The following is a 101799-nucleotide window of genomic DNA, read 5'->3' on the forward strand; positions in this document are numbered from 1 at the left end:
GTGTTAACCGTTTTTTGCAGTGAAATGCCCGCCAGGGGTACAGGTGTGTAATTCAGGCCAAGGGTCAGTACCTGAGGATCTTTCTGAAGATCATTCGGGCCAAAAATGCCGACCCGATCGCCATAATATCGCGCCCAGGTGATTTTTCCGCCTAACTGCGGCAAACGAGGAAGCCAGGCCTCTGTCCGGATATCAAAGCCATTAGCGACGCGTTCGTGATAGTCCGTGAGATCGCGCGAGCGTTTCCAGTCGCTGAGCCGGTAATAGCCATTCGCAGAAACTCGAAAGAAATCGCGCGCATACTCAAGACCTGTGCCAAGGCGCTTATGCTGGCGACTGACGTCGTAATCGTAAAACATATTGGCGCCGAACATGGCGGTGTCAGAAGGCCAGAATCGATAACCCATACCGAGATTCGCCATGGTCCTGTCGTCAATCCGTCTTATTCCCGTCTGGGAAAAAAACAGATGGCTGCGGTTTTCATAAAGGGGCAGTAAAAAATCAAATTCACTGCCTTCAAGGTGTACGCTGCTTAAATTCAGCTTCACTCTTGCTGTACCAAAAGAAGAAAGACTTTGCTGTACGGCTGAGCTGAAGAGTCCGGAGGCCATGCTTCCCCCTACGGCACCAATGCGTTGGGCGGAAGCGTCCTGCCCTAACACCTGAGCGAGTTTTGCGCCAGCCCCCGCTCTTGTCCGTGCGAGAGTTTCTTCACGGCTATTTTGCCCTTCATGTAACGCGCGATATATACTTTCTCTGGCATTCATGGTTTGTTCATTTATATTGACTTCACTTCCAGTAGCCAGTCCGGGCTGCATAAAAAGTACAATATAAAGTCCATGTTTACATTTAAGAGAAGGCAGACAGCTGACCACCATATTGATAATTGCTCCATAATTTAAATAGTCGCTCTCCATAAATGAGATGAAAATTCATCTTCACTGGCGACGGTATTGCCATGTAAAACGCAGTTAATCTGACTGTAGTTATATGTTGTTCATACCCTTAATGCGTCACTACACGTACTGGTACCAAATTAAGGAAACAGGTACCAGATGGTATTCATCTTTGGTTTATACAAAAAAGAAATACAAAAAGATGATTGCTACATTTTTTTCAACATGTATATGTCACAGCTGTCATGGCCGGTATTGCCAAGTCGTGCAATATGTTTGAATCCAAAAGCTTCGTAGAGACGCACGGCATGCTTCAGCTCTTTAAGAGTTTCAAGATAACAGGCGTGGTATCCCATGACTGAAGCCTGAGAAAGAATAAAAGCGATCATTCGTCTGCCCAGTCCCATTCCTTGTACTTCGCTTTTGAAAAATAACTTCTGCATTTCGCAAATGCCAGTTTCTCCGTCCAGTGACGCGAGTCCCGCTCCCCCGACAATCATTCCATTTGCTTCAGCAACCCAATATCCGGAACCGGGATGCTTATAGGCTTCACTTAAGGAATCGAGTTCTGGATCATGGAGACTTACGCCCTCAAGATGATCGATTTTATTCTCACGAAAGCTATTACGGATAATATCTGCGATTGCGGCGTTATCTTGTGGCTCCAGACGCCTGATAACGATATTTGATTCACGCTGGCGACGTGCATTACGCAAACTACCTGAAAAGTGCAGTAAGGATTTACGTAAAACCTGAATTTCTTCCTCAGATGATGATGCGAGAGCGTCCACAACAAACCTGTCGGCGTTTTCTTCAAGCTTAGACAGGAGTTGCTTTCCGGAGTCGCTTAATCTGTACAGAGAGGCTCTGCCATCCTGGGCGTCATTTTCTTTAAGCAGGTATCCCTCATCACTAAGATTCTTTAGTGTGCGGCTCATACTTGCTTTCTCAACGCAAAGCTTCGAGGCGAGATCGGTACACCCCTCAGGACGATTGCTGAGTTCAATCAATATATGACTCTGGAGAGGGGATAACTCGGTTCCACTTGCTTTACGGCTGAGCATACCCAGTTCTCTGACCATTTCTCGCAATGTTGCGCGGAAAGAACGAATTTCTGACTGTTCCATAGTCCAGGACCTTCAATGATGTGAAGGCGTATGATACATAACATAGTTAACGGTGTTAACTATGTTGTCCGTTTTTCCAAAATTCTCGATCGGTGATGATCAGAATTATCCGAAGACCTCCTGAAGACTGCACGGCACAAGCCCTACGAAATGTGTGCACCTTAACCCTTTCACCACTTCCCACCCAACGCCCGCTCACAACCCCGCGCCAGCGCCAACAACCCCGTCTCCTCCGCCTGCACCGATAAAATCTCCATGCCCACTGGCAGCCCACTGCGGCTCACGCCACAGGGCAAGGTTATTGCAGGCAGACCGCTTATCGCGGACAACTCAGGCGCGCAGCCGGGCGGCATTTTCGCCATGCTGTCCGGCAACCGCTGTACCGTGGGATACACAAATCCATCCAGCCGCAGCTCCTCCGCTACATGGCACAGGTTCTGGCGCAGCTGGCGCTGAAAACGCCGCCCCGCCAGCCAGAGCGGGGTTTTGAGCGTGTTATACGTCATCATCTGCCTGAGAAAGGGTGCGAACTCAGGCAAAAATGCGCCGGAGTCGACAATGTGCTTCAGCCCGGCAGGTGCATCAGGTTGTTTTGTCAGCCAATGATCGATCGCCACGCGAAATTCAGACAGGCTCAGGCAGGTCTCCTGTCTGACTTCATCCATAAAAGGTAATGCTATCTCAACCAGCGTCGCCCCTGCCCGACTTAACGCATGCAGCGCCGGGTTCCAGACCGCCAGCTGCACGTCATCGCTTCCCTGCAACGCGGTTATCACGCCGAAGCGCACACCTTTCAGCGAACGTGGCGGCAGCGGAATCGGCGGCAGACCGTGGATGATGGCGTGCAACATGGCCGCATCTTCCACGCTGTGAACCATGGGCCCAACGGTATCTTTACTGGGAGAGAGCGGTGCCACACCGTCCAGCTGCGCGCGGCGATAGGCTGGGCGCAGCCCCACCAGCCCGGTATAGCTACAGGGAATACGAATGGAGCCGCCGGTGTCAGTTCCCAGCGCACCATCGGCCATGCCAGCGGCCACCGCGGCGGCGCAACCTCCGCTGGAACCGCCGGCGGTCACCGACGGGAGAAGCGGGTTTGCCACATCGCCGCCCAGCGAGCTTCGGGACCGCACGTCAAATGCAAACTCGGACATATTGGCCCTGGCGAGAATAATGGCGCCGGCCCGGCGCAAACGCTGTATCACCCGCGCGTCTGAGGTCGCCCTGAGCGAGGCCAGCGCCCGGCAGCCAAGGGTAATGGGCAGCGGCGCGCAGGCAATATTATCCTTGATAATCAACGGCACCCCGTGCAAAGGCCCGATACGCTCTCCGCGTTGACGCTGCTGCTGGCACCGTTTCGCCAGTAGCATGGCGTCGGGGTTAACGCCGAGGATGGCGTTTAGCCCATGCTGCTGTTTTATCGCGTTAAGCCGACGGGCGATTTCATCCGGGCAATCCTCCGGTGGTATCAGGCGCATCATGGTCATGCGTGAGAATTCCTGTGCTAAAAGCCGGGCGCATGTCGCCCGGCACTGTCTTTGATTTAGTCCCGCATGCCTGAGGTGATTGCATCGATGTCCTGCGCACGCAATCGGATCTCCGCCGCCCGCCGGTGCCCCTGCATCCCTTCAGTACGGCTCTGGCGGATCGCCGGTTCCGCAATTGCCGGGATGCCCTGCTCATCAATCCACTGATGGGTGCAGATTTTGACATACGCCCCCACCCACAAGCCGCCGGTATAGCGCGCCGCCGCCATGGTTGGCAACGTGTGGTTGGTCCCGCAGCATTTATCGGAGAACACTACGCTGGCGTTCTGCCCAATAAACAGCGAGCCATAGTTGCGGATCTTCGCCGCCGTGGCGTGCGGATCGCGGGTATGCACCTGAAGATGTTCCGTCGCCATATGGTCAGCAAAGGCGATGAGTTGCGCTTCGTCTTCGCAAAGTACAATCTCGCCCTGTCGACGCCACGCCTCGCCTGCCGTTGCCGCCGTGGGCAGGCTGGCCAACTGGCGCTCAACCTCAGCCAGCGTACGCTCGGCAATCTCCCGGCTGGTCGTCGCCAGCCCGACGCGGGTATGTACGTCATGCTCTGCCTGGGCCAGCATATCAGCGGCCAGAATACGCGGGTCGGCGCTGTCGTCCGCTATGGTGAAAATCTCGCTCGGCCCGGCGAGGGCATCAATGCCGACTTTGCCAAACACCTGACGTTTCGCCTCGTTAACAAAGGCGTTGCCTGGCCCCACGATTTTATCCACCGACGGTATGCTGTCCGTCCCCCAGGCCATGGCCGCAATCGCCTGCGCGCCGCCAACTTTGAAGATGCGATGCGCGCCCGCCAGATGGCACACCGCGATCATCGCCGGATGCGCGCCCGGCGGCAGACAGGCAATGATCTGTTCGCAGCCCGCCACCGTCGCCGGAACAATCGACATTACCGGCGCGGAGAGGATCGGATAGCGTCCTCCGGGGACGTAGCAGCCCACCGTCTGCACCGGGATGATCCGGTGCCCCAGGTGCACGCCCGGCAGGGTCTCGACCTCCAGCGGCTGCATGGTCGCCAGCTGCGCCTGGGCAAAACGGCGCACCTGACTGATGGCAAATTCACTGTCGCGACGCGTCTGGGCGTCCATACCGGCAAGTGCTTCGGCAATCTCCTGTTCACTCACTTCGAACTGGGCTGGCACAACCTTATCGAACTGCTGTGAATAGGCCCTTAGCGCCGCGTCACCTTCATCTTTTACCCGCGCAATAATTCCGCTGACCGTCTCCGTCAGCGAACGATCGGCCTGTGCATCCTGCCCCTGCGGATGCTTGATCCAGATTACGTCATTCAACATTTACGCATCCTCCATCTGGCCAAGTTTGATTTGCGCCAGCAGCGCCAGGTGATCGTAAACCACCCACTCATCAACAATTTTCCCGTTGAGGATGTGGTAGTGCGACATCCCCATCACGAACAGTCGTTCTCCGGTCGGTTTACCCAGCTCGCCGTAACCCAGGTGATGCCCTTCGATAATCCAGCGAACCGCCACCTTCACGCCGCCCTCGTCGCAAGGGTTGGAGCAGATATGCTGCGGCAGCCACGCGCCGTCAGGGATCATACCCACCAGCGCCAGCGTCTGGTGGGTCACTGCCGCCGTTCCGTACAGCTCTTTCATCAACGGGCCGTGCCACTGCACGTTCGGGGCATACACCTCTTTGATTTTGCCGAACATCCGGCGGTTGTAGATCTCATGCAGCCAGCGCAGGCACTGCTCTTCCGTATCGCTGTGCGCAAGAGAAACATCGCACGCGATCTCCGGCGGATATTGCCCCAGCATGCGGCCGTTTTCGCCGATATCCATCACGCGGAAGCCTTTATCAAACTGCTCTTTGGCCATATTAAAGGCGACTTCATCGGTGTTAAGGCCAAGCTGTTTCATTAACGACATGTTGTCGCTGACCACCCACTCGCGATAAATTTTGTTCTCGTGGATCATGCAATCCGCCACGGTCCGGGTAACAAATGTGCGGTTGGTCGGTTTGCCTAAATGGCTGTACTGGGTATGGCGCCCGCTTCCCGTGACCAGATGCGAGGTATAAAAACCGTCGACATCATTTCCGTTCCAGATAACCTGGGTTGCCATGCCGCGGCGTTCCGGGAAAGCAACCAGGCGCTGCAATGTATCCTGCACCACCTGTTCGCGGTTATATAATGTCCCCAGCGCGTTATAAAGCACGCAGTTATGGGTATAATGGGAATAAATTAAGCCCACGTCGCGCTCATCCCATATTTTATGGGTGCAGCGAACAATATAATCGACGATATCGGTATAGCAGTCGTCAAAGCCTCTTAATGACTGCGCACGCGGGCGATTCTCCGGCACCAGATCGACAAAATCACGGCGCTCGACCTGTAATACGGACTCTTCTTTAAGCGCTTTCACGCTGCTTTTTTCGGGTACGGCTGGTGCTTTATTTGTTGCTTCAGTGGAAGACATATAAACTCCTGCTCTATTTTCAGAAAATATACCCGTAATACTTCGCGTTGCAGATGCGTTGGCTACGCGAATTATTTAGGGTATAAGAACCCGCACCCGTAAGTGAGGGTGAATTAAAAATGATGAGTATTGGCAGCGGAAATAAGGAGGCTGCCGCCCCGTTAATTAAATATTTGCGACCAAATCGCTAATTCATCAATACCTAAATATTCACGGAAAATTAACCCATCGCGTAATTCAAGCTGGGTAATACCGGTGACTGAAACAGGTTTACGCGTCGGCGCGCCAAACTTGCCGTATCCGTCATGCCAGGTCAGCAGCGACCAGCGCAATGAAATGCGAACCGGCTCGTTGGGATCTTTACGCACAACCAGGTGGTGCAGTTGCGTTTCGCTGTCGGCAAACGAGGCGCGGTAGCCGGAAAGCTGTGCGCCGATCTCCTGTTCACCGGTACAGGTGCAATGGCCGGGCGCATAGAGCGTTGCCGCCGGGTGGTATAAACCGGGTACCACGCCGCTGTTGCCGCCCGCCCACATCGTCAGGTAGCGCTCCACCACGCCTGCAAGTACACCTTCCACATCATCGCCTTCTGGGCCTCCCGCCCAGCGCGCATCCAGCGTCTCGGCGGAAACAGACTCCAGCCCAAGCTGCTGACGCATGGTCGCCAGGTTAAAAGCAAACTCGCGGATATCCAGCCCCAGTTGCGACACGATGGCGGCGCGATCCTGCAGCAGCCACTCCTGACGCACGGCTCCGTCGACGCAAATGCGATCGGCCCACGTACGTACCCAGACATTTTTGCCAGTTGGCGGACCAAAAAAGCCCTCCCCCTGATGCTGGATCCGCGCGACGGTGCGCTGAGCGGCATAGTACTCGTCACCCGGATTCTGGCTACAGAGGATGTCCTCGGTCAGCACGTTGCGCTGCGGAAAACTGTGCATCGCCTCAAGGGTGAGGCGCATAAACTGTGACAGCTCATGCAGCTGTTTTTCCGGGGTCGTAAATACCACTGGCGTGGCGTAAAAATCCGCCAGCTGACCAATGTCTTTCTGCTCCCATACCACGTGTGTCAGCGTCAAAATAAACTGCTGGATGGAGTCGAACTGTGGGCTGAAGCCCCGCAATCTGGTCATTTGAGCTCCTTAGTCTGGAATAGCGATAAGCCATCTTTTTCGATAACGCCACTGCGCGGGCGGCGGGCTGAGTGGCGTATAACCAGCGTACCGGGCACTGTAATCTGCTCAGGCTCTATGGTTTCGCTTTCAATTTGCTTCATTAATAACTCGACCGTGGCGTCCACCATTTCGCCCACCGGCTGTGATGCAGAGGTTAATGCATAGGAGGGCCAGCCTGAGGGGCCGATGTCGTCGTACCCGACAACGGACACCTCCTCGGGAATGCGCAAGCCAAACGCATAGCGCGCCACATCCATCACCGTCACGGCCATATGATCGTTGGCGACAAAGACCGCATCCGGCACAGGCGTTGCCGAAAACAGAGCATAGGCTGCCTGCGTGGTGTGCTGAACGTCGTAATTGCCATTCACCACCTGCACATCGGTGATACCGTGCTCTTGCAGGGTGGAGATAAACCCGCGCTGACGGGCGATATTGACCGGCGAGTCAGGCACGCCGCCAACGTAGGCGAAACGCTTGTGCTCCCCCGCCAGCAGAAACTCGGCTATCTGCCGTGACGCCGCCTCGTTATTGCTGTTGACGCTGGAGGCCATCCCACTCTCTTCGCTGCGGTTAAACAACACCACCGGGATCCCGGCGGCGAGGCACTCCTCGGATAACTCCAGCGACAGCGTGACCGATGCCAGCACGATACCGTCCACGCGGTACTGCATAATCTGGTCGAAAATGCGGTCGACGTTGCCTTCCCGGTCGCCGACAAACAGCAGCAGGTGATAGTTCAGCGTATCCAGCTTTTGTGCCAGCGCCTCCAGCACCTGCGAGTAAAAGGGGTTATCGAAGTAAGAGATCACCACCCCAATAATGCGCGAGCGGGCCGTGTTGAGCGACCGGGCTATCGCGTTTGGACGATAACCAAGCTCACGCGCCGCTTTCAGCACTTTTTCACGTGTTGCCGGTGAAATACTGGCCCCGGGCGTGAACGTTCGCGACACAGCGGATTGCGATACTCCCGCCAGCTGCGCGACCTGTTGAGATGTGACTGCTGCAAAAGTCTTACGTTTCATTACCCCGTTTTCCTTATCAACGACTTACCCACGTTCATTCTGTTCACGGACCGCGAAAAAGCCCCTTTTTTCACCTGTTCCGGACGCTTCAGCAGGTGGGTGTTTTTTATACTTACACCACCTTTGCATGCGTATGCAACACAAAAAAATAAAATTCTCACAACAAGATCGAGATCACTTTACAAACATGAAACCTTTTCGTAACTTCAAAGCTTGAATACGTATGCAAAGAGTTTTCATACCGTCAAAGGTACCGGAGAGAACAGGAGTCGCCCAAAGGATTGAACCGGTAAACGTCGTACTTGGCTGGTTGTAACCCATTACTTTTAAGAGGTTCAAAACCATGTTTCGAGCACTGTTACGCCGTCGGGAAGCCCGGCTCTTTTTCATCATCAGCGTCCTGTTCTTTATCTGTATTCACAGCATCGATGCCTTCCTGGCACCAATGATGATCAACCAGGGCTTCGAGCCACAGATAATGGGCATCATTATGGGGGCGTCCGGGCTGGCTACGCTGCTTATCCGTTTCCCGTTGGGGATCATCTCCGACGTGGTAAAGAGCCGCAGGATTTTTATTCAAATCGGTTTACTGCTGCCCATTATCGCCTGGCCGATCGCCTGGTTCGAGCCTAACGCCGTCACGTTATATATGGCTAAAGCGGCTGACGGCGTCACGGCGGCCACGTGGGTGCTGTATAACATTTTGTTCATTCGCTATTTCGACCGTAACGAAGCCCCGGCGGCCGTGGCGCTGCTGGCGCTGGCCGGGCCGATCGGCGTGTTCCTCGGCAACTGTATTGGCGCCGTGCTGATCCACTACTTCGCTAACAACATCGCCTTTTTCGTCTCCTGCATCTCGGCCCTGGTGGCGTTGATCCTGACGACCCGCATTCAGGACGTTCATGATCCGGTGCAAGCTCCCACGCTGAAAGCCTGCATCACCGGGGCGCGACAGCAGCTGGCCGACCGTTCAGTCTGGTTGATTGGCATCCTGGCGACCATCGTGATTCTGGTTCCCTTTGCCACTCGCGACACCCTGACGCCGGTCTACGCCGAACAACTGGGCGCCCGGGCGGGGATCCTCGCCCTGCTCGGTAATATCCATCTTCTTTTTTACGGGCTGGCCATTGCCCTGTGCAGCTCGGTGTTTTATCAGCGCCTTGGGCTGGTAAAAACCGCCGTGCTCGGCATTGTGTTACAGGTGATCTCGACGCTTGGCATTCCTTTTACCAGCAATTTATATGTCATTTATTTGCTCCAGGCGCTGGCAGGTTTTTCCTTCGGCATGGCGTTTGCGGCATTTATGTCGCTCAGCGTGGTGAATACCACCGCCGATGAACAATCCACCCGCATGGGATTATTCCAGACGATCTATTCCTGCGGCATGTTTGTTGGGCCGGTGATGATGGGCGTGATGATGCAACATATTAATATCTCGTCCGGTTACCTGTTAATTGCCGCGCTCTCGGTCGTCGCTGCGATTGCCACGCCGCTGTCCGCACGCTGGGTTTATGCCCGTAAGGCGCAACACGCGTCCCGCTTATTAAAAAACGGGGCTTACGCCGCCGCGCCGGATCATTAACACATTCTGCAGTAATTCATTTATCCCGGCTCGCCGGGAGGGCAACTGACATCTTAAAAAGGTAAGGAGAAGCGTGTGTCGTGGAAATTGAAAAGCGGTAAAAGTACCGAAGAGCGCCAGCAGGCGAATCAGCAGGTCAGAGAAACAGTTGAACATATCCTGGCGGATATTGAGAAGCGGGGAAATAAAGCCATTCGTGAATTATCGATTAAATTCGATCGCTATGACCGTCAGGATTATCGCCTGACGCCAGCGGAGATCGACCGCTGTATAAAACAGTTAAGCCGCCAGGATATTCAGGATATTGAATTTGCCCAACAGCAGGTGGCGAATTTTGCCCGCGCGCAGAAAGAGTGCCTGCGGGATCTCGAAATTGAAACGCGCCCCGGCGTGATCCTCGGCCATAAAAATATTCCGATCAACGCCGTAGGGTGTTATGTCCCCGGCGGGAAATATCCGCTGCTGGCCTCTGCCCATATGTCGATCATTACCGCCAGCGTGGCGGGCTGCTCGCGGATCATCAGCTGTGCCCCGCCGTTTAACGGCGAACCCGCCCCGGCGATTGTCGCGGCACAAAAGATGGCGGGCGCAACGGAAATCTATGCCCTGGGCGGCATTCAGGCGATTGGCGCAATGGCATTGGGCACCGACTCGCTGGCACCGGTAGATATGCTGGTCGGCCCCGGCAACGCCTTTGTTGCGGAGGCCAAGCGCCAGCTCTTTGGCCGGGTGGGTATCGATCTGTTTGCCGGGCCGACGGAAACGCTGGTCATCGCCGATGACACCGTAGACGCAGAAATATGCGCCACGGACCTGCTCGGGCAGGCCGAACACGGCGTCACCACCCCTGCCATTCTGCTGACCAATTCCCTGACGCTTGCTAAAGAGACGCTGCAGGAAGTGGAGCGGTTGCTGGAAAAACTTCCCACTGCCGATATCGCCCGCCAGTCGTGGCAGGATTATGGCGAAATCATCGTCTGTGACAGCTACGAAGAGATGCTGGCCGAGGCCGATCGCATCGCCTCCGAGCATGTTCAGGTGATGACCGACCGGGACGACTGGTTCCTCAGCAGGCTGACCAACTACGGCGCACTGTTCCTTGGCCCGCGCACCAACGTCGCCTACGGCGATAAGGTGATCGGCACCAACCACACGCTGCCAACGCAAAAAGCCGCACGCTATACCGGCGGGCTGTGGGTCGGCAAGTTCATGAAAACCTGCACCTTCCAGAAAGTCCTCAGCGACGAAGCCACGGCCGAAATCGGCAGCTATTGTTCCCGCCTGTCGCTGCTTGAAGGATTTGCCGGACACGCCGAGCAGGCCAATATTCGCGTGCGTCGCTATGGCCAGACGGAGGTGCCCTACGCGATGCCGGCCCCGGTCAGGGAAAAGGTGTAATCCATGACGCTTGTACAAACGCCCTCTTTCGCTCTGCACGGCAAACGCGCGCTGGTGACAGGTGGCTCGCGAGGGATTGGCTTCGCCGCTGCCGTCGCCCTCGCGCAGGCGGGCGCAGAGGTGTGGATTGCCGCCCGCAACCGCGAGGCGCTGGACCAGGCGGCCGGTCTCGCCGCCGGGCATCGGCTCACTCTCCATACGGTAACGCTGGATATCACCGACGCCCAGGAGGTTGACCGCGTGCTGGCGACCCTGCCGGAGATCGACATTCTGGTGAACAGCGCCGGGCTGGCCCGCCACCAGCCGTTTCTTGAGGTCAACGAAGACGACTTCGATGCGGTGATGTCGCTTAACCTCCGCGCCACTTTTTTCGTCAGCCAGCGCGTGGCGCGGCGTATGCGGGCGGGTGGTCGCGCCGGATCAATCATCCATATCTCATCGCAAATGGGGCACGTGGGCGGCCCCGAGCGGAGCGTTTACTGCGCCTCTAAGTTTGCGCTTGAAGGGTTAACCCGCACGATGGCGCTGGAGCTGGGCGAGGCCGGGATCCGGGTCAATACGCTGTGCCCGACCTTCATTGAAACCGATCTGTCGCGATCGGCGCTGGAAGATCCGGCGTTTCGCCGCTACGTGCTGGAGAACATCAAGCTGCGCCGGTTAGGCCGACTGGAAGACATTATGGGGCCGGTGGTGTTCCTCGCCTCCGGGGCCGCCGCGATGATCACCGGCAGCGCCCTGATGGTTGACGGCGGCTGGACGGCAACGTGAGGCACGCAATGGAAAACGCTCTGCTGGATAACACCGACCTGCCGCTGGTGCTGCTTGGCGGCACGCTGTGCAACGCCCGGCTCTGGCAGCCGGTAATTGAGCGGTTAAACGTGACGGCGGTGCTGTGCGTCACGCTGACGGGGGCAGAATCGGCGCGGCAGGCGTCGCAGCGTCTGCTCAGCGCGCTGCCGCCGCGCTTTTTGCTGGCCGGTTTTTCGCTGGGGGCAATCGTCGCGCTGCACATGGCCGCTGACGCGCCGGAGAGGCTTAGCGGGCTGGCGCTGATATCTGCCAACCCGCTTGCCGATCCGCCGGAAAACGCCGCGCCACGGCGGGACGCGGTGCGCACCGCCCGGGCGCAGGGAATAGTTGACTGGCTGGTCCCGGCGCTGTGGCAACGTTACGTCGCCCCGTCGCGCCTCAACGACCGGGCCTTACAGGACATTATCTGTCAGATGGCAAGCGAGTGCGGTGTAACGACCTTTACTCAGCAAACGGAAATCGCCATTCACCGGCAGGACAACCGGCTGGCGCTGGGCAATCTCCCCTGCCCGATAGTGATCCTTAACGGCGCGCAGGATCCGATCTGCACGCCCCATCATCATCACTTACTGGCGGCAAGCGCCGCGAACGCAACCTGGCATACGGTGGCATCTGGCGGGCATTTTATTCCGCTCGAGACCCCGGATGAGGTCGCATCGCCGCTGCGCCAGTGGATTACGGAGTGCATATCGTGCGCAAGAACACACTAAAAACCGCCTTTCAGGACAATACCCCCATCATCAACGGCTGGCTGGCGATCCCCTCCGGCTACAGTGCGGAAATTGTCGGGCAGCAGGGCTTTGATGCCGTAACCGTCGATCTCCAGCACGGCATGATTGATTTTGCCAGCGCGCTGACGATGCTGCAGGCGCTGTCGGCCACGCCAGCGGTGCCGCTGGTGCGGGTGGCGGATAACGATCCGGCGCAAATCATGCGCGTACTGGATGCCGGGGCTTACGGGGTGATTTGTCCGATGATCTCCAGCGCCGAGGAGGCACGCCGCTTCGTCGCCGCCTGCCGTTATCCGCCGCTGGGCGTACGTTCCTTTGGTCCGGCGCGGGGCCTGCTTTACGGCGGCAGCGATTATCCGCAGCACGCCAACGACGAAATCCTGACGCTGGCGATGATCGAAACCCGCGAAGGGCTGGCAAATTTAGACGCCATTCTCGACACCGACGGGCTGGATGGCGTGTTTATAGGCCCTAACGATCTCTCGCTGACGCTGACGGGCAACGCCAGCGCCGAATCCCAACACCCGGAGATGCTTGCTGCCGTTGAGCGGGTGATCGACCGCTGTCGTCAGCAGCAAAAAATCGCCGGGATTTTCTGCACCTCCGGCGCGGCTGCCGCAGCGCGTATTGTCCAGGGGTTTCATTTCGTCACCCCGGCAAACGACGTCATGCAACTGGGCCGCGCCTCGCGCGAAGCCATCGCCCTTGCGCGCGGTAACGCCATCCCTGCCACCGGCACATCCGGCTATTAAAAGGAGAAACGATGAACGCTATCCATCTTACCCAGAGCCAGGCGAGAAGCCGACTCATCACCCCCGATGATATGGTCTCCTGCAACCTTGCTTTTATTGACTGCAAGCTGCCCGGCTCGCACCTGAAGCAAAACTATTCGTTTATTGGCCCGGGCGTCACTCAGTCCTCCGAGCAGGTGGTGAATATTCCCGAGCCGCACGGTTTTAACATTGGCGCGGCGGCCATGCCGAAAGGGGTAACCAATAACCTGCATCTGCATTTTACGGCGGAAGTGTTCCTGATCCATGAAGGGACATGGCGTTTTCGCTGGGGCGCGCAGGGTGAACATGAAGCGGAATTCAGCGCCCCTGCGATCCTCTCCATCCCCACCTGGATTTTCCGGGGGTTTACTAACGTCAGTAAAGAGGACACCAGCGGCATGGTGTTCACCGTGCTGGGCGGCGACAACACGGGCGGGATCATCTGGCATCCGTCGGTGCTCGCGGCCGCCAGTGAGTACGGTATGTATTTAAGCAAAGAGAATATGTTGATTACGCAGGCACCCGGCGATCCGCAGCCTGACCCCGCCACGCTGCTGACGCCGCTGTCGGAGGCGTATATTGCCGGGCTACGTGATTACAGCGCTGAGGAGATGCGCAAGCGCGCGGTGACAGGCGATGACCGTTGCTGGTCGGCACGGGGACTGCTGGACTCGGTGTTGCCGGGACACGGCGGCGAAATCGCGCCCGTTATCGGCTTTGGCATTTCCCAGGACCGGGATTCCTGCCCTGCGATTGTCAGCCCGCACGGTTTTTCCGTCGAGTGGCTGCGGCTCGCGGACAATTGCGTCACGGGCCGACATGTGTGTCCTGACGTGCAGGTCATCATGGTCTTTAAAGGAAAGCTTGAGGTCACCTGGAATGAGGCGGGCAAGGAAGTGAGTATTATCGCACCGGAACGGTCGGTCATCTCCATTCCGGCAAACAGCTGGCGGCGCTACCGCGCGATAGAGGGGAATATGGAATGCATTTTGACAACCCAGGGCGATCAACGTAAACGCCTGTACTGGGATGAGGAGATCCTGCAGCAGGCGAAAAATCATAACCGCTGCCTCGATCCGGATGGTTATGTCGCCGATGCCGATATACTGCCCGCCACGGCCCGCCGGGCTGGGGCAAAACGTGAAAAATGGCAGGCAGATGCCTGAAGGTATGCCTGAAACGAAAACTGGCGCAGCAGGTTGCCTGCGCCAGCTTTCCGGCCCCGGTCAGGCCAGCTTGTCGAGCGCCTGGAAAAAGCGATCTTCCGTCATGACGACATTCGCTTTTGCATCCTGATGCTCACGCCGGATAAACCAGCCGGTTTCCGGTGCCATGCTCAGGTGATACGCCTGGCGACTTTCAGGCGTCTCTATCCGCATTGTCACACAGCCCCGCTCCGCTCCGCGGCAGAGTTGTTCCGGTACAATGCTGGCGCTACGGTCTGCGTTCTGGATCCGGATAGTGGTTACCGGATACCGGCATATGCCGCAGTTCAGACTGTAACCAATCGTACTGAGGTCGTGTATATGTTTTGTCGATACGACAACCTGAATGCTTGACCCCGCAAACCACTCGCTGATTTGCTCCGCCAGCTCGTCCATCCGCCCACAAAACAGCCGGATCTCAGCCTCCGCAGACGATTTGCCGGGTGGGGTGATGTCATTATTTTGCTGCACTTTTTTAAAAAAACGTTCTTTGGCTGACACGCTGTCGTCCCTGTTCATTTTCACATGCTGTTAAGCCTGGTCCAGCGCACCGTGCGCTGAGCGGCCATCTTCAATTTATCTCTGTAATGCCGTAAACGGGAGTCTGCAACTCATGACTGCACGCAGGTTATTGCGCCGTTTGTTGTTTGAGCACCGCATAGCGGGTAATAAGCTGCTGCAGCTGCTGCTCCGTCTGGCTCTGCTGTGCCGCTGGCCAGGGCCGATCGTGCGGCAGGACTGAAAGCTGGCGCAGTTGTTCTTCTGCCGGTATGGCGCGGGTAAATGACTGCGTCATCGCAAACACTGCCGACTTGAGTTCGCTGACCGTCATGTATTTGCCACGCTTTTCATCCAGCGCGTTGAGCCGGTTCGCCAGCTGCTGGAGCTGGGTCATCCCCTCATGCCAGCCGTTCAGCTCCGGTGCAGGAAGCGCGGCGGCAGCGACCTGCTGCTGCCACTGCTGTGCCAGCGGTTTCGCTTGTTCGGGCCACAGAGTAAGGGCCTGACGCACCAGACTGTCGCCATAGCTGACGGCCCAGTCCGGTTTCAGCCGTAACAGTTGCGCCAGCTGCTGCTGCGTTTTGTCGATACCCGACACGGGAGATGGCGACATGTGTCGCAGGGACTGTAGCTGTTCGGTGGATAGCGCGGCGGGTAACGGGGCCAGCGTGGCAGCGAGCTGCGTCTGTGCAGGGTCAGGCTGATGAAGTGCCTGCCAACCCCACGCGACCGCACCTGCCACCACCAGCATGGTCAGCATACCGGCCGCAAACGGCTTCCAGGGTTTAACCGGGGGCGAGCTTTCGGTCACCACCTGCACATTCGGCAACGGATCGGGCTGTACCACGTATACCCATTTCACCTGGTCGCCCGGGTTGGAGAGGCTTTTTTCAGGCGTGAGCGCCGCGTCATGGGGCACACTCACGCCGGTGTTGTCGCTGTTTTCCAGCCGCGCCGCTGTGTTATGCATCAGGATGCGCAGGGCATCAAGCTGGCTGGCGTGTTTCAATTCCAGACGCTGCAACACCTCACCCAGGGTATTCAGATGTTCCTCCGCCTGGTAGAGCTGGCTCAAATCCGCATACGTTAGCGCCCGGGTGCGCATCGCCTGCTGTAGCCGCCTGCTCAGCGCGCTGAGGATCTCCATTCGCGCATGGACGGGCTGCGGCCAGATTTCCCCCCACTGCCGGGCAACCAGCGTAGCCAGGATCGCCAGACCTTCATTCATGCCATACAAACCGGCCTGATGGGTACGGGCAAGCGTATACCAGGCGGTGGTCTGCAGCTCAATCCCGTTGTGCTCAAACAGCGAGAGGCAGAGCGTTTCCGCAAGCTGCCAGTTAACATCCGGGCGCGCCGGATGCGTCAGCTTGTTCATCTCATCGCGAAGGGCGGCATAATCCGCAAGCGTGCGCGGATCGCCGCCGGTATTAAGGTGGCGCTCAGAATGTGTCGTCATAACCGTTTTTGCCTGAGAAAAAAACTAGATTGCGGCGCGTACATCGAGGTACTGCTGCTGTTTAAGATGGCGGATTAAGACCCTGCCTTCCGGCATAAACTCGGTACCGTAGCGCACCAGTCCGATGCCCTTTAGTTCCGCATCAATGGCGTAGCGCAACTCGCCAGGCTGCCTCTGATCCAGCATCACTACGGTAATTTTGCTCAGGCGCGGCTCGTATTTCAGCAGTACGGCGGAGAGCGTCGTGATCAACTGGTGCGCGGTGCCGGGCATCCCCTGGAGAATTTTGGTCATATCCGGCAGGCCGTAGTCCGGCAGATGTGCCAGCGTCCCGGCGCGGCAGTTGAGAATGCGCTGCATGTTGTCCAGCACCGACAGGATGAGCTGGTTCTCCTCGCTGACGCTGTTCAGGTCGAGTCCGCCGGCGAAGTTGCCGAAAAGCGTTTCATACAGAGACGGACGTGGCATTTCAGTCCTCCTTAAGCGGTTGCAGGGTCAGGCGGTTATTGCTGGCTTCAATAATGCGAGGTTTATCCGGGTCGAGGTCGTCGCGGGTGAGGACCAGACGCCATGTATCATTCGCCTGGTCCGGTGACATAAACATCCCCGCCACCGCGACAAACTGCGCCGCCTCTTCCAGCGGCATGTCCAGCGTCACGGATTCTCCCGGACGGAGACGGATATCTTTCTCGGCTACCAGGTCAGCTTTAATGGCCTGGCTGTCATCGGCAAACAGCGACGGATAATCGGTGCTGTCGAAAGCCTTGCGGTCTTTCAGCTGGTAAATGCGTACGACCGTCGCCAGCGACGCCCCTTTCGCGTTGTTATTTACCCCCGAGCGCGCCTGAATATCCAGATGCAGGGTTTTAACCTGTTTGTAAAAAATGGAGCGGGTCATTGAGACCGTCCCGTCTTTTACCGTTTGCGTCAGCCCGCAGCCGGTTAAGGCCGTGGCGAGTGTTACTGCCAGCAGCGTCGCGGTGGTGTTACCAGCGGTAATCGCCATCTTCATCGCTCTCCCTTCGGTGAATATTTTCCTGAACGCGCTGATAACGGCCCAGGTGAATGGTGATAACGTCATTGTTGTTTTGCTGCGCATTGAGCGGCCGCAGTACCGCCGTCCGTCCGAGCTGGCCCCCCTGGACGTCATGGCACGCCAGCCGGGCATCCGGCAGCAGATGCCGCGCCACGCACAGCTGCATCCGCACGTCCAGATGCGATCCCAGATAGACATGCAGCAGCGCCATCAGATCGCCGTGCAGCTCCCCGCCGGGTAGCCAGCCGCGCACCTCTTCGGGGTTATCTGAGGTCAACTGCAACAGCACCTGACCATTCACGTCTGTCCCGTGCGTGCCCATAACAGGGCGAATCCGCAGGCCAATCGGCCGCTGCGTACTCATGGTGAGCGGATGCTTCAGCTCGATGCGGCAACGATCGTGGGGATACACCGTCGCACGGGTATCCGGTGCCAGGAGTTGAACCAGCGCAGCGATCCCCTCCGCCGTGCGCCCCGGTAGCAACATGACCGGCAGCAGCGCCAGAAAGCGCGACAGCGGCGTGGCGGTATTGTCCGCACAACCGGGTATCCCCAGCCCCGCCAGCCCAAGCAGATACTGCGAGGTATTGTCAGTGCCGCCCGCCTCAAAGGTCGCCGGATAAGAGTACTTCCGCCAGATACGGTAATACTGGGCGATCAGCCGATGATTGAAGATATCGAGAAAATCGCGTGTGGCTTCAACTCCCTCCCGCCGCTGGGCGATATCGTCGATATAGTGCGTCGGCAGCGGCGATTCGACGCCGTACAGGCCCATAAAGGTGATATTGACCGATGGCGGCAGATGCGTATGTTCCGGTTCCGGCTCCGTCAGCCCCCTGATTTCACTGGCCGGAAACCCCATCCCCGGATGCGGGCGGAAACGGACAGGCTCCTGACGTAGCTGCCAGTCGCTGCCGGGCACCGGCGCATCCGGTTGACTCTGTTCAAGCAACCGGCAGAAGCGGTAAAAATTCATGTACGGCAGTTGGGGCCGTACCCTTTCCATCATCCGGGCAGGCGCGGACTGTGATTCTCTTTCCACCGGATACACTTCCCTTCAGGCTGAACAATCAGCGTGAGCTGGTTAAACTGGTTCATGTCGGCGTACAGGGCGAAAAAGCGGTTGAGCATTTCACCAAACAGGTGGATGTCGCCTTCACCCGTAAAGCCGTTGCTGTCGAGCGTCACTTCCACGTCCAGACCCCGCAGCAGAAACCCCTCTTCGAAACGCTGAATACGGTGGTGCCTGACGTCCAGAATGGCGTCCAGGCGACGGTTGTTTAACTCATCGTCCCGCCAGTTATAGAGCGACAGCGTGCCGCGCAGCACATCAGCGCTGCTCATCATGTTCAGAAAACGGGTTCCCAGATGGCTCATCACCCGCCAGTGGAAACGATCTTCCGCAGGGGGGTAGGCCGGGAGCGTCGGCTTACACAGGTTGCGCACGGTTAGCGGCGTTTCGGAGACCTGTTCACAGCGATCAAGCAGCGTGCTTTGCAGCGCCCGGCGCGGCAGTTGGCCGTTGGTGCCGGTGATACGCAACGACACGGTTTCCCGGGCTATTTCCCGGTCAGCCTCCCACTGCTGGCCGCCGAGGATCAGCCAGGTATCGTGCATGCCGTTCACGCCCCGCTTCACGCGAGTGTGGAAATAGCGTTCCGGCGCGTGGCGGCGCATCATCCCGCCCTGATGACGGAAGCTGGTGAACGGCACATAGCGCGCATCCCCGGTACGCCCGGAGCCGGTAACGCTGTCAACGGAGTAAATCTCGGTGTGCCCGTCCTGCAGGCGCTTCGGACGCAGCAGGTACTCGCTTTCCAGCCCGCTGATGGTCAGCGGATCGGCCTCAAGCGTGAACAGGTTGATCACCGGCACGCAGTGCAGGCGCAGGGCGTCGCGGGTCACCGGCAAATCGCTCTGCCAGACCTGGCTGAACACCACTTCGATATCAACATGTTCTGTCCCCGACGGCAGTGTGATGTTTTCCAGGCCGTTAAGGTGCACGAACATAAATTTTTCGCGGAACGTGAAATATTCCAGCAGCAGCTGATACCCGCTAAACGCACTGCCCGCTTTGGGCCACAGGCCGTCTTCATCGCCAAAGCCGCCTGGCGAGAAGTAACCGTCGAACGCGATGCGATCCGTCTGACCCGGCAAACGCAGGTAAAGGCTGGCCTGGCGTTTGGTCAGCCACAGGTGCAGGGCGCTGCCCGTCACGACCTCTTCCCCGAGATACAACGGCAGTCGGCGCAGATCGACCTGCGACCAGTCGGCCTGGCCGCTGCAAGTGAAGCGTAACCGCAGGGCTGAACGTCCGTCCGGCTCTGTGGTCATCACCACGTCTGACACCACCAGTGGGTTGAGCACCAGATCACGGGTGGTGCGGTAGCGGCAAACGGTATTTTTCTGCCCCACCGGGCGGGACGAGATTTCCAGCCCGGCGGGAATGACTTCACTCATCTTCATCGCCGCAACGTCCGGGCTGAACGCCACAATCGACAGCGACGGAATGGTGCGCATGTAGTGTGGCCACAGCATGCTGACCAGCCCTTCCGTCAGCTCCGGCAGGTCGTCATCAATTTTTTCGCGCAGACGGCCCATCGAGAAGGCAAACCCTTCAAACAGGCGCTCGACGTACGGGTCTGGCGTACCGGCCTTATCAAGATCCAGCATCGCCGCCCGGTCCGGGTGGGTTTGCGCGAACTCCTTTGCCGCCTCGCGCAGGTAGCGCATTTCGGCGTCAAAATAACGCAGGGTTAAATCTTCCATAGATTCCAGATCGTTAACGTCCAGTAGCGGAGTTGGTAATTAGCCCTAACACGCGAATACTAATTGGGAAAAAAACGATATCAGCAACCGCGGCGAAAGGCGTGAGAACGACATTTGTCACTAAATTAACAGGATGGAATTCTGTAGAATCATTATCGACATAAAATTCGACCTTATGGGGTTTATCCAGTAGCGTCATATCGTTGAACAAACTGTTATTTTTCTCACGAGGAAGTATTACCCCAGCTAAAGATATACGTTTGACATAATCTTCACCTTTACGCTGAAAACCAGCCTGCTTTAACGTTTCGACATCGTGGTCTGTAATTGTTTTAATGTGTTGATTGACGAATACAAAGAGTTCATCGGATAAACTTAATACTGCATCATCATTATTTGGATTTTTAAGTTTAAGCCTTAAAGCATCTTTTTTCTCGAAGCCCGAGACTAAAGGGTATTGAGTCGATATTTTGTCTAGCGCCAGAAGATCATTAGCCCCAGCGGTAAGAATATAAACATTCTTTATCCCCAGAAATGCAACCCCATTTTCAGGAATAGCTATTTTTATTGAAGATGTACCCTGCAAGGCCGTGACAGAAAGGTTTTTATACTGAAAAACCGCCGTTACATTGTCCTCAATAACCGTTGAATATCCATATCGATGTTCAACGACTTCATTACCGCTCCAAAGCAGAGCTGTGCATCCTGACGCCAAAAATACAAAAGACAACAAAACGGTTTTTACGAAACGCATATGTTTCTATTTCCTTATAGAACAAATAATGTGGTGAGCGAGTAATCAGTTACACAGTACTGCGGCTTTTACCGGATCAATTGCAACCAGCCCAGCCAGCAGCAGCTCCATTTCCGGATTCAGACGTGCCTTATCAGCCTCGCTACGTCCTGCTTTCATGCGCAGCAGTTTCAGGCGGCGGGCTTTTACTTCAAACAGCAGCCCGGGTTCCCACTGGGTGAGCGTGACGGTTGTTGCCCCGTCGTCCAGCTCACCCAAAAGGTGCAGCGCCAGCTCATTTTTGCCCGTCTGCTCGGCGACTCTCGCCATCAACAGACGCAGCAGCCAGCGGTTGCGCCTTGAGGTGATGCCAGGGCGATTTTGCAGCCACGCCAGCGCAGCCTCCGTCCCTTCGCTATCGGCAAGGGCTAAGGCTTCTGTCTCAAGCTGCAGAATGTCCTCATCGTCCACTGCGGGAGAAGCCCCGAGCGTGTGTGTCTCAGACCAGCCTGTCGTGCTCTCCTGCACCTGCTGTTGGATCCAGTTAAGCGTTACTTCGTCGGCAAACGGCGTACCGTCGTTAAAGGCCAGCGTCTCCAGCCCCGTCAGACGTGAGAGAAACCCTTTCAGGTCAGCCTGGATAATGGCCGCCTCGTGTTCACGGCCTGATTTGACCAGCGCCTGATGAAGATACCACTGCACATCCAGCCACAGATGGTTGGCCCCGCGTGACAGCAGGCTGTCCGCCTCCTCCATCAATTCCCGCCAGCTCTGCTGCAAATACAGGCGTTTCAGAAGCGCCCGCTGGTCGGGTTTCGGCGGCTCAATGCGGGTTCTGCCGTCTGCCAGGAGAGCCGGTAGCTGGTGAAGCGTGTCGTGGCGAAGGTTTTTTATTAAACGGTGGGCGGACAGCCATCCTTCCGGCTGGTTTCTCAGGTAATCAGCCAGCACTCGCGCCTGCGCCAGCAGCTCCTGCCCTGACGCGATTCCACCCAGCGAGGGCACGTTCGCGTCCGTCATGGATGTATGACCGGTATCGCTAACGTTTTGCGGCACAACGGCCTCCGGGCCGCCGGATTTTTGCAGACGCGTTTCCAGCGCGGTGTAAAGCCCGGCCGGTAAAACGATTTCTCCTGCCTGCTCCAGCAGTAACAGCGCACCGGTAATACGCAGGGTATCGGCATTGTTGACTTCCGGGTAACGTGCGAGGCTGTCGAGCATTCTGGCGCTGGCAAGCCATTCGAACGCCCCCAGGCGACTGCGCTCGCGCTGCGGATGCAGTTGTACGCCATAACGCAGCACTAATGCTGCCATCAGCTCAAGACCGTCTGCCAGGCCCGCCTCACCATCGCGATGCAGGCGCGCCCAGGCATAATAAGAGACCACGCGAATATCTTTGGTTGTGGTGGTCAGCAGTTTTTCGGCAAGCTGACAGACCAGGTCCGTGTCTGCGCCGGAGAGTTTGTTTACCTCCTCCCGCATCTGCTGAAAATCATCATCGTAGCCCGGGTCTTCCCCGACTGGATTTTCAGCTGATACCGGTTGCAGCCAGTTTTCCCATAGCGACAGACGCTGTTGCGTCCGCGCAGCCACGTCATCTGCATTGGCCTGGCAGGCGCTAATCAATGTCTCAACGGTCGCCATCAGTACGTCTCCTCTGTATTATCTTCGTCCTCTGCCGGGTAGGCCATTGCAGGTGCGCTGACGCTGAATATGGCCTCCGGCAGGCTAAAATTACGTAATTTCAACAGAGCCAGCGGCCCTTCTCCCGCTTCGGTGCGCAGGGTATAGTTCAGCGGCCTGCCATCCTGAGCCTGCCAGCTCAGACTCCAGCTACTGCCCGTTCCCGGGTAGGCGCTGACCGTGGCTTTGTCCAGGAGCCGTATCCAGCCCCATGCGCCGGACATATCGGCGTACTGCCGCGTTCCGGCCTGGGTACTGATCCAGCTCAGGGCCGCACCCGGGGCTTCCGTATCCGCAGGCCAGGTGAATCGCTTCCAGGCGGGCATCTGGTTCATATAACTCAGCTTTTGGCTATCAATCACCAGCGTGGTTTGCATAACGCCATCAGCCGTGCCGGGGCGGATCTCAAAAGAAAGCCCGGCCTCGCCGTTGGTAAACACCACATCGGAGAGGTGGCTCAGGGTATCGACCGCGCGAATGAAGGCCGGATTAAAGGTTAACCCCTGAGCGTTTATGCTGTCCGGTACCCAGTGACTTCCCTCTTTATGCAGTACGCCGTTTAGCCGGGTCTGCAGAAACTGCGTAATGCGTCCGGAATCGGCATTGAGGTATTTCGCCAGCAGCGGCAGGGATACCTCGCTGCTGACATCCTTAAACGGATACCTGCCGCCAAACGCCGTGTTCCAGTCCGCGACCACCGCGCTTTGCCACTGGGCATTGAGGCTTTCCGCTGCCGGGGTCAGCACCTGCTGCCAGGCCTGTTCCATGGGGCGAACGAATACCGTCTGCCCGAAGCCGCTCCACTCCTGGCCCAGTCCCGCCGCCACCAGGCTGCCGTAGTCCCGGGTTTCGGTTAAATCCACCGCCTTTCCCTGGAACACCGTCTGAGCCAGCGCCTGGGTCATCGCCTGCGGATCGGTGGCATTGGTCACCTGCTGTAGGCGCAGGCGCACCTGAGTCACGCGAGTCAGGAAGGTTTGCAGGCTGAGGTCCGCATTGCCCGTCCCTTTCGTCTGACTGCCCATCAGCGCCAGTACCGGCCCAAAGGTTGCATCGAGCGGGCCATGTGCACCGACCTGCTGGTCGATGGCGGGTTGCTCATCGCGGTTAAACAGGTTTTTCGCCGATTTGACCAGCGAATCGGACATTGCCTCCCCGGTCTGCCCGGTGCGTCCCTGTACGCTTAGGGTGTTCATCAGGGCTACCAGCGGCGACTGACGCACATCGGCCATCAGGGTCAACTGGTCAATAGCGTCCGACAGCGTAGCTGCCGGCTGGAGTCGCAGGCTATTGAGGAAGTCGAGCCAGACGCCGCCAAAATCAGCAAAGTAGCGTTCCGTCAGGCGCGCTTTCAGCGCGTCCGGGGAGGCCTGCTGTGTGGCTGGCTGTTTAGTGTCGCTCAGTACCCAGTCCATTTCATCGCGACGCTCCCTGACGACCTTTTCAATGGCGGGCTGCACCGCCTGCTCCCACGCCTGGCGGGTGAACATCCCCGGCACCACTTCACCGGTCGTGAACAGGCACGACGCATCCGTATCGCCGGTCATGTCCGACAGGCGCATGTCGGCATACTGGTTTGCCACCTGCGCGAGCATCTTCTGGTACAGCGTGGATTCGCTGTTACGCATCCCCATCTGGCGGATCAGCAGCGTCCGTGCCTGGCTAATCAGCCCTTCATCAGGATGCAATCGCCACTGCGGATGGGTCACCAGATTGGCGCCGTAGAACCGAAGCAGCGATGTGCCGCTTCCCTGCCAGATGCCGTCTTTCACACCCGAACGCTGCGGCCAGTCCTGCATCAGCATGCCGGAAAACCAGGCGGCGTCCATTCGCTCCGGTCGGGCCAGCATCAGGTACAGTTTCAACTGGTCGTAAGCGGTTTTGGTCATCTTCTCGCGTAGTGGGCTGTCCGGCGGAAGCTGCACGAAGGCGCTCAGCTGTTTCTGAAGATGAGTAGCCGCCGCATCGCGCAGCAGCGGTATCGCATTTTCGCCGTAGCGCGGCAGCAAGGCCGCCAGGAGTTCATCATTCTGGCTAAGGCCGCCGCGGGCGTACCACGGCGCACCGTGTTCCGCGCGATACTGAAGGCGGGAAAGGGTTTTCTGCAGTTCCGAAAGCGCCTGCAGACGCGCAGCCAGCGGCTGATTGTCTGCGGAGGCCTGTTGAACTTGCTCCTGTGCGGACGCTACCAGACTGCGGTTGGCGGTGAAGGAGACCATCATCGAAATGCCCCATCCCACCAACAATACAATGACCGCACCCAGGAGTATTTTTGGAGCGCTGATGCCAGGCTTACGCGGGCGCAGGCCCGCCGGGAGCGACTGCACCGAATCAGTAATAATGTCCCAGCGGTTATCCTTGCCCCAGTGGTGTTTCACGCTGCGCGCGGCTCCCGCTGACGGCGGGCTGAACACCACGCCTGCCAGCGGGAGTGGACGGTATGGATTGAGCAGAATCGACAGCGGCCCTGCCACCGTTTCCGGTATGCGTGAGAGTTGGTCGGCCAGATTCAACAGGAAATTATGCTGGACCTTCGTGCATATCTGCTGAATACCCTGTGCGATAAGAGCAGGCGTCAGGGTGGCAAGCTGATTGCTTAGCCCTTCGGGGCGACTGCCAGATGGCAGCAGAAAACCGACGGGCTGGGTGATCCGATCGGCCTGCTGCCCGGCGCGGGTATGCAGGGACCAGACGTACAGCGGCAGTTGCCAGCCCAGGGCAGCATAACGCGCACTGAGCGACGCGGCGAGGCTGTCCATCGCATCTGGCGAGAGTGCCGGCGCGGCATTTTCCGCCGGTGAATCCAGTTGTGACGTGACCCACACGATGCCGTCCACCGGGCGGCGGCGCAGTTTACGCAGTGCTGCCAGCCAGTCGGTGTCTGCCGGGGTGTTCAGGTCACCGCCCCACAAAAGCAGCGTGCCTTGATCTTCCTGCCAAAGCTCCTGCGTGAGGTTTGGGGTGAGTTGTTCGACGTCAGCGGTGCTGCCAGTAACAAGAAGGATGCGAAGTTTGCGAGGCCAGAAATATCCGTATAACCTATAGAGATACAACCGCAAATTTTTAAACGTATCGCTATGATTTTTCTTGTCATTCTGATTTGATTTTTCGTTCTGGTTATTTTTAAACGTCAACTTATTCAATTGTTGCATAAAACTATGCGAGAGCAACCATTGCCATAAACGGATGAAAAAATCATCAAAGAACAGAACAAATAAACAAAAAACCGCTACGACCAGGGACAATTTAAGTTTTATTTCGTATGTGAGTGGAGGAGTAACTGGATTTTCAGTCCAGATGAGACCTCCGCTGATAACCGCTACCAGTAAAATTATTAACCATAAACTGAAACGTTTTTTCTTTTTCACACCGCTATTCCTTGCGTATTATTATACGGGACGTACAATAGCCATTTGTGTATGTTCCTCACCTAATATAAGCCATTGAGGTTGGCCTGAAGTAACAGCATGTTCGCATGCACATATTAAAGTGATATGTCCTAAAGCGGCCTGAGGTTTACCGAATATATCCTCTAATATGATTTCACCTTTTTTTTCCGATAAAAAATTATTTTTATACATAGCCTGTAAGATCGTAGCCAATAAATTTTTTTCAATTTGCGCTCGCCATAAGAACCACGGTTCTTCTGGTGTAAGTTTCCCCCAACGAGCAGTATCTTCAACTGCAGCATCAGCTTGCGTAATAACAATCGGGCGGTGGATCCACATATTAGGTTTTACTTTCGAACATAACAGCCATGCAGGAGAGGCCAATAGCAGAGCGGAAACAGACTCTGCCTGCTGATCACATGGTTGCAGAAATAAATTACTTTCAACGGATAGGACCACTCCATCATCTTGCTTGTCAAGCCAGTCATCAATCCACATAAGGCCTGTTGAATCATTACTAATGTGGATATCAATGACTCTAAAGGTTGCAGGGAAAATTTTTTGCCAAATTGCGAGAATTTGCTCGTTATTTAGAACCCCCTCATGATGGATACGTACAAAAAAATTACCGCCAAATTGCTCCATCTCATCGTATAGCTGTGCAATTACACGTATTAATATTGACTCCAAACGCCTCTGGTATTCACTCTTAGTCATTAAGTTTAAAGACGGAGATAAAGATGCAGTGGTCAATATTTTATGAAAATCCGGAGAATAATGAGTTTCTAACACACTGTTCCCTTGCAACATTGCAAAGGCAAGTTTATTACTGGCAACAGGTGTAATATAGCTCATCCCTAATACACCAACGGCCTGTTGGCCCAGCAAAACGGTTTCTTGATACAGTTTTTGATGTAATTGATTCCACCATGTTACACGGTCGCGTTCATTTTCATAGCGACTCAATCGGATAGTATAAGTTACGAGCCCTGTAGATATAGGTAACGCCAACAGACAAAACCAGAACCACCCGGAATGTGTTGAAAACTCATCAGGCCATAGGGCGAGCACCAATGTCGCGCCAGCAATAATAATCAGGGCAATAATAATCAACCAGCGAAATTTATCGGGAGCGTCAGGTAACGGTACTTTTTCTGGAATTTTTTTTAGATCAACAGGCATAAATTAACACTTTCCTGCATTTAATAAGGATGAAATCAGCGTGCATCCACAACCACAACGGTGACCGTGCAAAGCTATAGGTTTTCCATTTATTTTTGAAGTTTCATCACCTTCAATAATATATGTTTTACCATGTACAGGACAAAACACCTTATCCATAAAACAGGCAACTTCCAGTCCCATAAATTTCACCCCCGCACTCCCCTCCAGTACTACACCACCGTGGGTTGTTTTATCATGAATACGGATGACACACTGCATATAAGCCTCCACGTTGAATAAGAAGTATTAAAAATATCTCCCTGTGAGATGTGTACTCAAGGGCATTATGATTCATTAGAAAAATATTTAACTGGTTTAGGACTATTCACTACACAGCGTACCGTCTTGTCGCCAGGCAAATACCCTCTGTTTTTGGGATCTGAGAAATGGCGGGTAATTGTCAGGCCTCGCCTCGAACCAGAAAAATCCTGTGAACGAACGACTTTAGTAAAGTTTCCTTGATAATCTTTAAATACAGGATTAATAGGTCCTTGGGGATCTTTAACCGGTGAATATTTATAATATTCTGGATCGTACCAGTCTTTCATCCATTCCCAGCCGTTGCCGGACATGTCGTAAATGCCTAAAGGATTTGGCGGTCGGGCATCTCGTGGCATTGGTGATAGTTTTCCTGGACTAGTACCTTGCTTCTGAGTAAAAATATCAGGATCTGCAGTGGTAATATTAATCCCCTTGAGAACTTATATTTGTATAGCTCCATCATTTGTAGGAGCTATAACAAATTCCCCTCGACTCCTTGAATCATATTCCCATTGAGATTCTGTCGGCAATGCGAATGGTAAATCTGTAACTGTAGCAAGCCAGTGACAATATTTTTCGGCTTCATACCAGTCAACATGTGCAGGTGTTTCAGGCGCGATATTTCTCTCTCGCCAATGCTCCCCCTTTCGACTGTTCAAGTCAATTTTGTGTAGCGGTTTACTGTGCACTTTAGCATCGTATGGTAAACTTTCCGGCCCGTATTGCTCACCATAATCGCTCATTAAAAAATCGCCACCCTTAACATAGACAAGCTCATTTTTAATGAGCTGGTAAATTTATTAAAATCAATACTATTATCCTTTAGTACACTCTCTTTTTTAGAAAACTCTTCACAGGACAGAAGTGGTGTAACAGTAACGATAATTATCCCAATACGATATAAATCGATCATGTCAATTCCTTAATTCTTGCGGGATGATTAAAGTGTCTAGCAAATAGAAATTCTCTTTCATTACTTTACCGGATTCGGATTATTTACTACACAACGTACCGTTTTATCACCCGGAAGATAACCTTCATTGTTGGGATCAGAATAGTACCGAAAAACAGTTGCGCCACGCCTTGGACCGGAAAAATCCTGTGACCGAATGACTTTTGTGTAATTTCCATTACTGTCTTTAAAAACAGGAGTTTCTGGTCCTTGGGGGTCTTTTAATGGTGAATGCTTATAATAATCAGCATCATACCAGTCCTTCATCCATTCGAAACCATTACCAGCCATGTCATAGATACCTAACGGGTTTGGAGGATAAAGATTCCCGGGTAAAGGAGAACTGACCCCCAATGAAGTCCCCATTTTTTTTGCATATTCTTCACTATCATTCTCCCAAGCCACATTACTTTTATCCCCTTGTCCAATTCGTACAGTTCCATCGTTAGTGGGCACTATAACAAATTTTCCTCGGCTACGTGCGGCATATTCCCATTGAGCTTCTGTAGGTAAAGAGAAAGGCAATTCAGTTATGGTAGACAGCCAGTGACAGTATTTTTCTGCCTCATACCAGTCAACATGCGCTGGCGTTTCAGGAGTCATATTTCTTTCACGCCAACGTTGTCCGTTTCGAGTGTTAAAATCAACATTTCTTCCAGGAAGATTATTATACGATAAATAAAACTGATACTGTTTGTTACTTGCCTTAAATTTACTTATCGAAAAACTCGTGAGTTCGACTTTGTGTAGCGGTTTACTGTGCTCTTCCGAGTCATAAGGTAAATGCTCTGGCCCGTATTGCTCGCCATAATCGCCCATCAGAAAATCGCCTCCTTTCACATAGACAAGCTCAGCCTTAATTTCATCTGTGAATTTTGAAAGTTCGGCGTTTTTATCATTCACTACCTGTGTTTTTTGATCCTTCTGGTCACATGAAACAAGCGACAAAATAGTAAAAATAATCATCCCTGTTTGGGGTATAGTACTCATTTCTTCTCCTCGTTTTCCGACGTGCACAGATCTTTTTGCTGTTGAATTGGTGTCACTATCACTACCTAACTGGATCTGAACTATTCACTACACAGCGTACCGTCTTGTCGCTAGGCAAATACCCTCTGTTTTTGGGATCTGAGAAATGGCGGGTAATTGTCAGGCCTCGCCTCGAACCAGAAAAATCCTGTGAACGAACGACTTTAGTAAAGTTACCTTGATAATCTTTAAATACAGGATTGATAGGTCCTTGGGGATCTTTAACCGGTGAATATTTATAATATTCTGGATCGTACCAGTCTTTCATCCATTCCCAGCCGTTGCCGGACATATCGTAAATGCCTAAAGGATTTGGCGGATAAAGATCACCAGGAAGTGGTGAGTAAATACCTAATGAAGTTCCGGATTTTTTGGCATATTCTTTGCTATCTTGTTCCGAGGCAACATTGCTTATATTACCTTCATTGACTCGTATGGTTCCATCATTAGTAGGGGCAATCACAAACTGACCTCTATTCCGTGAAGCATATTCCCATTGTGCTTCTGTTGGTAATGAAAAAGGTAAATCTGAAATTTTAGCAAGCCAGTGACAATATTTTTCAGCTTCATACCAGTCAACATGAGCAGGAGTTTCAGGCGTGATATTTCTTTCTCGCCAATGCTTACCCTTCCGACTGTTCAAATCAATATTTCTTCCTTCCAGATGATTATAGGATAAATAATACTGGTACTCCTTATTACTCGTTTTAAATTTGCTTACAGAATAGGCTGTAAGCTCGACTTTGTGTAGCGGTTTACTGTGCTCTTTAGCATCATATGGTAAACGTTCCGGCCCGTATTGTTCGCCATAATCACCCATTAAAAAATCGCCACCCTTAACATAGACAAGCTCAGTTTTAATCTTCTCGATGAACTTTGAAAGATCAGCGCGGTTCTCCTTGGTTGATTTTACCTTCTGGCTCTGTTGGTCGCATGACATCAGTGGCATGACTGCCAATATCATGAAGCATGTCCTTCTTATAAACCTCATACATCCCCCTTCAAATTTCAAGGATATTATCATTTACAGGGCTGAATTTCATGGATTTTGGATAAAAATCATTATCCATGGTATATAGCCTGTAAAACTCAGTATTGTTCATTGAAAGAGCATAGCCCCATGAAGGACTCGTCTTTAATCTTTTGTATATTTTATCCATTTCTTTGTCTTTGTTGAGACCTTCCTGCAGAAATTCTTTCAAATCATTCATTTTTTTCTGAGCAATCATATATTTTAACGCGGAATTACCAGCAGCCAAGTCACTCCCGTCTGCGTTACAGTGACTAAATACCTGGAACCATTCCCGTTGTGTTTGAATACTGTCTAAAATGGTCAAGATAGCCTCTTTACGATTGTGATAGATGTCCAACATACTCCTGTTATCTAAATCTCGATGATCATTGAATCCATGACGTGTAAGCAAATACAATAATATCCCTTTTGCTTCGGGAGTCATTATCAATAATGATTTAGGTTTAGACAAAATACCTTTAGCAATTTCATTTCTTTCTTTGGATTTAGCCATCCCTATTTCTAAAGATGCTACAACATTATAAAAATCGCTCTCTATCTGGTCTATGCTCGACTTAAATGTTTTTAAATCAGATTCAACCTTCGATTTCATTTCCGTTAATAATAATATGCTTATTTTTGTAAAAATGCCGAAAGCACGCTTTGAAATGACATCAAAAAAAGAATAATCAAGCCCATACAACTGATAAACCAACCAATAGCCAAAATCATAGAATTTATCATAGTCAACTTCTGCTTCGAAAGAACCTTTCGCACCGGCCCCTAAACACAGGCTGGCCGCAATGCTGAAACAAAAACGCCCATTGATAAAATCACATTGAAACTTCCCTCCCGCCCCAAATCCTACCATTCCAACTACCGCTTCAGAAATCGAGCAAAAGTCGACAAATTCAGCAGCTTCTTTAGCTTCATCACCAGTTTTTCCCTGATGGGCAGTTAACTCGAGAGGCTGTAACCACTGTACTCCTCCTTTCATTTTGAATTCGGCACGCGCTCCAGCAAATATCTCTGCACTGGCAGATGCACCTTCTTCATTTTGTTCTCGGGCTTGGTGGAAAGCGGCGCCCGTAGGAGAATGTCGATTTCTGAAGCGAGGGAGGCGGCCCTCACGATTCCCGATAATCGCCTGTTTCGCTCCAATGGTCGTTACCTGCACTTGTGCCTCAACCTGCAACGATGCACCGGCAAACCCAATAAGCGAAGTCTCCAGGTAGATTCTCCACATGCCCATATTGAGAACCTTACTTTTCCCTGGAGGGGGCAGCATTTTTAAAGACCAACCGATACTATCTGGCATGTAAAATGTGGCAACGGCTGTACCGGAAGCAACGGATAGAACGGTACTGTGTTCTGCTTTAAGGGTTGCTTTTCCATTGTAGGGATCCCATTCCCCGGATGCACCAGTGTTGGAAGCAAAACGCAAAAATTGAGCACCTGCAGATACATCAATGTTATGGTTATCTTCGTCCTTGTTCCATGATGTAGCCCAATCACAAAGCGTATTATCAATGTTACCAATATCTTTTACTTCGAAAAATTTCACCCCCTTATTTTCAGATTCAATTTTTTTCAATTGTTCCTTTATTTTGGGGATGTTTATACTTTTTATATTACCGTTTGCATCACGATTAAATATACTTTCCTGAGCAGAACTTCGGTCTCGCCCTCGCAAACTTACTCGGTGTATACCACCAGTACCAAAGTTATCTATATAGGACTTTTTAACATAAACATAGCGACTTCCTATGCCCTGGCGACCTCCTTGCTGTTTTTTTGTTTTTATAGGTATTAATTCAACAACTTTTTCATACCCAGCGCCTCCCGATTCAAAATCGCCGAGCCTATTCTGTAATTCCTCTTTTTTATCTGCTAACTTTTGTTCTGCTTCCGCTACTTTAGCTTCAAGTAATGTAAGCTCAGAGACTCTATCTGGGTAAGGTTGGACTTTTCTATAGGCTTCAATTGCCGATGAATAAATTTTATTTGCTTTATGAACTTCATCCACCATTACCATTAGTTTTTTTGCGTGATCATCCAAGTCAGCTGCAAGCTTCTCATTAAGGAGAATAAGCTCCTCTTTTTCCGTGCTAAAATAGATGAGCGTAGATTCATGGTGTGCTATAACTGAACTACCATCTTTTTTGTTCAGGATGCCTTCAGCTGCTGGAGTTTCCTGTCCATTCATAATGACCTCCATGTTTACTCAAAAAATAATTTTATCGATTCAGGGTCTAATCCATAATGACATTGCGTGTATCCATTTTCGTCAGTCATACCCCGAACAATTGTTCCATCCGATGTTTCTATGCGATAAGGTATAAATGCTTTGGGCCGTTTTGTATTCTTATCGACCACCTGAAAACGTTCATTCATAGGGTATTTAAATTGAGGATCTTCAATTGACATAGGTTCGAGCGCATTTTCAAGTGAAGATGTACCACCCCATAATATATTCAAACTTTTAAGATCGATTTTCCCCGGAGCACCAATTTCAATAGAGCCATTTTTAATTTTTATATATGCCCCACCCGTACTGGTTAATATTATACCTTTTGCTGCATTCAATACAATTTCACCGTTAATGCTATTGATTTGCATATCTTTGTCAGATTGAACACGTATTTCATCCGTTTGCGCTTGTATGTCAACCTTCCCCCTGGCAGCAAATATTTTTATACCTAACTTCTGAGCAAATAAGCTTATCGCTTCTCCTGCCGCGACCGTAAATCTTTTGAAAATGCTCATATCTACATTTTCACCTGCCGTAGCCGTAAATGTATGGCCGGACGACAACTGAATATTTTTGGGTGTTGTTAACGCAATTCCTGCTGGGGCTGATGCCAGAATTCCCGCCTCTTTTAATTGATCCATGGCTTGATTAAGTTTTTGTTGTGACGCCCTGTCTGCATCAAGCGCACCAGACACTGCAACGCTTTGAGCCATCGCAGTAACCAGCTCTAAGGCATTTTTTAACTGTGCTACAGCAGCCCCCATGTCCAGAGTTTTACCTTGCCCATTTGGCTGTGCATCGCTGCTGATAAAAATCCCCTTACCACCACGTAATGCTCCCCACGAGTCAGTTCTCAGCTCAAATCCTTCTCCCCGAAGTGTCCGCCCGGCATCCACGTTATGCCCCAGGTTCAGCTGCGTTTTGCCGCCGTACTCGGTACTGAGCTTGATATGCTCCTCGCCACGTTTGTCCTCCATCCGCAGTTTGTTGTTCGCCGGCGAGCGGATCACGTTGCGGGTGCTGTTCTTCTCGGTGACATGGTCGACGTGGCGGGAGTCGTGCAGGGCATGGGCGATATACGGCCGGTCAGGGTCGCCCTCATGAAACGCTATTGCCACTTCCGTCCCCTGAATTAACGGGAAGTGGAAGCCGTACACATCACCGCCGTAGGGTTTGGCGAGGCGCACCGGCATACTCTCCTGGCCCTGCGACTTGTCATCCCGGTCAGCATCAAACTTCACCCGGTACAAGCCGGACGCATCCTGCCAGGCGTAGATGTCGTTAGCCTTTGCGCTGGTGACGCGCGCGGTCATGGTGCCGGTCACTTTCGGGCGCGGCAGCAGTGGCGGACGCCAGCACAGCGTTTCGCTGTACGGGACCGCCAGCAGGGTGACCTGGAGTGCATCCCTGCGGCTGGCAGTGAATCCGACAGCGGTAAGCAGTAACGGACCCTGAAGCATCTCTGGCAGCGTCGGCGGCAGGCTGTCGGTGAGGGTCAGTACCTGAGCCGGGGCAAGCGTCACATCCGTGCTTTTACCGGTGATACGAACCTGATCCGCCAGAAAACGCTCATGGTCAAGACGTGCATAGAAGTTGGCGGTTTCCGCCTGCGGGTCAATTTTATCGCCGCGCTCAAGATGGCGCAGCCGGTAGTGATACACCTCGCCGTAGGTCATCCCTTCGCCGTCGCCCCGCGTCATATCGGCAGGGGCGGACTGGAGTACGCTCTGCGCGTCACGGTGGTTGTAATCTTTCGTGGTGACGTTTGCTTCCACCACGTTGTGTGAGACGTTGAGCCCCCACACCGAATCCGTGCCGCTGTCACTCATCCCGGACGGACTGTTTACTGGCAACGTTTTACCAAACATCAGCGCACGCTGTGCGTCGGCAAAGTGTACTACTTCCGACTGCGTATCCTCCTGGAGAGTGAACCAGTAAAATATCCCCACCTCGGCCAGCAAACGCTGAATAAAGGTAAGGTCGCTCTCCTGATACTGGTTTATCTGCTCACGCTTCGGGTAGTTCTGTTTTAGATTGAACTCGTACTCCCAGCCGTGCAGCCCGTGTTCTTGCAATACCTGCTCCACCACTTCCGGGACGGATTTGTTCACAAAAAAACGGTGAGTACGGAACTGCCGGCCCAAAAGCGCAAAAAACGGTTCAACGAGAATCTGGTAAGTAGACTGATCTGCAGAGCCACTGATACGTCGAAAATGTGTCACGGTGCCATGGATCACCTTCATTCCAGTCATGGCAGCCAGGGAGCCTGTTCCCATTGAGAGAGTGGCAGACTTATTCAGTAACTGTTCTGCAGAAATATCGTGGTCAATACTGGTGAAACGAATGGTGTACAGATACAACGCACTCATACATTCGCGGCCACTGAACTCTTCAACGTCCAGAGGTGACGAGCAGGACGGGATATCAAGGCGATAACGGTTAAGCGAAGATGTGAGAGTTTCAGAAAGCGTGTTTTTTAGACTCATGGCTCTGATTCCAGATTAATAAACTTTGCGCAATAAAAGACAGTTCAGGATCTGTTTTTATTGTGGGGATAATTCACCATATGGACGCGCAATCTCCCTGTTGGTGAGTTGCAGGTTATATGCACGCTTGTTTTTCATGCCGACCCCGACAACTATCTTTCTGGCGACCCTGTCATCTTTATTAGTGGTGGATACCAGAAGATATTCGACGATGAACTCCCCATCGTCCGCAAAGCGATAAAAAGAGGGGGATATACATAAACGGCCGTCACTAATAATAAGCGCTGGATTAAATATGAATTTCTTACCCTTCGGTGGCGTCCCTCGTAAATTTATCGCGATATCGTAAAGTCGGTAGCCATCTGAAGAAGCAATGGAGAAACAAACATCATCCCCGGTCGAGTACACGCTCGCGGTTTCATCAAACTGCATCCTGTCTCCTGGGCCTGGGCATCCCATCAGGAGAAATGAACCTCCCAGTAGCAGGGCACAACGGTACCAGGTGCGAATACGATTTCTCATTACCATGGGAACCCCCTCAGACAGTGTTTATATTTTTCTCTGATAATTACTTCAGGGATATCATCATCGCAGGTGATTACCGGTTCTTTTCCTTGACGCAAGCGGTTCCATAAATAATATCCGCAACTGTCCAGTACAAAGTGATCGGCAATAATCTGGGCCTGCTGCTCCATGGGATATTCGCTTAACAGCCTGCCATCCAGGGTATATCGGTAACTTACCAGCCAACTGCCCAAGCCCCGGGCAATAACATTCATTCCATGGCCGTATTGCCAGACATGACTCATCTCATGGATAAAAAGGTGCTGGAAATCGTCTACCGATTGGGAAAAATCTTTATGGTATAACGGTAGCCGAAAATAGATCTCTCCATTCGGAGACATTGCCGTATGGTTATCCTGAAGACCAAAAGGCAGATAGCTGTCGCAGTGGATCCAAACTTTGTTATAGGGAATTGTGGACATGAAGACGGATTTTGCCAGTTTGATTTCTCCTGGCGTCATTAACCGTAACGTCCCTTCCTCTTTATTCTCTTTTTTTTCGTCCTTTTTTGTATCTTGGATAGTCATTATTCACCTGCCTGCTGCAACTCAATGACTATTCCCTCATCCTCATCCCAGCCGAGGGTAAGATGCTGCGGCTTCTGCCCCGCCGCCATGTGCGTCAGCAGCTGCTGGCTCAGCACCGGCAAAATCTGCTGGTTCAGCAGGCTGTCGATGTTGCGCGCCCCGGTGTCCGGCAGCAGGCAGGCACCGGTCAGTGCGTCCAGCAGGCCGTCGGCAATGATGGTTTTCATGCCGTAATGGCGCGCCAGGCGCTTGCTCACCTGGTTCAGCTTCATGCCGACGATGGTGCGCATGGCCGGTTGTGTCAGCGGGCGGTAAATCACCGTCTGGAAGCGCGCCAGCAGCGCGGGCTGGAAGTGGTCGCGCAGGATGGGGCGCAGCAGTTCGTGCAGGTCCCCGTCGCTGGCCTCCGGCTGCTCATCCAGCATCTGCATAAGGTGGTCGCTGCCGAGGTTCGAGGTCATCAGGATGACCGTGTTGCGGAAGTCAATTTCACGCCCCTCGCCGTCGCGCATGAAGCCCCGGTCAAATACCTGGTAGAACAGGTTCATCACGTCCCGGTGCGCTTTCTCGACTTCATCCAGCAGCACCACGCTGTACGGGCGTTTCCTGACGGCTTCGGTAAGAATGCCGCCCTGGCCGTAGCCCACGTAGCCCGGCGGGGAGCCCTTGAGCTGGCTGACGGTGTGCGGCTCCTGGTACTCTGAGAGGTTGATAGTAATCAGGGATTTCTCGCCACCGAACAGCTCATCGGCCAGTGCCAGCGCGGTCTCGGTCTTGCCGGTGCCGCTGGTCCCGACCAGCAGGAACACGCCCTGCGGGCCGTTATCCGGCGCAAGGCCGGTTTTGGCGGCGCGCAGGCGCTGCGCGATGGCGTTCAGCGCCGGGTCCTGGCCCACCACGCGCCTGGCCAGGTTATCCTCCAGGCTCAGCAGCTCCGTCTGCTCGTCCTTCATTAAGGAGGAGAGCGGGACCCCGGTCCAGTCGGCAATCACCGTTGCTACGGTCCGGGCGTCCACGTCCAGGCCCAGCAGCGGGCTGCCGTTCTGCACGCCGGTGAGCTGCTGCTGCAGGTCCGCGATGTCCGCGTGGCGGGAGAAGTCCTGGCGGCATTCCGAGAGTTGTTTTGTGAGGTTCAGCTCTTCTCCGTACCGGGCTTCCAGGGCACCGAGGTCGCGGGTGATGCGGCTCTCCTCCTGCTCAATCGCCGCCAGACGTTCGCCGGACAGGGTGCTGCCCATGGCGGTATCTTCCAGCAGCGCCTGCTTCTCCATATCCAGCGCCGTGAGCTGCGCCTTCATCCGGGTCAGCGGCTCCGGGACAGTGTCGAGGCTCATGCGGATACGTGCGGAGGCGGTGTCGAGCAGGTCCACCGCCTTGTCCGGCAGCTGGCGGCCTGTGAGGTAGCGTCTTGAAAGGGTGACGGCGGCGCGAACCGCCTCATCCGTGATGTGCACCCCGTGGTGCTGCGCGTAGCGGGACTTCAGGCCCCTGAGCATCAGGCAGGCGGTGTCGTCGTCCGGCTCGTCGACTTTGACCATCTGGAAGCGGCGCTCCAGCGCGGCGTCGCGCTCGAAGTACTGTTTGTACTCGCTCCAGGTGGTGGCAGCGATGGTTCTGAGCTCCCCGCGCGCCAGCGCGGGCTTGAGCAGGTTGGCCGCGTCCGCGCCGCCCGCCTGGTTGCCCGCCCCGATGATGGTGTGGGCCTCGTCAATGAAAAGGAGAACAGGCAGCGGGGACTGCTGCACCGCCTCAATGATGTTTTTCAGGCGCTGCTCGAACTCCCCCTTCACGCCCGCCCCCGCCTGCAGCAGGCCGAGGTCGAGGGTGCGCACGGCGACGGGTTTCAGGCTCTCCGGGACGTTGCCTTCGGCAATGCGCAGCGCCAGCCCCTCCACCAGGGCGGTCTTGCCGACACCCGGCTCGCCGACCAGAATCAGGTTGTTCTTGCGGCGTCTTGAGAGAATGTCCACCATCTGACGGATTTCATTGTCGCGGCCGAACACCGGGTCGATTTTACCGTCGCGCGCGCGAGCGGTGACGTCGAGGGTGAACTTGTCCAGGGCGTTCTGCAGCGCCGGACTGAGTTCCCCTTCTTTTATATCCGCATTCACCGGACGGCCCACGAACTCAACCTCATCACTTTTGGTTAATTCTTCTTCCTGCTGCACCTCTTCCCGCTCGTCGGACTGCGTATCCAGCAGCCCGCGCAGGCGCTCAAGCTGGCTCTGCCCGGTGGTGGTCAGCGGCCACAGGCCGTCGCAGCGCAGGAGAGACGGCTTTTCCACTATCGCCATCAGCAGGTGCTGGCTGCGGATGTGCGTCTCCCCCGCCAGCGAGGCGTGCAGCCACGCGTTCTGCATCAGGGTCTGTAAACCGTCCGAGAGCTGCGGACGGCTGCGCACCGAACGCGGGCGTGTATCCAGGAATGCCAGCAGGTCCTGCCATATCGCCTCCATGTCCCACTCGTAGCGGCGGGCAATCACCGTGATGTCCCCCTCGCCCTGCTCCAGCAGCTTCAGCAGCCAGTGCTCGGGCAGGATTTCCGCATGCGCCCGGGTCTGACACAGGGAGGCGGCTCCTTCCATTGCACGGGCGCAGTAAGGGTTAAGACGACGTAGCAGGATGGCTGGATTTTCCATGAGATTCTCTCTTTATCAGTTCCGGGCACGCTACCGCCCCTCGCTGTTGACTTACCAAAGCGCATCAGGTCAGGCAGGCAAATTGTGTGTTCTTTGCTGAGCGTCCGCGGGGCAGGCGCTCAGCAAAAAAAGCAGACGGAAAACCGTCTGCCCGGGTCATTACGCAGTCGTGCGTTCGTTCCACGAATCGGAATGAATGATGTTGCCGTCTTTATAGGTCCAGGTGATTTTCTCGTAGCGCAGCTCAATCTGTTCCAGATGGTTGTGCTTCTCGAACGCCGGGTCCTTGATGTCGTGCATTTTTGGCGCAACCTTCACCAGCTTCACGTTTTCCAGTTTTGTGTTGAAGTACTCCACTTCCTGGCCCGCGTCGTTGATTTTGTACCATTTGAATTCAGCCGATTTCAGGGTCTGGCCGGTGGTCACCGCCTTGTACAGGTACGGGCTGGAGGAGTCGATTTCCTTGGTGAACAGGAACGGCGTGTGGATACGCGTGCCGGTCAGCTTGCCGGTGTTGTTGTCGGTCGGGATGTACAGGTTATGCTCCTGCGCCACCACTTCGATACTGCCCTCGCGGTCCTTAACGTCCACGGACCCTTTGATGTCCGCGCCGCCGTCGTCCTTGAGCCACAGATAAACAGGAATTGCCATGTTATTTCTCCATTTCATTTTTTAATGCGCCATCATCCTGCGATGACGCATGGGGGTTGCCCGGTAACTTGCAGGCGTTCGCCTGCGGCACCAGGCTGATTTCGACACGGCGGTTCAGCGCCCGGCCTTCCGGCGTGTCATTGGTTGCGACAGGACGGCTTTCGCCATAGCCCTGCACCGCAAAACAGCTCTCCGGCACGTCGCCGGTGTCGCGCATCCAGTCGCGCACCGATTCCGCGCGTTTAAGAGAAAGCACCTGGTTAGACTTGTCGTCGCCGGTGCTGTCGGTATGGCCCGCCACCACAATCAGCCAGCCGGGTTTCGCCTTGATGCCCACCAACGAGTTGACCAGCAGCTTCGTCGAGCCGGATTTGAGCGCCCACCTGCCGGTGTCGAACAGCGACATGCTGTCGAGACGGATCGTCTGCGGTCCCTGCACGATCTGCTTGATGATCGGACGAGGCGGAGGTGGCGGCGTCCAGTCGTTTATAGCTGCCTCCACTGGCGGGATCAGACGCATCCCCTGATACAGCCCCAGACCGTAGCGCAGCGGCTCGCCGCGACGCAGCCAGTCATCAAGCAGGCGGCTGTCGGCGCGAAGACGCTGCTGAGCCTGCAGTTTTGGCTCATGCGGCGTACCGCTAAGGCGTTGATAGACGGCAAGGTGATCGCCGACGCTGCGGACCAGTCGCTGGTTGTTAATAAAGGAAGCCAGCATCGCCAGCGCGAGGAACAGAAAAAAGATACCCCCAGCCAGACGTATATCCTGCATCCGGCGACTGACACCCTGGCGGCGCGGCAGATACGGAAGAAGGACATCCGGGAGAGAGAGCATCTCCGACACGGGAGCACTGTCCGGGGCGAGCGTGGTGATCTCCCCTATTTGCTGCTGCCAGAGATTATCCGCAACGGCAGAGACCGGCGTCAGGCTGATACCGCAGGCGCAGAGTTTCAGGGCCGGAAGTTCTGCCTGTCGGGCACTCAGCGGTGGGTTAATATGACGCTCCGTCAGCGCAAGCACGCTGTCCAGCCAGAGCGCATGATAGAGCCGGGAAGCGTTACCGGTGGCCTCACGCTGCCAGTCATCAACCGGAAGCGGAACATGGCTGCTCTGACGCACCCGCACACCCGGCAGGTCCGGCGTCACGGTAAACCAGTCCTCCGTTTCGGGGCATTCGCCCTCCGGCGGCGTTACCCAGACCGCGATCCAGACCGGCGGCAGGCCATTCAGCCACGCGCGGCACTGGGCAATACTTCGCCGCCATCCGCGCAGAGACTGCGACAGCCCCTCTTCTGAATGATGCTGCTCCGGCACGACCGCCAGCAGTACAGAAACCTGGGGCACCAGGTCAGGACGGGCGTTCGCCAGATGCTGGGCCAACAACGGCAGTTGCTCAGCATTATCTACCCGCAGATACCAGCCCTGGCGCGTTTCCCGATGCGTCATGCCCTGCGAAAACAGCGATGCGGTATCGCCACAGACGAATACCACTGCCCCCTGAAACCCCTCAGGCGGCAGAATGTTCTCTTCATGCTGGTCACGGACTGCAGATACACGCCGAAACCGTCGCCACAGCACCGCGCCGCCCGTCAGTAAAATACACAGGCAGAGGGCAAACTTGCTCCCGCCGGAAAGCGGCCAGAAACCCAGTACCAGCCACAGCGCCAGCACAGTGGCGAGCATCGTCAGTACCACCCGGGATAATTCACGCATCCCTTATCCCTGCCCTGTAATTTGTGACACCATCTGCGCCAGCACTGAGGAAAAGGTGAACCACAACGCCACCAGTACCACAAAGCCTGCCGCCCAGCCCAGCCAGTACAGTCTGCGTCCACTGCGCAGCCCTGGTGCCTTGACCACCACAGGAGATTCCTGCGTCAGGGTAAAGGGCGGTACACGCTCGCTGAGCGCACGGATCACGTCCTCGCGCCGCTCGTCATTTTGCGCGCGGTATTCGCCGACAAAACCGAGCTGTAACGTCCGGTACAGGCAGGTCAGTACCGCAACATCCGGCGCGGGTTCCCGCAGGATGAGGCGGATGCGCTCCCACAACTCTTCACCCGCGTTCAGGGTGCTAAAAAACCGGGCCTGCAACGGATCTTTACGCCACCGGCGGTAGCCATCATCCTGCCTGTCACGGTTAAGCACGCTCTCATCCAGCAGGGCGCAGTAGGCATATAACATCCGGTCACAGCTCAGCTCGCTGAAGCCAGCCTGAGTCAGAGACTCGCGGGCGTCCTTCACCCACCGGCAGGCGCGGCGGTAAAGCGCCTCGCCGTCCTGTATTTCATGGCCACTTCGCAACTGGCTGACCATCAGCCAGCCTGGATAAAACGTTTGGTTAATCAGATCAATATCCGGGGTATTCATGAGCGCAGCACCGCAAAGAGTTCAAGTTTCACGTCACCCAGCGATTGCGGCGTGTAGAAGGTGCAGTTTCCTGCTTCCAGCATGGCGCGGGCCGCATCGGTGGACAGGTCAAGCGCAAAGTACTGGTTCTCCAGACGCAGCGGGATAGCCGCAGGGACATGGCTCAGCGGTTTAATGACCATGCCGCTCAGGGCGATATTGACCACCTCAGACACATCGTCATGGCTGCCTGCTTTACACAGCTGCGGGAAGCGGGTCTGCAGTTCATGGTTTGGCATGGAAGAACGCACGGAGAGATAGAAATCCGCGCCTTCGCGCAGCCGCGCATCGTGCAGTTTTCCGCGCCAGATCTCCTGGTCCTCACCCTGTTCCAGCGCAATGGCGATAACCCGCGACGGCAGGCTGGCCTCCAGAAGATGGTCCAGAAGGGTAAACAGCGGCGGAAATACTCGCTCCGGCGTGTCGTGCCGGTAAGGAGGTATATCGTCGGCGTGGTGTTCGAGAGAAAACGTCAACAGGCTGCCGGCAAGCCGTGCCAGCTCCCGATACAGCAGTTCAGGGTGGCGTGTCGGCGTCTGGTGCAGCTCTGTCAGCACGGGCTCCGCGCTGTTCAGGGCATTAAGCAGCCAGAACAGGGAAACGTCCGCCACGGCGAAATCCGCCATCCGCTCATTGCTTTCACGTCGCATCGACATCAGACGCTTACGCCGTGCTGACAGGCGGTGCAGGAGATCCCTGAGTTCCCCCGTCATTACGGGGCTGGCCTCCAGCGACAGTAGCGGTGGGATAAATTCGGCATCCCGGACCCACTGCCCCTGCGTATTGCGGGTAAGCCTCGCCACCGGGCAGGTCAGATACGCGCTGTTTTCCTGAGTGGACAGCCGCAGCGTCAGCGCATGACGCAGTACCGCCAGATCGCTACGTTCATGACCGGCAAGCTCCTGAACCGTCACCCGCTCAGACATCCAGCGACGAGGACGGGCGCTGTCGCGCCCGTCATCCAGATTACCGCCGTTCGCGCTGAGCAGTGGCAGGCACAGCAGCACCTCCACACTCTCTTGCCCCACTGCGGACACATCACATACTGGCGGCAGGTTATCCGCCAGATCCGTGTCCACCAGCGTTCCGTCGGCAAAACGTACCGCCAGACGCGTGGCATTGAGGCGGGAGAGCGACAGTGCACTGTCGTCAAACTCAGCGCACAGCACCCCCCAGGGATGCGCCAGCGCCATTCGTGCGACGTTATCAGCAACGTGCGCATCCCAGCGGGCCTGCTGCTGGAACTGTTGCGGGGCGAGAAACGCCCCGTCACTCCATAACGGACGATAAATTTTCATCCCTGCTACCGCCTTATGCTTTCGCTTTCGGCATCTGGCTGACCAGAGACAGGTTCACGTCCATCCCTTCCACCTGGAAGTGCGGCACCGCATACAGACGCACGCGGAAGAAGCCCGGGTTGTCCTCGATGTCTTCCACCACCACCTTCGCATCGCGCAGAGGGTGTGACGCCTGCAGCTCGTCGCCCGGATCGGTCATTTCGGTCACCAGACCGCGCACCCAGGTGTTTAACTCCAGCTCCAGCAGGCGGCGATCCTTGGTGGTGCCGATGTTTTCACGCTGGATCAGCTTCAGGTAGTGGGCAATGCGCGACAGCAGGAAGATGTACGGCAGACGCGCGTTGATGCGGCTGTTGGCGGTCGCATCGGCGGTGTCGTACAGCGCCGGTTTCTGGGCAGAGTTCGCCGAGAAGAAGCAGGCGTAATCGCGGTTCTTGTAGTAAGACAGCGGGATAAAGCCGAGGTTGGCGAACTCGAACTCGCGGGTTTCCGGGATCATCACCTCTGACGGGATTTTCACCTGGTTACCGGTGCCCAGATCATACAGATGAATAGGCAGATCTTTCACCGCGCCGCCCGCCTGCGGGCCACGGATCTGCACGCACCAGCCGTTGTTGATGAAGCTCTTCACCATATTGGAGGCGAAGGAGAACGACGCGCTGGTCCACAGGTATTTCTCGTGATCCGGGCCCTTCACCTGCTCAACGTAGTTGAAGCTGCGTACCGGCACGGTGTCCGGACCGTACGGCAGGCGGCCCAGCACGCGCGGCATCACCAGCCCGATGTAGCGGGAATCGTCGGTGTCGCGGAAGGATTTCCACTTGATGTATTCGGCGCGGTCGAAGTAGTTGCCGATATCCTTAATCGCAGCCACCTCTTCCATGGAGTCCTTCAGGAAGAATTTCGGGCCGACGGAGCCGATGAACGGCATGTGTGCCGCGGCGGAGACTTTGGAGATGTTGCGCAGCAGCGCGATGTCCTGCGGGCTGGCGTCGAACTCGTAAGAGGAGATCACCGAACCGATCGGCTCGCCGCCCGGGGTGTCGTACTCGGCGGTGTAAGTGTGCCAGTACAGGCCGCTCTGGACCAGCTCCGGCGCGTCTTCGAAGTCCTGACGGAGATCGTCTTTGGAGACGTCCAGGATTTCGGTTTTCACGTTCTGGCGATAATCCGTGTTGTCCACCAGCTGCTGCAGGCCGCGCCACAGGGATTCCACCTTCTGGAACTCCTCATGGTGCATCACCGCATCCAGCTGGCGGCTGATCTGATAGTCCAGTTCAGCGATGTGGTGGTCAATCAGCGTCTTGTCGAGCTTCTCAACCTGCTGACCCGATTTACGAATGCAGTCCATAAAGACCTGCATCGCCGCGGTCAGACGTTCACCCGCCGGGGCGTCAGACAGCGCGGCATCATCCAGAAAGGTGTTGATATCACCCAGGCTGGACGCCGGGGTCAGATTGATTTTTTCAAACAGAGAGGCGTAAACGCCGTCTTTCTCAAGAACCTTGGTTTGCCCCTGTGCCGGGCTTGTTTCAGTATTAACAGACATCAGCATTCTCTCATTTAATCCATTAAAAAACGTGCACGCAGCTTATTTCGGGGCAAGCGCGCTCATTTCATCGCGTAATTCCTGGGACAGCGCCGGGTCTTTAAGAATTTTCTCTAGTTCTTTTCTGAAAGTGGCGTTATCAAGGAGATTGGATTTAAGGTCGCGTAATAAATTACGCATTGCCAGCATCGCGCGTAGCTGAGGAATTTGACGGGCAACCTGCTCTGGTTCGAAGTCTTTCATATCGGAGAAACGTAATTTTACGCTCTCTTCTGAACCGTCTCCTGCCAGCGTATTGTGGACAGTCAGATTAACCTCTGGAGAAAATTCTGAAAGCACACTGTTGAAGTTATTCTTGTTGACGTTGATTTTTTCGCGTTCAGATAATGGACGGGACTCTTTGCCATTACTGAAATCACCAACGGTAAGGAGCTTAAGGGGCAGTTCGACTTTCTTTTGCGCGCCCCCGGTGTGTAAAGCCAACTTTAAATTAATGCGTGCCTTAGGCACTTCATTCTGGAACGTATCAGCCATAGCAGTCCCTTTCCTTAAGGAATGATTGTTAAATGAACGACGTTTCTTTACACAGCAATACTAGAACAAATAACTACTCAAGATCAACTTCGCAGATCGAAGATCTTCAATAGGATATTTCTTAAGAATTTTCCACCAAATGTAATCAAATAGTAATACTTCTGCAGCATCAAACTAAAGGGGTATTGACTACTTTTTTACATAAACACCGAATTAATAGCCATGCATGAGACAAAAATCAGGCACATGCGAAACATCAGCTTTTTTATTGATTTAAATCAATACGGCAATATCAACACCAGCAAACTCAATACCTAAGAGAGGCTATTAAATAATGCAGTAATTGCCTGATTCTGAGGTATGTCGCGGCACTAAAACAGTCCGATAATGGACAATATTAAGTTTTAAAATACAGGCTAGCCTGGTTAATAGATACTTTTAAAAAAACACATTTCATCCATCAATCATTGATTCATCAGATTAATATTCTTTATTTATATTTCCATAGAGATGAGATACCCGTACCTTCAGCCATTTATCGGGCTGCGATGCGGAGCTGGGTTCGATTATAAAGGTTTATTGATTGCAGCCTGCAAAAGCAGTACAAAAAAAATCTGCATATGCTTACGCTTCTCTTTTAACATTATTTCTCAGATGAATTATTCTCTATAAAAATGAAAAATTCTGATTGATGGTATTTATCCAATTCTGCTCAGGATAGCCATTCCCAGTAACTTCCCTTACCCTCAGGATCCACTTGCGCGATCGCTGTCTTGATCTCATTACAGTTTTTTCCTAGAGCCACACCGTTTCGTCTGTGTCACCCTTAATCACGCTCACAACCGAAACGTTAGATGAGGAAATTATGAAAAGAACAATTATTGCACTTTCTGCCATTCTGCTGGCTTCCCCTGTTTTAGCAGCAACGACACATGCAACAGATGATACCGTAGCGGCCGCCCATGCTAACGCTAACGACGCGAAGCAAAAGCTGCATGAAGAGCAGAACAAGGGTGAAGAGCTGAAGCTGAAGCAACAGCATGCCGCTGAAGGTAAGCGTGATAGCGTCGGCAGCAAGGTAAGCGAAGATTCGCAGAAAGCCTGGCACAAAACCAAAGAAGGTACCGAGAAAGGGTGGGATGCCACCAAAGAAGGGACCGAAAAAGGCTGGAATAAAACCAAACAAGGTGCCAGCGACCTTGAAAAGAAAGTCACTGAATAATTCTCTGTGAACCTAAAAGGCCGCGCCAGCGGCCTTTTTTATTTCTGCGAATAATCTTTCCGCTTCTATGCTCTATTTCTTTTTCCTCTGCGTTTTGTTTTTTCGTTCATAGCAGAAGATATGATATGCACAGGGATATATTTAAAAAATGCGAACAAACATAATATATCCTGTAGCAGATAAGTTTACCCTAACTTAAATATTAATTAAGCACTCATACAACTTAGTTTTGAGCTGAATAATCCTCGAAATATTTTCGCCAAAAAACAGCACCAGCAAAATATGTAAGTTATTGTTTTTTATAGACAAAAAACCCACAAATAAATAGCGTGTTTTTTTATTAGTCATAAATCATTTAATTCCCCCTTCATTGTTTCTCAATAGCTTTACGGAAGCTTAATTTGCATATTAATCCGTTTGTAGCTATATCATTTTTACACCTAAATATTTATTTCCTTTATTAATAACAGGGTTTTGCCTATTACAGGAAATTAATCACGTAACGTAATCTGTTCTAAATAAATAGTTTCATTCTGATGTTGCCACTTTTCACGCTGGCGGGCATCGATCGCGCCGAAAAAAGTACGGTGAGCGCTGATTAAACATCAGCAGCTCTGCCGGGGGCGCGCTTGTCCCTCCACAAAGAGATGGCCATGTCTTATTTGCCGTCCATGACAACTCTTCTGGAGTAATAACAATATGAGCCAAATCTCTGTTATCTCAAAACTTACCGGCGTGGAAACAACAATGGAGGGCTCTCAGGTTACGCTGAGTCATTCCTCGATCGTGGAGCTTCATGTCGAGCGAGCCGATATTGCCAACTACGCGCGCAACGGGAACGATTTGGTCATTTCCCTTCACTCCGGCGAAGTGATTACCCTCAAGAATTTTTACGTCGCGGATGCGCAAGGCGTGAGCCAGCTGGTGCTTTCCGAGAGCGACGGCGCGCTGTGGTGGATTGAAGATCCTACCGGGGCTGCCACGTATGAATCCATTGCGTCGACAGACGTATTGCTTGCCGCCTCGGGGAGCGAAACCGGTGGCGCAGCCGTCTGGCCCTGGGTGCTGGGCGGGTTAGCCGCTGCTGGCGGGGTGGCTATCGCGGCAAGTAGCGGTGGTGGCGGCGGCGATGACGATAATAATTCGAATCCTGGTAACCCGGGCAATCCCGGAAACCCAAACAATCCGGATACCACGCCGCCTGATGCACCGACCGGCCTACAGATTTCAGGCGATGGCAAAACGGTGACGGGCAGAGCCGAACCCGGCAGTACCATCACCTTGAAAGACAGCGAAGGTAACCTGATCGGCACGGGTAAAACCAACAGCGATGGCACCTTCACCATTGAGCTTGGCACGCCGCTCACGAATGGGCAGCAAATTGTCGCGACGGCAACCGATCCCTCCGGAAATGTCAGCCAGGAGGCGCACGCCACCGCCCCGGACACCACCGCGCCTGACGCCCCTGAGATTGTGCTGGTCAATGACAACGTTGGCTCTGACGCTGGCCCCGTCGGCAACGGCAAGCCGACCAACGATGCAACCCCTACGCTAAGCGGCATTGGTGAGGCGGGAGCGACCATCACCGTTTACGATAACGGCAAAGCCATTGGCATCACGAAAGTGGACGCCGAAGGAAAATGGAGCTTTACGCCCGCAACCGCGCTGGCAGAAGGCAGCCATACTCTTACGGCCACGGCGACAGATGCAGCCGGAAATACCAGCCCTGCCTCAACAAACGTCTCGTTCATCGTAGACACCCTGGCACCTCAGGCCCCCGTCATTACCAGCGTGACCGATGATGTCTCCCCCAATACCGGTGCTGTGGGTAACGGCGGCAGCACCAACGATCAGCGTCCAACCCTGACCGGTACCGCCGAAGCTAATTCCACCGTCACCATTTACGATAAAGGGATCGCTATTGGTACCGTGAAGGCGGATGGCAGCGGCAAATGGACATTTACCCCGGACATTACCCTGGGTGAAGGCAGCCATCAGTTCACCGTCAAAGCCACCGATGCCGCCGGAAACACCGGTGCGGCATCCGGCGCGTACACGGTGATCGTAGACAGCGTCGCCCCAACGGTGCCCGTTTTAAGCAGCGTGACGGACGATGTGGGCACCCTCAAAGGCCCGCTCACCAGCGGGCAGGTGACCGATGACGCCCGTCCGACGTTTAACGGGACAGGCGAAGCCGGGACCATCATTTCCGTCTACGACAAAGGTGTCTACCTGGGTCAAACGACCGTTTCTTCCAACGGAACATGGGCCTTCACGCCGTCGGCCGATCTCGCTGAAGGGTCGCATCAGATAACCGTGCGTTCCACCGACGCGGCGGGTAACACCACGGTTGCGGGCGGGAGTTTTACCTTCACCGTCGACGTCACGCCACCCGCCACGCCGGTGGCCGTCATTGTCAATGACACCAGCGGCAGCATCGTGGGGGCGGTCGAGAACGGCGGGCTAACGGATGAAACGCGCCCACGGCTGAGCGGTACAGGTACCGCGGGCGACACCATTACCATCTACGATAACGGCCAGCCTATTGCCACCGTTCCCGTCAGCGCGAACGGAACCTGGAGCTACACGCCAACGGGCGCTCTGGCTGAAGGGCCGCACGCCATCACCGTGCGGGAAACCGACCCGGCGGGCAACCAGAGCCAGCCGTCACAGCCGATCAACTTTGTGGTTGATACCACCCCGCCCGAACCGCCTCAGGTCGAGCCGATGGCCGATACCGGGATCTTCGTGACCGGCGTTGCGGAAGCGGGCAGCACGGTCTTTATCTATGACGGCACCACGTTAATTGGACAGGGGATCGCCGGCACGGACGGACGCTATTCCGTTCGCGTGACGCCAGCGCAAACCGATGGCAAAACGCTGACCGCCGTCGCCGAAGATGCCGCCGGTAACCTCGGCAACGCCACGACCTTCACCGCCAGTAATTCCGGCTTCCCGGACACGCCAGTAATCATCCGCGTGGATAACGATAACGGGGACGACCCCGTCTCCGTCGGTTTCGGTCAGGCGACCAATGACAACACCCCGCTGATTAGCGGGACGTCAGCACCGAATGCCACTATCACCCTCTATGACAATGGCGTTCTGCTTGGCACCGCACTGGCGAATGGCAGCGGTGAGTGGAGCTTCCCCTCACCGATCCTGCTCGATAATACGCACGTGATAACCGCAACGGCCACCACGCCGGCGGGCACCAGCGGTGATTCCATCTCCTTTACCGTGATTATTGATACCGTTCCTCCCGTTGCGCCTGACGATGTTGACGTTGTGGCGAACGGGACTCAGGTCACCGGCAGCGCCGAAGCGGGCAGCACCATCACCGTAAAAGATGCTAACGGCGTGACGATAGGCACGGGCGTCGCCGGAAACGATGGCAGCTTCACGGTGTCCATCTCCCCGGCACAAAAAAATGGCGAAACCCTGAACGTCACCGCGACAGACAAAGCAGGTAACGGAAGTCTCGCCACCCCGGTTGAAGCCCCGGACAGCACGGCCCCGAACAGCCCAACCGGTGTGGTCGTTGCGCCTGACGGAGGAAGTATTTCAGGTAGCGCTGAACCAGGCAGTACCGTGACCATTAAAGATCCGGACGGCACGACGGTCGGCGAAGGCCCTGTCGGCCAGGATGGTACATTCACCATTCCATTAAGCCCGGCGCAAAATAATGGCGAAGTGCTCGACGTAACGGCCACAGACGGTACCGGCAATATCAGCACACCGGCGCAAACCACAGCCCCGGATACCACGGCGCCTGATGCCCCGTCGGGTCTGACCGTTAGCCCGGATGGCACCACCCTGACCGGTACAGCAGAGCCAGGCACCACGGTGACGGTGAAACAGGGCACCACCACCATCGGCACTGGCCCGGTTGATGATGCGGGTAATTTCACGGTCACCCTTAATCCGCCGCAGAAAAATGGCGAAACCCTCGACGTTAGCGCCAAGGATCCTACCGGTAATATCGGCGATTCCACCCCGGTCAACGCACCGGATGTTACTCCGCCAGCGGTGCCGGTGATTGTCTCCGTGGAGGATAACGTTGAAGCAAATACGGGCCTGCTCGGCAATGGCGTGACAACCAATGACAACACCCCGCTGCTTCGTGGAACCGGCGAGGCTGGCTCGACGATCTCGATCTTCGATAACGGCAGGCTTGTCGATACGGTCCAGGTCGACGGAACCGGAAACTGGAGCTTCACGCCACCGGCGCTGGCCGAGGGCGGGCACATCTTTACCGTTTCAGCAGCCGATACGGCCGGGAACAGCAGCGGCTTGTCCAACAGCTGGAGCATCACGGTAGACACCCAACTGCCTGCCGCACCGGTGGTCAGCAGCGTGGTGGACGACGTCGAAGGCGTGACCGGGGCGCTGACCAGCGGTCAACAGACTAACGATAACCGCCCAACGCTCAACGGCTCCGGCGAGCCGGGTGCAACCATCACCATTCTCCTCGATGGTAATCCGCTCGGGACCGCAGTGGTGGGACAGAACGGCGCATGGGTCTTTACGCCGCCTGCCGACATTCCTGATGGCAATTATGTCCTGACAACGGTTGCCACCGATGCTGCCGGGAACCAAAGCCCGGCCTCCCCAGGCTTTAACCTGAACATTTTCACCGACGCACCGTCGGTACCGGTGATCGAGTCGATTACCGACGACGTTGGGCCAGTGACTGGCGGCCTGACTGACGGCGCAGTCACTGACGATTCTTCGCCTCTGCTGCAGGGGACCACCGATCCGGGCACCACCATTACCGTCTTCGACGGGGCGAACCCTATCGGTACTGCAACAGTGAACGGCACTGGTCAGTGGACCTTCACGCCATCCTCTCCCCTGCCCGACGGCACGCATTCGCTGACCGTCGTCGCCACCAACAGCGCGGGGACAACGACCACCTCGGATCCAATCGTCATCCGCGTAGATACGCTGGCGCCGGATACGCCGGACGCCCCTGCCGTCACGGTGAATCCGGACGGTTCAGAGGTTACGCTCGGTTCAGGCGATATTACCCGTGATACCAACCCGGTGCTGTCTGGTACCGGCACCGAAGGCGATACCATCACCATTTATAACGGGAACGAAGCTCTCGGCACCGTGGTCATCCCGGCGGGCGGCGTCTGGACCTGGACCCCGCCGGGAGGGTTAGACGATGGCACATATAACCTGACGCTGACCGTCACCGCGAAGGACGGGGCCGGTAACGAAAGTGCGCCGTCACAGCCGGTTTCGATAACCATTGACACCGAAGCGCCGGATGCACCAACTCCGCCAACCGTCGTTGATAACGTCAACGAGGTGACGGGGCCAGTCACCGCAGGGGACAGCATCAACGATCCGCGTCCGGTCCTGAGCGGAACCGGCACGCCAAACGATGTCATCACCATCTTCGATAGCGTAAACGGCGATACAGCCCAGCAGATTGGGGTGGTCACCGTCGGGGCGGACGGCAACTGGACGTGGCGTCCTGACACGCCGCTGGGCAATGCGCAGCATGCGATCACCACCACCGCCACCGATGAAGCCGGTAACGTCTCTGTTCCGTCTTCGGATATCACCTTTACCGTGGATACCACGCCTCCCGTCACGCCGGTCATTACCGATGTCGCAGGTGTTGCTACGGGGGGAGCAACCGATGATGCCACCCCAACCCTCTCCGGCACGGGCACCACCGGCGATCAGGTGATTATTTACAATAACGGCGTCGAAATCGCGCGCGTGTTCGTCGACGCTGGCGTCTGGACATACACGCCGGGCACCGCATTGCCAAACGGCACGCTGAACCTCACCGCTTCGTCGATTGATGCGGCGGGCAACGTCAGCGGCACCAGCCCGGTCTACAGCGTGACGATAGATACCGTTGCGCCAACGACGCCGCTGGTGGATAGCGTTTCCGACAGTAATCTGGTCGGCGGCGTTCACTACACTCAGGACACGGCACCGACGCTGAGCGGGACCGGTGAACCGGGTGCGACCATCTCGGTCAGCATCGACAATACGCCATCGACCATCACCGCCGTGGTTCAGCCGGACGGCACCTGGACATGGTCACCCGACCCTGCGCTGGCGGATAACACCTCTCACACTCTCGTGGTCACCTCCACCGATGCGGCAGGCAACCTATCGGGATCGACCACCGTTACCCTCAACGTGGACAATCTGCCGCCGAGCGCGCCTGCCGACCTGGCGCTGACGGAGCAAGGCACGCCGCTTACCGGTACGGGTGAAGCCGGTTCAACCATCACTGTCCGCGATGGCACCACCGTTATCGGCACCGGGGTTGTGGGGCAAGACGGGACCTTCTCTATCGCCCTGACGCCTGCGCAAACCAACCCAACCACGCTGGAAGTCACGGCGACCGACCTCGCCGGTAACGTAAGCGCTGAAACGCCGTTCACCGTCGTCGACGTGCCGGACCTGCCGGCTATCCCGGTGATCACTACCCTGATTGACAACGAAGGCCCGGTCACGGGCGATGTGAAAGGCAGAAGCTCCGATGACACCACACCAACCCTGAACGGCACCGCCGTCGCCGGGAGTACCGTCACCCTTTATCTCGATGGTGTGTTACTGGGCTCCGTGGTCGCAGACGCCACGACCGGCGCCTGGAGCTACACCCCGACCACGGGACTGACGGAAGGATTACACCGCTTCGAGGTCACCGCGACGGTCGACGGGCAAACCAGCGGCCTCTCTCCGGCTGCGACGGTCACCATCGATACTACCGCGCCTGCAGCACCAACCATCGGTGCCGTAACGGATGATGTGGGGCCAGGAACCGGGCCACTCACCACCGGCCAGGCCACCAACGACGATCGCCCAACCCTCAGCGGTACCGCGACGCCTGGCGACACCCTTTCGGTTTACGATAACGGCAACCTGCTTGGCACCGTCGTGGTGGGCGCAACCGGTGCGTGGAGCTTTACGCCGCCGTCTGCGCTCAGCAACGACACCCACTCTCTTACCGTGCGCGCTACGGATCCGGCGGGTAATCAGGGGCCAGACTCCGCTCCGTTTGTGGTTATTGTCGATACCGTGTCGACGACGCCGGTCATTACGGGCGCGGAGGATAACGTCGGGACGGTCGTCAACGTGCCGAGCGGCGGCACGACGAACGATGCCACGCCGTTGCTCTCGGGAACCGCCGAAGCGAACAGCACCATTGCCATTTTCGAAGGCGGCACGCAGATTGGCACCGTACTGGCCAACGCCAGCGGCGCATGGAGCTTTACGCCAACGTCACCGCTGACGGACGGAACCCACACCTTTAACGTCACGGCCACCGACCCACTGGGCAACGTCAGCTCATCATCGAACCAGTACACCGTGATCGTCGACACCGTGGTGCCCGATACGCCTGTGCTGACCGCCGTCACGGATAACGTTCCCGGCGGCGTGAATGGCGCGCTGACGTCAGGCCAGGTCACGAACGACAGCACCCCAACCCTGACCGGCACGGGAAATAATGGGGAGACGATCCATATTCTCGATAACGGCACGGAAATCGCCACCGTGCAGGTGGGCAGCGACGGCACCTGGACATGGACGCCAGACACCGCCCTGCCGGAGGGGCCACACAGCATTCGCATCAACGCCAGCGATGCCGCAGGCAACGTTTCGGCGAATACACCGGCCTTTGTTCTGACGGTGGATACCGCGCCGCCGGTTGCGCCAACCCTCACCAGCGTGCTGGATGATATTGGCCCGGGCACCGGTGCGTTAGCTACCGGCTCCACCACCAACGACACCCAGCCGACCCTGAACGGCACCGGGGAAATTGGTTCCACCATCCATATCTTTGATAACAACGTCGAGATTGGTACCGCCGTGGTGAATGCCTCCGGCACGTGGACCTTTACCCCCACCACGCCGCTTGGCGAAGGGCCGCACGTTCTGGGCCTGACGGCGACCGACCCGGCGGGCAATACCAGCACTGGCACCACCCTGTTTAACCTGACGGTCGATACCCTGGTCCCTAACGCGCCGGTGCTCAACACCGTCACCGACGATCAGCTGCCGTCGACCGGTACCCTGACCAACGGCCAGGCAACCAACGATCCTCAGCCGACGCTCGCCGGAACTGCGGAAGCCAACGCGGTTATTCGCATCTACGATAACGGCGTGGAGATCGCCCAGACCCGCGCGGATGAGACCGGTAACTGGACCTTTTCACCCACGCTGGCCAACGGCAGCCACACGCTGACGCTGACGGCAACCGATGCCGCGGGCAACCTCAGCCAGCCGTCGACCGGGTTCACGGTGGTAGTGGATACCGTTGCGCCTGTCGCGCCGATTATCAGCCAGGGCGTTGATGATGTCGGCACCCTGACCGGCACCTTCGGCAGCGGACAAGTCACCGACGACACGCTGCCGGTGCTCAACGGAACCAGCGAAGCCAACGCTGTGGTGCGTCTGTTTGAGAACGGCATACAGATCGGCCAGACCACCGCCGGGGCGGACGGCTCCTGGACGATTCAGCTCACGACGGCGCTGACCACCGGCCCGCATACCATTACCGCAACGGCGACCGATGCGGCGGGCAACGTCAGCACGCCATCGGGGGACTTTGTCATTAACATCGACACTACCCCGCCAGCCGTGCCTGTTGTCACCTCGGTGGTGGACGACGTGGGCGCGACGGTTAACCTGACCAACGGCCAGGTGACCAACGATGCTCTGCCGACCCTCAACGGCACCGCAGAGGCCGGCGCAACGGTGAACATCTACGATGGAACCACCCTGCTGGGCAGCGTGGTCGCCACCGGCGGAAACTGGAGCTTTACCCCGACCACCGCGCTGGGGGACGGCTCTCACACCCTGACCGTCACCGCGACCGACGCAGCGGGTAACGTCAGTGCGCCAACCACCGGCTTTGTTATCGTCGTGGATGCCTCCGCGCCAGCCGCGCCGGTCATCAGTTCCATCGTGGACGATGTTGGCACCGTAACCGGGGCCATTACCGGCGGTAACCCGACCAACGACACCCGTCCGACGCTCAACGGCACCGCTGAAGCCAACGCAACGGTGCGGATCTACGATGGCACCACGCTGGTTGGCACCGTCACCGCCGATGCCAACGGCAACTGGACGCTGCCGCAGACCAGCACCACGCTGACCGAAGGCCAGCACAACTTTACCGCCACGGCGACCGATGCCGCAGGTAATACCAGCGCGGCATCACCTGTCACCTCGATCACCGTTGATGTGACTCCGCCAGCACTGCCTGTCGGACTGGCTGTTATTACCAACGGTACACACGTAACGGGCACAGCCGAAGCGGGCAGCACCGTCACTATCACCACCAGCACCGGGACGGTACTGGGTACGGCGACGGCGGATGGCAGCGGCAACTTTAACGTGACCATTGCTCCGGCACAGACCGGGGGCGAAACGCTGCTGGCGTTTGCCACCGATAAAGCGGGTAATGCCGGTGCCAACGCCTCGGTTACGGCGCCGTTCACCACCCTGCCGAACGCGCCGGTGATCGCGAATATTAACGATAACGTCGGTACCGTGACCGGCAATCTGACCAACGGCAAAACCACCGATGACACCACCCCGACCCTGAGCGGGACGGCGCAGCCTAACGCTACCGTTACCCTGTATAACAACGGCGTGGCGATGGGGACCGCGGTTGCCGACGGTGCCGGGAACTGGACGTTCACCACCCCGGCGCTGAGCGAAGGCTCCCACGCCTTTACCGCCTCGGCATCCAACGCGACGGGCACCGGTCCGATATCTGGCGCCACAACGGTGATTGTCGACGTTACCGCGCCGACTCAGCCTACCGGCACCTTTAATACGGACGGCAGCGTGTTGACCGGCAACGCCGAAGCGGGCAGCACCGTGACCATTCGTCTGGCGGATAATTCGACGGTCACGACTACCGCCGACAGCAACGGGAACTTTACCTATACCTTCCTGAATAAGCAGACGGAAGGCCAGACGCTGCAAATTACCGCCACCGATGCCGCGGGCAACGTCTCCCCGATCGGTTCAGCGCTTGCGCCGGTCGTACCGCTGTCGGCCAGCACTAACGTCGAAGAGCTGGAGTTGAGCACCACGGCCACGGTGACGAACGCGCAGTACAACGACTACGGCTTCCTTCTGGTGGGCGCGCTGGGCAACGCGCTGACGCTGCTCGGCAATGACACCGCGCAGGTTGGCTTCACGGTGGGAAGCGGCGGCAGCGCGGATATCTCCGTCAATGCCAACGCCACCGGCGCGGTGCTGTCACTGCTCAACACCCTTGAGCTGGTGGTGCAGCGTTTCGATAGCGTGAATAACACCTGGACCACGGTGGTGGATACCGGACAGCCGCAGTTCGCAGACCTGCTGACGCTAGGCGCAACCGGCGTCTCCCTGAACCTGGCCGGGCTTGCCAACGGTCAGTATCGCGTGCTGAGCTACAACACCAACCTGCTGGCAACCGGCTCCTACACCAGTATTGATGTGGCGGTGAAAGAGACCAGCGCAGGCACCGTGACCGGGGAAACCAGCCTCGGCGGGAACGTGATTCTCGATACGGATCCTACAGCCGGCAGCGATAACGCCCCGGCAGGGACCACGGTCAGTGCAGTCACTAACTCTCAGGGCGACACGGTCAACGTCACGGCGAACGGCACCGTCATTCAGGGCCTCTACGGTACGTTAACCATCAACCTTGACGGGACCTACACCTACAACCTGACCAATACCAGCGCCTCGGTGATTGGCCGGACGGAGAACTTCACCTACACCATCACCCATAACGGTGCCAGCGCCTCGGCGAATCTGGTGCTGTCCCTGGGTGCAGGCACCACCGCAAACAGCATTGTGGCCGTCGATAACACGGCGTCGCTGACCTACGACACCACCGTGCATGAGATCAATAACGGTACTTCGTCGCAGGGCGGCTTTACCGTGGTGGGGATTAATCTCGGCAATACGCTCGGCCTGAACCTGCTGGATGACCTGAGCAATCCGATCATCTACAGCGTTGAGGAAGGCACCACCCGTACCATGACCATCCAGGCCTCTGTTGGCGGCGTGGCGCTGGCCTCGGTGTTTGACCTGTATGTCTACAAGTTCAACGATGCGACCCAGACGTTTGAGCAGATGCGCGTTCAGCCGGGCTGGCTGCGTGCGCCGCTGCTGGGCGGAACCTCGTCCCAGCTGACGCTGAACCTGCCGTCCGGAGAGTATCTGTTCCTGCTGAATACCGCCGCGGGGATCACGGCGCTGACGGGCTATACGCTTAACGTGCTGGAAGACCACGTCTACAGCGTCTCAAGCGTGGGCACCAGCACCACCGGTAACGTGCTCGCAGACGACATTGCCCCATCCGGCACCGTCGTGTCTGACGTGAACGGCGTCGCGGTGAACAACAGCGGCGTAACCAGCATTGTCGGGGAGTACGGCACGCTGACCATCAACGCATCCGGGCAGTACACCTACACCCTGAAAACGGGCGTCGGTGCAGACCATATCGACACCCCGGATACCTTTGTTTACACCATTACCGCACCTGGCGGCGCGAAGGATACGGCGTCGCTGAACATCACGCCAACCGCCCGGGCGATGGACGCGGTGAACGATGTCAGCCAGGTTCTGGATGTCACCTCGGTGCACCATACCTCGGCCTACTCGGACACCACGGTGGGCACGGCGAGCTGGAACGCCGCCCTGCTGGCCCCAACGTCGGGCAGCGGCAGCGGGACCTTCGTGGTCGATGCTAATACCGCGCTGCATAACGTGGTGCTGCACTTCAACGTCGCCTCGCTGCTGACGCTGGGCGGGCTGACCGTGAACTGGACGATCTCCCAGGGGGGCACCACTCTGCGGACCGGATCGTTCGGCGGCGGGCTGCTGCTGGGGGGCAATGCGGATATCGCCGTGACCGGTCTGGATCTTAACGCGGGCACCTACACCCTGAGCTATACGGGGAGCATGCCTGCACTTGGGCTGGGCGGCGTCACCATCACCCCGAGCGTCACCGGGACCACCTACTCCCTGAGCCAGTTCGACGCCACCAGCGGCCACACCGTCAACGGTAATATTTTTGACGGTACGGATTCCGCCGGGGCAATGGATCAGCTGCACTCGGTGGATACCCGCCTGAGCGTGACGGGCTACAACGGCGTAACCACCACGCTGGATCCGTACACCGGCAGCGCCACCGTCAACGTCGTCGGTCACTACGGCACGCTGGCGATTGCGGCGGACGGCCATTACACCTACACCCTCAACGCCGGGGTGTCACTCTCCACCATCACCTCGAAGGAGGTCTTTAACTACACCCTGACCGATGCGGCCGGTAAGACGGACAGCGCCACGCTGACCATCAACATGGCACCGCAGTTCATCAGCTCTGAGCATAACGACGTCATCACCGGTACGGCCTACGGCGATACGCTGATTTATCAGGTGCTGAACAACACGGTGGGCAACGCCACGGCGGGTAACGTCAACAGCACGGCGGGCGATCACTGGACCAACTTCTCACTGGCGCAGGGAGACAAGATCGACATCGGCGATCTGCTGGTGGGCTGGAACGGCAGTGCCTCTACCCTGGGTAACTACCTGCATGTCACTAATAGTAATGGCAATACTGTGATCTCCATCGACCGTGATGGTGCAGGGGGCACCTACACTAATACCACGCTCGTTACGCTGGACAACGTTCAGACCACCTACGACGAGCTGGTAAATCAGCAACACATCATTACCTGATAGCACCTGCACCAAATGACCCGGGCGCACAGCGCCCGGGCATAAACAATAAAGCAGTACTTTTTTATTAGGGATAAGACATGGGAATAAAGATGCCTTACTGGTGGCTCTCGTGCTGCCTGATATCTGTGCCCGCTATCGCTGCCAGTTCCGCCGCGATGATTAATACAGGAGAATTGAGCGAATCACAGGAGCTACCTTCATTAAGCGGCCGCGTCGCGCCGGTGGTCGGGAACGCCGCACCCGGCACGCTCCAGCTCGGCGAAGCCGTTAACCGCGCCGTCACCTGGCACCCCGCCATCAGCGAAGCCGTCGGTAAACTTTACCAGCAGAGCGAAGAGGTCGACGTCGCCAAATCGAAATACTATCCGCAGGTTAATGCCGGCATGGAGAACGGCTACACCCACGACGGCGGTGACAATGGCTTTACCCCGTCGCTGGTGCTCTCCCTTTCCCAGATGCTCTACGATTTCGGCAAAGTCGCCAGCCAGGTCCGCGCCGAAACCGCCGGGGTGGCCCAGCAGCAGGCCAACGTGCTGGTCAGCATCGATACCATCGCGCACGATACCGCCATCGCCATGGTGCAGGTGCAAACCATGCAGCAGATGGTCGACACCGCCAAAGAGCAGCTAGATGCGCTCTCCTCCATCGGCAAACTGACCAAACTGCGAAACGACGAAGGGGCAACGTCGCTTTCTGACGTGGTGCAGACTGATGCCCGTATCGAAGGGGCACGCGCGCAACTGATGCAGTATCAGGCCAGCCTCGACAGCGCTCGCGCCACGCTGATGAGCTTCCTCGGCTGGAACAGCCTCAACACCGTCAGCAACGACTTCCCGCAAAGCCTGTCCCGCAGCTGCGATATCGCCGAGCCGGACGACCGCCTGGTGCCCGCCGTGCTGGCAGCCTGGGCACAGGCGAACGTGGCGCAGGCTAATCTCGACTACGCCAACGCCCAGATGACCCCTACCGTCTCGCTGGAGCCGGAGGTGCGTCACTACCTTAACGATCGCTACGCGGGCAACCAAACGCTGGACCGCACCCAGTATTCCGCGTGGGTGAAAGTGCAGATGCCGCTCTATCAGGGCGGCGGCCTGACCGCCAGACGCAACGCCGCCGGACACGCGGTGGAGTCCGCGCAGTCCACAATCCAGCGCACCCGTCTCGACGTGCGGCAGAAGCTGCTGGAGGCGCGCAGTCAGGTGTTAAGCCTGATGAGTACGCTGCAAATTCAGGGCCGTCAGGAGGCGCTGAGCGCCCGCACCCGCGAACTCTATCAGCAGCAGTATCTCGACCTCGGGTCGCGCCCGTTGCTGGACGTCCTCAACGCCGAGCAGGAAGTCTATCAGGCCCGCTTCACCCAGCAGCAAACTGCCGGGCAGCTGCATCAGCTCCATCTGAACTGCCTCTACAATACCGGACGCCTGCGCCACGCGTTCGACCTTGAAAACCGCACCATCCAGACCGTGGAGATCCAGCCATGAAGCAACGCGATATCCCGCAGGGTGAGCCCATGACGGATGAGGCGCTGGCGCAGTGGGCGCAGGCCTTTGGCTACGTTGCCACGCGCTATCGCGTGGCCTGTTCGCCCGGCGCGCTGATGGCAGGTGCCCCGTGGCTTAAGGGCAAGCAGAGGGTCCCGGCCCTTACCCAGCTCGCCCGCGAAGCCGGGCTGTCGTTTCAGCTGCTGACGGCGGATCGGCATGCCATCAACAGCTGGCGTCTGCCGGTGGTGGTGGAGCTAACCGAGGGGAGAATTGGCGTCATCGATCACTTCGACGGCGAGGACACCCTGGAAGTCAGTTTCTTCGATGACGCCACGCACACCAACCGTCTGTCGCTGAGCGCGATGCTGCCCGCCATCCGCCACGTTATTGCCCTGCGCCCGCTGGCCGCGCTGAAGGACAGCCGCGTGGACGCCTATATCTCAAAATACCGTCCGGACTGGCTCTACCGGCTGGTGATGCGCGACCTGCGCCCCTACAGCTGGGTGATGCTTGCGGCGCTGTTTATCAACGTGCTGTCGCTGTCGGGCATTGTCTTTTCGATGCAGGTGTACGACCGGGTGATCCCCGCCCAGTCCTACCCCACGCTTTACGTGCTGACCATCGGCGTGCTGATCGCCACGCTGTTTGGCTTTGTGCTGCGCGTGGCGCGCGGGCACATCATGGATCTGCTGGGCAAACGCTCGGATCTGCGCGTCTCGGATCGCGTCTTCGGCCACGCCCTGCGCCTGCGCAACAGCGCCATCCCGCGCTCTACCGGCAGCTTTATCTCCCAGCTGCGCGAGCTGGAGCAGATCCGCGAGATGGTCACCTCCTCCACCATTTCGACCATTGTCGATCTCCCCTTCTTCTTACTGTTCGTGGTGGTGCTGGCGATCATCGCCCCGCAGCTGGCGTGGATCGCCCCGGTCGCGGCGATCATCATGGTGCTGCCCGGCCTGCTGCTGCAAAAGAAACTGGCGGCGCTGGCGAAGCAGTCGGCGCATGAATCAACCCTGCGCAACGCGGTGCTGGTGGAGAGCGTGCAGGGGCTGGAGGACATCAAACTGATGCAGGCGGAGAACCGCTTTTTGCAGCAGTGGAACAGCTATATCCAGATCACCGCCGAATCCGGCCTGCGCACCCGCGAGCTGACGCAAAACCTGATCAACTGGGGGATGACCATTCAAAGCCTGGTGTATGCCGGGGTGATCGTGGTCGGCGCGCCGATGGTGATCGACGGCACTTTAACCACCGGTTCGGTGGTCGCCGCCTCGATGCTGGCTTCGCGCATGATTGCGCCGATGGCCACCCTGTGCGGCGTGCTGGCGCGCTGGCAGCAGGTCAAAGCGGCGAAGGAAGGGCTGGACAGCATCATGCAACTGCCCACGGAAAACCAGCGGGAAGAGACGCCGATCCGCCAGGACGTGCTGCGCGGCCATTATCTGTTTGAGCAGGCGCAGTTCCGCTATCACCCGGAAGATCCCCGCATGGCGCTGCGCATTAACCGCCTGGAGATCAAACCCGGCGAGAAGGTGGCGATCCTCGGGCGCAACGGCGCGGGGAAATCGACGCTGCTACAGGCGATGGCGGGCGGCATGGATCTGGCGGGCGGCGAGCTGCGTCTCGACAACTTCAGTCTGCCCCATCTCGACGTGGCGGACGTGCGGCGCAACGTCGGCTTTATGACCCAGAACGCGCGGCTGTTTTACGGCACCCTGCGCGAGAACATCACTCTCGGCATGCCGCGCGCCACCGACGAAGAAATTTTCGAGGTGCTGGAGATGTGCGGCGCAGCAGCCTTTGTCCAGAAGCTGCCGAAGGGGCTGGACTACCCAATTATGGAAAACGGCGTCGGGTTATCCGGCGGTCAGCGCCAGTCCATTTTGCTGGCGCGTATGCTCCTGCGGGACCCGAATATCGTGCTGATGGATGAACCCACGGCCTCGCTGGACGAGCACACCGAGCGGGAGTTTATCCAGCGTCTGAGCGCCTGGCTCGGCAACCGCACCCTGGTGGTCGCCACCCACCGCGTTCCGGTGCTGGAGCTGGTGGAGCGCGTGGTGGTGCTGAAAGAGGGCATGCTGGTGATGGACGCGCCGAAAGCGCAGGCCCTGAGCAACAGCCGTATGCAGCAACAGCAGCAGGCAACCGGACGGGAGTGGAAAAATGAAAATCAGTCAGCGTGACGTCGCCGCGATGGAAGACCTGGACAATGCCCTCGACTCCGAAAGCGGCTACACCGGCGCACGGCGGATCGTTATCTTCTCCCTGCTGCTGTTTATCGCGCTCGGCATCTGGGCGTGGTTCGGCGTGCTTGATGAAGTTTCCACCGGGACCGGGAAAGTGATCCCCAGCTCGCGCGAGCAGGTTTTACAGTCGCTCGACGGTGGGATCCTCACTGAACTGAACGTCCACGAGGGCGATCAGGTGCAGGCCGGTCAGATCCTGGCGCGTCTCGATCCCACGCGATCGGAGTCCAACGTCGGAGAAAGTGCCGCCCGCTATCGCGCGTCGCTGGCTTCCAGCGTGCGTCTGTATGCAGAAGTGAACGATCTGCCGCTGACGTTCCCGCCGTCGCTGGCGAAATGGAAGGATCTGATCGCCGCCGAAACGCGTCTCTACAATTCGCGTCGCGCCCAGCTGGAGGACACCCAGCGCGAGCTGCGTGCAGCGCTCGATCTCGCCAACAAGGAGCTGGCTATCACCCAGCGTCTGGTGAAAACCGGGGCCGCCAGCCACGTCGAAGTGTTGCGTCTGCAGCGGCAGAAAAGCGACCTGGAGCTCAAGCTTACCGACGTGCGCTCGCAGTATTACGTGCAGGCGCGTGAAGCGTTATCCAAAGCCAATGCCGAAGTGGACATGGTTTCGGCGGTCCTGAAGGGGCGGGAAGATTCCGTCACGCGTCTGACGGTCAAATCCCCGGTGCGTGGCATCGTGAAAAATATCAAAGTCACCACCATCGGCGGCGTGATCCCGCCGAACGGCGAGCTGATGGAGATTGTGCCGGTGGACGACCACCTGCTGATCGAGACCCGCCTCTCCCCGCGTGATATCGCCTTCATCCACCCAAACCAGGAGGCGCTGGTGAAAATCACCGCCTACGATTACGCCATTTACGGTGGGCTGCACGGGGTGGTGGAAACCATTTCACCGGACACCATTCAGGACGAAGCGAAACCAGAAGTGTTCTACTACCGGGTGTTCATCCGCACCAGCCAGGATTATCTGGTCAACAAAGCGGGACGGCATTTTTCGATTGTGCCGGGGATGATTGCGACGGTGGATATCAAAACCGGTGAGAAAACGGTGCTGGATTACATGATCAAACCGTTTAACCGCGCGAAAGAGGCGCTGCGGGAGCGGTAAGCAGTGCGACGCGTAGCCCTCTCCCGTTAAGAGAGGGCTACGTCAGGAACCCGCTTATAAAGAGGCTTTCAACCGTTTAACGGCCTCAATAAGCTGTTCATCCGTTGGCGTCACAAATGACATACGCAAGGTGGTGTGGTCCGGGTTAGCGCAGTAGAAAAACTCGCCCGGCACGAACACCACGCCGTTGCTTAAGGTTTTCTCCAGCCAGCGCGTGGTGTTGATGCCATTGTTCATGCTGGCCCACAGGAACATCCCGCCTTTCGGTTTATGGAAGGACATCACGTCCCCCAGTTCCGCTTCAAGCTCGCGGGCAAAAAGCTGATACTTCTGACGGTAGGCTTCGCGGATGGTGGCAATCTGCCCTTTCAAACGTCCGGTTTTGAGGTACTCGGAGGTCATCAGCTGTGAGAGCGTGCTGGTGTGGAGATCCGTGGTCTGCTTAAGGTTAACCACCGCGCGTTTCAGCCATTCAGGGACGATCACCCAGCCCACGCGAGTACCCGGGGCGAGAATTTTCGAGAAGGTGGAGGTATACACGACGTTATCCTCATTACCGATGGCTTTGGCATGGGCAATCAGCGGGCGGAACACCTCGTCGGTATAATTAATTTCGCTGTAGGGGTCGTCTTCAATGATGACAAAATCGTAACGCTGGGATAGGGCCACCAGCTGCTTACGCCGCGCCTCAGACAGCGTGACGCCACCCGGGTTGCCAAAGGTTGGGACGATATAGACCGCTTTGATGGTTTTGTTTTGTACCAGCGTTTCCAGCTCATCGACAATCATGCCATCGCCATCGGTACCCACGGATTCAAACTGCGCCTGCGCCAGGCCAAACACCTGCAGTGCGGCTAAATAGGTTGGGCGCTCGACCACGACGATATCGCCGGGGTTAATTAAGGCGCGGGCGAGCACATCTAAAGACTGTTGCGAACCGGAGGTGACAACCACGTCATCCGCCGAACAGTGAATACCCCTGTCGGCACAGATCTGCTGGATCCCCTCGCGTAACGCCGGAACCCCTTCCGTCAGGCCGTACTGAAATGCCTCGCCAAACTGTTGGGATAACACGGCATCAGCCGCAATTTTTAGCCCTTCATGATCGAAAAGCGCAGGGTTTGGAATGCCGCCGCCCAGCGAAATCACGCCCGCCATTTTGCTATGTTTCAGAAGTTCGCGGATGGCGGAAGATTGCAGGCTTTGCACGCTGGTGGCGAGTTTTTGGGATGACATGCTGTTGGTACCTTATTTTTTCTTATGATCTCCTTCTTAGTATCATATGTCTGACGCTTTGATAACCCCTGCGCTTATGCCTTGCTCTTTTTCCATGCATAGAGGCTGGCGACCAGTTCCGCCAGAGCGTACCTTACCGACTTCTCCACCACGTCCTGACAATCCCCTGAAAAGAGCTGGCGGTCGGTCTTGATCTGGCCGTGGAAATTCCACGCAAACCAGACGGTGCCCGCGGGGGTGCCATCGTCTCCGCCGTCCGGCCCGGCATAGCCGCTGATGGCGATGCTGATATCGGCCCCGGCACGTTCCAGCGCGCCTGCCGACATCTCCCGGACGGCATGCTCGCTGACGGCGGTGTACTTCTCAAGCGTTGAAGCCTGCACGCCCAGCATCTTCTGTTTGGCCTCATCGCTAAAGGTGATCACCCCAATGTCATAGAACGCCGCGGTGCCCTCTTCCGCACAAAGCGCAGTGGCTAAATTGCCCCCCGTGCAGGACTCCGCCGTGGTTAACCGCAGGCCGCGATCGGTCAGAACGTTGGCGACCTGTTTGGTCAGTTCGCCGGTGGTTTTCGCTACGTTATAGGATGATTGATTCATATCGCACCTTTTAACTTTCAACAGGAATAATTGAGATGTGGCCGTTGCGCTCCAGGATGGCATATTTGATTTTACTGAACTCGGTGATCCCCTGGTTTTGCCGCGCGGCGACCAGAATATCGTCGCAGGAGACATCCACCTTTTTAAGTTTGTCGGTAAAAGGCATGCCGTTTTCCACTAGAATCACCGGCGTGCCATCCAGCAGATTCTCGGCGCCGGAGAAATATTTCTTCGCAATACCAAACAGAATATCGACCACCACCAGCGTGACAATGGTGAGCATGGCACCGGTGACGGAGAAATCATTACCCAGCAGCGCCTGCTGGGTGGCTTCGCTGATGATGAGCAGCAGAATGAGATCGAAGCTGGTCATCTGCAGCAACGCGCGACGACCGGCGATTTTAAATACCACCAGCAGAATCAGATAAATCGCCAGGGCACGGAATACCATCTCCATATCGTTCTCCTAGGGGTAGATAAATTGCCGGAAGGTGATGTCCGGCTGGTTATTCAGACCAAGCGAACTGACCGTATTCCCGAATTGCGTAGGGGTGATATACAGCCAGACGGTGAAGTCCTGTTTATTGCTGACGTTGTTATAGATCAGGTGCAGCGTATTACCCCGGCTGAACATGCTGTCCGGCTGCGGCGTAATACTGCCGGGCTGGAATGCCTTATTAAAATCGCCCCCCAGGCGAAACTCATAATGGTCTGCCTGTCCCCCCTTCGCCGTAAAGGCCAGCTTATATTCCGTTTGTAATCGCCCATAACGCTCATAATTAATCGTCAGCGTTTTGGCGGTATTTTCTTTTGTTGCCGTGCTGACATAGCCGTTAGAGAAAACGCCCGCCACGGCCAATAAAATAATCAGTAAAAGAAGGCCCAGCCCCAGGCGCTGACAGGCGGCTTCAAAATTCAGTGCCAGACGACTCTCGTTTACGCCGGGTAAGGTATCTTCTTCACCATCAAATCCCGCCATTTGTCACCCCGTGCATTCCATTAAATTAATCATCCTTATGATTTATAAGGAAAAGCCCTTTTAAGACACATCTCGTTTGCCAGATTAAGCAATAGCAACCAGGCTTAATAAGTCAAGCCAACACGCTACCGGAGGCAAGAATGAAATTTTCCTACGCACCCTTATTTTGCTGCCTGCTGATGTCAACGGCCTGGGCAGACGATAACGGTGGATTGAAAAAAGGCGAGGCACCACCGCCACCGCATGCCCTGGACGACGGATATCGCGGTGCCGAGGATGCACGTATCATGACGGTCGAGCAGGCTAAAGAGATGCACGACGGGGCCACCATTTCACTGCGCGGGAATTTGATCGACGGCTCCGGGGACAAATACCGTTTCCGTGATAAAACGGGTGAAATAGATCTCGTCATTCCAAAGGCAGTATTTGATGGCCGAACGGTAGAACCTGATAATATGCTCTCCATCAACGGGAGTCTGGATAAAAAATCCTCACCGCCTGTCGTTCGCGTCAATCATATTCAAAAATAAATCCCGTTCGTACGCTACGCTTATTTCCCTTGTCGTTATCCTTATTTCCTCCCCCGCCATCCGGGGGAGAGAAATATCAGGCCAACGCGTGTCGGATAAGATGCGCAATAAATTCGGTCAGTTTTGGCAGCGGGCGTAAATCCTGTCGCCACAGCAGATTTACCGGCCTCGGCGTTGGGGTGTAGTGCTCCAGCACCCGAACCAGCCCGCCGCTTGCCAGTTCTTCCGCCACCAGCACCTCCGGTTGCAGCAGCAGCCCCGCGCCCGCCCGGGCCGCCATGCGTAACCCGTAGCCGTCGTTACAGCGCAACACCGCATCGCGTTTCCAGCGCACCTCCCCTTCCACGCCCGGCAGCCGCCACTCGTTGCGCGCGGTCCATACCGTATGGGAAAGACACAGATGATCCACCAGGTCGGCAGGCGTTTGCGGCGTACCGTAGCGTGCCAGATAGTCCGGCGCGGCGCAGATCACCATCCGGTAGGGGCACAGATATTTCGCGACAACATCGTCGGCATGCATGTCCCCAATGCGAATTGCCAGATCGACCCCTTCCTCGACCAAATCGACCCGGCGGTTAGTCAGATCGAGTTCGACGCGCACCTGCGGGTAGCGCTGTAAAAACGTGGCGGTGAGTGGCGCTATCACGCATCCGCCAAACGACGTGGGGGCGGTGACGCGCAGCGTTCCGGCGGGCGTGGCGCGCAGCCGTTCGACCGCACTTTCGGCAATGGTGACCTGCTCCAGCACCCGCTTTGCCTCATCGTAATAGACGCGCCCGGCGTCGGTTAAACTCTGGCGGCGGGTATTGCGCTCCAGCAGGCGCGTGCCAAGGCGCGATTCCAGCTGGGCGATGTATTTCCCGACCATCACCGCCGACATCTCAAGCCTGGACGCCGCGCCGGTAAAACTTCCGCTTTCAACCACGGCGATAAAGGTCTCCATGCCGCGTAACTTATCCATATTGCAAACCTCTGGTTAGTAATCCTCTAACTTTAGCCCAGTTTATCCGACTTCTTATTTATTAAAGAATGCATGCTCACAACATAAGGAGTCGGCTATGAAAATCGTGATTATTGGTGCCAGCGGTACGGTCGGTCGGGCGGTGACGGAGGAGTTGAGCCGTCGTCATGAGACGATCCGCGTGGGCCGCACGCAGGGCGATCTGCAGGTGGACATCACCTCTCAGGAGAGCGTCAGCGCGCTGTTTGACTCGGTGGGTAAGGTGGATGCCATCGTCTCTGCCAGCGGTGGTCTGCACTTCGGCCCGCTCTCTACCATGAAAGACAGCGATTTCAACCAGGGCTTACAGGACAAACTGCTGGGGCAGGTACGCCTGGCGTTGACCGGGCAACATTACCTGAACGAGGGGGGCTCCATCACGCTCATCAGCGGCATTGTGGCGCACGAGCCGATTGCCCAGGGGGTGAATGCCACCACGGTGAACGCCGCGCTGGAAGGGTTCGTCCGCGCTGCCGCCTGCGAACTGCCGCGCGGGATCCGCATCAATTTGATTAGCCCGACCGTACTCACCGAGTCCGCCGACGCTTATGACGGTTTCTTCCCGGGTTTTGAAAGCGTCCCCGCCGCGCGCGTGGCGCAGGCCTATCGCCGCAGCGTGGAAGGGGTGCAGAGCGGACGGATATATACGGTAGGTTACTGAGCCTTACGGGCAGCGACTAATACCAGCATCGGGCGTTCAGCCTCTTCAGCCAGCGCGGGCCAGGCGTCAATTTGCGCCTGCGTTGGTCCCCATTCGTTGACGTGGCTTACGGTTAATCCCGCCCCAATCAGCGCGTTGAGCGTGGTGCCCAGCGTGCGGTGGTATTTGATGACGCCGTCCGCCAGCCAGTTGCTCACCCGCTGGCCCTCATCCTGATAATGATTCACGCCCCAGAACCGCTCGCCGTTGTCGTCGGTCAGCCAGCCCTGGCGGGTCGCGCAGGTGTAAATCGGGTGCTCCATCGAAAAGATCAGGAAGCCACCCGGCTTAAGCGCACGCTGAACATTTTTGAACAGCGTGTCCAGCTCGGGCAGGTAGTGCAGCGCCAGCGAACTGTAGATCAGATCGAGGCTATTCTCTTTCAGCGCTAACGATTCCAGATCGCTACGCTGATAGTGGATCCGCGTGTCGTGCGTCAGCTCCGCCGAGCGGGCGAGCATCTTTTCAGAGATATCGACGCCGGTGACCTCAGCAGCACCCAGCTCGCGGGCCACGCGGCAGAACCAGCCGTAACCGCAGCCGAGATCGATAACCGTTTTCCCGTTTAAATCCGGCAGCATCGCTTTCAGCGCAGGCCACTCGGGCGCGCCGTCCAGGCCCTGCACCGAACGTGGAAGCTGCGCGTAGCCTTCGAAAAATGCCGGGTTGTCATAGATGTTTTGTGCCATGGAAGATCCCTCTTTGAGTATATGGCAGCCAGTATAAAACATTGCCGGGTGGCGCTGCGCTTACCCGGCCTACAAAAGATGCGGGCTGATGCCCTCACCCCACCGTCCCCCAGACGAGGTTGCCGTTATGGAATGTCGCGGTACGCGGTGAAATGCGCGCCACGGCCTCGGCGGAGCAGGAGGCATCCACCAGCACAAAGCTGGCGGCATCCTGCGCTTTCGGCCAGACGCGCTCGCCTTTCTCGTTCAGCGGCAGCACGTCACCGGTGGCGATACCCAACGCCCGGGAGAGCGACTGCTCGTTCGGGCGGATATAGAGCTGGGCGTAAAGGTTGGCTTTTTCCAGCATGTCCCCCAGACCGTACGGCGACCAGTGGTCGATCACGCTGTCGGTGCCGGTCATGACAAACACGCCCTTATCGCGCAGCTGCTTCAGCGGCATGTGCAGTGTGCCAATTGGCACCGTGGATGCAATGGTCACCTGCTGCGCCGCCATGCGGGTGGCGATCTCGTCCACCTGCTGTTCGTTCAGCGTCGCCAGCGCGAAGGCGTGGCTGATGGTCAGTTTACCCTTCAGTTCAGGCGTTTTTTCTACCGTCTCCACCATGTAATTCACCGCCGCCACGCCCGCCGGGCTGGTTTCATGCAGGTGGATGTCCACCCCTTTGTCGTAGTCCAGCGCAATCTGGAACATGGTATCAAGCGACTTCTCCATTGCGCCGTCAACGTTAGTCGGATCCAGCCCGCCCACGTAGTGCGCCCCGGCCTGCATCGCTTCGCGCATCAGCTTTTCAGAGTTCGATAACAGCAGGCCGTGCTGCGGGAAGGCCACAATTTCGCAGTCAAATCCTGCGCTGCGATGCGCCAGCACCGCCTGCAGGTTTTCGAGATTTTTCAGGCCAGATACCGGCTCAATGTTGCAGTGGCTGCGGGCGATGGTGGAGCCTTTCGACTGAATCAGGTCGATCAGCTTTTCTGCCCGCGCCTGAGTGTAGGGCTGCAGCTCCGGCAGCAGCTTTTGCTCAAGGCGGATCATATCCTGAATGGTGGTGCCCGCCGGGCGGTTAAGCGAGCGCCACGGGCCGCCGTAAAAGGTTTTATCGAGGTGGATATGCATATCGCGCATCGCCGGGAGCATCAGTTTACCGCCCGCGTCATAGTGCGGCAGCGTGGCGTCGGCGTGGCTTTGGTTGTCGCGCAGGGCGACGATTTTGCCGTCCCGGATCTCCAGCGTTTTCAGCTCGGTGCGGGTGCTTGTCGCCACGCCGCCGTCGAAAGTAAATCCGGCCTCCAGCAGCACGTTATCCAGGTAGTAGTGTTTTGCGGTGATGCTCATTGGTTTGCCGGTCTCGCAGGTTGGCTTTGCGCTATCGGCAGCATACGCGACGGAACCGGTCGCGCCAAACAGCGCGCAGGCGGTGACCATTTTGCCGCTCTGGCTAATAAACTCGCGGCGGCTTTTATTCTCTTTCATCTTATCTTCCTTCATTAACAATATGGGTACCGGTTTCGCCGCGCAGCGCCGCGGCCAGGCAGTCCGGCGAGGTAATCACCACGCGTTTGCCGCCGTGATGCAGAAATTCCAGAGAGGCAACGATTTTCGGCAGCATACTGCCCGCCGGGAAGTGCCCCTCCTCCCTGTAGCGCGACATCTGCGCCACGCTCACCCGGTCCAGCGCCTGCTGGTTCGGCTTGCCGAAGTTGATGCACACTTTCTCTACGCCGGTGGTGATGACCAGCACGTCGGCGTGGATCTCGCGCGCCAGCAGCGCGGTGGAGAGATCTTTATCGATCACCGCGTCCACGCTCTGATACTCGCCCGCTTGTGTACGGACCACCGGAATACCGCCGCCGCCCGCGCCTATCACCACGAAGCCTTTTTGCGTCAGCGTTTTAATGGCATCGGCTTCCACAATGCGCAGCGGCTGCGGCGAGGCCACCACGCGACGATAGCCCCGGCCAGAATCTTCAACGAACTGCCATGCCGGATGCTCAAGCTGGAGCGCATCGCGCTGCGCCTCGCTGAAGAACGCGCCAATGGGTTTGGTGGGATGGGTAAAGCCCGGATCGTTTTTATCCACCTCCACCTGCGTAACAACGGTGACCGCTTTTTGCTCGCCGCGCGCCGCCAGGCGGTTGTTCAGCGCCTGCTGGATCAGGTAGCCGATGCCGCCCTGCGTATCCGCCACGCAGTTGGCCAGCGGGGTGAGCGGCAGCCCTTCACGCTCGTGGGCAATTTCGGCGCGGCGCAGATCCAGCCCCACCTGCGGGCCGTTGCCGTGGGTGAGCACAATGTCATAGTCGGATGCCAGCATCTCCAGCACCGACTCAGCTACCGCTTTTACCGCCTGGGCCTGATGTTCCACCGACTGACTGGCGTTATCTTTGATAATGCTGTTGCCGCCGATGGCGACGACCATGAGCTCTTTCATTTGTTTTCCTTTAAAAAAGTGCGTTCTGGTGCCCTCACCCCGGCCCTCTCCCACAGGGAGAGGGGGATTAACGTTCCCTCTCCCCGTGGGAGAGGGTTAGGGTGAGGACATCAGGCATTATCAGGACTCAGAAATGGGCGCCGCCGCACTCGCCGTCTCGCGACTGTCCAGCACATGCTTCACCACGAACATGCCGCCCATCATCAGGTAGGCCGTGACGAACAGCAGCGAACTGCCCTCGGCGAAGCCGACCACCGGCGCGTGGATCACTCCGAACAGCGCCAGCAGCGCGCCACCTGCGGCAGCTACCGCGCCGCGCAGCGGTTTGTTGATGATGGCGAAGATGGCGATACAGCCCCAGAGCATGCTGGCGAGCGGCGCGCCGCTGCCGAGATGCACCAGCCCTTCGTAGTAAATCCCTTTGCTGTGCAGCACGTCGGTGCCGATTTTCGCCGCGCTGGTGCCCGCCGCGCCCATCACGCTGTTCACCATGGTCAGCGCCCAGTTGGCGATCCACGGGAACAGGCAGATGAAGATAACGGGCACCTCCACCTTCGGCGTTTCGCGCACCACCTGGTTGGCGGTGACCACGCCGATAAACACCAGGATCGGCACGATGGCGGTCATCGGAATGATGGCGAGCATAAAGGCCCCCAGCCCGAACAGCGGCACGATGAACATGGTCACGCCGGAGGCCAGGGTGTAGCCGATGCTGGCCCCCATCGCCTTCCAGCCCGCGTGGCCCACGTAGACCGTCACCGGGAACGGGTTGCCCATCAGACAGCCGAGCATCGACGCCAGGCCGTTCGCCAGCATCACTTTACGCGTCGGGTATTCGTCTCCCGCCGCGTGGGCGCTTTCGATGTTCTCCAGGTCAAAGATGTAGTTCGCCAGCCCCAGCGGCACGGCGGAGGCCAGATACGGCAGCGCGTGCGGCAGACCCTGCATAAAGCCGTCGATGTGTACGGATGGCGGGTTAAAGCCGAACGACGACATCGAGGCCCTGATCGCTTCCGGGCTTTGCAGGCCGGAGATCCACGCCAGCAGAGTACCGGCGATCAACAGCAGCAGGCCGGTCGGAATGCGGGCAAAGATCGGCTTCTTGCCGAACCAGTTGATGAAAATCAGCAGCAGTACGATGAACGACACGGTCGGCGCTTCGAAGGCCTGCAGCATCGGGTTCATCGCCAGCAGCAGCAAACCAAGGCCAGAGAGGCACGACAGCAGCACGGTGCGCGGGATCATCCTGCGGATGGTCTCCCCGAGGAAGGAGCCGCCCGCGAGGATCAGCGCCTCAACGAAGCACCACACCAGGCCAATCTGAATGGCGAAATCCGCATCGCCGGTTTGCTGATAGACCGGCATCAGCACCAGAAAGGTCACGGTGAAGATCGACGGCGCGCTGGGGCCCGACGGCAGCGCGGTCACGTCGTTACGCCCGGTCTGGCGCGCCATCTGCAGGCCAAACCAGGTGTAGCAGACGCTCGCCACCAGAACCGCCAGCCCGAAGGCTGGCGCGATGCGTCCATAAACAATCTCCTTCGGGATGCCGACGACAAAAATGAGCAGCCCCATCATGGTCAGCAAATTGGTCAGGTTGTTGGTCATCAACCCGAAATACGCCGCCCAGTCACCTCTTTTCCACTCCAGTTTCATGTTTTTCATGGATGCATGCCTTATAAAAAGTAGCGATCGCGGAAGGTCAACAGCGCCTTTTCAAAACAGCTAAATGGCGGGTGAACAATGCCCGCGCCAATCATGCCGATACCGGCGTCCTTGTGGGCAATGGCGGTGTTGATCACCGGCAAAATGCCGCTGCCCGCTACCCTGGTGATGTCGATGGCGGTCGGAATGCCCATGAACGACAGCAGCGGAATGGTGACGTTGGGGTTTTCCCCGAGGGTGATTTCGCGCATCTGGCGGGAGACGTCGACGGCCTCCTCTACGGTGCCGCCCACCAGCGCCACAATCGCCGGGGCGGTTGCCATCGCGAAGCCGCCAATGCCGTAGGTTTCGGTGATGGCGCTGTCGCCGATGTCCAGCCCGGAGTCTTCCGGTCTGTAGCCCGCGAACATCGGGCCAATCACCTGCTGCGCCGGGCCGGTGAACCACTGCCCCGGCAGGCCGGAGACGCGCAGGCCAAACTCGTAGCCGTTGCGCGCCATGGTGGTGACCACGGTGCTGTACTCGATACCGTGCGCGGCGTCGAGCGCGGCCTTGCACATCGCCATCCACGTCGGGCCGGAGAAGTAGTCGCTGCTGGCGACAAACTCGAACACCTCGCGCTGCTGCTCTACCGGATACCCCGCCTGAATCAGCCCCGGCGTCAGCGCCTGGATCAACAGCGTGGTGCCCGCGTTGTTGCGGTTGTGGCACTCATCACCCATATGCAGCGCCTGCGCCAGCATCAGACGCAGATCGATTTCGCCGAGAATGTTCATTGCGTCACGCAGCATCGGGCCGAGCACGTCACGCATCCAGTTCAGACGGTCGATCACGCTCTGATCGTTGGCCCCCATGCGCAGGATCTTCGCCATCTGCTCGCTGAGGTTGGTAAACGCGCGGTTGCCGTAGGTTTTATTCTCCACGATGTGCATAAACATCGACGCGGAGGTGACGCCCGCCATCGAACCCACGCAGTCGTGCTCGTGGCACGGCGAGAAGGTGATGTCGCCCGAGGCCGCGACGCGCTCCGCGTCTTCGATATCTTTCGCCAGCCCCTCGAATACCAGCGCCCCGGTGACCGCCCCCTTCATCGCACCGCACATGTTTTCCCAGGCAACCGGCGGACCGGCATGAAGAATGGTGGTACGGGTCATGCCCGGCACCACGTTGATCGCCTGGTCGTAACCCACCAGCACCGGATGGGACTGAATAATGCGCTCCAGCGCAATGGCGTTGGCGGCGGCGATTTTTTCCGCCAGCGGTGCGTCCGCCAGCTGGTCGAGCGCCTCCACCACCTGCATATTGCCCTGCCCCGGCGGCGTCCATTCGAGGTGGGTGACAGGAATGTGCTGCTGTTTAAGATCGTCACTGAACATCGCAATGCCAACGTTGATCACGTTCAGCGGCTGGTTAAATAAGGTGGTCATTATGCATTCTCCCCTTTGCAGACAAATTCGCGGGCCAGTAAGCCGGTGTTGGTGCTGCTGCTGGCCCAAATCACGCCAGCGTCGGTCAGCCGCTGGCACTGCTGCGCCAGCGACTGGGGATCCTGGTCGGTGCCGAGTACGTAGCCCAGAATGACCAGCGGACGGTTATCGGCTTTCGCTATCGCCTGCGCCTCCTGTATGGCGTCGATCATCACCCCGACCGGATCGTCATGTGCGCCAAAGCCGAGCACGAAGTCCATCACGATCACCGCCACTTCCGGATCGCGCGCCTCCTGCAGCAGGCGGGTGATGCGGTTGCTCGGATCGATCATCGGGTGCGGCCTGCCGTGGGTGAAGTCGTCATCGCCAAAATCCAGGAAGGTGTGGGCCTGGCTGACGTTGATGTCGCTCAGTCGCTTTGCCGGATCGGGCTGAATGTTGCTGTAGACGTCGTCGTATTTCTCCAGCGCGGCAAACATCGCTTCATCGCACAGCGTGCCGCCGCAGAACAGGCCGCGAATATACTTTTGCTGCGGAGTCAGGCGGGCGCGTACCTCTTCAATCAGCGGCCAGTTGAGCGGGTGTAGATCGAGGGATTCCTGTTTAATGCCGGTCAGCAGCACCGCTTTAAGGGCTGCCTCTTTGGTGCCGCGGGCAAACTGCAGGCCGTCCTCGTCTGCGGGCGGTGCGTTGCGCCCGAGGAAACATGCGATAACCGGTTTGCGGCAGGCGCGGGCGCGGGCCAGCACTTTCTCCGCCACCGCAGGAGCTGGCGGCTTGGAGATGAGGACGATCGCCTGAGTGTTCTCGTCGGCTTCCAGCATGGCGATCGCGTCGAGCATCATCAGGCCGCCAATTTTTTCGCTCAGATCGCGCCCGCCGGTGCCAATCAGCTGCGACACGCCGCCACCGAATTCGTGAATGCGCACGCTCAGCTCCTGGCTGCCGGTGCCGGACGCCCCGACGATGCCGATCGACCCGCGACGCACGGCGTTGGCGAAGCACAGCCCCGCGCCGTTAATGATGGCGGTGCCGCAGTCCGGCCCCATCATCAGCAGCCCTTTCTGGTGCGCCAGTTGCTTGAGCGCCAGTTCGTCGTCGAGGGAGACATTATCGGAGAACAGCATCACGTTGAGATCGTTCTCCAGGGCCTGTCGCGCCTCGCGGGCGGCAAAGGTGCCGTTGACGGAGATCACCGCCAGGTTTGCGTCAGGGCGGTGGGCTTTGGCGCTGGCAATAGTGGCGTAGCGGGCTTCATGGGAGCCTGCACTTTCCTTGCGGGTGAATAAGGCTTCAATGGCGGCCAGCGTTTCATCATTCGCCGCCTCGCCTTTAATCACGATCATCAGGTCGCCGTTTTTGGCCTCGGCTAATTCCGGCGTAAGCAGCCCGAGGTTATGTAATACGCCCTTATTCATTTCCGTCGCCATGGCCACGACGGCTTGCTCAACGCCCGGTAATTTATTGGCTTTGGTCGATACCGACATGAGCGAGACGGAATCAAACCAGGTATTCTTTTTGATAACGATTTTGGTGGGCATGGGTTTCTCCTGAATGCGGATAAAAGGGGGCCGCCATCGTGCAAAACGCACGACGGTAGAATGCTTTTTTATGTCGCTGCCAGCCGGAAAGGGCTGGCCGGATTAATTACGCGCCTGCGGCAAGCAGCAGGTCGGCGATTTCATCGAAGCCTTTTTCCCGGGCCAGTTCGAGGGGAGATTTTCCGTATTTATCGGTCATGTGCGGGTTCGCGCCGTTTTCCAACAGCAGCCTGACGATCTCCTGCTGCTTCGCGCCGCCGTCATTGAGGACAATGGCCTCCAGCAGCGGCGTCCAGCCGACAAAGTTGGTGTGGTTGACGTTGATATCGGTTTTTTCCAGCAGCTCGCGAACAATGTCGACGTGGCCTTTTTCACTGGCGGGGGTGATCCCCACGCCGCCAAAGCGCGTAAGGCGATCGAGATCGGGATTCGCAGGAAGCACAATGCGCAGCAAAGTAAGATCGTTGGTCAGGCAGCTAATCAGGAAAGGGTTAAAGCAGGTCTGATCCTGTTTATCAATATCCGCGCCGGCGGCAATTAAATATTCCACACACGGATAATGCTTTTTCAGGCTGGCAATAATAATGGCGGTTCTTTTCTGGCGATTCGTGGCGTTGATATCCACACCTTTATCGAGGCAGGCTTTAAGCGCATCCACGTTTCCCTGCTCGGCCGCCAGCAGAAATTCAGTCACGAGTTCAGTTGCAGACATATTCACACTCCCTGGTTTTTTCATTGCTGATGCCCCGAGAATAGCAACAGCCTTTCAGGAAAAGAATCCGCTTAAAAATCATTCATCGACAGGCAATTCATTATTGAGTTAAATTCAACAGTTCAGCCAAAATGTGCGGGTGTGCACTCTTTTTCTTATGTTTCGCCGCGTTTTTACGCCCGGCGCGACATTATGCTTATGGCTAAAAAAGCCTTGCGCCACGCGGCACGTAGCTACGCGTCAAAATTGTGATCCGCTTCAAATGCGGTGTAACTACGTTGTTAAAATATGTTCAAAACTGATGGTGGACGGGAGCAGTGATATGAATTCCATCTTTACCGAAGAGAACCTGCTGGCCTTCACCATGGCGGCGCGTTACAGCAGCTTCAGCAAGGCGGCGGAAGAGCTGGGCGTGACGACCTCAGCCATCAGCTACACCATCAAGCGCATGGAGACCGGGCTGGACGTGGTGCTGTTCGTGCGTAACACCCGCAATATTGAGCTGACCGAGTCCGGGTTTTACTTTTATCGCAAGGCGACCGACCTGCTGAACGACTTTCACGCCATCAAGCGCGGGATCGACACCATCTCGCAGGGCATCGAAACGCGGGTCAGGATCTGCATTAATCAGCTTTTGTATACGCCCCGCCACACCGCCCGGCTGCTGCAGGTGCTGAAAAAACAGTTTCCGACCTGCCAGATCACGGTAACAACCGAGGTCTACAACGGGGTGTGGGATTCCATCATCAATAATCAGGCTAATATCGCCATCGGCGCGCCGGACACCCTGCTCGACGGCGGCGGCATTGATTACACCGAAATCGGCGCGATTCGCTGGGTCTTTGCGATCTCGCCCGAACACCCGCTGGCATTTACCCTGGAGCCGATTGCCGAAAGCCAGCTGCGCCTGTACCCCAATATCATGGTCGAAGACACGGCCCATACCATCAACAAAAAGGTGGGCTGGCTGCTGCACGGTCAGGAGGCGATTCTGGTGCCGGACTTCAACACCAAATGCCAGTGTCAGATCCTGGGGGAAGGGATTGGATTTTTACCGGAGTATATGGCGCGGGAGGCCGTGGAAGAGGGGCTGCTGGTGACGCGGCGCATTAATAACCCGCGTCAGGATTCGCGCATGCTGCTTGCCACACAGCATGCGGCTACCGGTCAGGTGACCCGCTGGGTTAAACAACAGTTTGGCCCTGAGGGGGTACTGACCGGAATTTATCGCGATTTACTCTGGCGCACTTAGCTTTTGGTCTGCACCCAGAACGCGTGGATCAGGCCAGGAATATAGCCCAGCAGCGTCAGGACGATATTCAGGATAAATGCCCATCCGAAGCCTTTACCCAGTAAAACACCCAGTGGCGGAAGAATGATTGTAAAGACGATGCGCCAAAAACCCATAAAATCTCCATGCAAGCTAAACAGTTGAATCTAAAAAAGAGTATGCCCTCTAAGCGTAGCCAGTTTACCTGCCCTCGCCATCACTTTTTCACCCTTTTACCCTCTTTTACGCTTTTTACACTGGTTTAATCCACCCCATTAGTTTAGCATTACCTTAATTAAGGTAATGCTAAATAACCATGACTGAACTCGAACAACTTCAGGCCAGCGCTGAACAGGCCGCCACGCTGTTAAAAGCCATGAGCAATCCGCACCGATTGCTGATCCTGTGTACGCTGTGCGACGCCCCCGGAACCCGCGCGGGCGATCTGGCGCGCGCCACCGGGCTAAGCCCCTCGGCCACCTCTCAGCATCTGGCGCGTATGCGTGAAGAGGGGCTTATCGACAGCACCCGGGAAGCGCAACGCATTCTTTACTCCATCAAAAACGATGCGGTGCATAAGCTTATCAGCACCCTTAAATCCCTTTACTGTCCGTGAGGAGCTGCTATGTCACTTCCTGTTATTTCACCGCAGCAGGCACGCGCCCTGATTGAAAAGGGCGCAAAACTTGTCGATATTCGCGATGCCGACGAGTATGCCCGCGAGCATATTCCGGCCGCGTGCGCCATACCGCTGGATTTATTACCCGGGGAGCTACACCCGGCCCCCGGTGAAACGGTCATTTTTCACTGTCAGTCCGGGATGCGAACCTCAAACAATGCCGCACGTCTTGCCCAGGCGGCATCGCCTGCGCAGGCATTCGTGGTTGAGGGGGGAATTCAGGGCTGGAAACAGGCCGGGCTGCCGACCATTGAAGACAAAACCCAGCCGCTTCCGCTGATGCGTCAGGTGCAGATCGCCGCCGGGCTGCTGATCCTTTGCGGCGTGCTGCTGGGTTACGGCGTCTCCAGCCTCTTTTTCCTGCTGAGCGGGTTTGTGGGGGCCGGACTGCTGTTCGCCGGCGTAACCGGTTTTTGCGGCATGGCGCGATTGCTGAAAGTGATGCCGTGGAACCGCCGTACCACATAAGCAGTAACAGACAAATTAGACTGTACCCCGTCCGGGACGTGGGCTATGGTGAAGATCATTACAACGATGAGGAGGTGCTATGTTTTCTGTCGGCGATTATGTCCAACCGCGTCAGGGCGGTCCGAAATTAAAAGTGCTCGACGTGAAGGGTGAAAGCATTGTGGCCGTGCAGGCCAGCGATGAGCAGGGCGAGAAATATACCCTGAAAGCGGCGGACGTTGTGCTGTATACCGAAGAAGGTGACTTCGGCGTCTGCTAAGTCAATAACCGGGCGGACTCTGCCGCCCGATTCACGGATTAGATCAGGAAATCATCCAGGCTCTTACCGTTTGCCAGCGCAGTCGCGATAGGCTTCGGCGTGCGGCCCTGGCCGGTCCACGTTTTCACCTCACCGTTGGCGTCGGTAAAGCGATATTTTGCTTCACGCGTTTTACGTTTTTTCGCCGGCTGACCTGCATTTACCAGCTCATTGCCGAGCAGATCGCTCGGGGAAATACCGTCGGCTTTCATCAGCTCCAGCAGCGCATTAATTTTGTCCTGCTGTTCAGCGCGCTGCCGTTCCAATTCCGCCTGCTCGGTGCGTTTTTCCTCAGTCACGATCCTGACTTTTTCCAGCACGTCTTCCAGAACTTCCAGGGATAATTCACGCGCCAGGGCACGAAGCGTACGGATATTATTAAGATTCTGTAACGTCAAAGACATATAAATTAAAAACCTTTTCAGAGGGGTAAATTGAAAATTAAGCTGCAAGAATAATTCATTTTTATCGCAATATCCACCCATGGACCCTTTTTGACATTATTGTAAATATTTTGAAAACATATTATTCATATATCCCCTCAGCACATGGATAGCGTTCCGGCGTATTAATCATCCCATCAATCAATGCCTCCCCGGATGAAAGGCAGGTTTCGGCACACTGTTAGCTCAACACATTGATTTGTAGTAATAAATGCGGGTAAGAGAGAGAAAATAACGCAGCGCGTAAGAAATAACCAATTTTAGAGAATTTTGTGGACAAAACGCCTACAAATAAAAATTTATCACTAGTTGTTAGTTTATAGCCAGAGACTTATTCTATGCTCGATAAACAAACCAACCTAATGCACTGGCTTAACCCGCTCAACGCCGTCATTTTGTCCATTTCAAGGAGTTCAGACATGTTCTCACCGCAATCTCGCCTGCGCCACGCGGTAGCGGATACGTTCGCGATGGTTGTCTACTGTTCCGTTGTGAACATGGTGATTGAAATCGTTCTCTCTGGCATGACGTTTGAGCAGTCGCTCTCCTCGCGCCTGGTGGCCATCCCGGTCAATATCCTGATTGCCTGGCCTTACGGGTTTTACCGTGACGCTGCGATGCGCTTTGCTCGCCGCATTAGCCCGGGTGGATGGGCGAAGAATCTGGCAGATGTGCTGGCGTATGTGACCTTCCAGTCGCCGGTATATGTGGTGATTTTATTGACGGTAGGAGCAAGCTGGCAGCAAATCGCCGCGGCGGTCAGCTCGAATATCGTGGTGTCGATGATGATGGGTGCGGTGTACGGTTATTTTCTCGACTACTGCCGTCGCCTGTTTAAGGTCAGCCGTTACAGCCAGGCCTGAGCAGGAAGGTAAGCGACTGGCGCAGGCCAGTCGCACGTTTACTGCGCGTCGCCAAACAGTCCCTGCAGGAACCGTTCCAGCGCCATGCGTGAACTGAAACCATGCGGTATACCATAATGCTCATGCCTTTCTCCGCCTAAATAGAGCGGAAATTGCTGATACTGATCGCAGGTTTTAATATCCGAGGCAGGCTCAGCAAATGTCTGACTTCTGTCTTTCAGCGTCGGGTGAATAATGAGAGCCGTACGCCCCATTCTCGCTTCACGGTTGACGTAAACATAATTCTCACCGCGGCGATATCCATAGGCTTTAGTCGTCACCGCATCCATGGTAAATCCCGCCTTTTCAAGAACGCGCGCCACCTCATCAGGTCGTAAATACATATATATTCCTCGTTATCTTTTCCTGCACGGCAACCTTACCGTATTGAGCAATAGCAGCGCCCTCAGAATATTCCATAAACTGCGCAATACGCCGTGACTGACTTCAGATATTAAATTCATGAGCTAAACTAAACGGGAATGCAAAATTAAGGAGGATCGTATGTTTAACAGACCGAACCGAAACGAAATTAACGACGACGCTCAGGATATTCGTAACGATGTCAGCCAATTAGCGGACACGCTGGAGGAAGTGCTGAAATCCTGGGGTTCTGATGCGAAGGACGAAGCAGATGCCGCGAAACGTAAGGCTCAGTCTCTGCTGCGTGAAACCCGTGCCCGGATGAACGGCCGTTCACGCACTTCACAGGCCGCCTGCGACGCGATGAGCTGCGCCACCACCTTCGTGCGTGAGAAACCGATGTGCGCGCTGGGAACCGTCGCCGCCGTCGGTATTTTTGTCGGCGCATTGCTCAGCCTGCGTAAGTAATTCGCGGTGAACGCTGCCCCGGTTGCCTCAGGCGCCGGGGCTTTTCTTTGCCTGCTGCGCTGAAAAACCCGTACAGCACACCCTGCCCCGCTATGCTCATCATCGTGGCGATATCAATCTAAATTTCCCATATCTTGTATGGTTGAAACTTATCACAACTACATCTAGTATTCCCTTTAGCAAGATACACACAACCTGACGCGATACATCGCGCCGCTTTCTCATTCTAAATGGAAATACGAATCATGAGCATTATTATTTACACTCGTAACAATTGTGTTCAGTGCCACGCCACCAAACGCGCCATGGAAAGCCGCGGCGTTGCGTTTGAGATGGTGAATATCGACACGGTCCCGGACGCCGCAGACACCCTGCGTGCGCAGGGCTTCCGGCAGTTGCCGGTAGTGATCGCCGGGGAAACCAGCTGGTCTGGCTTTCGCCCGGATATGATCAACCGCCTTGCCGCCCAGGCCGCCCGTGCATGAGTGGGCTGGTCTTCTTCTCCAGTAGTTCGGAAAACACGCTCCGCTTTATGGCGCGCGTCGGGTTACCTGCGATCCGCATTCCCCTCAACGAGCGGGAGCGGATTCAGGTGACTGAACCCTACATCCTGGTGGTGCCCAGCTATGGCGGCGGCGGAACGGCGGGGGCCGTGCCCCGGCAGGTGATCCGCTTTCTTAACGATCCTCAAAACCGACAGCTTATCCGCGGCGTGATCGCGGCGGGTAACCGTAATTTCGGCGATGCGTTTGGACGCGCCGGGGATGTCATCTCTCAAAAATGCGGCGTGCCGTATCTCTATCGCTTTGAACTGATGGGGACACAGCAGGACGTAGAAAACGTGCGTAAAGGAGTGAACGAATTTTGGCAACGACAACCGCAGAACCCGTAGTCCAGGCGACACCGGATTATCACGCATTAAACGCGATGCTTAACCTCTACGATCGTGAGGGGCACATTCAGTTTGGCAAAGACCATGATGCGGTGGACGCCTTTTTTGCCGCCCACGTTCGCCCGAACACCGTGGCTTTTGAGAGCATCCAACAGCGTCTCGATTATCTTGTCAAAGAGGGCTACTACGAAGAGCGCGTGCTCGCCCGCTACGGGCGTGACGCCATCGTTAAGCTGTTCGAGCGTGCGCACGCCCGGGGTTTTCGTTTCCAGACCTTTCTCGGGGCGTGGAAGTATTACACCAGCTACACCCTGAAAACCTTCGACGGTAAACGCTATCTCGAAACCTTCGAGGATCGGGTGGTGATGGTGGCACTCACCCTGGCGCAGGGGGATGAGGCGCTGGCCGTGCAACTCACCGATGAGATCCTCTCGGGCCGTTTCCAGCCTGCCACCCCAACGTTTCTCAACGCCGGGAAAGCGCAGCGCGGCGAACTGGTCTCCTGCTTCCTGCTGCGCATCGAAGACAATATGGAGTCGATTGGCCGGGCGGTGAACTCGGCTTTGCAGCTCTCCAAACGCGGCGGCGGCGTGGCGTTTCTGCTCTCCAACCTGCGCGAAGCGGGTGCGCCGATTAAGCGCATCGAAAACCAGTCCTCCGGTGTTATTCCGGTGATGAAAATGCTCGAGGATGCGTTCTCCTACGCTAACCAGCTGGGCGCGCGTCAGGGAGCCGGGGCGGTGTATCTGCATGCGCACCACCCGGATATCCTGCGTTTTCTGGATACCAAACGCGAAAACGCCGATGAAAAAATTCGCATTAAAACCCTGTCACTTGGCGTGGTGATCCCGGATATCACCTTCCAACTGGCGAAAGAGAATGCCGATATGGCGCTGTTCTCACCCTACGATATCGAGCGTATTTACGGTAAAGCCTTTGGGGACGTGGCGATAAGCGAACGTTACGATGAACTCGTGGCCGACGATCGCATCCGCAAAAAGTACATTAACGCCCGCGATTTCTTCCAGACGCTCGCCGAGATCCAGTTTGAGTCCGGCTATCCGTACATCATGTACGAGGACACGGTAAACCGCGCCAATCCGATTGCCGGGCGCATTAACATGAGCAACCTGTGCTCGGAAATTTTGCAGGTCAACGCGGCGTCGACCTATGACGAAAACCTTGATTACGCCGACGTGGGCAAGGATATCTCCTGCAACCTCGGGTCGCTGAATATTGCGCACACCATGGACTCCCCCGATTTTGGCCGCACCGTGGAGACCGCCGTGCGCGGGCTAACGGCGGTGTCGGACATGAGCCATATTCGCAGCGTACCCTCGATTGAAGCGGGCAACGCCGCGTCGCACGCCATCGGCCTTGGGCAGATGAACCTGCATGGTTATCTGGCGCGCGAAGGAATAGCCTACGGCAGCCCCGAAGGGCTGGATTTCACCAATCTCTATTTCTACACCATCACCTGGCACGCGCTGCACACTTCAATGATGCTGGCGCGCGAGCGCGGCCAGCGTTTCGCGGGCTTTGAGCAGTCGCGCTATGCCAGTGGCGAGTATTTTAATCAGTATCTGGAAAATGACTGGCAGCCGAAAACCGAAAAGGTGCGCCAGCTGTTTGCCCGCGCCGGGGTCACGCTGCCCACGCGCGCGATGTGGCAGCAACTGCGCGATGAGGTGATGCAATACGGCATCTATAACCAAAACCTGCAGGCGGTGCCGCCCACGGGGTCGATCTCCTACATTAACCACGCCACGTCGAGCATCCACCCGATTGTGTCGAAAATTGAGATCCGCAAGGAAGGCAAAACCGGCCGCGTCTATTACCCGGCCCCGTTTATGACCAACGAGAACCTGGCCCTGTATCAGGACGCGTATGAGATCGGCCCGGAGAAGATCATTGATACCTACGCCGAGGCGACAAAACATGTGGATCAGGGTCTGTCGCTGACGCTTTTCTTCCTGGATACCGCCACCACGCGCGATATCAACCGGGCGCAGATCTATGCCTGGAAGAAAGGCATCAAGACGCTCTACTACATTCGCCTGCGCCAGCTTGCGCTGGAAGGCACCGAAATCGAAGGCTGCGTGTCCTGCGCGCTGTAAGGAGAAAGGATGAAACTGTCACGCGTGAGTGCCGTTAACTGGAACAAAATCCAGGACGATAAAGACCTGGAGGTGTGGAACCGCCTGACCAGCAATTTCTGGTTGCCAGAGAAAGTGCCGTTATCTAACGATATTCCGGCCTGGCAAACACTTAGCCACGCCGAGCAGCAGCTGACCATCCGCGTCTTTACCGGGCTGACGCTGCTCGACACCATTCAGAATACCGTGGGTGCGCCCGCGCTGATGAGTGACGCGCTGACGCCGCATGAAGAGGCGGTGATGTCGAACATCAGCTTTATGGAGGCGGTTCACGCCCGCTCCTACAGCTCCATTTTCTCAACCCTGTGTCAGACCAAAGATGTGGACGCCGCGTACGACTGGAGTGAGGAGTGCGAATCATTGCAGCGCAAGGCGAACCTGGTGCTGGAGCATTATCAGGCCGACGATCCGCTGAAGAAGAAAATCGCCAGCGTATTTCTGGAATCGTTCCTGTTCTATTCCGGATTCTGGCTGCCGATGTACTGGTCGAGCCGCGGCAAGCTGACCAACACCGCCGATTTGATTCGTCTGATCATTCGTGATGAAGCCGTACACGGGTATTACATTGGCTATAAATATCAGAAAGGGCTGGAGAGCGTCAGCGAAGCCCGGCGCGAGGAGCTGAAAGGCTTTGCGCTGGATCTGCTGATGGATCTCTATGACAACGAGCTGAGCTATACCGAGGCGCTGTACGCCGGCTCCGGCTGGGAGGACGAGGTCAACGCGTTTCTCTGCTACAACGCCAATAAGGCGCTGATGAACCTCGGCTACGAGGCGTTGTTCCCACCGGACATGGCGGACGTGAACCCGGCCATCCTGGCGGCGCTTTCACCGAATGCCGATGAAAACCACGATTTCTTCTCCGGCTCCGGATCGTCTTACGTGATGGGCAAAGCGGTTGAAACTGAAGATGAGGATTGGGATTTTTAAAGCATTATTCCCCTCACGCTGCCCTCTCCCCTGAGGGCAGCGTGAGGGGATAATTAACGTTCATTAATTTATGATAAATCCCATGATTTTCTCCCTTATATTTCCCTGACAACTACACTGTAATTTCCACGTCATATTCGCCTGAATCTCTTCGATACAGGCGAAATTTCCCGATGCAGAAACAAAAAATTGAGAAAAATTGAAACTGCCCTCAGCCCTTCTATCATGGGAAATTCAGCCGTTTCGCCTGTGGCAAAATTCGTGCCATAAGCAAACCCAGGGTTGTCTCAGATTCTGAGTATGTTAGGGTAATGCCAGTTAACTATTTACCATGGTAATGATATCGACATAAACAAATAACAGGACACTCTCTATTGCATGGCAATTAAATTAGAAGTGAAAAATCTTTATAAAATATTTGGCGAGCATCCGCAGCGCGCATTCAAATATATTGAGAAAGGCCTCTCGAAAGAACAAATTCTGGAAAAAACCGGGCTATCGCTTGGCGTTAAAGACGCCAGTCTGGCCATTGAAGAAGGCGAGATTTTTGTCATCATGGGATTATCCGGTTCGGGTAAATCCACTATGGTTCGCCTTCTCAATCGCCTGATTGAACCCACCCGTGGACAGGTGCTGATTGATGGTGTGGATATCGCCAGAATATCAGATGCAGAGCTTCGCGAGGTGCGCAGAAAGAAGATTGCAATGGTCTTTCAGTCATTTGCGCTGATGCCACACATGACGGTATTAGATAATACCGCCTTTGGCATGGAATTAGCAGGCGCAGGTGCCGCTGAACGTCAGGAAAAAGCGCTGGATGCATTACGTCAGGTGGGCCTTGAAAATTATGCCCACGCTTATCCAGATGAACTTTCTGGTGGGATGCGTCAGCGCGTAGGATTAGCCCGCGCATTAGCCATTAATCCCGATATTTTATTAATGGATGAAGCCTTCTCCGCGCTCGATCCGCTAATTCGTACTGAAATGCAGGATGAGCTGGTAAAATTACAGGCTAAACATCAACGAACCGTGGTATTTATTTCCCACGATCTTGATGAAGCCATGCGTATTGGCGATCGCATTGCCATTATGCAAAACGGTGAAGTCGTGCAGGTCGGTACACCGGATGAAATTCTCAATAATCCGGCGAATGATTATGTGCGAACCTTCTTCCGCGGTGTGGATATTAGCCAGGTGTTTAGCGCCAAAGATATTGCGCGCCGCACGCCGAACGGCATCATTCGCAAAACGCCAGGCTTCGGCCCACGCTCCGCGCTCAAACTGCTGCAGGATGAAGACCGTGAATACGGTTATCTGGTTGAACGCGGTAACAAATTTGTTGGCGTGGTCTCCATCGACTCCCTGAAAACCGCTCTGGCTGAAAATCAGAGCATTGATGCGGCCGTGATCGACGCCCCGCTTGCCGTGGACGCCGAAACGCCGCTTAGCGAGCTGCTCTCACACGTTGGCCAGGCACCCTGTGCCGTTCCGGTCGTCGGTGAAGAACAACAGTACGTCGGCATCATCTCAAAACGCATGTTGCTGCAGGCTTTAGATCGCGAGGGGGCAAACAATGGCTGATCAATCTAACCCGTGGGGCACCACTGAAGCAGCGGATAGCGCTGCACAATCTGCCGACGCGTGGGGGTCATCCACGCCTGCGCCAACCGATGGCGGCACGGCGGACTGGCTCAACAGCGCGCCTGCACCGGCGCCTGAACACTTCAATATTATGGATCCGTTCCACAAAACGCTGATCCCGCTCGACCGCTGGGTAACCGAAGGGATCGACTGGGTGGTGACGCACTTCCGCCCGGTATTCCAGGGGATCCGCGTCCCGGTGGATTACATCCTGAACGGCTTCCAGCAGATGTTGCTGGGTATGCCCGCGCCGGTGGCGATTATCCTGTTCTCCCTGATCGCCTGGCAGTTTGGCAGCGCGGGGATGGGGGTCGCCACGCTGATCTCGCTGATTGCCATCGGGGCGATTGGTGCATGGTCGCAGGCGATGATCACCCTGGCGCTGGTCTTAACCGCCCTGCTCTTCTGCGTGGTGATCGGCCTGCCGATGGGGATCTGGCTGGCGCGAAGCCCGCGGGCGGCGAAGATCATTCGCCCGCTGCTGGATGCCATGCAGACCACGCCCGCGTTCGTCTACCTGGTACCTATCGTCATGCTGTTCGGTATTGGTAACGTGCCGGGCGTGGTGGTGACCATTATCTTCGCCCTGCCGCCGATTATTCGTCTGACCATTCTGGGGATTAACCAGGTGCCAGCCGATCTCATTGAGGCGTCACGCTCGTTCGGTGCAAGCCCGCGTCAGATGCTGTTTAAGGTTCAGCTTCCGCTGGCCATGCCAACCATCATGGCAGGCGTTAACCAGACGCTGATGCTGGCGCTGTCGATGGTGGTTATCGCCTCGATGATCGCCGTGGGCGGTCTGGGCCAGATGGTGCTGCGCGGCATTGGCCGCCTCGATATGGGGCTGGCTACCGTAGGCGGCGTGGGCATTGTGATCCTCGCCATTATTCTTGACCGCCTGACCCAGGCCGTCGGTCGTGATTCACGCAGTCGCGGCAACCGTCGCTGGTATACCACCGGCCCTGTCGGGTTAATCACCCGCCCTTTCACGAAATCAAAATAAGGAACAACGATGCGACATAAGGTACTTTTTGCCACAGCGTTTGCCACCCTTGTCTCCACCAGCACGTTTGCCGCAGACCTGCCGGGCAAAGGCATCACCGTACAGCCGGTGCAGAGCACCATTTCGGAAGAGAGCTTCCAGACGTTGATCGTCAGCCGCGCGCTGGAAAAACTGGGCTACACGGTGAACACGCCGAGCGAAGTGGATTACAACGTGGGCTATACCTCCATTGCCTCCGGCGATGCGACGTTCACCGCCGTTAACTGGCAGCCGCTGCACGACGACATGTATGCCGCTGCGGGCGGGGACAAGAAGTTTTATCGTGAAGGCACCTTCGTGACCGGCGCGGCGCAGGGTTATCTGATCGACAAGAAAACCGCCGAGCAGTATCACATCACCAATATTGAACAGCTGAAAGATCCGAAGATCGCCAAACTGTTCGACACCAACGGTGACGGCAAGGCCGATATGATGGGCTGCTCACCGGGCTGGGGCTGCGAGGCGGTCATTAACCACCAGAATAAAGCCTTCGATCTGGAGAAAACCGTCGACGTAAGCCACGGTAACTACTCGGCGATGATGGCCGATACCATTGCCCGCTTCAAAGAGGGTAAGCCGGTTATCTATTACACCTGGACCCCATACTGGGTGAGCGACGTGCTGAAGCCGGGTAAAGACGTGGTGTGGCTGCAGGTGCCGTTCTCTTCTCTGCCTGGCGAGCAGAAAGATATTGACACTAAGCTGCCGAACGGCATGAACTACGGCTTCCCGGTCAATACCATGCACATCGTTGCCAACAAAGCCTGGGCTGAGAAAAACCCGGCGGCTGCGAAGCTGTTCTCGGTAATGAAACTGCCGCTGGCGGACATCAACGCCCAGAACGCCATGATGCATGACGGCAAATCGTCTGAAGCGGACGTGAAAGGCCATGTCGACGGCTGGATCAAAGCCCACCAGCAGCAGTTTGATGGTTGGGTGAAAGAGGCGCTGGCCGCGCAGAAGTAATGCTTTGTCCCTTCACTCCTGCCCTCTCCCTCCGGGAGAGGGTCAGGGTAAGGGAGACCTAAACCGCACAATCCACCACGTAACAACTCCCCAACATTCTCAATCATTCGGTATGATGGTTTCCGGAAAAATAATCACTCAACTGACGATCCGCAAACCTGATGACCAAATCAACTCAAGGGCTTAGCCCGGCGCTTATCCTTTTAATGTCTGTGGCAACGGGCCTTGCCGTCGCCAGCAACTATTACGCACAGCCTCTGCTCGACACCATCGCCCGCGCGTTTGACCTCTCTGCCAGCTCGGCGGGTTTTATTGTGACGGCCGCGCAGCTCGGCTATGCCGCAGGGCTGCTGTTCCTCGTCCCGCTCGGTGATATGTTTGAGCGTCGCATGCTGATTGTCTCCATGACGCTGCTGGCCGCAGGCGGCATGCTGATCACCGCAAGCAGCCAGTCGCTGGGGATGATGATCCTCGGTACCGCGTTGACGGGGCTGTTCTCGGTGGTGGCGCAAATTCTGGTCCCGCTCGCCGCTACGCTTGCCGCACCGGAAAAGCGTGGCAAAGTGGTCGGGACCATCATGAGCGGCCTGCTGCTGGGGATTTTGCTGGCGCGAACCGTTGCGGGGCTACTGGCGAGTCTCGGCGGATGGCGTACCGTGTACTGGGTGGCGAGCGTGCTGATGGTAATCATGGCCCTGGCGCTGTGGCGCGGTCTGCCAAAGGTGAAGCAGGAAAACCACCTGAACTATCCCCAGCTTCTGGCCTCCGTTTTTAGCCTGTTCACTCAGGACAAACTGCTGCGCACCCGCGCTATTCTGGGCTGTTTCACTTTTGCCAACTTTAGCATTCTGTGGACATCGATGGCGTTCCTGCTCGCTGCGCCGCCGTTTAACTATTCCGAAGGGGTGATTGGCCTGTTTGGCCTCGCGGGGGCGGCCGGTGCCCTGGGCGCGCGTCCGGCCGGTGGGCTGGCCGATAAGGGCAAGTCGCACATGACCACCAGCGCCGGGCTGATGCTGTTGCTGCTCTCGTGGGCCGCTATCTGGTATGGACATGTTTCCGTGCTGGCGCTGATCGTCGGTATTCTGGTGCTCGACCTCACCGTGCAGGGCGTGCACATCACTAACCAGACCGTCATTTACCGGGTGAAGCCTGAAGCGCGTAACCGCCTGACCGCGGGCTACATGACCAGCTACTTTATCGGCGGTGCAGCCGGGTCGTTGATTTCGGCCTCTGCCTGGCAGCATGCCGGCTGGACGGGCGTCTGCGCCATCGGGGCCATTGTCGCCACGCTGAACCTGCTGGTCTGGTGGCGCGGCTATCATCGGCAGGACGCGATTCATTAAGTTTTACATTGCTTTGGGCCTCTTAGGGTGTAAAGGGGCCCTGCTCTCTGTTAATGTAAACGTAATCATTTATCCCAGAAATTTTAATGTGGGTGACATATTTACAACCGGCATGAATAGTTCAGACCCCCGTCCTCACATCCTCCTTCCCTGGGAAATTCCCCGCCCTTTCTGTGCTCACCGGGTCACGGACCTACCCGGCGCTTTATGATGGTGATATTCATGCTGCGGATATAACCGCACAAATAATTCATTTACATTATTTGTCACTATCGTTACTATATCGGCTGTAATTAATGAGGTTATGCCCAAATGGATAGTTCGTTTACGCCCATTGAACAAATGCTTAAATTCCGCGCCAGTCGTCATGAGGACTTCCCGTATCAGGAGATCCTGTTGACCCGCCTGTGCATGCACATGCAGGGTAAGCTGCTGGATAACCGTAATAAGATGCTGAAAGCTCAAGGGATTAACGAGACGTTATTTATGGCGTTGATTACGCTGGAGTCTCAGGAAAACCACAGTATTCAGCCATCTGAGCTGAGCTGCGCGCTGGGCTCGTCCCGCACCAATGCTACCCGTATTGCCGATGAGCTGGAAAAACGCGGCTGGATTGAGCGCCGTGAAAGCGACAACGATCGCCGTTGCCTGCATCTGCAACTGACCGATAAAGGTCACCAATTCCTGCGTGAGGTGCTGCCACCTCAGCACAACTGCCTGCATCAGCTTTGGTCTGCCCTCAGCACCGCCGAGCGCGAGCAGCTTGAGCAAATCACGCGCAAACTTCTTACCCGTCTGGATCAGATGGATGAAGATGGCGCCGTTCTTGAGGCGCTGCGCTAACGCGACAACACGCTCGAACATCCAGAGTTTAAAAAGAAAATCGACAGGCCAGCACGTAATACTGCTGGCCTTTCTGACAACAGGTCGGCTCAGCCGATGTGAAAATAAGAAGATTGTGGAGAACAACAATGAGCGCAAATGCGGAGACCACCAACCCGCAGCAACCGGCCAACAAGAAAGGTAAACGTAAGGGCGCCCTTCTTCTGTTGACCTTGCTCTTTATTATTATTGCCGTGGCATATGGGATTTATTGGTTTTTGGTATTGCGTCACGTCGAAGAGACGGACGATGCCTACGTGGCAGGGAACCAGGTACAAATTATGGCGCAGGTGTCGGGCAGCGTGACGAAAGTCTGGGCTGACAATACCGACTTTGTGCAAAAAGGCGATGTGCTGGTCACGCTCGACCCGACCGACGCCCAACAGGCGTTTGAAAAAGCGCAGACGCAGCTGGCCTCCAGCGTGCGTCAGACCCGCCAGCTGATGATCAACAGTAAACAGCTGCAGGCCAGCATCGACGTGCAGAAAACCGCACTGGCGCAGGCCCAGAGCGACCTGAACCGTCGCGTTCCGCTCGGCACCGCCAACCTGATTGGCCGTGAAGAGCTGCAGCACGCGCGTGACGCAGTGGCCAGCGCGCAGGCCCAGTTGGATGTCGCCATTCAGCAATACAACGCCAACCAGGCGATGGTGCTGGGCACCAGCCTGGAAAACCAGCCTGCGGTAAAACAGGCGGCGACCGAAGTGCGTAACGCATGGCTTGCCCTGCAGCGTACCAAAATCGTCAGCCCGATGACCGGCTACGTCTCTCGCCGCTCGGTTCAGCCTGGCGCGCAGATCGGCACAACGACGCCGCTGATGGCGGTGGTGCCGGCAAACAACCTGTGGGTGGATGCCAACTTCAAAGAGACGCAGCTTGCCCACATGCGTATCGGCCAGACCGCAACCGTTGTCAGCGACATCTACGGTGATGATGTGAAATACACCGGTAAAGTGGTGGGTCTCGATATGGGTACCGGCAGCGCATTTAGCCTGCTGCCTGCGCAGAACGCCACCGGTAACTGGATCAAAGTGGTTCAGCGTCTGCCCGTGCGTATCGAACTGGATGCCAAACAGCTGGCGGACCATCCGCTGCGTATTGGCCTTTCCACGCTGGTGACGGTCGACACCGCCAACCGCGACGGACAGATCCTGGCAAGCCAGGTGCGTAGCAGCCCGGCGTACGAAAGTAACGCCCGTGAAATCAACCTCGATCCGGTCAACAAGCTGATCGATGACATCGTGAAGGCAAACGCCGGTTAAGCCGAAGGTGAGCGCTATGCAACAGCAAAAGCCGCAAAAACCGCTGGAAGGGGCGCAACTGGTCATTATGACCATTGCGCTTTCGCTGGCGACATTCATGCAGGTGCTGGACTCCACCATCGCAAACGTGGCGATCCCAACGATTGCCGGCAACCTTGGCTCGTCGCTGAGCCAGGGAACCTGGGTCATTACCTCGTTCGGGGTGGCGAACGCCATCTCTATCCCCATCACCGGCTGGCTGGCGAAGCGCGTCGGTGAAGTGAAACTGTTCCTCTGGTCGACTATCGCCTTTGTCATTGCTTCGTGGGCGTGCGGCGTGTCATCCAGCCTGACCATGCTGATCTTCTTCCGCGTGATCCAGGGGATCGTTGCCGGGCCGTTGATTCCACTGTCGCAGAGTCTGCTGCTCAACAACTATCCGCCCGCCAAACGCTCTATCGCGCTGGCACTGTGGTCAATGACGGTGATTGTCGCCCCGATTTGCGGTCCTATTCTGGGCGGCTATATCAGCGATAACTATCACTGGGGCTGGATCTTCTTCATCAACGTGCCGATTGGCGCGGTCGTGGTGATGTTGACCCTGCAAACGCTGCGCGGTCGCGAAACCCGAACCGAGCAGCGGCGAATTGATGCCGTTGGCCTGGCGCTGCTGGTGCTGGGGATTGGTAGCCTGCAGGTGATGCTCGACCAGGGCAAAGAGCTGGACTGGTTTAACTCGAAAGAGATTATCGTTCTGACGGTTGTCGCGGTGATCTCGCTGAGCTTCCTGATTGTCTGGGAGCTGACGGACGATAACCCAATTGTCGATCTCTCGCTCTTTAAGTCGCGAAACTTCACCATCGGCTGCCTGTGTATCAGCCTGGCCTATATGCTCTACTTCGGCGCAATTGTGTTGCTGCCGCAGCTTTTGCAGGAGGTATACGGCTACACCGCAACCTGGGCAGGGCTGGCCTCTGCGCCAGTAGGGCTGATCCCGGTGCTGCTGTCACCGATTATTGGCCGCTTCGCCCACAAGCTCGATATGCGCAGGCTGGTGACGTTCAGCTTCATTATGTATGCCGTGTGCTTCTACTGGCGCGCCTATACCTTCGAACCGGGCATGGACTTTGGCGCTTCCGCGTGGCCGCAGTTTATTCAGGGCTTCGCCGTGGCGTGCTTCTTTATGCCGCTCACCACCATCACGCTTTCCGGCTTGCCGCCTGAGCGTATGGCGGCAGCGTCGAGCCTGTCGAACTTTACCCGAACGCTGGCAGGCTCCATCGGGACATCGATCACCACCACGCTCTGGACCAACCGTGAATCGATGCACCATGCCCAGCTGACGGAAGCGGTGAATCCGTTTAACCCGAATGCCCAGCAGATGTACAGCCAGCTGCAGGGTATGGGCATGACGGAGCAGCAGGCGTCCGGCTGGATCGCCCAGCAGATCACCAACCAGGGGCTGATTATCTCCGCCAACGAGATTTTCTGGATCTCAGCAGGGATTTTCCTCGTCCTGCTGGGGCTGGTGTGGTTTGCCAGACCACCGTTTGGTGCCGGTAGCGGCGGCGGCGGCGCGCACTAACCTTCTGTGCAGGATGCCGGGCGGCGGCTACGCCTTATCCGGCCTACGATAACCGGCACATCCGTAGGCCCGGTAAGGCGTAGCCGCCACCGGGCAACCATCGCCACCCTTGTCCAAAACGCGACAGCGATTGTCAGTTCCGATAAAGCAGCGCACCTGAAATCGATTCACGATAGTAAAAAGACAACAGGAGCGCATCATGCTGAACACACCCGCCGACAAATACCAACCCTACCCTACCGTTTCATTGCCCGACCGCCGCTGGCCTGAGCAGCGCATTACCCATGCGCCACGCTGGCTCTCAACGGACTTACGCGATGGCAACCAGGCGCTTGCCGAGCCGATGGACAGCGCGCGCAAGCTGCAGTTCTGGGATCTGCTGCTGAGCTGTGGGTTCAAAGAGATTGAGGTCGCCTTTCCGTCGGCCTCGCAGACCGACTTCAACTTTGTTCGCCAGCTGATTGAAGAGAACCGCATTCCGGATGACGTCACGATTCAGGTGTTAACCCAGGCGCGGGAAGATCTGATCCTCCGCACTTTTGATTCCCTGCGCGGCGCCAAACAGGCCACGGTGCATCTCTATAACGCAACCGCCCCGCTGTTCCGTCGCCTGGTGTTCGGCATGGAGAAGGCGCACGTCGTGGAGCTGGCCACGCGGTCCACGCGCCTGATCCGTCAGCTTTGCGAGGCTAACCCTGAAACCCGCTGGCAGTATGAATACTCGCCGGAAACCTTCTGTTTTACCGAGCCGGAGTTTGCCCTGGAGATTTGCGAAGCCGTGGCGGACATCTGGCAGCCGTGCGCTGTACGCCCGATGGTGATCAACTTACCCGCCACCGTAGAAGTCAACACGCCGAACGTCTATGCCGATCAGATTGAGTATTTCTGCCGCCACTTTAGCCGCCGCCGCGACATTTGTATCAGCGTGCACCCGCATAACGACCGCGGCACCGGCGTTGCCAGCGCGGAGCTGGCCGTGATGGCCGGGGCCGACCGCGTGGAGGGCTGCCTGTTTGGTAACGGCGAGCGCACGGGCAACGTCTGCCTGGTAACGCTGGCGATGAACCTCTACAGCCAGGGCGTTAGCCCGAACCTCGACTTCAGCGAGATGGCGCGCGTGGTGGAAGTGGTAGAAAACTGTAATCAGCTTCCGGTCCATCCGCGCCATCCGTGGGCCGGACGGCTGGCCTACACCGCGTTTTCCGGCTCGCATCAGGATGCGATTAAAAAAGGTTTTGATGCCCGCAAGCCTGACGCGCGCTGGGAGATGCCTTATCTGCCGGTCGACCCACAGGATATTGGCTGCACGTACGAAGCGGTGATCCGCGTGAACAGCCAGTCCGGTAAGAGCGGGAGCGCGTGGCTGATAGAGCAGAACCATGGACTGAAATTACCCCGTGCGTTGCAGCAGGAGTTTAGCCAGCACGTGCAGCAGGAAACCGACCGTCACGGAAAAGAGATGACCCAGAACGCGCTCTGGCAGCTGTTCCGCAGCCGCTACGGCCTGGTGGCGACGCCGCGCTTTGCGCTGCAGTCCTATCGCAGCGACAGCGAGCAGGACGGGCAGTTACGCTTGACGGCAAATATCCTGACCGAGGGGGGAACCCGCCAGCTGGACGGACAGGGAAACGGTTTGTTATCCGCCGCGGCTAACGGGCTGAGCCGCTGGATCAATGCGCCGTTTGCGATCAAGGATTATCACGAACACACGCTGGGCGAGCGCAGCGACAGCCGTTCAGTGGCCTATATTCGCTGCCTGTTCCAGGACGGCAGCAGCCGCTGGGGCGTGGGGATCGACAGCGACGTGGCGCGCGCTTCGCTGCAGGCGCTGCTGAATGCCGTCGGTTAACCGTCTTTGAAATAATCGCTGGGTGAAATGCCCATCACCCGGCGGAACATTGCGGTAAAGGCGCTGTGGCTGCCGTAGCCCAGATCCAGCGCCACGCGTAATACCGGCTGGCCCTGCGCCAGCCGTACCAGCGCCTCCAGCAAACGCGCCCTTCTCACCCACTCGCCGTAGCGTAACCCCGTCTGCTGCTGAAAATGGCGGTTCAGCGTGCGCTCACTCATCCCGAGGGCGTTGGCAGCCTGGGCGCTGCTCCAGGGTTCACCCGGAGAATGGCGAATACGCAGGCTAAGGGTACGTAACGGTTCGCTTTGCGGTTCGGGCAGATGAAAGGGCAGCACCGGCATCACGCGGATTTCATCCAGAATCAACTCATACACGCGTTCATCGCGGCTGCCGGGCGCGTAAGATTCGGGAAGCGTCAGGGAGGCAAGGATCAGCTCGCGCAACAGCGCGGAGATCTGCACGATCTGACAGGTGGCCGGGAGATCGGCGCGCGCCAGCGGATCGATAAACAGCGTGCGGGCAGCAACGTTGCCGGAGATGCGCAGGGAATGCGGTGTATCCGCCGGTAGCCAGACGCCGCGCCCCGGTGGGACAACCCAACAGCCGGAGGCGGTGTCCACCCGCACCACGCCGCTCAGGCTGTGCAGCAGCTGGGCGCAGTCGTGCTGATGCCACGGCTCGCTGTCGCCATGAAGGTAATCATGCGCAAAGGGAACGAGGGGGCGATGGGTAAAGGAGAAGGTTGCGGTTGTGGTCATGGGCTAAACAACCCTCACCCTACCCTCTCCCTGAGGGAGAGGGAAAAGGTGCACTAGATGTGCAGTTCCTGCAGTTTTTCTTTCGGCAGCGCCAGCTCGTCGTTGCTGTTCACGCGGACATCACGTTCGATGATGTGGCGCGCGATCTCCTGCGCTTCTTCCAGAGAGTGCATCTGGTAAGTACCGCACTGGTATACGTTCAGCTCAGGGATCTGATTCTGCTCTTTTACCTTCAGCACGTCCTGCATCGCCGCTTTCCAGGCATCCGCCACGCGTTTTTCTTCCGGCGTGCCAATCAGGCTCATGTAGAAACCGGTCCGGCAGCCCATTGGAGAGATATCGATGATCTCCACGCCGTTGCCGTTCAGATGGTCACGCATAAACCCGGCGAAGAGGTGCTCCAGGGTGTGAATGCCTTTTTCAGGCATCACTTCTTTGTTCGGCACGCAGAAGCGCAGATCGAAAACGGTGATCGTGTCGCCGTGCGGGGTGTGCATGGTCTTCGCCACACGTACAGCAGGTGCTTCCATACGGGTATGGTCGACGGTAAAGCTATCTAATAACGGCATACGTCACCTCCGATAGTGATTTTTTTTAAAATAAACTGAACTCTTCTACAGAATGCGCGTCTGAGTATATGAAAGACGCGCATTTGTTATCATCATCCCTGAATTCAGAGATGTATATTTTGGCCACAGCGATGTGGCCTTTTTCTTTTGGCTCAGGCCTGCTTCGCCAGAAACGCCTCAAACGACTCGGTATCTGCCGCCTCGACCTCTCTCTGACGCACGATAGACGCCTCGCGCTCCGCCACAAAATCGGCTTCACTCAGCACCTCTAACGGCTCCTGCATCAGCATCTCACGGTACTCCGCTGCAAGCGAACGCCCGGTGCCGCCAATGCCCTGATCAATCATAGAACGCAAGATACGCGCTGAGAACGTCAGTTCAGGGTTATCAAAGCTTTCGACCAGCTGGTCACACACTTTTTGATACTCCTCACCGCCATAGACGCTGTCCAGAGTCTGGGCGACACGTTTCAGATCGCGGAACAGATCTTTGCCTACCTTCGGCAGCGGGAATTGCGCCGTTTCACAGCCAATGCCCAGCGTCAGACCCGGCTTGCGCCCTTCCAGAATCACCCGATTCCAGTTCGTGCGGGTACAGAGCAACTCATCCGCACTCATTTCCGGCGCATCCGCCAGCACGCACCAGACCATAAACAGATCGAGGAAGCGAACCTGCTGTTCATCAACGCCTATCGGTGAGAACGGGTTGATATCAAGCGAGCGAACTTCGATGTACTCAATACCCCCACGCTGCAGCGCATCCGACGGCGTTTCACCGCTGCGCGTTACGCGCTTCGGACGAATAGGCGCATACAGTTCATTCTCAATCTGCAGCACGTTGCTGTTGATTTGCAGGCGCTTGCCGTCTTTTTCGAGGCCGATTTTTTCGTACTCTTCAGACGGCGTTTTGATTGCCCGCTTCAATCCTGCCACATACTCATGCAATTCGTTAAACGTAATACCGAGATTGCTTTGCGATTTATTGGTATAGCCAAGATCGCTCAGGCGCAGAGAGGTGGCATAGGGCAGGTAGTACATACCGCACTCGGTCTTCTCAAACGGCAATGTGGTCGGTTTCCCCTGAAGGAACGACGAGCAGATGGCCGGAGAGGCACCAAACAGATAAGGAATGACCCAGCCAAAACGGTAATAGTTGCGGATCAGGCGGAAATAACCCGCAGAGATCGCCTCTTTATCCGTTTCACCGCATTTCGCCTGCCAGAACGCCATCGGCAGTGAGAAGTTGTAATGGACACCGGAGATAGTCTGCATCAACGCGCCGTAGCGGTTTTTCAGCCCTTCGCGGTAGAGCGTTTTCAGACGACCCACGTTAGAGGTGCCGTACTGCGCCAGCTCAATCTCCTGCCCCTGCTCGATATAGCACGGCATGCTGAGCGGCCACATGCGCTCGTCGCCCAGATTACGGGCGGTGAAGCGATGGACATCGCGCAGCGTTTTCAGCATATGATCAATATCGCCGTCTACCGGAGTAATGAACTCCAGCAGCGCTTCGGCGAAATCAGTTGTGATCCATTTATGTGTCAGCGCCGAGCCTAACGCTTCCGGGTGACCCGTTGTCGCTAAGCTACCATCCGCATTAACGCGCAGCGTTTCGCGTTCCAGCCCACGCTGAATACCCTTCAGTGCCTGAGGGTGGTTTTCCAGCCAGGCCAGCGCCTGTGATACGTCCGGGATCAATTTGACCTCCCGCCTGTCAAAGTAATGTTTCTCAGCATAATTGTAATGGTTGACGATTGAAGGTCGCTATCTCACTCCACCAATTAGTGCCACCACGTCATACCCTGTAGTGTTACCCATGCCACGAGAACATACCGTAACGCCTTGCCAAGGCACAAAAAAAAGAGAACCGGCCCCCAGGAGATGCGCATCCATCCCGCCAGAAGGCACAGCAAATCACCTATTACAGGCATCCAGCTTAATAACAGCGTGGCAGCGCCATAGCGTTTTAGCCAGCCGACTGCCTTTTCCTGCCAGCGCGATTTTTCGCGTAGCGGAAAGAAACGCCCAAGAATAACGTTAGTCAGCCCTCCAAGGCTATTACCCATTGTTGCTATTAACACGAGCAACCAGGGCTGACTTGCGCCGGACAACAGCATCGCCACCAGTACGACTTCCGAGTTGCCCGGTAATAGCGTAGCGCTTAAGAAACTGCTGGCAAACAGTGAAGCAAGTGACAGCGCGTCACTCACAGTAAGCGAACATCCACCGCGGCCATTCCGGCATCACGCGCAGCCTGAATACCAAAATCGGCATCCTCGAAAACAACGCATTTTGCTGCGGGTACGCCCATCAGTTCAGCACAGAGCAGAAAAGTGTCCGGTGCGGGCTTATGATTTTTAACATGATCGGCGGCAACCACGGCAGAAAAATAGTGGCGCAGGCCCAGATGATTCAGCAAGGCTTCCGCCACTGCGCTTTCGCTGCCCGTACCGACCGACATCGGACGACGTCCGTGCCATGCCTTCACCACATCAATCAATGGCAAAGGACGTACGGTATCTAATAGCATAGCTTTCACTGCGTCGGTTTTTTCGCGTGCGAGTTGATGCGGGTCGAGATCGGCCTGATTCAGCTCAATCACGGCCTGGGCAATACGCCAGGTGGGAGATCCGTTGAGGGCAACCATCGCCTGCAAATCGAAACGCATACCGTAACGACCCAGGACATCATCCCAGGCCTTGCGATGCGTCGGCTCGGTGTCTAAGAGGGTGCCATCCATATCAAAGATCAGACCGTCATACTGTGCGTACATCGTGCTCTCGCTAAACGATTAACAAAGCATTACTTTATCGTAAACGGGCGTTTTTGTCGCTGAAAGAGAGTGGGATTACTGACGGAACGTCGAAGGAATAAACAAGAGGAGAATATGGTGCATCCGGGAGGATTACTCGGCTGCGCCTTGCCCTTCGGGCCGTTGCTAAAGCAACGTTATCCTCCCTGGTGCTTGCGGCTAAACCGCAGACCTTGAAACAATAGCGTAGCTATTATCTCGGAGAATATGGTGCATCCGGGAGGATTCGAACCTCCGACCGCTCGGTTCGTAGCCGAGTACT

83 protein-coding genes and 1 pseudogene (1 of these 84 cut by a window edge) are annotated in these 101799 nt (G+C 56.5%); 31 read left to right on the plus strand and 53 right to left on the minus strand.

The annotated features are described in order from the left end of the window. The 7 genes from QLG21_RS19440 to QLG21_RS19470 form a co-directional block, all read right to left on the minus strand. Nucleotides 1-917, minus strand: partial view of an inverse autotransporter beta domain-containing protein gene (locus tag QLG21_RS19440; protein WP_282485027.1) — the beginning only. It extends 2965 nt beyond the left edge of the window; only the first 917 of its 3882 coding nucleotides appear in the window; its start codon is at nt 915-917; the stop codon falls past the left edge of the window. 188 nt (nt 918-1105) lie between these two features. Then, on the minus strand, nt 1106-2023 hold the full coding sequence (locus QLG21_RS19445) for a bifunctional helix-turn-helix transcriptional regulator/GNAT family N-acetyltransferase (protein WP_137849778.1): 918 nt from the start codon (nt 2021-2023) through the stop codon (nt 1106-1108). 170 nt (nt 2024-2193) lie between these two features. After that, nucleotides 2194-3504, minus strand: coding sequence for an amidase family protein (locus QLG21_RS19450; protein ID WP_348994651.1), 1311 nt, complete (start codon nt 3502-3504; stop codon nt 2194-2196). A 62-nt stretch (nt 3505-3566) separates the two neighbouring features. Next, entirely contained in the window at nt 3567-4862 is a 1296-nt protein-coding gene (gene hisD, locus QLG21_RS19455) for a histidinol dehydrogenase (protein ID WP_006178070.1), read from the minus strand. After that, complete coding sequence (locus tag QLG21_RS19460) at nt 4863-6005, minus strand: ester cyclase (protein WP_006178071.1); 1143 nt, start codon at nt 6003-6005, stop codon at nt 4863-4865. It abuts the gene before it with no gap. A 161-nt stretch (nt 6006-6166) separates the two neighbouring features. Beyond that, on the minus strand, nt 6167-7138 hold the full coding sequence (locus QLG21_RS19465) for a nuclear transport factor 2 family protein (RefSeq protein WP_282485029.1): 972 nt from the start codon (nt 7136-7138) through the stop codon (nt 6167-6169). Continuing rightward, on the minus strand, nt 7135-8205 hold the full coding sequence (locus QLG21_RS19470) for a LacI family DNA-binding transcriptional regulator (RefSeq protein WP_282485030.1): 1071 nt from the start codon (nt 8203-8205) through the stop codon (nt 7135-7137). The genes QLG21_RS19465 and QLG21_RS19470 overlap by 4 nt, the downstream gene beginning before the upstream one ends. A 343-nt stretch (nt 8206-8548) precedes the next feature. On the opposite strand from QLG21_RS19470, the gene QLG21_RS19475 reads away from it, so the two are divergent. From QLG21_RS19475 to QLG21_RS19500, 6 genes are all read left to right on the plus strand, one after another. Beyond that, complete coding sequence (locus QLG21_RS19475) at nt 8549-9787, plus strand: MFS transporter (protein WP_282485031.1); 1239 nt, start codon at nt 8549-8551, stop codon at nt 9785-9787. Nucleotides 9788-9862: 75 nt separating this feature from the next. Next, entirely contained in the window at nt 9863-11185 is a 1323-nt protein-coding gene (gene hisD, locus QLG21_RS19480; protein ID WP_137849782.1) for a histidinol dehydrogenase, read from the plus strand. Between the two features lie 3 nt (nt 11186-11188). Then, entirely contained in the window at nt 11189-11953 is a 765-nt protein-coding gene (locus tag QLG21_RS19485; protein ID WP_282485032.1) for an SDR family oxidoreductase, read from the plus strand. 8 nt (nt 11954-11961) lie between these two features. After that, nucleotides 11962-12705, plus strand: a complete 744-nt coding sequence (locus QLG21_RS19490) for an alpha/beta hydrolase (RefSeq protein ID WP_282485033.1) — start codon at nt 11962-11964, stop codon at nt 12703-12705. Further along, nucleotides 12687-13478, plus strand: coding sequence for an aldolase/citrate lyase family protein (locus tag QLG21_RS19495; protein ID WP_282485034.1), 792 nt, complete (start codon nt 12687-12689; stop codon nt 13476-13478). The genes QLG21_RS19490 and QLG21_RS19495 overlap by 19 nt, the downstream gene beginning before the upstream one ends. A gap of 11 nt (nt 13479-13489) precedes the next feature. Further along, the gene (locus tag QLG21_RS19500; RefSeq protein ID WP_282485035.1) at nt 13490-14665 is read left to right on the plus strand and encodes a cupin; all 1176 of its coding nucleotides are present in this window, start codon (nt 13490-13492) and stop codon (nt 14663-14665) included. A 60-nt stretch (nt 14666-14725) separates the two neighbouring features. Here QLG21_RS19500 and QLG21_RS19505 read toward each other — a convergent pair whose 3' ends face one another. From QLG21_RS19505 to tssB, 26 genes and pseudogenes are all read right to left on the minus strand, one after another. Beyond that, nucleotides 14726-15205 carry a hypothetical protein gene (locus QLG21_RS19505; RefSeq protein WP_042322267.1) on the minus strand — a complete coding sequence of 160 codons (480 nt, stop codon included), beginning with the start codon at nt 15203-15205 and terminating at the stop codon, nt 14726-14728. A 127-nt stretch (nt 15206-15332) separates the two neighbouring features. Next, entirely contained in the window at nt 15333-16664 is a 1332-nt protein-coding gene (locus tag QLG21_RS19510) for a VasL domain-containing protein (RefSeq protein ID WP_282485036.1), read from the minus strand. A 24-nt stretch (nt 16665-16688) separates the two neighbouring features. Next, entirely contained in the window at nt 16689-17132 is a 444-nt protein-coding gene (gene tssE, locus QLG21_RS19515; protein WP_006178084.1) for a type VI secretion system baseplate subunit TssE, read from the minus strand. Between the two features lies 1 nt (nt 17133). Then, nucleotides 17134-17670 carry a type VI secretion system lipoprotein TssJ gene (gene tssJ / locus QLG21_RS19520; RefSeq protein ID WP_282485073.1) on the minus strand — a complete coding sequence of 179 codons (537 nt, stop codon included), beginning with the start codon at nt 17668-17670 and terminating at the stop codon, nt 17134-17136. Beyond that, complete coding sequence (tssG, locus tag QLG21_RS19525; protein ID WP_282485074.1) at nt 17651-18706, minus strand: type VI secretion system baseplate subunit TssG; 1056 nt, start codon at nt 18704-18706, stop codon at nt 17651-17653. The genes tssJ and tssG overlap by 20 nt, the downstream gene beginning before the upstream one ends. Continuing rightward, nucleotides 18706-20469: a type VI secretion system baseplate subunit TssF gene (tssF, locus tag QLG21_RS19530; protein WP_282485037.1), complete on the minus strand. Its 1764-nt coding sequence runs from the start codon at nt 20467-20469 to the stop codon at nt 18706-18708. The genes tssG and tssF overlap by 1 nt, the downstream gene beginning before the upstream one ends. Nucleotides 20470-20482: 13 nt before the next feature. After that, nucleotides 20483-21223, minus strand: a complete 741-nt coding sequence (locus tag QLG21_RS19535) for a hypothetical protein (protein ID WP_282485038.1) — start codon at nt 21221-21223, stop codon at nt 20483-20485. 45 nt (nt 21224-21268) lie between these two features. Beyond that, entirely contained in the window at nt 21269-22846 is a 1578-nt protein-coding gene (gene tssA, locus QLG21_RS19540; RefSeq protein ID WP_137849790.1) for a type VI secretion system protein TssA, read from the minus strand. Beyond that, complete coding sequence (locus QLG21_RS19545) at nt 22846-26253, minus strand: ImcF-related family protein (RefSeq protein ID WP_282485039.1); 3408 nt, start codon at nt 26251-26253, stop codon at nt 22846-22848. Before QLG21_RS19545 ends, tssA begins: the two co-directional genes overlap by 1 nt. 21 nt (nt 26254-26274) lie before the next feature. Then, nucleotides 26275-27456, minus strand: a complete 1182-nt coding sequence (locus tag QLG21_RS19550) for a hypothetical protein (RefSeq protein WP_282485040.1) — start codon at nt 27454-27456, stop codon at nt 26275-26277. Nucleotides 27457-27459: 3 nt separating this feature from the next. After that, nucleotides 27460-27717: a PAAR domain-containing protein gene (locus tag QLG21_RS19555; RefSeq protein WP_282485041.1), complete on the minus strand. Its 258-nt coding sequence runs from the start codon at nt 27715-27717 to the stop codon at nt 27460-27462. Between the two features lie 65 nt (nt 27718-27782). Further along, a pseudogene (locus QLG21_RS19560) lies at nt 27783-28502 on the minus strand (formylglycine-generating enzyme family protein). Beyond that, the gene (locus tag QLG21_RS19565) at nt 28502-28672 is read right to left on the minus strand and encodes a hypothetical protein (protein ID WP_006178094.1); all 171 of its coding nucleotides are present in this window, start codon (nt 28670-28672) and stop codon (nt 28502-28504) included. The pseudogene QLG21_RS19560 and the gene QLG21_RS19565 overlap by 1 nt, the downstream one beginning before the upstream one ends. 60 nt (nt 28673-28732) lie before the next feature. Next, nucleotides 28733-29701, minus strand: a complete 969-nt coding sequence (locus QLG21_RS19570; protein WP_282485042.1) for an SUMF1/EgtB/PvdO family nonheme iron enzyme — start codon at nt 29699-29701, stop codon at nt 28733-28735. Between the two features lie 61 nt (nt 29702-29762). Next, nucleotides 29763-30704 (minus strand): formylglycine-generating enzyme family protein, encoded by a 942-nt coding sequence (locus QLG21_RS19575; protein WP_282485043.1) that lies wholly within the window; start codon nt 30702-30704, stop codon nt 29763-29765. Between the two features lie 37 nt (nt 30705-30741). Beyond that, nucleotides 30742-32958: an ATPase gene (locus QLG21_RS19580; protein ID WP_282485044.1), complete on the minus strand. Its 2217-nt coding sequence runs from the start codon at nt 32956-32958 to the stop codon at nt 30742-30744. A gap of 14 nt (nt 32959-32972) precedes the next feature. Further along, nucleotides 32973-35489 carry a type VI secretion system Vgr family protein gene (vgrG, locus tag QLG21_RS19585; RefSeq protein ID WP_282485045.1) on the minus strand — a complete coding sequence of 839 codons (2517 nt, stop codon included), beginning with the start codon at nt 35487-35489 and terminating at the stop codon, nt 32973-32975. Nucleotides 35490-35546: 57 nt separating this feature from the next. After that, nucleotides 35547-36017, minus strand: a complete 471-nt coding sequence (locus QLG21_RS19590; RefSeq protein ID WP_348994650.1) for a putative T6SS immunity periplasmic lipoprotein — start codon at nt 36015-36017, stop codon at nt 35547-35549. Beyond that, nucleotides 36011-36580 carry a type IV secretion protein Rhs gene (locus QLG21_RS19595; protein WP_171007411.1) on the minus strand — a complete coding sequence of 190 codons (570 nt, stop codon included), beginning with the start codon at nt 36578-36580 and terminating at the stop codon, nt 36011-36013. Before QLG21_RS19595 ends, QLG21_RS19590 begins: the two co-directional genes overlap by 7 nt. Beyond that, the gene (tssH, locus tag QLG21_RS19600; RefSeq protein WP_282485046.1) at nt 36580-39219 is read right to left on the minus strand and encodes a type VI secretion system ATPase TssH; all 2640 of its coding nucleotides are present in this window, start codon (nt 39217-39219) and stop codon (nt 36580-36582) included. The genes QLG21_RS19595 and tssH overlap by 1 nt, the downstream gene beginning before the upstream one ends. 159 nt (nt 39220-39378) lie before the next feature. After that, the gene (hcp, locus tag QLG21_RS19605) at nt 39379-39870 is read right to left on the minus strand and encodes a type VI secretion system effector Hcp (RefSeq protein ID WP_006178104.1); all 492 of its coding nucleotides are present in this window, start codon (nt 39868-39870) and stop codon (nt 39379-39381) included. A 1-nt stretch (nt 39871) separates the two neighbouring features. Then, entirely contained in the window at nt 39872-41584 is a 1713-nt protein-coding gene (locus QLG21_RS19610; RefSeq protein ID WP_137849800.1) for an OmpA family protein, read from the minus strand. Between the two features lie 3 nt (nt 41585-41587). Further along, a complete protein-coding gene (gene tssL / locus QLG21_RS19615; protein WP_282485047.1) occupies nt 41588-42241 on the minus strand; it encodes a type VI secretion system protein TssL, short form in 654 nt (217 codons plus the stop codon). Next, nucleotides 42238-43578, minus strand: coding sequence for a type VI secretion system baseplate subunit TssK (gene tssK, locus QLG21_RS19620; protein ID WP_282485048.1), 1341 nt, complete (start codon nt 43576-43578; stop codon nt 42238-42240). The genes tssL and tssK overlap by 4 nt, the downstream gene beginning before the upstream one ends. A 13-nt stretch (nt 43579-43591) precedes the next feature. Continuing rightward, the gene (gene tssC, locus QLG21_RS19625) at nt 43592-45127 is read right to left on the minus strand and encodes a type VI secretion system contractile sheath large subunit (protein WP_282485049.1); all 1536 of its coding nucleotides are present in this window, start codon (nt 45125-45127) and stop codon (nt 43592-43594) included. A 42-nt stretch (nt 45128-45169) separates the two neighbouring features. Then, complete coding sequence (gene tssB, locus QLG21_RS19630; RefSeq protein WP_137849804.1) at nt 45170-45661, minus strand: type VI secretion system contractile sheath small subunit; 492 nt, start codon at nt 45659-45661, stop codon at nt 45170-45172. A gap of 865 nt (nt 45662-46526) precedes the next feature. Between tssB and QLG21_RS19635 the strand changes: the two genes are divergently transcribed. From QLG21_RS19635 to QLG21_RS19655, 5 genes are all read left to right on the plus strand, one after another. Then, complete coding sequence (locus QLG21_RS19635; RefSeq protein WP_137849805.1) at nt 46527-46883, plus strand: hypothetical protein; 357 nt, start codon at nt 46527-46529, stop codon at nt 46881-46883. A gap of 699 nt (nt 46884-47582) precedes the next feature. Continuing rightward, complete coding sequence (locus QLG21_RS19640; RefSeq protein ID WP_282485050.1) at nt 47583-59612, plus strand: BapA/Bap/LapF family large adhesin; 12030 nt, start codon at nt 47583-47585, stop codon at nt 59610-59612. An 80-nt stretch (nt 59613-59692) separates the two neighbouring features. Further along, nucleotides 59693-61096, plus strand: coding sequence for a TolC family outer membrane protein (locus QLG21_RS19645; RefSeq protein WP_282485051.1), 1404 nt, complete (start codon nt 59693-59695; stop codon nt 61094-61096). Then, a complete protein-coding gene (locus QLG21_RS19650; protein WP_282485052.1) occupies nt 61093-63285 on the plus strand; it encodes a type I secretion system permease/ATPase in 2193 nt (730 codons plus the stop codon). The genes QLG21_RS19645 and QLG21_RS19650 overlap by 4 nt, the downstream gene beginning before the upstream one ends. A 10-nt stretch (nt 63286-63295) precedes the next feature. After that, nucleotides 63296-64465: an HlyD family efflux transporter periplasmic adaptor subunit gene (locus QLG21_RS19655; protein WP_088208688.1), complete on the plus strand. Its 1170-nt coding sequence runs from the start codon at nt 63296-63298 to the stop codon at nt 64463-64465. Between the two features lie 54 nt (nt 64466-64519). Here the strand turns inward: QLG21_RS19655 and QLG21_RS19660 are convergent, their stop codons facing one another. The 4 genes from QLG21_RS19660 to QLG21_RS19675 form a co-directional block, all read right to left on the minus strand. Beyond that, nucleotides 64520-65701 carry a PLP-dependent aminotransferase family protein gene (locus tag QLG21_RS19660; RefSeq protein ID WP_282485053.1) on the minus strand — a complete coding sequence of 394 codons (1182 nt, stop codon included), beginning with the start codon at nt 65699-65701 and terminating at the stop codon, nt 64520-64522. A 74-nt stretch (nt 65702-65775) separates the two neighbouring features. Continuing rightward, nucleotides 65776-66300, minus strand: a complete 525-nt coding sequence (locus tag QLG21_RS19665) for a 2-oxo-tetronate isomerase (protein WP_282485054.1) — start codon at nt 66298-66300, stop codon at nt 65776-65778. Nucleotides 66301-66310: 10 nt separating this feature from the next. Then, on the minus strand, nt 66311-66757 hold the full coding sequence (locus tag QLG21_RS19670; RefSeq protein WP_006178119.1) for a YetF domain-containing protein: 447 nt from the start codon (nt 66755-66757) through the stop codon (nt 66311-66313). A gap of 9 nt (nt 66758-66766) precedes the next feature. Then, a complete protein-coding gene (locus QLG21_RS19675) occupies nt 66767-67279 on the minus strand; it encodes a hypothetical protein (RefSeq protein WP_282485055.1) in 513 nt (170 codons plus the stop codon). A 140-nt stretch (nt 67280-67419) separates the two neighbouring features. On the opposite strand from QLG21_RS19675, the gene QLG21_RS19680 reads away from it, so the two are divergent. Continuing rightward, complete coding sequence (locus QLG21_RS19680; protein WP_042321754.1) at nt 67420-67809, plus strand: YdeI family stress tolerance OB fold protein; 390 nt, start codon at nt 67420-67422, stop codon at nt 67807-67809. Between the two features lie 76 nt (nt 67810-67885). Here QLG21_RS19680 and QLG21_RS19685 read toward each other — a convergent pair whose 3' ends face one another. Continuing rightward, entirely contained in the window at nt 67886-68770 is an 885-nt protein-coding gene (locus QLG21_RS19685) for a LysR family transcriptional regulator (RefSeq protein WP_058608481.1), read from the minus strand. 97 nt (nt 68771-68867) lie between these two features. Here QLG21_RS19685 and QLG21_RS19690 point away from each other — a divergent pair, with 97 nt between their 5' ends. After that, nucleotides 68868-69470: a short chain dehydrogenase gene (locus tag QLG21_RS19690; protein ID WP_088208672.1), complete on the plus strand. Its 603-nt coding sequence runs from the start codon at nt 68868-68870 to the stop codon at nt 69468-69470. Here the strand turns inward: QLG21_RS19690 and QLG21_RS19695 are convergent. The 7 genes from QLG21_RS19695 to QLG21_RS19725 form a co-directional block, all read right to left on the minus strand. After that, on the minus strand, nt 69464-70198 hold the full coding sequence (locus QLG21_RS19695; protein WP_282485056.1) for a class I SAM-dependent methyltransferase: 735 nt from the start codon (nt 70196-70198) through the stop codon (nt 69464-69466). The genes QLG21_RS19690 and QLG21_RS19695 overlap by 7 nt on opposite strands. A gap of 94 nt (nt 70199-70292) precedes the next feature. Further along, nucleotides 70293-71672 (minus strand): amidohydrolase family protein, encoded by a 1380-nt coding sequence (locus QLG21_RS19700; RefSeq protein ID WP_282485057.1) that lies wholly within the window; start codon nt 71670-71672, stop codon nt 70293-70295. Nucleotide 71673: 1 nt separating this feature from the next. Beyond that, nucleotides 71674-72630: a carbamate kinase family protein gene (locus QLG21_RS19705; RefSeq protein WP_282485058.1), complete on the minus strand. Its 957-nt coding sequence runs from the start codon at nt 72628-72630 to the stop codon at nt 71674-71676. A 120-nt stretch (nt 72631-72750) separates the two neighbouring features. Next, nucleotides 72751-74295: a xanthine permease gene (locus QLG21_RS19710; protein WP_282485059.1), complete on the minus strand. Its 1545-nt coding sequence runs from the start codon at nt 74293-74295 to the stop codon at nt 72751-72753. 11 nt (nt 74296-74306) lie between these two features. Next, entirely contained in the window at nt 74307-75722 is a 1416-nt protein-coding gene (locus QLG21_RS19715) for a DUF1116 domain-containing protein (RefSeq protein WP_282485060.1), read from the minus strand. Further along, entirely contained in the window at nt 75722-77263 is a 1542-nt protein-coding gene (fdrA, locus tag QLG21_RS19720; RefSeq protein ID WP_282485061.1) for an acyl-CoA synthetase FdrA, read from the minus strand. The genes QLG21_RS19715 and fdrA overlap by 1 nt, the downstream gene beginning before the upstream one ends. Nucleotides 77264-77369: 106 nt before the next feature. Further along, nucleotides 77370-77975, minus strand: coding sequence for an ankyrin repeat domain-containing protein (locus tag QLG21_RS19725; protein WP_042321764.1), 606 nt, complete (start codon nt 77973-77975; stop codon nt 77370-77372). A 322-nt stretch (nt 77976-78297) separates the two neighbouring features. On the opposite strand from QLG21_RS19725, the gene QLG21_RS19730 reads away from it, so the two are divergent. Next, the gene (locus QLG21_RS19730) at nt 78298-79227 is read left to right on the plus strand and encodes a LysR substrate-binding domain-containing protein (RefSeq protein WP_282485062.1); all 930 of its coding nucleotides are present in this window, start codon (nt 78298-78300) and stop codon (nt 79225-79227) included. On the opposite strand, the gene QLG21_RS19735 is transcribed toward QLG21_RS19730, so the two are convergent. Next, on the minus strand, nt 79224-79382 hold the full coding sequence (locus tag QLG21_RS19735) for a YqaE/Pmp3 family membrane protein (RefSeq protein WP_006178132.1): 159 nt from the start codon (nt 79380-79382) through the stop codon (nt 79224-79226). The two genes, QLG21_RS19730 and QLG21_RS19735, sit on opposite strands and share 4 nt — an antisense overlap. A gap of 179 nt (nt 79383-79561) precedes the next feature. Between QLG21_RS19735 and QLG21_RS19740 the strand changes: the two genes are divergently transcribed. From QLG21_RS19740 to QLG21_RS19750, 3 genes are all read left to right on the plus strand, one after another. Next, complete coding sequence (locus QLG21_RS19740; protein ID WP_006178133.1) at nt 79562-79861, plus strand: metalloregulator ArsR/SmtB family transcription factor; 300 nt, start codon at nt 79562-79564, stop codon at nt 79859-79861. Nucleotides 79862-79870: 9 nt separating this feature from the next. Continuing rightward, complete coding sequence (locus tag QLG21_RS19745; RefSeq protein ID WP_282485063.1) at nt 79871-80392, plus strand: rhodanese family protein; 522 nt, start codon at nt 79871-79873, stop codon at nt 80390-80392. Between the two features lie 79 nt (nt 80393-80471). Next, entirely contained in the window at nt 80472-80651 is a 180-nt protein-coding gene (locus QLG21_RS19750; RefSeq protein ID WP_058608490.1) for a hypothetical protein, read from the plus strand. A 38-nt stretch (nt 80652-80689) separates the two neighbouring features. Here QLG21_RS19750 and stpA read toward each other — a convergent pair whose 3' ends face one another. After that, entirely contained in the window at nt 80690-81094 is a 405-nt protein-coding gene (stpA, locus tag QLG21_RS19755) for a DNA-binding protein StpA (protein ID WP_137849817.1), read from the minus strand. Between the two features lie 458 nt (nt 81095-81552). Between stpA and alaE the strand changes: the two genes are divergently transcribed. Further along, on the plus strand, nt 81553-81996 hold the full coding sequence (alaE, locus tag QLG21_RS19760; protein ID WP_137849818.1) for an L-alanine exporter AlaE: 444 nt from the start codon (nt 81553-81555) through the stop codon (nt 81994-81996). 38 nt (nt 81997-82034) lie between these two features. Here alaE and QLG21_RS19765 read toward each other — a convergent pair whose 3' ends face one another. After that, nucleotides 82035-82379: a DUF2002 family protein gene (locus QLG21_RS19765; protein ID WP_006178138.1), complete on the minus strand. Its 345-nt coding sequence runs from the start codon at nt 82377-82379 to the stop codon at nt 82035-82037. A gap of 160 nt (nt 82380-82539) precedes the next feature. Between QLG21_RS19765 and QLG21_RS19770 the strand changes: the two genes are divergently transcribed. From QLG21_RS19770 to leuA, 13 genes are all read left to right on the plus strand, one after another. Then, entirely contained in the window at nt 82540-82866 is a 327-nt protein-coding gene (locus QLG21_RS19770) for a DUF883 domain-containing protein (RefSeq protein WP_282485064.1), read from the plus strand. Nucleotides 82867-83111: 245 nt separating this feature from the next. Further along, nucleotides 83112-83351, plus strand: a complete 240-nt coding sequence (gene nrdH, locus QLG21_RS19775; RefSeq protein ID WP_282485065.1) for a glutaredoxin-like protein NrdH — start codon at nt 83112-83114, stop codon at nt 83349-83351. Beyond that, nucleotides 83348-83758, plus strand: coding sequence for a class Ib ribonucleoside-diphosphate reductase assembly flavoprotein NrdI (gene nrdI / locus QLG21_RS19780; protein ID WP_058608491.1), 411 nt, complete (start codon nt 83348-83350; stop codon nt 83756-83758). Before nrdH ends, nrdI begins: the two co-directional genes overlap by 4 nt. Beyond that, on the plus strand, nt 83731-85875 hold the full coding sequence (gene nrdE, locus QLG21_RS19785) for a class 1b ribonucleoside-diphosphate reductase subunit alpha (protein ID WP_282485066.1): 2145 nt from the start codon (nt 83731-83733) through the stop codon (nt 85873-85875). The genes nrdI and nrdE overlap by 28 nt, the downstream gene beginning before the upstream one ends. A gap of 9 nt (nt 85876-85884) precedes the next feature. Further along, on the plus strand, nt 85885-86844 hold the full coding sequence (gene nrdF, locus QLG21_RS19790; protein WP_282485067.1) for a class 1b ribonucleoside-diphosphate reductase subunit beta: 960 nt from the start codon (nt 85885-85887) through the stop codon (nt 86842-86844). A gap of 378 nt (nt 86845-87222) precedes the next feature. Beyond that, nucleotides 87223-88425 (plus strand): glycine betaine/L-proline ABC transporter ATP-binding protein ProV, encoded by a 1203-nt coding sequence (gene proV, locus QLG21_RS19795; RefSeq protein WP_282485068.1) that lies wholly within the window; start codon nt 87223-87225, stop codon nt 88423-88425. Then, nucleotides 88418-89488, plus strand: a complete 1071-nt coding sequence (gene proW / locus QLG21_RS19800) for a glycine betaine/L-proline ABC transporter permease ProW (protein WP_058608494.1) — start codon at nt 88418-88420, stop codon at nt 89486-89488. Before proV ends, proW begins: the two co-directional genes overlap by 8 nt. Nucleotides 89489-89497: 9 nt before the next feature. Then, the gene (gene proX / locus QLG21_RS19805) at nt 89498-90493 is read left to right on the plus strand and encodes a glycine betaine/L-proline ABC transporter substrate-binding protein ProX (protein ID WP_006178146.1); all 996 of its coding nucleotides are present in this window, start codon (nt 89498-89500) and stop codon (nt 90491-90493) included. Between the two features lie 161 nt (nt 90494-90654). Then, entirely contained in the window at nt 90655-91839 is a 1185-nt protein-coding gene (locus tag QLG21_RS19810; RefSeq protein ID WP_282485069.1) for an MFS transporter, read from the plus strand. A 312-nt stretch (nt 91840-92151) separates the two neighbouring features. Next, nucleotides 92152-92682, plus strand: a complete 531-nt coding sequence (gene mprA / locus QLG21_RS19815) for a transcriptional repressor MprA (protein WP_006178149.1) — start codon at nt 92152-92154, stop codon at nt 92680-92682. A gap of 128 nt (nt 92683-92810) precedes the next feature. After that, complete coding sequence (gene emrA / locus QLG21_RS19820; protein WP_006178150.1) at nt 92811-93983, plus strand: multidrug efflux MFS transporter periplasmic adaptor subunit EmrA; 1173 nt, start codon at nt 92811-92813, stop codon at nt 93981-93983. 16 nt (nt 93984-93999) lie between these two features. Then, nucleotides 94000-95547, plus strand: coding sequence for a multidrug efflux MFS transporter permease subunit EmrB (emrB, locus tag QLG21_RS19825; protein ID WP_137849823.1), 1548 nt, complete (start codon nt 94000-94002; stop codon nt 95545-95547). Nucleotides 95548-95746: 199 nt separating this feature from the next. Further along, the gene (gene leuA, locus QLG21_RS19830; RefSeq protein ID WP_282485070.1) at nt 95747-97396 is read left to right on the plus strand and encodes a 2-isopropylmalate synthase; all 1650 of its coding nucleotides are present in this window, start codon (nt 95747-95749) and stop codon (nt 97394-97396) included. On the opposite strand, the gene QLG21_RS19835 is transcribed toward leuA, so the two are convergent. The 5 genes from QLG21_RS19835 to yqaB all read right to left on the minus strand — a co-directional run bounded on the left by QLG21_RS19835 (nt 97393) and on the right by yqaB (nt 101498). After that, entirely contained in the window at nt 97393-98157 is a 765-nt protein-coding gene (locus tag QLG21_RS19835) for a helix-turn-helix transcriptional regulator (RefSeq protein WP_282485071.1), read from the minus strand. The genes leuA and QLG21_RS19835 overlap by 4 nt on opposite strands. A 53-nt stretch (nt 98158-98210) precedes the next feature. Next, nucleotides 98211-98726: an S-ribosylhomocysteine lyase gene (gene luxS / locus QLG21_RS19840; RefSeq protein WP_006178155.1), complete on the minus strand. Its 516-nt coding sequence runs from the start codon at nt 98724-98726 to the stop codon at nt 98211-98213. 152 nt (nt 98727-98878) lie between these two features. Then, nucleotides 98879-100423: a glutamate--cysteine ligase gene (gshA, locus tag QLG21_RS19845; protein ID WP_058608496.1), complete on the minus strand. Its 1545-nt coding sequence runs from the start codon at nt 100421-100423 to the stop codon at nt 98879-98881. An 83-nt stretch (nt 100424-100506) separates the two neighbouring features. Continuing rightward, complete coding sequence (locus tag QLG21_RS19850; protein ID WP_058608497.1) at nt 100507-100935, minus strand: YqaA family protein; 429 nt, start codon at nt 100933-100935, stop codon at nt 100507-100509. After that, complete coding sequence (yqaB, locus tag QLG21_RS19855; protein WP_006178158.1) at nt 100932-101498, minus strand: fructose-1-phosphate/6-phosphogluconate phosphatase; 567 nt, start codon at nt 101496-101498, stop codon at nt 100932-100934. The genes QLG21_RS19850 and yqaB overlap by 4 nt, the downstream gene beginning before the upstream one ends. Nucleotides 101499-101799 lie beyond the last annotated feature (301 nt).

It is taken from the genome of Enterobacter sp. V87_3, assembly GCF_029967835.1.
In the GTDB taxonomy this organism is placed as follows: domain Bacteria; phylum Pseudomonadota; class Gammaproteobacteria; order Enterobacterales; family Enterobacteriaceae; genus Enterobacter; species Enterobacter cancerogenus.

What these genes read in the sequence shown, in the direction of transcription:
- QLG21_RS19680 (WP_042321754.1), top strand. Translation starts at nt 67,420, where the DNA reads ATGAAATTTTCCTACGCACCCTTATTTTGCTGCCTGCTGATGTCAACG.
- hisD (WP_006178070.1), bottom strand. Translation starts at nt 4,862, where the DNA reads ATGTTGAATGACGTAATCTGGATCAAGCATCCGCAGGGGCAGGATGCA.
- tssJ (WP_282485073.1), bottom strand. Translation starts at nt 17,670, where the DNA reads ATGGCGATTACCGCTGGTAACACCACCGCGACGCTGCTGGCAGTAACA.
- QLG21_RS19490 (WP_282485033.1), top strand. Translation starts at nt 11,962, where the DNA reads ATGGAAAACGCTCTGCTGGATAACACCGACCTGCCGCTGGTGCTGCTT.
- QLG21_RS19465 (WP_282485029.1), bottom strand. Translation starts at nt 7,138, where the DNA reads ATGACCAGATTGCGGGGCTTCAGCCCACAGTTCGACTCCATCCAGCAG.
- QLG21_RS19550 (WP_282485040.1), bottom strand. Translation starts at nt 27,456, where the DNA reads ATGCCTGTTGATCTAAAAAAAATTCCAGAAAAAGTACCGTTACCTGAC.
- emrA (WP_006178150.1), top strand. Translation starts at nt 92,811, where the DNA reads ATGAGCGCAAATGCGGAGACCACCAACCCGCAGCAACCGGCCAACAAG.
- QLG21_RS19835 (WP_282485071.1), bottom strand. Translation starts at nt 98,157, where the DNA reads ATGACCACAACCGCAACCTTCTCCTTTACCCATCGCCCCCTCGTTCCC.
- QLG21_RS19730 (WP_282485062.1), top strand. Translation starts at nt 78,298, where the DNA reads ATGAATTCCATCTTTACCGAAGAGAACCTGCTGGCCTTCACCATGGCG.
- QLG21_RS19645 (WP_282485051.1), top strand. Translation starts at nt 59,693, where the DNA reads ATGGGAATAAAGATGCCTTACTGGTGGCTCTCGTGCTGCCTGATATCT.
- luxS (WP_006178155.1), bottom strand. Translation starts at nt 98,726, where the DNA reads ATGCCGTTATTAGATAGCTTTACCGTCGACCATACCCGTATGGAAGCA.
- QLG21_RS19770 (WP_282485064.1), top strand. Translation starts at nt 82,540, where the DNA reads ATGTTTAACAGACCGAACCGAAACGAAATTAACGACGACGCTCAGGAT.
- QLG21_RS19745 (WP_282485063.1), top strand. Translation starts at nt 79,871, where the DNA reads ATGTCACTTCCTGTTATTTCACCGCAGCAGGCACGCGCCCTGATTGAA.
- QLG21_RS19665 (WP_282485054.1), bottom strand. Translation starts at nt 66,300, where the DNA reads ATGAATCAATCATCCTATAACGTAGCGAAAACCACCGGCGAACTGACC.
- tssH (WP_282485046.1), bottom strand. Translation starts at nt 39,219, where the DNA reads ATGGAAAATCCAGCCATCCTGCTACGTCGTCTTAACCCTTACTGCGCC.
- QLG21_RS19650 (WP_282485052.1), top strand. Translation starts at nt 61,093, where the DNA reads ATGAAGCAACGCGATATCCCGCAGGGTGAGCCCATGACGGATGAGGCG.
- QLG21_RS19725 (WP_042321764.1), bottom strand. Translation starts at nt 77,975, where the DNA reads ATGTCTGCAACTGAACTCGTGACTGAATTTCTGCTGGCGGCCGAGCAG.
- QLG21_RS19500 (WP_282485035.1), top strand. Translation starts at nt 13,490, where the DNA reads ATGAACGCTATCCATCTTACCCAGAGCCAGGCGAGAAGCCGACTCATC.
- fdrA (WP_282485061.1), bottom strand. Translation starts at nt 77,263, where the DNA reads ATGCCCACCAAAATCGTTATCAAAAAGAATACCTGGTTTGATTCCGTC.
- leuA (WP_282485070.1), top strand. Translation starts at nt 95,747, where the DNA reads ATGCTGAACACACCCGCCGACAAATACCAACCCTACCCTACCGTTTCA.
- mprA (WP_006178149.1), top strand. Translation starts at nt 92,152, where the DNA reads ATGGATAGTTCGTTTACGCCCATTGAACAAATGCTTAAATTCCGCGCC.
- tssL (WP_282485047.1), bottom strand. Translation starts at nt 42,241, where the DNA reads ATGAATACCCCGGATATTGATCTGATTAACCAAACGTTTTATCCAGGC.
- tssE (WP_006178084.1), bottom strand. Translation starts at nt 17,132, where the DNA reads ATGCCACGTCCGTCTCTGTATGAAACGCTTTTCGGCAACTTCGCCGGC.
- QLG21_RS19810 (WP_282485069.1), top strand. Translation starts at nt 90,655, where the DNA reads ATGACCAAATCAACTCAAGGGCTTAGCCCGGCGCTTATCCTTTTAATG.
- QLG21_RS19765 (WP_006178138.1), bottom strand. Translation starts at nt 82,379, where the DNA reads ATGTATTTACGACCTGATGAGGTGGCGCGCGTTCTTGAAAAGGCGGGA.
- yqaB (WP_006178158.1), bottom strand. Translation starts at nt 101,498, where the DNA reads ATGTACGCACAGTATGACGGTCTGATCTTTGATATGGATGGCACCCTC.
- vgrG (WP_282485045.1), bottom strand. Translation starts at nt 35,489, where the DNA reads ATGAGTCTAAAAAACACGCTTTCTGAAACTCTCACATCTTCGCTTAAC.
- QLG21_RS19690 (WP_088208672.1), top strand. Translation starts at nt 68,868, where the DNA reads ATGAAAATCGTGATTATTGGTGCCAGCGGTACGGTCGGTCGGGCGGTG.
- QLG21_RS19705 (WP_282485058.1), bottom strand. Translation starts at nt 72,630, where the DNA reads ATGAAAGAGCTCATGGTCGTCGCCATCGGCGGCAACAGCATTATCAAA.
- QLG21_RS19700 (WP_282485057.1), bottom strand. Translation starts at nt 71,672, where the DNA reads ATGAAAGAGAATAAAAGCCGCCGCGAGTTTATTAGCCAGAGCGGCAAA.
- nrdH (WP_282485065.1), top strand. Translation starts at nt 83,112, where the DNA reads ATGAGCATTATTATTTACACTCGTAACAATTGTGTTCAGTGCCACGCC.
- tssG (WP_282485074.1), bottom strand. Translation starts at nt 18,706, where the DNA reads ATGGAAAGGGTACGGCCCCAACTGCCGTACATGAATTTTTACCGCTTC.
- QLG21_RS19445 (WP_137849778.1), bottom strand. Translation starts at nt 2,023, where the DNA reads ATGGAACAGTCAGAAATTCGTTCTTTCCGCGCAACATTGCGAGAAATG.
- QLG21_RS19655 (WP_088208688.1), top strand. Translation starts at nt 63,296, where the DNA reads ATGGAAGACCTGGACAATGCCCTCGACTCCGAAAGCGGCTACACCGGC.
- alaE (WP_137849818.1), top strand. Translation starts at nt 81,553, where the DNA reads ATGTTCTCACCGCAATCTCGCCTGCGCCACGCGGTAGCGGATACGTTC.
- QLG21_RS19740 (WP_006178133.1), top strand. Translation starts at nt 79,562, where the DNA reads ATGACTGAACTCGAACAACTTCAGGCCAGCGCTGAACAGGCCGCCACG.
- QLG21_RS19510 (WP_282485036.1), bottom strand. Translation starts at nt 16,664, where the DNA reads ATGACGACACATTCTGAGCGCCACCTTAATACCGGCGGCGATCCGCGC.
- QLG21_RS19535 (WP_282485038.1), bottom strand. Translation starts at nt 21,223, where the DNA reads ATGCGTTTCGTAAAAACCGTTTTGTTGTCTTTTGTATTTTTGGCGTCA.
- QLG21_RS19670 (WP_006178119.1), bottom strand. Translation starts at nt 66,757, where the DNA reads ATGGAGATGGTATTCCGTGCCCTGGCGATTTATCTGATTCTGCTGGTG.
- tssB (WP_137849804.1), bottom strand. Translation starts at nt 45,661, where the DNA reads ATGGCTGATACGTTCCAGAATGAAGTGCCTAAGGCACGCATTAATTTA.
- proW (WP_058608494.1), top strand. Translation starts at nt 88,418, where the DNA reads ATGGCTGATCAATCTAACCCGTGGGGCACCACTGAAGCAGCGGATAGC.
- QLG21_RS19750 (WP_058608490.1), top strand. Translation starts at nt 80,472, where the DNA reads ATGTTTTCTGTCGGCGATTATGTCCAACCGCGTCAGGGCGGTCCGAAA.
- tssC (WP_282485049.1), bottom strand. Translation starts at nt 45,127, where the DNA reads ATGTCTGTTAATACTGAAACAAGCCCGGCACAGGGGCAAACCAAGGTT.
- QLG21_RS19485 (WP_282485032.1), top strand. Translation starts at nt 11,189, where the DNA reads ATGACGCTTGTACAAACGCCCTCTTTCGCTCTGCACGGCAAACGCGCG.
- QLG21_RS19710 (WP_282485059.1), bottom strand. Translation starts at nt 74,295, where the DNA reads ATGAAAAACATGAAACTGGAGTGGAAAAGAGGTGACTGGGCGGCGTAT.
- QLG21_RS19580 (WP_282485044.1), bottom strand. Translation starts at nt 32,958, where the DNA reads ATGAATGGACAGGAAACTCCAGCAGCTGAAGGCATCCTGAACAAAAAA.
- QLG21_RS19715 (WP_282485060.1), bottom strand. Translation starts at nt 75,722, where the DNA reads ATGACCACCTTATTTAACCAGCCGCTGAACGTGATCAACGTTGGCATT.
- QLG21_RS19610 (WP_137849800.1), bottom strand. Translation starts at nt 41,584, where the DNA reads ATGCGTGAATTATCCCGGGTGGTACTGACGATGCTCGCCACTGTGCTG.
- tssK (WP_282485048.1), bottom strand. Translation starts at nt 43,578, where the DNA reads ATGAAAATTTATCGTCCGTTATGGAGTGACGGGGCGTTTCTCGCCCCG.
- stpA (WP_137849817.1), bottom strand. Translation starts at nt 81,094, where the DNA reads ATGTCTTTGACGTTACAGAATCTTAATAATATCCGTACGCTTCGTGCC.
- QLG21_RS19590 (WP_348994650.1), bottom strand. Translation starts at nt 36,017, where the DNA reads ATGGTAATGAGAAATCGTATTCGCACCTGGTACCGTTGTGCCCTGCTA.
- QLG21_RS19735 (WP_006178132.1), bottom strand. Translation starts at nt 79,382, where the DNA reads ATGGGTTTTTGGCGCATCGTCTTTACAATCATTCTTCCGCCACTGGGT.
- QLG21_RS19640 (WP_282485050.1), top strand. Translation starts at nt 47,583, where the DNA reads ATGAGCCAAATCTCTGTTATCTCAAAACTTACCGGCGTGGAAACAACA.
- QLG21_RS19660 (WP_282485053.1), bottom strand. Translation starts at nt 65,701, where the DNA reads ATGTCATCCCAAAAACTCGCCACCAGCGTGCAAAGCCTGCAATCTTCC.
- tssF (WP_282485037.1), bottom strand. Translation starts at nt 20,469, where the DNA reads ATGGAAGATTTAACCCTGCGTTATTTTGACGCCGAAATGCGCTACCTG.
- tssA (WP_137849790.1), bottom strand. Translation starts at nt 22,846, where the DNA reads ATGGCGACCGTTGAGACATTGATTAGCGCCTGCCAGGCCAATGCAGAT.
- nrdI (WP_058608491.1), top strand. Translation starts at nt 83,348, where the DNA reads ATGAGTGGGCTGGTCTTCTTCTCCAGTAGTTCGGAAAACACGCTCCGC.
- QLG21_RS19555 (WP_282485041.1), bottom strand. Translation starts at nt 27,717, where the DNA reads ATGCAGTGTGTCATCCGTATTCATGATAAAACAACCCACGGTGGTGTA.
- QLG21_RS19635 (WP_137849805.1), top strand. Translation starts at nt 46,527, where the DNA reads ATGAAAAGAACAATTATTGCACTTTCTGCCATTCTGCTGGCTTCCCCT.
- QLG21_RS19450 (WP_348994651.1), bottom strand. Translation starts at nt 3,504, where the DNA reads ATGATGCGCCTGATACCACCGGAGGATTGCCCGGATGAAATCGCCCGT.
- emrB (WP_137849823.1), top strand. Translation starts at nt 94,000, where the DNA reads ATGCAACAGCAAAAGCCGCAAAAACCGCTGGAAGGGGCGCAACTGGTC.
- QLG21_RS19675 (WP_282485055.1), bottom strand. Translation starts at nt 67,279, where the DNA reads ATGGCGGGATTTGATGGTGAAGAAGATACCTTACCCGGCGTAAACGAG.
- QLG21_RS19565 (WP_006178094.1), bottom strand. Translation starts at nt 28,672, where the DNA reads ATGATCGATTTATATCGTATTGGGATAATTATCGTTACTGTTACACCA.
- QLG21_RS19475 (WP_282485031.1), top strand. Translation starts at nt 8,549, where the DNA reads ATGTTTCGAGCACTGTTACGCCGTCGGGAAGCCCGGCTCTTTTTCATC.
- proX (WP_006178146.1), top strand. Translation starts at nt 89,498, where the DNA reads ATGCGACATAAGGTACTTTTTGCCACAGCGTTTGCCACCCTTGTCTCC.
- QLG21_RS19470 (WP_282485030.1), bottom strand. Translation starts at nt 8,205, where the DNA reads ATGAAACGTAAGACTTTTGCAGCAGTCACATCTCAACAGGTCGCGCAG.
- nrdF (WP_282485067.1), top strand. Translation starts at nt 85,885, where the DNA reads ATGAAACTGTCACGCGTGAGTGCCGTTAACTGGAACAAAATCCAGGAC.
- QLG21_RS19695 (WP_282485056.1), bottom strand. Translation starts at nt 70,198, where the DNA reads ATGGCACAAAACATCTATGACAACCCGGCATTTTTCGAAGGCTACGCG.
- proV (WP_282485068.1), top strand. Translation starts at nt 87,223, where the DNA reads ATGGCAATTAAATTAGAAGTGAAAAATCTTTATAAAATATTTGGCGAG.
- QLG21_RS19570 (WP_282485042.1), bottom strand. Translation starts at nt 29,701, where the DNA reads ATGAGTACTATACCCCAAACAGGGATGATTATTTTTACTATTTTGTCG.
- QLG21_RS19575 (WP_282485043.1), bottom strand. Translation starts at nt 30,704, where the DNA reads ATGATATTGGCAGTCATGCCACTGATGTCATGCGACCAACAGAGCCAG.
- QLG21_RS19685 (WP_058608481.1), bottom strand. Translation starts at nt 68,770, where the DNA reads ATGGATAAGTTACGCGGCATGGAGACCTTTATCGCCGTGGTTGAAAGC.
- QLG21_RS19595 (WP_171007411.1), bottom strand. Translation starts at nt 36,580, where the DNA reads ATGACTATCCAAGATACAAAAAAGGACGAAAAAAAAGAGAATAAAGAG.
- hcp (WP_006178104.1), bottom strand. Translation starts at nt 39,870, where the DNA reads ATGGCAATTCCTGTTTATCTGTGGCTCAAGGACGACGGCGGCGCGGAC.
- QLG21_RS19460 (WP_006178071.1), bottom strand. Translation starts at nt 6,005, where the DNA reads ATGTCTTCCACTGAAGCAACAAATAAAGCACCAGCCGTACCCGAAAAA.